Origin of the sequence: Micromonospora sp. BQ11, assembly GCF_052068135.1 — a bacterium.
In the GTDB taxonomy this organism is placed as follows: Bacteria; Actinomycetota; Actinomycetes; order Mycobacteriales; family Micromonosporaceae; genus Micromonospora.
This window is the reverse complement of record NZ_JBQHDB010000008.1, coordinates 112,524-227,866: the sequence shown is the minus strand read 5'-3', so window position 1 is coordinate 227,866 and position 115,343 is coordinate 112,524. Positions and strand designations below refer to the sequence as shown.

The following is a 115,343-nucleotide window of genomic DNA, read 5'->3' as shown; positions in this document are numbered from 1 at the left end:
CGTACCGGCGCTCGTGCGCGAGCAGCGGCAGAGCGGTCCCCGTCCGCTCGGAGGTCATCGTGGTGGCAATCAGGTCGGCCAGCGCAGCCTCGATGATGTCGAAGATGGATCGCTGCCGCCGGTACGTGGCCTCGTCGGCCTCGTCGGCGGGGAGGCCGAGCGCTGCCCGGAAACCGGCCCGGGCGGCACTGTAGATCGCGGTAGATGCCTCCCGGTCTTCGGCGAGCGAGCTCAACGTGAGAATGCCAGCGGTAGAAAGCAGGTCCTCGACGATCGCGCTCCGACTGATCAGCTGGGTCCACCACTCGCCGGCGCCACGAGCCAGGAGCAACAGCCGCACAGCCGCGAACAGATCCACGTCAGCCATGGCCTCGACCAGCTCGGCAACCCTGTCGGCCTGCGTCTCGGCGTAGTCGACCACTAGAAGGCTCGGCCGGTCCCCAAGCTGCCGCAGCGCGTCGGACACCGGCAGGGCCCGCCGGATCTCGATCACCTGCCAGTCTGCGGCGGCGAGACGTCCTCCCAGCTCACGAGCCAGCCGCGACTTGCCCTGTCCGGCGGCTCCGGTAATCAGGCGTACGCCGAACAGATCGTCCCGCAGTGCCCACGACTCCAGCCGAGCGAGCTCCTCGTCCCGACCGATCAGCGGCATCGCCCGGCTCTGCGCCCGCAGCAGGGCACTCGGGGGCGCATCCGGCCCGGCCCAGCCGCCGCCGATCGCGTCCATGGCCAACGCGCCGGTCACACCGCGCAGCCGGCGTCCCCGGGGCGTGACCGCGCGCCGGGCGCTGGTAACCTCGCCGAGGATCCGCCGCACGAGCGCAACCGTCTCGGCGTGACCTTGGTAGGGCTGAACCTCGGCCGGGCTCAGCCAGTACATCCACTGAGGCGGAAGACCCTCCGGGTAGGCGGTGCCCGGCATCGCCAGCGGCACGACGTAGCGGCGCTCGCCGACTGCGAGGGCGAGACTCTCTAAAACGCGACTATCACCGACAGCCGCTGCGGAGAGCAAGAAGACCGCCACATCGCAGGCGGAAAGCGCCTTTATCACCTCGATGCCCCCGTCGGGCCTCGCGCTGGCCTCCGGTCCGGCGATGAAGGGCGTCACTCCATCGCCGAGGAGACTCTCCGCGATCGCGGCGGTCGCAACTTCTTCCTCTCCGGAGCAGCAGATCACCACCTCATGGCGTGCTGGTGGAGTGCGATCCGGTGTCACGTACAGCACACTACAAGGTCACATAAAGCATCGCTACCACCCGAAAGGCGGCTCGAACTGCCACATTCGGCCGCTTCTCTAGTGAGGCGGCTGCGGCTGCCGAACGGTGAAGCCCAGCGACCGGCGAGCGAAAGAGGTCATCAGGCTCCACCCCGCCTGGGGGAGGGAGAGCGATAACGTCCACCGATCGGTATGAGGCGGATGCTCCAGCCCTAAATCGCGATCGTTCTCAACCTCGAGTACGGCTAATCCCGCTGGTCCCTTTCGACCTGCTTGTAGGAGGACCATAGCCAGCGCTCGTGGCTCTGCCAGCTTATTGCTGGCCCGTCACGAGGCGATTTACCCGCAGAAGGCCCATCCTCCGACTCGTCGTAATCGAAACTTCGATGATCAAGCGCGTTCTGTGGCCGCGAGTAGTTGCTGTCCAAGGTGAGGTGGGCCGTCGGGGTGCCCAGACCGGGATTCGCTGGTGCGGACGGAGGGCAACAACGTGCCGCAATCCATAGTCAGATAGCGGGCCGAGGTGGGTGTTTCCTCGCGTCGACGATTCGACGCCGGCTACCGGCCGATAGTCGAGGCTGATGTCACCTGCATGCGGAAACTGCCGGCCGAGCTTTACGGCCGGGTCGCGGCCTACTTCGACATCGCCGGCAGCCGGTGGAACCTCCTGGACATCATCTGACGTCGCGACGACCGCCGGCTGAGGCGACAACGTGACATATCCCTATCCAGTCGCGATCCGCGCACACACGACTCGCCAGGAAAACGGGTGTAACCAGGTGTAGCGGGCGCGCGGCTGCCAAAGTCCTCCTGAGCGGTGGCTCTGCGTAAAGCGATCTTCTTCGCTAGCGCGTACCTACTATGCCTGCAAACAGTGTGGGTGGACGCTGTGGTGGCGTCCGGCCGTAACTGCGGCTTCGCGATGATCGCGCGAGCGAGTCGGCCTGGAAAGATCCCCTCGGGTGACAGCGGCAGCCACGATGCGCTCGGCGCGTCGCCGGCGCATCCGCAGGGCCGATGCGGTGACACCCATCTCGGCGGCCAGTTCCTCAATGAACGCGTCGCCGAACCGGGTCGCGCTGATCAGCTCGACGGCCTCGGTGGTGATCAGGCCGACGGCGGCCGCCCGGCCGAGCAGTAGGTCTGGGTGGCCGTAGGGCATCCTCGGTGAACGGGAGCCGGTGGGCAGGTCCAAGGGCAATTCCTCGCCGTCGTCGGCCTTGACGACGGCGGCCCCGGCGCGCCATGCCGCCCAGCACAAGCGCAGCCACAGTCGTGGAGGGGCAAGGTCCGCCGTGCGCAATGCCTGCAGGAAGCTGGCCAGGACTTCGGAGTCGACGTCTTCGGCGTGCCGGGCGAAGCCGCGACTGATCTTCGCGGCCAAGTGCGTCAGCGCGGGTAGCGCCACGCCTATTGCGCCGATGACCCAGGCTGGTCCCCATTCACGGGCGTGGTGGGCCAGCTGCCGCCACAGCTCGTCAGTGGTGTCGCTGTCGTAGCGCTCGCACATCAACAGCTTGCGCAGCTCGTCCAGCGGCATGGTCGTATCGGGCAGGCCCGGCACCGGACGTGCATCAAACACCAGTGGTGCGGGCTCGCAGGTCAGCAGTGCGAACGCCTTCTCGGCGGTGGTCAGCGCCGTGCCGGCGGTCCTCGTTCGGGTGGTCGTGGCCATGGTGATGGTCCTCCTCGACGGGAGCGCCCGCCCAGTGCGAAGGCGCCGAGACGTCGATTGGGACAGCCCGCCCTAACACCAGGAGCTGTTGTCAGGCCGGGACAGGCCGGGTCTGGTTCGCGTCCGATTCACACCTGTCGGGACCGTCGGCACGTCCGCTGATCAGCCGGCACGCGGGGCGGTAGACCGGTGCTGTCAGGTTTAGGGCGGGTTCGATCGGCCTGTCATGGGAGTACTGGGGATTGTCAGTACGTCCGCTGGTCCGGGGGCCACCGCGCCCATGACCGACAGAAATTCGTACCGCGCGCCGGTCCCCGTGGGGGACGTGGTGCCCGGTGAGCCGCCCGTACCGATCACCGTCTGGCCGGTCCCCGCCCCGCACGGCGAGGAGACCATGTCTAACGCGATGGGTGTTCGGCTCGTCCACAACCTCACCCACCCGTCGGCCCTCGTCGTCGACTTGGCCGTGGGGCCGCAACTGGCCCGCGCGATTATCGCCTCGCGCCGCCGCAGCCACCTGCAGGCACCCCGGCAGGTGGGCTGGGGTCCGGAGGCGGCGGCTTTGATCGTCACCGGCTGGCCGGTCGACGATGCCTCACCGGTTCAGTTTTTCGTGCGGTGCTGCGCCAGCCTGGTGCCGGGCGGCTGCGTGGCGGTGCTGCTGCCGCATGGAGATGTCGTCCTGCCGGTGGACGTTGTCATCGCCGCGAAGCGGGCCGGTCTGGCGTACCTGCAGCACATCGTGGCGGCCGACCGGCCGCCTCGGCGTGGCCAGCAGACGCAGCTGGACATCCACACCGACGTGCTGATCCTGACCCGCAGCTCCACGAGGGCCGGGGGCAATGATGGCTGAGTCTCTGCCGGTAACCTCGGTCTGGTTGACCTGCCAACAGCCCGCCCGTGACCAGCGGCGAGGCCGCTACGTCCCGCGCACCTCCAGTCACCCGGGCAAGATGCTGCCGCATTTGGCCGCGCACGCGATCAGCTCGTACACCGCGCCAGGGGATCTGGTGTTCGATCCGATGTGCGGGTCGGGTACCACTCTGGTCGAGGCCATGCACCTCGGCCGGCAGGCGATCGGAATCGACATCGAACCTCGCTACACCGCACTGGCCCGGGCTAACGTCGCCCTCGCCGCGTCCCAGGGTGCCGCCGGCCGTGCGACGGTACTCACCGGCGACGCCAGCGGCTTGCTGGAGCTGGTACCCGCGTCGGCTGTCGGCGCCGTCAGCCTGGTACTGACTTCTCCGCCATACGGGCGTGGGACTCACGGCCTGGTCCAAACGACCGGCACCGGGGTACGCAAACGAGATCACCTCTACGGGGACCGCAGACGCGGCAACCTCGCCTACGCGGGATGGTCCCGTCTGTTCGACGGATTCGCCGCAATCCTCGCCGCCAGTCATCAGCTGCTTCGTCCTGGCGGTTTCGTCGTGATCACTTGCCGGCCGGTGCGCCGGCAGCGGGACGACCTGATCGATCTACCCGGCGAGCTGCTCGCTGTGGCGCAGTCAGTCGGGCTCCTTCCGGTGCAGCGCTGCGCGGCGATGCTCGCCGCGGTGCACCAGGGGCAGATCGTGCACCGAGCCTCCATGTTCGGGATGATGGCGGTCCGACGCGCCCGCGCCGAAGGTATCCCGGTGCACCTGATAGCGCACGAGGACGTGTTGGTCCTGCGGCGCGGCTGACCGACCACCGGATCCGGCTTTACAGGACCGGCGGAGTTCGCGCCCTGGTCTGCCGTCGACGCATCGCCCGATGGCAGACCAGGGTGGACCGTGCAGCTCGGACCACGTGCCGCTGCGCACGTGAGCGAGGATGTGCTGGTGCGCCATGAGCATCACGTCTTCTACAACCCGCCGCCAGCAACACCGGCGCAGGTCAATTCCGCGCTCGATCGCGGCGACCTCTCGGCGGCGTTGGATGCCATGGTCGGAACGGCGTTGTACGGCGACGGCGACTGGAAGGAACTGCAGGAGCTGCATCTTCGGTTGCTCGATCATGAGGACCACCAGGTCAGCGCCCTGGCCGCGACCTGCCTCGGGCACCTGGCGAGGGTCTACCGCCAGCTGGACGAGGATCGGGTGGTCGCCGCCCTGCGCCGTGCCCGGACGGTGCCCCACACCAGCGGCACCGCCGACAACGCCCTCGATGACATCGAGACCTTTCTGCACCCCCGTCGCATGCGGTGGCGCGGACGCGTACGGACAGCTCTTCGGCCATGGACCTGGATCTGAAGCGCGCCGTAGCCGTCGGCGGTGAACGAGATGGATGGCCCACCGTGCATTCGGGGTAATGCACAGCTCGTGATGCAAGGCGTACCCCGGGATAGTCGGGGTGACGTCATGACAGCGGTCTGACTAGGTGCGGGGGATGGGCTGCAGGGCGCACGGCATCGGTGAGCCCGCTTGCTGTATGGCTGCGGCAGCCGGGGGAGAGAGCTCCCTTCGCAGCGGCTGACCTGGGCTCGCACGCATCCTGATGATGGCAGACGTCTGGTCCGCCCTGTCGATTCGTCGGTCGCCTGCGCGAACACCACCCAGCGACAGCACCGGGCTGGCGGCGCTGTCAGGTTCGGCCAGAAGGCAGAACCTGACAGCTGCGAGCGCACCTGCATCGGCCGGGGCTAGCCTGATGGCTCTCCCTGTTCTTACCCCTGTCTGCTGTTGATCCGACGCCTCGTGCGACGGCATCGTGCCCACCACTCCGCGGTCGGCCGTCGTTGCCCGGTCTCGGATCCGGCACCCACCAAGCTCCACGTCCCTCGCGAACGCGGTCGGGGCGCGGCACCTCCATCCCTTCAGGCGGCCACCGCGCGGTGGCCGCCTTTTTCTGTCCTGTGGAGGACAGCATGTTGACGAACACCTGGTACCTGTCCGACGAAGACTGGTTCGCCCAGCTGTCGAACGCGCCGCGCCTCAGCGACCACGGGCAAACCGTGATCGGTGAGCTCGCCACGTTGTTCGGCGACGAGGCGCGCTTCGACCCGGCCGGGACCGTTGCCGCGACGCACGTGCTCCTGCTGGCCGTGGAAAACCTCGGCGACATCATGGCGCACGCCGCCGAAGGCCACGACCGGACCGAGCTGGCCCGACTGCTTTGCGGGCTCAACCTCGCCCAGGCCCGCCTGACCCAGACCGTCCAGCGCATCTGCGGGCACGTCAACAGACGAGCCTTCACGGGTCTGCCGACCGCGCCCACCGCGGTCGTGCAAGCCCTCACCGACAGCCTCAGCACCGCCGGCGCCAACGGCGAGGTCCTCGCCGGTCACCTCAAGGAAGCGCACCTGATCCTGCGGACCCTGGCCGCATAGCCGTCCCTCGAACGAGACAGGCACGAAACCCGCCACCCCGCGCTCCTCACACCGGCCAGATCACCTCGCCGATGGAACCCGCGCAATGACCCACGAGCAGGCCGCGGTCTCCGTCCACCTGCGCACGCATCCAATGCCACACCCACGGCGTCGCCCGACGGCTCGCGCAGCATCCGTCGCCGTACCACTGCCAGCTTCGACATCCCGGTGCTCCTGAATCGCACAGAACAAACAAGGCTTCCGTGGCTCCGGCTGTCCCGCTGGCCCCAACCCCGATCCGAAGTGGAGAGCGCCATGTCTACTCCCCAGAACACGCTGACAGTCCGATCCCCGGCCGACCTGGTCGCGGCGGTGCCGTACCTACTGGGTTTCCACCCCCACGACGGCAGCATCGTCGTGGTCGTCTTCAACAACCGCCGGGTCACGTTCGTCGCCCGAGGCGATCTCCCAGACCATGGCGCCCCCACGGCCCAGGTGCAGAACCTGGCCGCTCACCTGGCCCGCGTCGTACGGCGGCAACAGCCAATCACCGACGCCGTGATCATCGGCTACGGCGACACCGACCATGTCGAGTCGCACCTGGGCACCATCGACCGCACGTTCACCGCCGCGGACGTGCCCATCCGAGACCTGCTGCGGGTCACCGACAAGCGGATCTTCAGCCTGCGGTGCGACAACCCCGCCTGCTGCCCACCACACGGCATCCTCTTCGATCCACGCACCTCGTTGATCAGCGTGCAAGCGACCGCCGCGGGGCAGGTCGCGTTCCCGGACCGCGCTGCGGTCGCGGCTCGCTTCGCGCCCGTCCGGGGAGCAGACCGCGACGCCATGCGCCGCGCCACCGGTGAGGCGATCACACGGGCGGCCCAGCTACGCGACGCCGGAGACGCCGCCGTGCATGAGGCGGGGGCCAGAGCCGTTCGTGCGGCACTACGGCAGCACGACGACGGCAAGCGCCTCGGCAACGACGAGGTGGCATGGCTAACCGTGTTGCTGACCCGCCCCTCGGTCCGAGACCTCGCCATGGAACTGACCGAGCCGCACGACCGGCACGTCACGTTCTGGGCCGAGGTCACCCGCCGCGCCGAGCACCCGCTGGTGCCGGCACCGGCGACCCTGCTCGCTCTGGCCGCGTGGCGCTGCGGCGACGGCGCCTTGGCCCTGCTCGCCGTCGAGCACGCCCTGGCCATCGAGCCCGCCTACGAGCTGGCGGCTCTGCTGGCGCAGGCGTTGCACGCCGGCCTCCCGCCGTCGGAGTTCTTCGACCAGCCGTAGCTCCACAAGCGGGCACCTCTCACCAACCCGGACGCGACAGACGCCCCGATAACCCCTGCACGCACTCCGACATCGCACCTCCGACCGTTCACCCGCTCCCTGACGCCATCGTCGGGGAGCCACCCAGAGCAGGAGTAACCCATTCATGGATCCCGTACGCCGCATGCTGCTGGCCCTCGCCGCCCGCTCCCAAGAAGCCCGGCTGAGTTGGCACGCGGCCCGCGCCGCCGTTCGCGCCCGGGGCGACAACCCCGGCCGTAGCGAACTGTGGGCTTACGACGTGCAGGCCGGGTTGTGCCTGATCACCGCGATCAGCGCCGCTGACCTTCCCGCGACCTTCACGGTCTACGACGTCACCCTGTCCCACGATCCGCTCGCCGCCGCCGAGCAACTCCGCGAGATCGCCTACGGCCACGACCACAGCGGCCCGATCGAAGCCCCCCACGAGGCAGCCCGACTGGCCTACAAGGCGGCCTTCGCCGAGCCGCTCAGCGAACAGGAACACCACCTGGTCGCCGTCCTGGCCACCCTTCCGGCCGCCAGACGAGACAAGATCGCCGACCTGGTCGAGCAGCGCGCACGCCACCGCGGCGCATGAAAACGACTGACCGACATCCCGCGGCCCTGCCCGCACGTCTATCGCCGCGCTCGCACCAGCCGCCTGTTCCTTTGCCCAGCCCACCAGTGGGGCGAGCCGGATGGCTCGCCCCACTGGTTTTTGAACCACCTGACCTCGGAGGCGACTCGATGACGCCCAGCACCGCGCCGTACGACGGCCGCTACGACACAGAGCACACCACAACCAGCAGCGCCGACACCTTCGCCAGACAGGAGGCCACCGCGTGGCGATGCCTCACCCACGGCCTCGGCGTCGAACTGCGCCGCCGACTGATTCACCTCGTGCGCACTAACCTGGTTGCGCTGGAGACGGCCTGCCGGGTCCTGCAGGCCGTCGGCCTGTCCCCGCTGCCCCGAATCTGGACCCTGCACCTCGCCCTGAGCTGCGCCCGTCCCACCGACGCCACCGCTGTGGTGCAGCTCTTCACCGCCGACCCCGGCAACCAGGAACAGGGGGCACGGCAGGCGCTCGACCCAAACGTCACCATCACCGTCGACCTGCCTCCACACAGGCGTGCGGCAGGCCCCGGTGACGGCCCCGTTCACAGCACCTACGAGGCCAGCCTGCTCGTGACACTTACCGCGCAGGTGCGCGCCTGCACCGGCGACGACGCCCGCACCCAGGCCGTCGCGGCCGTCCACCGCGCCGTCGCCGCGCTGCCCGCACCCCTGGTCGAATCTCTCACCGTGCAGGCGGTGACCATCGATCCTGATCCGCGCGACCCGACCGACTTGAGCGTCGAAAGAGACGCCCCGTACACGCCCTACACCGCCGCCCTCACGCGAGGCCAGCACGGAGGCGACCACGGCGCGGTACCTCTCCGCGCAGGCGTGGCACCACCGGGTACGGCAGATCCGCGCGGCGCTCATCGAGGCGCTGCGCACCGGTGACCTCGACGATCGGCCCGGCGCACACGGCCCGTACCAGCTCGTCGATGACCTGCTGCGCGGCCTCGGCCTACCAGGATTGCCCACCGCCCACCTCTACGAGGTCACCGCCGCGATTCCCCTCACCGTCGCCGCCGACAACCCGACAGCGGCGCGTATCGCCGCCTACCACCTGGCCTGCGACGCCTTCGCGCTGCAACAGCAGTACGGGTTGCCCATCACCCTCAGCGCCATGGTCCGCGAGCCGACCATCACCGCCACTGGTAGGGGTACGTTCCAGGTCACCTGGCATGAGACCTACCTGGTGTGCTTACGCGCCGCCCACTCGCCTCGACTGGCCGAAGAAGCCGTACGGCTGCAACTCAGCGTCCTGACCGACACCGTGCCGGCCATCGCCACGATCGGCCTCCACACCGTCTACCTCGGCGAACACGCCAACCACCGCCTCCAGGCGCACCGCGACTGACGCCAGGCACCAGCACCACCTGATCCTGCGTCCGCAGCGCCCCTGGGCCTGTAGCCGACGAAACCCCGGCCGCCGCAGCCCCCGAGCCATGCCGGCGGCCTTGCCGTCATCACCGGCATCACACACCCACGGCCCGCCATCGGCGGGCCGTCGCCGTTAAGACCCGGGGCGCCCCGCCTACCAAACGACGGCGCCCCGGGTTCTCCAACCGAATGGAGGACCTCAGTGTTCACCACAATGTCCGTGACTGCCACGACCGCCGTGGCACTCGTCGCCGCAGCCTGGGCCTGCTACCTGATCGCCGCACTCCGACGCACGCGCGCCCACCTCGCCGACGCCCTCCGGCAGCTCGCCCGTGACCCGCTCACCGGTCTGCTCAACCGCACCGGCCTGCTCGCCCTGCACGCCACCCTCACCGCGACACCACACCCGATGCTCGTCCTGCTGATCGACCTGGACAACTTCAAGGCCGTCAACGACACCCACGGCCACGACGCCGGCGACCACATCCTCACCGAGATCGGCGCCCGCATCCACGAGATCGCCGCCCTGAACGGCGGCGCCGCCGCGCGGCTGGCCGGCGACGAGTACGCGGCCCTGCTGCCCGCGCACCGCGGCACCCCTGCCCGGGTCGCCGGGCTGGTCGTCGCTCTGATCGCTCAACCCCTCGACCTGCCCGGTGACGGTGAGCCCACCACGGTCGACGTCGCGGCCAGCGTCGGAGCCGCCATCGTCGACAGCAGCGACCCCCTCGAAGACGTGGCCCTACGGCGCGCTGACATCGCCATGTACCACGCCAAGCACTCAGGCGGGAACCAGCACACCCTCTACGCCCCCGGCATGACCATGCCGGCCACCACACCGCGGCGCGGGCGGCGCCTGCGCAACCTGCGCCCCACCCGGCCGGAGGCCGGCGCATGAACCTGGCAACCCTGATGGCCTGCGCCACCTGCGGCTACAGCCTCACCCACCACCACGACGGCGACCAGGTCGTCTACCGGCACCCGGTCAGCGAAGACGGACGCCACCAGCCCGTGCCCGTCGCCGCCGACCTCATCGGCGACGTCTACGACCGCTGCCACATCTGCAGCGGACCCCGACCGGTCTGGAACTACCACACCGCGGAACTCGAAGCCCAAGGCATCGGAGGCCGCCGCGAGATCATCCAGACCTACAACACCCGATGGCATGTCTGTGCGCGCTGCGCCCAGTACTTCGAAGCCGACGACCCCGCCGGCCTCACCGCTGCCAGCGCAGCCCACATGGGCTGGCACCCCACCAGCCCCCGCTACGCCATCCTGAGCATGGTGCACCGCGCGATCGTGCTGACCCGTGAAGGCCGCACTCTCCTCACCACCACCGACTGGCCACCGGCCACCCTCACCCCGGACATGCTGCCGAAGATCCGCGACCGGCTCACCGGACTCCTGCGCGGTCCCGCCGGCCTACCCGACCCCCTCAATGCATTAGAGACCCGCCGCGTCCTGGCTGAGCACCTCGACCGGGCACCGCTGTACTGGATCAACCACGAGTTCACCGACCTGATCAACGAGGTCACCCGCGACCAACCACCGGCACCGGTGACCGACCGGATCACCCCGTCACCCAGCGGACTGGTCGTCTGGGCCCACCCCACCGGCACCCGCGGTCGCATCGCCGCCGTCTCCTGGACACCCCACCCTGGCGGCTGGCACCTGCTCGGCTACCGCAGCATCGGCGCCGGCCTCGACGCCGACCTGATGCCGACACTGCGCCGCGACATCGGCTGGCTCATCCCCGTCCACACCGACCACATCCCCCGCACGACGTCCATCAGCGGCAGCCACCCACTCGGGCCGCTGATCACCACCTGGCTGCTCATGAACCAACAGATGACCGACACCACCCCCGCCACGCTGCCGAAAGCAACCCGCAACACCTACCACCGCAGCCAGCGACCCGCCCCCGACGTCCGACTGGTCCGCATCAAGCCACCCTCCACCACACCCGCCGGCGACCCGCCCACACCCACGGGCGGACGAACCCGCAGCACGCCCGATCACCGCTACTGGGTCTCCGGCCACGAACGCAACCAGGCCTACGGCCCCGGCCGGAGCCTGCGCAAGAAGATCGAGGTCGAGCCCTTCCTCAAAGGCCCCGACGACAAGCCCATCAAACTCAGCACCACCGTCCGCGTCCTCGGCCGGCGCAACCCCGAACCCCCGACCGGCGACACCCCGCAGTAGACCGGGCCGGCACAGCGCGGTGGCGGGACCCAACTCCCGTCACCGCGCCCCACACCCATCACCGAGCCTTCATCAGCGGTCATGACGTCCGAGCCACCATCGCCGCGCCACCACGACCCGTGCTGGCGGTGCCTGCGCATCCTGAAGGTAGATCCGATCCAGCCCCTCAACATCAGACCCCGTAAGCGATCGCCCTCCGCGGTCTCACCGGCAGCCCCTGCGAGGCAGATGGGATACGACATGGACCCGACGACAACCACCCCCTTCCCAGCAACGGACCAGGTAATCCGACGGTGGAGGACAGCAATCCTCACCACCGAGCCCGCCGACCGGCCACGGGCCGAAGCCGCCGTGCGCGAGGCCTACCGCACCGCCGACCTGCCCGAGCCGACGGTCATCTGGTGCCCCTCACCAGAAGCCGCCATCAAGCACGTCCGACACCTCATCGCCCGCGGCCACCAGTCGCACGTCAACACCCTGCGCCGTACACCGCTCAACGACGCCCTGCACGCCGTACGAGAACCGGTGTGGCAGCAGACCAACGACATCGACCGAGTGACCGCCTTCGGCGACTTCCACTACTTCTTCGAAAGCTCCGGCTACTACGGCGAGCAACGCTACGACGGCATCGAAGAACGCTACGACCTGATGGAGCACCCCTACCGGTGTCACCCGGTCACCGACGCTGAACTCGCCGCGCTACGCCCCGTCGTCAGCGCCGTCTGGCAGAGCTACGAGGGCCTCATCATCCCGTCGTGGCGCCTGATCAACCCGCACCTCAGCCACGACTACCACCTCCAGCCCGCCTGGTACTGGGACGACAACCCCTACATCGTCAACCAGAACGACGAAGCCCGCGCCGTCGTCCGCTACGCCCTACCCGACTACAACGACCAAATCGTCGAGGCCGCCTGGCGCTACTGGCCCGACCCGATCGTCTTGGCCACCATCGACAGCTACCCACCCCCACCTGCCACCCACCAACTCTGGCGACACTGCCGGGAGATCGCCATGGCCAGTGGCCCCTGGTGGCCTCTGACCCGAATCTGCGTCATGACGGATCGGCCCCCGCACCATCCCGCCGGACGAGCAGTGCCGCCCGCCGGCATCTGACTGTCAGGGGAGAGGAGAGATCATGGTCCAGGCCTTCGTCGCCAAACCGCCATGCGCGGTATGCGCGCGACCAGCAACACACGTTGAACTCGTGGCAGCCGATGCGCTGCCTGCCGACTGGCTGCAGTGGCCACCGGAACAGCGCGACACCTTCACCGCTGCCCGACAGCGCCACCCAGACCACCAGTGGTGGCTGCTGTTCTCCGGCATCGAAGCGGGCAACGGCACCGGCCAGCCGGTCGACCCGGCGCAAGTCCAGAAGATCGCCGACGCCTTCGTCGAGCCCTACCGGTACGCCGCCGTTGCCACCGCAGGTTTCTACGACGACGCCGGGTTCTGCGGCCCATGCGACGCCCCTTACTGCTACCACCACTGGAACGTCTCCCGCACCGGCTACGGCACCTGCCCCCACGGCCACGGCAAAAGCCTCGATCCCCACTGGTGGCCTGACGATGAGTAGTCCCATGGAATCGACCGGAGGCTACGCATCGCCTCGGGGCGGCTGTGCGACGACGAGGATGTCACAGGTCCGGGAAACGCTCACTCCAGAACGCTCCGTGCCTGACAGCCGTTTCATGTCCCGGCTCCGCCAGGACACGGAGTCGCGGTGAGGGCGGCTGCCAAGCCTCAGCTGATGGGCGCAGCCCCTGCGTTCACCGGCGGCGCATGAAGGCGTGCAGTGTTTTGTTGCTGCCGATCTGCGTCACGTTGACGAGCTCCCAGCCGCTGTAGCTGAGGTGATCGGCAGCGGCGAGTGCCTGGCTGATGCTGTCGCCGCCGGCGGCGTAGGCGACCACCGCGAGGTGCCGGTGAGGATAGGCGCGCAGGTCGATCTGCTGCTGAAGGACAGCCGCAGCGGTGACAGCGCGAGTACGGGCGACAGTTTCGATGGTCTCGGCGGGCATCTGTCGACGATACGGGGAGTGCGCACCGGCGGCCGGCGGGGCGCGGCTGCCGGTATGTTCGACGATGTGAGCGCTCAGATCCGGACTCGTACCTGGGTCGTTTCCGCTCTTCTGATGACGCTCGCGGCCGTCGGAGCGTGTGACGGGGGAGCGGCGACGCCCGCCGCCAGCATCACACCTCCTGCCGTCAGTGCTCCCGCGACCGGAAGCCCGACACCCGCCGCCGGTGTCTCCTACGACGCGGCGAATCTCGACCTGTGCCGGGATACGGATCTCAGACCCTTGGCGGACCTGTCGCTGCGGGTGGCGCGTACTGATCCGAAGCCGCCGGTGGCGCGGCAGGGATCGGCGTGTCTGTTCGAGATGCGTACCGCGGACGGCCATCAGGCGAATCTGCGGGTGGAGGCGTCCTCGTTGGCGAGCGCTGAGGAGGCCGGGCAGCTGTACCAGGCGACCCGGCAGGTGACCGGAATGACGCCGGACGGTCCGGTTGCCGGGGTGGGGGAGGAGGCGGAAGGATTCGTCAAGCGATCCGATCCCGGCTTCAAGTACGCCGAATACCTGGTCCATGCCCGCAGCGCCAACCTGGTGGTCCAGGTATGGCTGGCAGTCGGCGGCGACTCCTACCTGCCCGAGGACGTGCTCGCCGCGAGGGCATTGACGATCCTCAAGGCGATCCACGTTGCCGTCCCACGCGCCTGAGCACGCCGCCGGCCCACCCCTAGCCTCGCACGGCCTCAGGCCAGCGGCCGCCGGGAAGCTTGGAGTGGTCTCCGACCTGCGTCGCGATGTCCCGGACGTTGCCCAATGCATCGACGAAACGCTGACCGATGTGCAGGAGAGTGTCGAGACCGGCGGTGACGATGTCGCCGACGGACTCGGCGAGAGTGTCGATGGCCCAGGGGATGTTGATGACAGTCGCCGCGTCGGTGGCGGCCTGGGCGAACTTCCCTGCCAGGCTCGTGACGATCTTAGCCAGCTCGACAGCGTAGTCGACGTTCGCCTTGGCGATCTTAAACAGCCACTGGCTGATGAACTCGGCCTTGAGTACAGACTCGTCCACGGCGGCCTTCTGCTTCGTGGCCTTGTCGGCGTAGGCACGCGCCGCGTCGCCGGTCCACTTCGCGAGGTTCTGATCCACCGGCTCGGTGACGGCGAACGACAGCTGGGACACGGGCGTCTTCACGTCGGTGACCCACCGGAAACTCATCGAGATCAGCGACAGCACCGGCATCTGATGCTCCACCGCGTGCTCGACCCGATCCAGCACACTGCGCAGGCCACCGCGCACCGCGTCGAGGTTGCGCTTGATCCACAGCAGGGCCGCCGGGCCGAGGAGCCACGCCCATTCGTTGACCTGCGCGACGATGTCGTTGAACCCGCCGACGGCGAGGTCCACGCCGGCGCGGATCTGCTCGAAAGCCTTGTTGAACGGCTCGCTGTACTCCAGGTCCGGCGGTGCGGGCTGCATCGGTGTCGGTGTCCTCTCCTGGCTGCGGCGTCCGCGCTCAGGCGCGGTAAATGGCGTTGAGGTCGAGCGAGACCACCTCGTCGGCGCGGTCGTACGCGTCGGCGACCCGCCGAAGGGCCTCACCCATCTGCTCGAACTCCACGACCGCGCCGGCCAGGACCGTGACCATGAAGGTGTGGAAGTCGCGGTACGCCGTCGAATGGACAACGACGTTGGCGTCACCGATGTAGAAGGCCGAGGGGTCCAGGGTCAGGTGCTCGGTGGCGCCCTTGACGGCCGCCACGCTGTCGGACAGGTTCAGCCACTTGCTGCCCTCGGCGCGCAGCGCGTCGGTGATGACGTTCAGCTCATCCATCTGATCACCCCTCGATGTCGTGCCGAGGCCCGTCGGCCAGGTCGAAGGAGCGCAGCAGGGACGACGCCTCGAACTGCAGCTCACCGGCGTCGGCGCGCGCGATCCGTCGCGTGTCGCCGGAGATACCGACGATGCTGCCCGCGCGAATCCGCAGCGTCAGAAGGCCGGTGGTGCTGGACATCGTCTCCTCGACTACGGCATCACGAAGACCCGCCACCCGGGCCAGTTCCGCGTCCAGGCCCCGCAGGGTGCGCCACGTCGCCCGCGACCACGCGTCCTCATCGGCTTCCACGTACGCCTCAGAGGTCGTCGGTCGGCGCGGCGTCGAGGGGTCGTGACGCTCCTCCTGGAGCCTGACCATGGCAGCCTGTTCCAAGGCGGCGCCAAGGGCGTTGGTGTACGCGTCGAAGAGCGCCGCCGGAAAGCCGGGTCCGCCCACTTCGCTCCGCCACTCCCGGCCTACGACGACGCTTTCGACGCGACGTGACGCGTCGACGACCACCGAGACCGACCCGGTGACGTCGGCGCCGTGACAGCTGCCGGCCTGAAGGGGAATGCTGGAGCCCCGCAGCGTCCGCTCTACCTGCTCCCGTAGTACGGACTCGTCACCGAGGAATTCCAGACTCGTCAGCGATAGATAGCCGTGTTGGTCCTGCATCCGTCCCTCAGTTCCCCCACGTCGACGATCAGTGTCGAGCAGTACGAGCAGCACCACCGTACGTGAGACATCGTCAACGTGCGGTACCTGGATGGGGAGCCCGTGCGTTGCCGCCCGAGGCGACCTAGGTGCCGCTGTTTGCGGCACGTGGTCCTTTAGTGCCGTAGGGCATGGGAGCCGGCGCCGCGCATTACTTGCCTCCAACTGGGAGCGACAGGACCAGGATGTCCATGGACGGCCCCCACGGGAGCACGGACGTGGCGACTTGCTTCCACCCCGCCCGTTCGTACACGGCTCTTGCCGTCGAGGCGGGGTTGGAAGCGAGGGTCGCATAAGGCTCCGTACGGCCGGCAAGTAGCCGGCGCATAAGTTCTGCGCCAATGCCGGCGCGCCGCCGCTGCGGGTGCACGATCCACTCCATAACCGCGAACTTGTCGGCGTCGCGTACCTCCGAGGGCGGATCCCGGTCGGCGCGAGACCACCAGCTGCCAGCCGGCATCCTCCACCCATATGCTGCCCCGACTAGGAGCCCGTCGTCCTCGGCAACGATCAAGCTGAACCCTGGCCGCGTGGCCTCCTTGGGTAGGCCGTCACGAAATCTGGCAACCTCCTCCGGTCCTTCGTTATATGGCGGCTCGGCGTACACGAGACCGTACAGGTCCCCTAGGACGTCGAAGAGCTGGCCGGCAGCGGTGCTGGCGATGGCGGTGTAGGTAAGCATCCTCGGATGCTACGGGCGAACCTAAACAAGTAGGGGCGTCGCAGTGCACGCCTACACATCGGCGACGACCGAGGCGAAGCTATGGCCTCACTCGCTCGAGCAGCTCGTCGTACGGCGGACGGCTGCGCTCCTTGTAAGGCACGGCGGCAACGACCTGCCAAGCCACGCTACGAACGAGTTCGTTGTGATGACCCGCCGGTAATCCGTCGAGCAGATCAGCGGCCAGCCGCAGCCCGTCCGGGATATGGCCGGTACGGATCAATGCTGCCGCGCGATGTAGTTGTACCTGTGTGCGCAGCCGAATCTGCGACGCAGGGTATAGGGCAAGCGCTCGATCCTGCGCTTGGTCCGCTCGGCGGTAGCTGTCGGCGTGCGTATAAACCCACGACTCGGTGTGTCGAAGCCGATGCTCCGGCCAGCCCCACAAGCTCTCGACGTCGTTGACGACGGGCGCTGGCAGCTGCTCTGCCAAGCTGGCGAGCTGCTCCACGGTGCCGATCGCCTCGGAATGCCGGCCAGCTAGGGACAGAGCCTGCGCCCGCCCGGCAAGTAGCCCGCAGGCCGCGGCGGACGCCCGCCCTTGCAGCAGCGGCAACACCTCATCCGAAAGCGCAACTACCTCACCAGCTGGACGACCGTCGTAACAGCCATTCACCACGTCCCAGGCGTACACCAACACCTTCGTCTCCGGGTCGCCGGACTCGTCCGCAACTCGTCGCGCCGTTTGCCACCACCTACGGGCCATCATCGCCTGTCCGGATGCGACTAGTCCGAGGGCGACGATGACTGACAGTCGACCAGCAGCCTGTAGAAGTATGGGGCGACGGTCGCCACGGTCGGCGGCGATCTGATGCTGCAGGACCGCCATGTCTCGACTTAGCTGTGCCATCACCTGGCTGTGTGGCTGCTGGTAGTAGCCGCGGCCGTAGGAGGCGACGATGTCACGCCACTCATCGTGGTCGACGTCTACTGCAGCACCGAGGCCGTGACGCAGCGCTTCCAGCCCAACGAGGTGGTCTGCGGTCGGTGCTGCGGCGAGGGCTCCCATGGCCTGAAGGACTGATCGTCTACGCATGTCGGTATCGCCTGCCTGCTCATGGAGGAACGCCTCAGCAAGTTTGCCGCCAGTGGACAAAGCTCGTTCGCAGGCCTCCGCCATCGCCTTCGTAGGGCGGCGTACTTCACGTTCCACCTGGGAGATGTGGCTGTACTGAAAGTTTATTCGGGCGGCAAGGTCTCGCAGCGATAGGCCAGCTGCTGTGCGGTGCTGCCTGAGAACCCGCCCGAACGAGTCCACCTGGCCTCCAATGGTGTGTGCAGATGCGTGTGCACACGGTGCACGCCTGTTGCTCCGACAGTATATCGGTGACGCTCTACTTGCCGTGAAGCCCTGTTGCGGGCTCGAGTGCGACACGTGATAGGGAAGGAGTGTCTTATTGTGTCGCTCAAAGTGCGTTGGTTGCAACCGGTGTCCAGATGGAAGCTTACGAGTGGCGCCATTTCAGGAGATGTACAGCCATCGTCCAGTTTGTTAGATCGCTTGTCTTTCAGACGCTTTAGCGTGCATCTCGGTGCTTCGGCGACACCCGATCACAGCCGTCCTTTGGCTTGCGTGAACGCGGCCAGTGCTGCCTGGCCTGTTCGGGAGACTTACAGGTTGATGATTCCGGCACGGACTTATCGTGTCGGGGATGGCTGCTGTGATGACTGATCCTGCGAGACAGGTGGCCCTCGTCCTCAGTGTTCATGAACGTGCCGCTAACCATTTCTGGTCATTCATGGAGGACCGAAGCGTGCGGTTGCTCCCGCAGCAGTTCGCGCCGATGTTCTTCTCCACCCTCGGGCAGGTGGTCACCGGCCGGGGCGACCCGGCGGGGCGGCGTGCTGCACTGGTGGTGTTGGGGCGGATGCACCGGCGTCTCGGGCTGCATCCGTACCACGGGACCGTGGTCGCGGCGGCAATGGCAGACACGGTTCGTCAGTTCTCGAGCGTGAGCTGGGAGCCAGCAGTGGCGAGCTGGTGGGAGCGAGGTTGTCGCCGCGCCCTGCATCTGGCCGGAAGGGTAGCGGCGGCCCTGGGTGACGGGCCTCAGGCCACGGTCGGTGAAGTGGTGGTCCGCGACGCGACAGCCGACGGCGTCGCCGTCTTGACCGTCCGGCCGATGCGGCGTCTTCGCTACCTGCCGGGCCAGGCGATGCCGGTGTGCACACCGCGCCTGCCGGGGCAGTGGCGGTGGTACTCGCCTGCGAACGCTCCTCGTCCGGACGGGACGGTGGAGCTTCACATACGGGCGCTCCCGGACGGTGTGGTGTCGCCGACGTTGGTCGAGCGGGTGGTGCCGGGGGAGTTGCTGTGGTTGGGGCCGGCAATCGATGTGGGGCTGTCGTTGGAGGCAGCCGGGGACGCCGATCTGCTGTTGGCGGCGGGCGGTACGGGTTTCGCGCCGATGCGGGCGCTGGTCGAGCAGGTCGCCGCATCGCGGAGTAGACGGCGTGTGACGTTGGTGGTGGGCGCGCGAGCGTTGTCCCACCTGTATGACGCGGTGGCGCTGACCAAGCTGCGGCAGGCACACGGTGACTGGCTGACGGTGGTGTTGGCGTTCTCCGACGACCTTGATGCCGAGCCGGCCGCTCAGGGTGACGTGCTCACCCTGGCCCTTCATCACTACGAGGAGGGGCAGGGTTTCTACGTCTGTGGTCCACCCGGGTTAATCGACGCAGCGCGTCTTCGTCTGCCAACTGCGGGAATCAAATCAGACAGCCTACACCTCGCCAGAACTTTTCAACCGGCGATCGATCCGGTGCCGTGGATGTCGCACGAACAGGCGGTGTGCGTGGACGAGTCGTGGCCAGCGCTGGACATATCCGAAGGCAACGGCATTCACCCAGCACGGGGGGACGCGACATGAGGCACGTGGAAGCTGTGATCCGCCAGGCGACCGCTGACGACGTCGATGCGTTGTCCTCGGTCATGGCGGACGCCCTGATAACCCGCCCCGTGAGCACCTGGCTCGTAGCGGATGCCGCCAAGCGTCGCGACGTGCTGCGCTGCTGGGCGCGCCTGGTGTTGACGCAGGGATTGGCGCATGGCCAGGTCGACACCACTGACGACCACACCGCTGCGACGGTCTGGTACCCGCGACCCGAACCGCCCCCGCCAGCCGCAGCGTGGATGTACGACCTGCAACGAACACTCGGATCGCACGCACCCCGGTTCGCGCTGCTACACGCCTACGTCGATGCGGTGCTCCCGCATACGCCGCATCACTACCTTGCTCACCTCGCGGCTCGTCCCGGGCAGAGTGGCGCCGCTCGTGCCTTATTGACCAGCTACCACCGCAGGCTCGATGCGGAGGGGCTGCCGGCGCACGCGGAGCTCAGCGGCGTCTGGCCCCGGGAGAGCGTGTTCGCTCGACTCGGGTTTGAGCCGCGGTCGCCGGTGTTGTTGCAGCCCGGCGGGCCGGTGCTGTGGCGGTTGTGGCGGTCCGCGCCTGGCGACCGACGGTCCGCCAGGTTGCCGTGCCGGATGCGCGCGCATCGCTTCGCTATACCGCTGCGTCGTCGTGCCGTGCCGGCGTCACCTGGTTATCCCTGACCGTCCGACCACCCCGTTGTTAAGCACCTGCTGGCGATGACCTCGCGGTGGATCACCCTTTCCCGCCCTGCTCTTGAAGGAGACACCCCTCGTGCTGTCTGCTCTGACCCGTATACAGGCTTTGACTCCACCTCGTTGGCGTAACGCCGCACGGTGGTTGCCACCAAGGCCGTCGTGTGCGCGTGCCGACGCCGCCGTCACGGACGCGGGAGACGTGACGTCGGACGAGTTCGCGTGGGGCTACGCGGTGCGGCGGGAGTGGGCCAATGGCTCCCACGATCTGTTCGGCTTCACCCCCGATGCGGGGACCGCCCGGCGGCGGCTCGAACGTGACCACAGCTACTGGCGTCTCGGTCCGGTACGCCCGGCGGCGGTGTATCTCGTCGCGGCGACCGCGGCCGACGTGGACCGGCATCCAGTGGATGGCTGCCAGGGTTCGTGCTGCCCGAACTCGACAGATCGGGGGCAGCGGTGAGGTCGATGCATATGCAAGTGGCGCTCGCACGGCGGACGCTGACGCCGACGGGGTTGTGGGTGTTCGGGGCGGCGGCGTCGGCGCCGATGGTGGTGCTCGCCGGAGGCATCGTCGCCACCTACGCGACCACGCAGGTGACGGCGCTTCCACTGGTGTTCGTGCTCGTCGCGGCGGTGGTGGCGTTGCTGACGGTGGGGTATACGGCGATGGCCCGCCAGGTGGGACACCCGGCGGCCTACTACGGCATCCTCGCCAACAGCCTCGGGCGTGGTTGGGGCGTCGCCGCCGGCCTCGTTGCTTTGGTTGCCTACAACGCTATTCAGATCAGTCTGTACGGGTTGGTCGGAGCGACGCTGGCTGGGCAAGTCGGTGGGGCGTGGTGGGTGTGGGCGGGCCTCGCCCTGGCCGTGATCGGGGCCTTCGGCGTGCGAGCGATCGTGCTGTCCACCCGGGTTCTGGTGGCTGTGCTGGCGGTGTCCCTGCTGATCGTCGCCGCGTTCGTCCTCGCCGGTGTGGGGCAGCCGGCTGACAGCGGGCTGTCATGGGAGGGCTTTGACGCCTCGGGGCTGGCGGTCAGCGGCGTCGGCGGCGCGGTGGCCTTCTGCGTGGCGGCGTTGATGGGCGTTGACAGCCCGGGATCGATGGTCGAGGAGGCCGTCGACCGCCGATCGCTCGGCCGGGCCACGATCGGCGCGGTGGTCGTCCTCGGCGGCGTGTACGCGCTCGCAGCGTGGGCGATGGGCGTGGCCGTCGGCCCCACCGCCGTTGGCGAGGTGGCTGCCGATCCGGCGGCAGGGCTGCCTTTCTCGATCCTGGAACGCCTCGGCGGCTGGTGGGTGGTGCTCGCGGAGCTGGTCCTGATTCTCGCGATCCTCACCTCGAAGCTCGTCTTCCACAACGTTGTCGCCCGATATGTGTTCGCCCTGGCCCGTGAAGGCGTCCTGCCCGCCGGGCTCGCGCACACCGGCAGCACGACCCGGGTCAGCGCGCCGCGCGGCGGCTCGTTCACCCAGACAGCTATCGCGTCGGTGGTGGTGGGCGCGTTCGCGCTGGCCGGCGCTGACCCGATCGCGGTCATGTTCACGTGGCTGTCGACGCTGGGTGCGATGGGCCTGCTGTGCCTGCTGCTGACCGCGTCCGTGGCGGCGATGACCGCACCGGCGAGCGTGCGCGGCCCGCAGGCGGGAGCGTGGGAGTGGCGGCTCGCACCCGCGTTGGGGGTGCCGGGTGGGCTGGTGCTGCTGGCCCTGATGGCCGGCAACGCCGGCTCCCTGCTCGGTGCCGCGCCGGGTTCGCTGTATCCGTTCCTGCTGCCCGCGATCCTCGCCGCCACCGCCGTGCTCGGCGGGGTGTGGGCCGGGCATCTGCGGCAATCCCGTCCGTCGGTCTACACCGGTATCGGCCGCGGCACCCCAACCACACACGCCGTTCCCGACGCGATCAATGTCTCGATCTGACAAGGGGGCGACGATGATGACCCACGCGGCCATGCCTCCTGCGGGCAGGCACTACGGCGTCGAGCACGTCGAGGCCGGATGGCGGCCAGAGCACCCGTCGGCGGTACCGACCACCCATCCATCGGAACACCCGGCCTACGGGCCCGGTCCTGCCGCTCACCTGCCGGGGCCTACCGCCCAGGAGCCGGGCTACGGGCCGGCGCGTATGCCGGCCGACTACCCGCGAGCGCCGGAGACGGCGCTTCCCCCGCCCCTGCCGCCCGTGCCGCCGCCCGTTCCGGCCTCGCCGTACGAGCAGGTGCCCGTCGATGACCGGGTACCGCCGGAGGTTCGCCGCTGGGTCGACCTGCGCAAGCAGGTCGCGTACCGGTGCAAGCGGATCAACACCGGCCACATGGTCGAGGCCGATCAACGGTTCGGTGGACGTGAGGCGCTCGGCCCACACGGGGTGGTGTTGTTCTTCGTCTCCGATGCGCCGGCCGAGCCGCACGGATACCGGCTGCACACCGCCTACCGGCTGTGGCTGGCCTCCCCGGACTCCGACGACCTTCCTCGGCTGCTGGCCGACCTCGACGGCGTGGCCCGGGACAACATCACCCGCGCGGCCTCCGTCCGGCGCCGCTGGCATCCCCTCGGCCCGGACGGCTCGATGGTCAACGGCGGGGACATGAGCCTGCCCGAGCACGCCGTCTACGTCGGCGTCGGGGTCAGCACCCTCGACTCCGACCAGGGCCGCTGGTACCAACTCGCCCACACCCTGCGGGACCTGCCCGCCACCGGACACCGCCTGTCGGTCTTCGACCTCAAAGGCCAGGCGTACGTCCTGTTGACCGACGGCACCGCCATGCACATCGACCGCGACCCACACGCTCGCCTGGGCGTAGACGGCATCCGCTGCAACCGCACCCTCGACGCGGACCGAGTCACCTACTACAACCGGCACGAACACCTGACCGAGGACGGCGACGACGCCACCCGGGCAGTGTGGCGGCACCTCGGCGCGCTGCACCACACCCTCACCGCGCACCTGCACGGCGGGCGGCCGGCGTGAGGCACACCCTGAACCTCGCCGACGCCACGGACCTGAGCCGCCCCGCGATCGACGTCGCGGCCGTGCTGGACCACCTCGTGCGCGAAGCCGACATCACCGCGGCGACGAGCATCGGGTTCCCGGGCGCCGTGGACCTTGACCACACCGAGGTCATGACCCGCCTCGGCAACCGCTTGTGGAACAACATCGGCGACCCCGCCGACACCGGCGGAGTCGCCCACACGCGGGCGCTGGAACGCGCGGTGATCACGTGGGTCGCCGACCTGCTCGCCATGCCCGCAGACGACCGGTGGGGCTACGTGAGCAGCGGCGGCACGGAAGGCAACCTGTCGGCCCTGCACGCCGCGCACCGGCGGGACCCCACAGCCCGCATCTACTACTCGACCGCCGCCCACTACTCCGTGCCGAAGGTGGTGCGCCTGCTCGGAGCCCAAGGCGTCCCGGTCAAAGCGCAGCCGGACGGGGAGATGGACTACACGCACCTCGCCATACAGCTGCGTAGGCGGCGCCGGTGGCCCGCCATCGTCGTCGCGACCGCCGGCACCACCATGACCGAGGCGGTCGACGACACCGGCCATATCCGCGCCGCACTCGACGAGCACGGCGCGGCCGGATACCTGCACGTCGACGCGGCCCTGTCCGGCATACCCCTGGCCCTCGACGGCCTGCTCCGCCTGGATGACACCAGTGGCATCAGCAGCATCACCATCAGCGGCCACAAGTTCCTCGGCACGCCGACGCCCTGCGGAGTGGTGCTCATCCGCGACCACCTGCCTACCCACGGCAGCCGCGTCGCCTACACCGCAACGGCGGACACCACCGTCACCGGGTCCCGATGCGGGCTGGCCGCCGCGCTGCTGTGGAACACCATCGCCACCTACGGCCGCGAAGGGCACCGGTGGCGGGCCACCCAAGCTCGCCGTCTCGCCGCCTACACCACCGACCGACTCAACGCCGTCGGCTGGCCCGCCTGGCGACACCCGCATGCCTTCACCGTCGTCCTACCCACCCCACCCAAACAGGTCAGGAAGAAGTGGCTGCTCGCCACCGACAGCGGCACCAGTCACCTCATCTGCATGCCCGGGGTCACCCACGGCCAGGTCGACGCCTTCGTCGCTGACCTCGCCTCCGCCGCACCACCGAGGCCGATCCCGCGCCCCCGGCAGCGACCACAACACGCACCAATCCCAAGCAGGACGCCGTGAGCCCCGTACCCACCGGCCCTCAGCGCCGTCCAGACGACGCCCAGGCCGCGCCGCGCATGATCCTTTCCTGCGGTGTGGACACCCGCATCCCGCCGCTGCCCGCCCTCACGTCGGGCAGGCGGGGGGTCAGTCGTCCCGCCGTCGCAGTGGCCGCCCTCGCCGCAACCCTCATCGCCGGCCAGCTTTCCCCGCCGCCTGCCAGACAATCACCGCTTCTCGTCGCCGCACCCCGAGGCTGCGGGGTGCCGTCACCGACCGAAGAACTGTCCGACACCTCGCACCACCCTCCGCCGACGAGGCTGCGATCTGCCCAGCCGGGCCGCCCGATCCTGCTTGGCTTGGCTCGCCGCATCACGACCGACGCCTGCGATACGGCCGAGGGCCGATATGACGCGGTGCACCACCGCGTCTGGACAACTCGCCGGGGCAGAGATGTCACGCGGGACGTCGTGCGCTGGTACGCCGACGACGATTCCGGCGCGGAGCTGATGACGGAGCACCCGGACCCGCGTCCCGGTGTCGCGCGCGACTTCTGGCCGCCCGGCTGGCTTCACGACAAGAACCTGTTCCGTGCCTACCAGAGCACCGATTGGCTTCGATCCCAGGCGGACTTCCACGCCGGGCAGGTCAACAAGAATGGGGCACTCATGGCAGGTCTCGCCTCGCTCAACACCTGGCACAACCCTGGCCCACGGCAACGCGCCCTCACCGCGCAGGTCCTCGCCGACGCAGCCGGGCTGACCGCGCATCCCGGCACGGTCGACCGCGCCGGTCGCACCGGCCTCGCCGTCGCCTCCTTCAACGACGACGGCCGCGAGCGGCACCTGCTGATCCTGCACCCGCGCACCAGCGCCGTCTTGGCCTACGAGTCCGCCATTCTCACACCAACCGGCTGGCGAACAGGCACCTACCTGCTGCTGCTCACCCGCACCCGCGCGCCGGACCGCTGGTGGGAGCCACCCACCGACAGCAACCCACCCCCACGACACACCGACCGCCGGGAAATGCCCAGCGAAGCCGGGATCCAGCGCTTCCGCACCTTCGAGCCCTGCATCACCACAGACCAATCCATGTAGGAGCACCGCGATGACGACAACTCACCACGAGCAGCTACGCCCCGCCCGGCTGCGCCCCGCCCGGCTGCGCGCACTGCTCGACCCGATCATCCGGCAGGAGCTGGACCGCCTCGACATCAAACCCGGCCAGCGCGTCCTGGAGATCGGTGCCGGCACCGGCGAGATCACCGCCCACCTGGCCCGCCTCGTCGGCCCCCGGGGCAAGGTCAGCGCCGTCGACACGGACACCGGCTACCTGAACCCGACCGGTGTCATCGACGTCTACCAGCGGGACCTGAACGGTGACGATCTTCCCGGTGAGCCTGGCGCTTTCGATGTCGTCATCGCGCGGTGGCTGCACGGTACGCTGCCACATCCAGCCGAGGCGTTGGAGCAGATGATCGCCCGGCTGCGCCCCGGGGGCTGGCTTGTCCTAGCCGACGTCACCGCCACCCCGCCGCGGGTCTTCCGGGCGGCCGGAGACGACGCCCGTCTGATCCACACCGTCATGCGGCGCGTCTTTCGCACCATCGCCGGGCTCAATGGTCCCGGCACCTGGCCAATCGACACCCCCGGCCTGCTCGCGGACAAGGGCATGGCGCAGCTGTGCGCCCACGCATCCACCGAGACGTGGACCGGTGGCGGTCCCGGTTGCCGGCTGCTCGCCGACGTGGTCGATGACCTTCGGCCCGTCCTGACCACGTCCGAGGTTACCGACGCCGGCCTCGACCGGTTCGTCACGCTCATGGCCGCCCCGAACGTGCTCCTGGGCTCCTACGAACGCAGGGCTATCCATGCCCGCAAGGCGACCCCAGAATCTGTCCGCCGCACGCGGGCGGGCGAGGCGCTGCCGCCGACCATTCGCGCGTAAGGCCAGTGGAAGGCGCCGCGACCTTCTGCGTCAAAGACCTGAAGCGCTGGGAGGCTGTCACCTCCCATCAGCCCTCACCTGGTAGTCGCCGCGCGGCGACTGCCCGACCGGCCGCCGCTCATGGGGATGGGCGCGGTGGCCGGTCCTGGCCGGCGGCAGGGGCACCCCCGTCCCCCTGCCGCCGGCCACCCGGCCCGACACGACGCGCGCACCGTCGGTGCGGGCTCGACCGTTGCGGACCGGGGACGTTGTGGTGACCGATCCGAGCAGGAGGAGATAGCGAGTGGGCCAGATAGCTGAGACAGGATTCGCCGCCGGCCGTGCCGCCGAGTTGCGGGCCGCGCTGGTGGACGAGTTGCGCACGAAGGACATGATCACGTCCGAGGTGGTGGAGGCGGCGGTGCGCCGGGTGCCGCGCGAGCGGTTCATGCCCGCCGGTACCGATCTCGCCGTCGCCTACGGCTTCGACAGCTCCGTGGTAACCAAGCGCGACGAGCACGGTGTGGCGATCTCGTCGGTGTCTGCGGCTTACATCCAGGCGCGGATGCTGGAACAGGCCGAACTCGCGCCGGGCATGACGGTGCTGGAGGTCGGCTCGGGTGGGCTGAACGCCGCGTACCTCGCCGAGATCGTCGGCCCGGAGGGGCGGGTGGTCAGCGTCGACATCGACCCGGAGGTCACCGACCGGGCCGCGACGCTGCTGGAACGCAACGGCTACGGCAGCCGGGTCCGGGTGGTGGTCGCTGACGCCGAGCACGGCGTGCCCGGTGAGGGAACGTTCGACGCGATCATCGTCACCGTAGGCGCCTGGGACATCGCCCCCGCCCTGCTCAACCAGCTCCACGAGGGCGGCGTCATCGTCCTACCGCTGATCATGAACGCGGTCACGAGGACCATCGGGTTCCGCCGCGACGGCGACCACCTGGTCAGTACGTCGGTGGAGGTCGCCGGGTTCGTGCCGATGCAGGGCGACGGCGCGCACTCCGACCGGGTGTTCCTCCTGCCCGACGCGAACGGCCAGAACGTCCGGCTGTTGTTCGACACCCACGTGCCCGACCAGATAGACCGGCTCGACGGCGTCCTCGCCACGGACCGCACCGAGCAGTGGTCCGGCGTGACGATCGGCAACGGGGTGTCCTTCGCCGACCTGCACTTGTGGTTCGCGTGGTTCCTGCCCGGCTTCTGCCGTGTCGCCGCCGACGAGGGAACCGAACTGGCCAACGAACGCCGCTGGTTCCCGTTCGGCGTCGTCCACGGTGCGGGCTTCGCCTACCTCACGGTGCGGCCCGCGGGGGAGGGGTTCGAGTTCGGTGCCCGCGCCTACGGCCCCGACGACGAACGGGCAGCCGGCGCGATGGTCGAGCAGATCCGGGCGTGGGACCGCGACGGTCGCCACGTCGAGCCTCGCTTCGGTTACTGGCCCGCCGACAGTGACCACTCCCGCATCCCCGCCGACGCCGCCGTCATGGACAAGACGCACGGCGTCATCTCGATCTCCTGGTCCTGACGACCAGGTGGCACCACCCCAACCCCTCTACGGAAGGAGAGTGATGTCGATGTCTCCGCCGAACGCGGTCCTCGACGCTCCGCTGGCCGACGCCGAGGTCGTCACCGACGACGACTTCGTGCTCGACATGCGGGTGATCGAGGCGACGACGCCGCTGGTGATCATGGCTTGCAGTACGAGCGACGGCTGCGGGAGCACCTGCAGCACCAGCGCCTGCGCTACCTCGTCGTACGACCCGGCCTGACCACCAGGCCCTGCAACACCTCTTTGCCGCCGGAGCCCGGTGCTGCCGGGCTCCGGCGGCCCCTCACCCATCTCTGCGGCAGGAGGCGTCAGATGCTTCCCCAGCGCACCTTCCAACCGGTCGGTCCGGTGCTGGTCCGGGCCAGTACGGACCCCGGCAACCTCAGCCCCGCAACCGGACCGGACCTCATCGGCCCCGCGGCGACCACCGAGGCCGGCCTCGCCTGGCTGACCGAGCAGTGGAGCCGACCCGATGTTCGCGACGCGATCTCAATAGCCAGCCCGCACCTGGCTCGACGCATCGGCCAGCTCTTTACCGCCGACGCCTGTGGCACGACGGCCGCCGCCGTCCGTCGGGCGGTCCTCGCTACTTGCGGCTACCTGCTGCGCTGGCAAAGGCGGACCACACCGTTCGGTGTGTTCGCCGCCGTCACGACCGCCACCGTCGGCCCGGCCATCGCGAAGATAGGGCAGAGGCACCGTGCTTACGCGCGGGTGGACGGCGAATGGCTCACCTGTGTCGTTGACCGCCTCGACGCGCATCACCCTCTGCGGCGGCGGCTGTTCGTGGTGGCCGACAGCGCCGCTACCGTCCGCGATGACCGCGTCATCGTCGCCGCCCGGTCGCCGGTCGGGCAGCGGCGGACGCTTGAGCTACCGCGCGAGACGTCCACCAGGAATACGACAGCGGTTCGGCTGGCCTTGTGCCACGCGGCCCGGCCGATCCGCTTCAATCAGCTCGTCGCGCGGATCGCGCACCAGGTGCCCCGCGTCGCGGTCGCCACCATCGAGGCGATGCTGCACGGCCTGGTCGACGGCGGCTTTCTCATCACGAACCTTCGCCCACCCATGACCGCCGTGGACGGCCTGAACCACGTCATCACCGCCCTGGACAGCGCCGAGGCGACCGAGCTGCCCGAGGTGACGGCCACCCTCGACCAGCTCCGCGCAATCCGCAAGGAACTGGCGCGGCACAACACGCAGGCGAAAGGCCCGGAGGCAATGCTCGCCCGGGCCGCCGTGATCCAGCCGATGACCGTGCTGGCGCCGGACGCCGAGCATCAGCTCGCGATCGACGTGCGCCTCAACGCCCAGATCAGCATCCCCCCGCCGGTGCTGGCCGAGGCCACGCTCGCCGCCGAGGTGCTGCTGCGCCTGAGTGTGCAGCCGTTCGGGTCGGTGGCGTGGCTGGACTACCACGCCCGCTTCCGTGACCGCTACGGCCCCGGAGCGCTGGTGCCCGTCCGTGACCTGCTCGCCGACTCCGGTCTCGGCTATCCGACCGGCTACCTCGGCGCACCCCGCGCCCGCCCCGCCTGGCGGGTCATGACCGAACGCGACGTGCACCTTAAAGTGCTGATCCAGAAAGCGATCCTCGACGGCACCGGCGAGATCCACCTCACCGACGCCGACGTCGAGGCGCTGACCGTCGGTGACCACAGGACCGCCATCCCGCCGGCGCGGATCGAGCTGGGCTTCGCGCTCTACGCAGCCACCACCGACGCCGTCGACCGTGGTGATTTCACAGTGCAGGTCACCGGCGCTCCGCGGACACCGACGAGCATGGCCGGGAGATTCGCCTACCTCCTCGACACCCCCGACCACGAGCAGGTCGCCGCCTCGTTCAATGACCCGGGCCGGGACGCTGACGAGGCGTTGGCGGTGCAGGTGTCGTTCCCGCCCCGTTTACCGCACAACCAGAATGTCACCCGCGTCGGTCGATTCCTGCCCCACGTGCTGCCGCTGTCCGAGCACCCGGACGGGCTGACGATCAGCGTGGACGACCTGGCCGTTACCGCCGACAGCGAACAGATGTACCTCGTGCACCAGCCGACCGGTCGCCGGATCGTCCCACACATCCCGCACGCCCTCGACACCATCGTGCAGACACCGCCCCTGGCCCGGTTCCTCGCCGAGGTCGCCGAGGCCCGCAGCGCCGCGTTCGGCCCGTTCGATCACGGCGCAGCCGCCCGCAACCTGCCCTACATACCCCGCATCCGCTACCGCCGCATCATCCTCGCCCCGGCCCGCTGGCTCCTTGCCGCCGCCGACGTCCCGCACCCCACGTCAGCTGGCGCAGACGCGTCCGAGGACCTGTGGGATGCGGCCCTCGCCCAGTGGCGGCGGCGGTGGCGCGTACCCGCCCGCATTATGGCCTGCCACAACGAGCTTCGCCTGCCCCTCGACCTCGACCAGCCGCTCGACCGTGCCCTCCTCCGCGCCCGGCTGCGCCGCGCTGAACGGCTCGAACTGCGCGAAGACGCCCCCGCGGACGGCTACGGATGGGCCGGAGGCCGCCCGGCCGAGTTCCTCACCGCGATGACGCCGACCTCACCACCAGCCCGACGACTACCCGTCACCGCACCCCCGGGGGACACGCTCCGCCCCGGCACCTCCACCGTCATTCACGCGCAGCTGATCGGCAATCCCGCTCGGTTCGACCAGCTACTCACCACACACCTACCCCGGCTGGCCGCCCAGCTCGCCGGGCTCGGCCTCACGCGCTGGTGGGTCAGACGACACCGCGACATCATCCGCGTCGAAGCCGACCAGCACCTGTCCCTGTTCATCCGGCTCAGCGAATCCGCCGCGTACGAACCGGCCTGCGCGATCCTGGCCGAGTTCGCCGCCGACCTCGCCCGGCGGGCACTGCCCGCTGACCTCATCCTCGCCCCGTATCACCAGCACCCCGCCCGCTACGGCCACGGTCCCGCACTCGACGCCGCCGAAAAGGTCTTCGCCGCCGACACCACCGCCGCCGTCGCTCAACTCCGCACCGCCGAGCACGCCGGCATACCCGCGCAGGCGCTCGCCGCCGCGTCCATGGCACGCCTGGCCGCCGCCTTCGCCCCTGACCCGCAGACCGGATACGACGCCCTGCTCGCCTGCCTTAAACAGGAGAGCGCGCCAGCGGAGCGCACGATCACCGGCCTGGCCCGGCGGCTGGCCGACCCCACCGCCGACTATCACCGCTTGCGGATGCTGCCCGGCGGGGACGCCACCGCCGCCGCCTGGCGGACCCGCGACCACGCCCTGTCGGCCTACTACGCGTCTCTGCTGCCGCAGCGCGAGCCCACCACCGTGCTGCGGACCCTCCTGCACGAGCACCACGTTCGCGCGGTCGGCGTGGACCCCGACTTCGAGCGCACCACCAACCACGCCGCGCGAGCGGCAGCGATGCGCTGCCTGGCAGCGACAGGTACCCGATGACCGCCGCCACCGAGCAGCCCACCACCGGGGCGAATGGAGCCGGTGGGCAGTCGCTCGCTACCGGCAGCGTCGGGCCTGCGCTCCTGGCGATCGAGCAAGCGCTCACTAGCACGGGCGACTGGACAGCCGCACGCCACCTCGTCGCCCAGGCCACCGGCGGTCCCGTTGACGCCGGCCGCCACGCGGGTCTGTACTACGGGGCACCCGCCGTCCTGTTCATGCTCAACGCCGCCACCGCCGACGGCAACGACCGCTACGTCGCCGCCCGGCAGCACCTCACCTCGCACGTCCGGCGGCTCGTCCGCGACCGCCTCACCGACGCGGACGACCGCCTGCGACATGGCCAGCCCGCCACGTTCGCCGAGCACGACCTGTTCTACGGCCTCACCGGGTTCGGCGCACTCCTACTCCAGATCCTGCCCGACAGCGACGAACTCGGGGACCTGCTGACCTACGTCGCACAGCTCACCGAGCCCCGCATGTACGGCGGACAGCTACTTCCCGGCTGGTGGGTCGACCATGACCCCGACCCGACCCTGCCTACCCCCGGCGGTCACGCCAACCTCGGTATGGCCCACGGCGCCGCAGGCCTGCTAGCCCTGCTCGCCCTCGCCACGCGCAACGGCCGGCAGGTCGACGGCCAGACTGAGGCGATCGAGCGTCTGTGCGCCTGGTTCGACCAGTGGCGACAGGACACCGCCCAGGGACCGTGGTGGCCGCAGTGGCTAACACGCGACGAACTCCGCACCGGCCGCTCCAAACAAGAGGTACCTGGAAGGCCGTCGTGGTGCTACGGCGCGCCCGGCATCGCCAGAGCCCTCCAACTCGCCGCCATCGCCACCAACCAACCTGCCCGCCAGACAGCGGCCGAGACCGCACTCACGGCCAGCATGACCGGCCCTCAACTCGACCGGCTCACCGAACCCGGCATCTGCCACGGCCTGGCCGGGCTCCACGCCACCGCGCACCGGGCAGCCCAGGACGCCCGCACAGCCGACATCGCCGCGCAGCTCCCCGCGCTCGCTGCACGCCTCACCCAACGCAGCCCCAGGCCCGACCACGCCGGATTCCTCACCGGCCACTCCGGCTGGTCCCTCGCGCTAGAAACCGCGCGCACAAGCACACCACCCCGCACCAGGTGGGACACATGTCTCCTGATCGCCTAACCGATAGCCCCTATCGGATGGCCGCTCTCGTGGAGGCGATCCTCGCCGGCACTCCGATAACCACCGCAGCAGCCGAGACCAACATCGACGTGGACGACCTCCACGCCGCAGTCCAGACCTATCGCACCGGTGGACTCACCGCCCTGCAACGCCGCCACGACGCCACCTGGCTGCATGCCCTGATCAGGCCAATCGACTGGAACACCGCCGAGGCCATGTTCCGGACGGCAGTTGCCCCACACCTCGATCAACTCAACGGCGGGCACACCGGCTGGTGGTTCCTGCGCAAACACCCGTACTGGCGGGTCCGGATCCGCACCGCCCATCACGAGGCCGCTCGGGCATTGCTCGACGACCTCACCACCAACGGCGTGATCGCCGGCTGGAAGCCAGGGATCTACGAACCCGAAACCGGAGCGTTCGGCGGAGACACCGCCATGGCCATCGTGCACGACCTGTTCTGCGCCGACAGTCGAGGCGTCCTCAACTACACCCGGCACCGCCCGCCACCAATCGGCCGCCGTGAGCTGTCAGTGATGCTCATCCGAACCCTGCAGCACCACGCGGGACTCGACTGGTACGAGGCGGCAGACGTGTTCGACCAGGTGACCCAGATGCGCCCCGCCCTCGCAGCCGCCGAGGCGACCCGGATCGACCAACTCGCCGCCCAGATGCGGCCCCTCCTCGCGCTTCCCGCCGACGCGCGCACGGCGTTGTTCATTCCCGGCGGACCCCTCAATGACGCCAGCGGTTGGCAGGCAGCCTTCGCCACCGCGGGTCAGCAGTTCGCCGACGCGGCGCACGCCGGACGGCTCCGCCGAGGCATCCGCGCCGTCCTCGCCCAGATCGTGATCTTCCACTGGAACCGGCTCGACCTACCAGCCCACGCACAAGGAATCCTCGCCCACGCCGCGACCGCCGCCATCCTGCCCAGGAGCTGAACCATGTACCACGCCAGCGTCGCCGCCGCCCTGCGCTACTTTCCGCTCCTCGGCCGCCCGCGCCCCGACTGCCCGGCCCTGCCGCTGCGCATCAAGGAAGTCGCCGACGCGGCCGACACCGCAGTCCAGAAGCGCGAGCACGGGATGCCCGACGCCGCGCACGCCTTCAACAAGGCAGCCCTCATCGCCAGCGACGCTGGAATGCCTGACCTCGCACGACAACTCTGCTGGCAACACATCGACGCCTACCGGCGCGCGGCCCGGCCACTCTCGATTCTCGAAGCCCGGTACATGCTCGAACCCGTCCTGAACCTGGCACGCCTCCAAATCCGCGCTGACCACGGCGCACCAGCACTACGCCTCCTCGAAGACATGTACGACGCCGTCACCCACCGCACCGACCTCATCCTGGATGAACACACCCTGCCCACCGCCACCCTCGACGGCGAAGCCGGCGAACGCCGCAAGCTGCGCGAGTGGGTCTGGCTGCAACTGCTCAGCGAAGGCATCCGCATCCTGGCCATGAGCAACCGCTGGGCCGACGCTGCCGAATACGCCCGAAAGCACAACGGCATCGGCGATCACCTGATGGAAGGACGACAAGCCGCCGTCATCGCCGCCTGCATCCAGGGCAAACCCGATCAAGGACGCGAGATCCTGGGCAGCAGCACCCTCACCCAACCGTGGGAGCGCCAGGTCGCTGCCTGCCTCGACGTCATCTGCGCGGGCCCGACGGGCCCAGGCGTCAGTCACCACCTCGTGACCGCCACCGAACAACTCGCGGTGCCCATACCTTCGCCCAACTACGCGTCCTACAGCACACGACTTGGACTCGCCACCGCGATCCTCGCCAGCCCTACTCGGCCCGAACTCGCGGCAGACATCCTTTACCAGACCGCCCACCAGGCCCTCGACACGACCGACGGCTACGCCGCTCGCGACGTCCTCAGCTTCCGCGAGCCCTTAAGCGGCATCACGCCAGACCAGTACACCGATCTGCGCCGCACCGCCGCCGACGCGGGCCTCACACCTGCAGAGCTGCCGAGATCGGCCGTGCAGGAAGTCTTCAGAACAGCTGCGCTGGCCGAAGCGGCACTGGGAACCGCGCTCCATAAAGCGTCGAACGGTCGTGCCTCACCGCGCACCCACGACGCAGCGCCGGTAGCCCTCAGCCTTGCGCCGAGCGTTCCCAACCCATCGCCGCCGACCAACCCCGTGGACCTCCACTGAGCCTTTTCCAAATTGATCTTGCAGGTCGTAGCGGGTGTGGCTCGCCGACACCGCGGCGAGAGCCGGATAGGCCACCGAGCTCGCCTGAGCGCACAGGTCCTGTCACTTTTCGTTGCTCGGGAGCTGCCGTGCGTCAAGGTCGCAGTCTTACCGTGATAGCAACGCGGGGTAAGGCGGCTGCCCCGCGGTGGCCGCTCTGCCCAGCCGACGAAGCGCCATGGCATTGCCGTCATTGCGGAGCTCTCACCTCAGCCGGCGCCTCGCGGCTGTGTCGCAGGCAGGTCCCCTATCACGCCGGCCACGCGGGGATAGCCCGACTCCGGCGACGCGCCCGCGATCTGCTCGCGCAGCAGGTCAACAGGGTTCACACTCTCTGAAGCGGCCATCGCGTTCTCTCTTCCTTCTCTGACTTGGTCGTCTTGAAGGATCGACGCGATGGCCGTCTCTTATCTACGCAACACGCCCATCACGGGCAAGTCGTACACCACTCTCGTGGACGCAACCCGGCAGCCCGCCGGGCACTCGCCGTGCGCCGGCAGTGGGTGAGGGTGACCGGACGGGCAGGCGGCGGGGGCCTACTCCTGCCAGGCCCGCGCGCCGCCACGCTTGCGTACCCATCGTCCCGACACCAGGCCGGCGAGCGTACGGGAGATCGCGCCTGCCGATTCCGAGGAGTCGGTGAGTTCGGTTGGACCCTCCCCGGGGTTGCTACGCCTGCACGATCAGCGACTCTTGGACCTCGCGAAGCACCGATGCAGCGAACATCGTCGCGATCACCGCGTTCACAGGCGTGTACTGGACACCATCGACCGTGTGCGCCGTCGCATGTCGGTTCGGCCGGTCGGGTACTCCATCCTTGCCGGGGCTGAAGTGCGTGAACAAGCGGAGCAGCGGCCACAAAGTTGCTGAGCGCCGGAAGTCCTCCAGATGACAGTCCCGGGTCTTCTCGATCCTTTTGATCACCGGTCCGTAGAACTTGAAACCCGACACGTCATCGAAGAGGACGCCGCGTAGGGCTGCGTCCACCACGTTCATCGCTAGCGCCTGCGCCGGCTTGTGATGGCCGTCGCGCAGCGCGGCGATGACATCCTCCGCCGCCTCCCGGTATTGCTTCAGCTCTGGCGCCAGCACCTCGCCGAGCGCGACCGCACAATCCTCCAGGACATCCTCGCAGTGCTTGAGGAGCACATCCCGCCGGTCGACGGGGTCGGCGATCCGGAGAGCGTCGATCACCTCAGCGCGTGGCACCCAGCACAGCGGGATGCCTTCCTCGTCTGCCAACTGCCTGATCTCTCTGATCCGAAGGTCAGCGGGCCAGTTCGGCGGGTAGTAATCGAGCCGGAGAGAATCAACCCACGCACCGACGTCGGGGACGGGGGCGATGTCAGCGACAAGGCTGCGGAGGCTGCCACTGATCTTCGCCCAGTTGGCGAGGGCCGAACTGATCCCGGACAGGTTCTGCAGCGGGTAGCCCTGAATGGCCGCTAGATTCGCCCCGATCTGCGGCAGGTTCGCCCGGATCTGCAGGAGTGGCAGGGTTGCGGTGATCTTCGCGTAGTTTTCGATCATCGACGAGTTCAGTAAGGTGCTCGCGGCGCGGAGCTGCTGCAAGAACGCCGGGCTGCTCAGCATGCGCTGTTCGACGCTCGAGATGTGCTGTGCGAAGCGAGTCGGGTCGTACGGCTGCCACTCGTTCTGTCGCCACTGCTGCTGCTCGCGTGGCTTCTCACTGTCCGGCTGCAGATCGTCCTGATGGTCGTCGTCGGGCACCTCGTCGGTCATTCTCGTCCTCACCCTCGCATCGCGGTCATGATCGCACCTCAGCGACCAACTGATCCACCAGGTTCCTCGCCGAGAGCGGCGACGACGGCCAGGATCGCGCGGGAGGTGGTCTTACCGGTGCGCGGGCCCCAGATGCCGACGGCCATGTCTTCCCAGGACTGGCGCAGCGGCATCCCGCTGGCGACGGTGTAGGCGATCAGCACGCCGAGCTGGTCCGGGCTGGGCCGGTTGAGGTCGGCGAGGCTGAGCCGCTGTCGGCGACGCCCTTGGGGCCCAGTTGGGCGAGGTCTTTGGGGGTGGCCATCCGGCGGGCGGTCGCATCGACCTGGGTGCGGCGTCGGCTGCCCACCAGCGACGGCGGCCACAGCCTGAAACTCGGCAACGGCCAGGACACCGTGCAGTTCGATCATAACCTGAAACAGTTGCGCGAGCTGCGCGAAGCGCTCACCGTCACGATCACCGCCGACGACTTTGCCGACCTGCCCGGCGCCTACTGGCCCTGGGAGAACGACGACCGGTATATCGACTGGTCCGACTTCGAATACGAGGGTGGCTTCGACCTAGCCTCGATGATTCGCGCCTGACGTCGGTTCCTTTGGGCCGGCAGGTCCGATCACCGTTGATCGATGTGGTTTGGGTTCCGGGCATGGTGGTGGGCCGTCTGTCGCGGCGGCGGGCGTGGTCTCCTGGGGTCCTCCGGTCGTTGGGACAGCGGCTGTGCTGGTCAGTCTGGGGCGGGGATGGCCACGATCTGGTTGAACGCGGTGATGATCTGTTCGGCTCAGGGCCAGGTGTTGGGGATGCGCAGCCAGCGGCGGCGTTGCCCTCGCACGAGGCGGGCGGCGGTGTGCAGGATCTGGTAGCGCAGCCGTTTCGGCTCGGCTTTGGCCAGGTCGCCGTCGAAGGCGGTGAGCTGGAGCCAGGCGATCAGGTCGGCGGCGATCGCGGCAGAGCTGTGCACCAGGCGGCGTTGATGGCGAACTCGCGGGAGGGTAGCCGCCCCAGGCCGGTGTCCTTGGCGCAGCGGATCCGGTCCTCGGCGCGGGGCGTGGGCGCGGTGGCGGGCCTCCAGCCACTGCACACCGCCTGCACGGGCCTGGTCGCGCTGCTGGAAGAACCGCTGGGCGGCGGCGGCATCACGGCGCCCGGCCGGGTGGTGATCACCGTAATAGTGGGCAAGTCGCATACAACTATGCATATCGGGAGAGTCCTGCACGGTGCGTGGCCCGACGCGCGCAAGGTCGTACGATAGCCGGACACAGAGTGGTCGAGGTAGAACTGGGGCATATCCGCAGACGGGGGTATATGGATGACGCCGTGGCAGCCGCTACGGGACGTCGACCCGACGGAGTGCGGCGGCTTCCGACTTACCCACCTGCTCGGTGAAGGCGGATTCGGTACCGTCTTTCTCGGCTTTCGCCCGGACGTTTCCCATGCGGCTGCAGTCAAGATCTTCAAGTCAGAGTATGGGCAGTCGGACATATGGCGGCAGCGCTTTCGCCGCGAGATCAAGCTGATCGAAAAGATGGCAGGCGTTCACACTGCTGACCTACTCGCCGCCGGAGGGTCGGACAATCCTCCGTGGCTTGCCATGCGATACGTGCACGCGCCGCCGTTGCACCGACTGGTGCACCAGTACGGAGCGTTCGACGTGCTGCCGGCCTGGTGGTTGGCGACGGGTTTGGCTGAGGCGTTGGCCGAGATTCACGCCAAGGGGATCCTGCACCGCGACTTGAAACCGCAGAACATCCTGGTTGAGCAGACCGGACTGAAGATCATCGACTTCGGGATCTCTCGGTCGGTCAACGAGGACGGGATCACCGTCGAGCCGAGGTTCTTCGGCAGCGACCAGTATTGCGCGAACGAACATCTGCTTGACCCGCGAGCCGCGACGGAGAAGTCCGACGTCTTCGCCCTGGGCGTGGTGCTGGTGTGGGTGACCACGGGAAGGACACCGTTCCAGGCCTGCACGATCAGTGAGCGGCTGATGGGCATGCCGCCGGATCTGGACGGGGTGCCGGAGCCGCTCTACGAGCTGATCGAGTCCTGCCTGGCGAACGACCCGAAGAACCGCCCGACGGCGCTGACGGTGTTCCGCACCGCGCTGAATCATCTGACCGACTTCGCAGTCCCCCTGGCGAGTGTGGCCGGCCTGCCGTTACCGGCGGAGATACGCGACTATGTCGAGGACTGGGCGGCCGAGCCGATTCCCGAACTCGCGCTCGCCGCGACCGGCGGAGGCAACAGCACGGGATCTGAGCTGAGCGCGGGTGTGCCAAGATCCAAGACAGCTGGCTCGCCCCCGAAGCGGACAGACTTCAGCACTGACTGGGTCGCTCGTTGGCACAATGCGGCACGTCGGCGACGGGACAGTTACGGAAGGTAGCGAAATCGGGTGTTCGTGGACGGGAAAAGGAAATGAGCGAGTCTGTCGTCAGTGTGGCCCCGAACAACCCACCCCAGTTCGCCTCGGGAATGACGGTACTTGCCAGGGACGAGGAGTGGCTCGTCACCGAGGTCAGCCAGACCCGCGACGACGGAACCCGGCTGGTGGTGACCGGGACCTCCCCGCTGGTACGGGACCAGACAGCGATCTTCTTCCACCACCCGGAAGGACCCGGCCGGCTGGACCGGGTCGAGCCCCTGCTCGCCGAGGACACCCACCTCGTCCACGACACCTCGCCCGGCTTTCGGCGGTCTCGACTGTTCATCGAGGCGTTGCTACGGAAGACCCCTCTGCCGCAGGGCGAGCAACGGTTGGCCACCGCCGGCACGCACCTGGCCGACGACCTGCTGTATCAGCGGGAGCCGGCGAAGCGGGCGTTCATGAGCCTGCGGCCCCGGCTGCTAATCGCCGACGCGGTCGGACTCGGCAAGACCTTGGAGATCGGGCTGCTGCTGTCGGAGTTGATCCGGCGAGGGCGCGGAGATCGGATTCTTGTGGTGACGCCCCGGCACATCCTGGAGCAGTTTCAGCACGAGTTATGGACTCGCTTCGCGATCGGGCTGGTCCGGCTGGATTCGACCGGGGTGGCTCGAATGCAGCGCAAGCTCCCCGCCGGGCGGAACCCGTTCGACTACTACCAGCGGGTGATCGCATCGATCGACACGTTGAAGAGCGCCCGCTACCGGGAGCAGCTCCGTCGGGTGCAGTGGGACGCGGTCGTCATGGATGAGTCGCACAAGCTGATCAGCAAGACGGCGTTGAACAACCAGCTCGCCCGGGTGCTCGCGCCGACCACCCACGCGTTCATCCTGGCCTCGGCCACTCCGCACAACGGCGACGACGAGTCGTTCAACGAGCTGATCAGCCTGATCGAACCGACTGCCATCGTGGATCCCAAGAAGCGTGCCACTCGGGAGGAACTCCAAGACCTGTACGTGCGCCGGCACAAGATGAGCCCGGACGTGGCGGCCGAACTGGGCGCCGAATGGGCCGAGCGGGCCAAGCCGCAGTTCGTCGACTGCCTGGCAACCCCACCGGAGGAGGCGGTCCTCGACGAGCTTTACACCACCTGGATTGCTCCACCGGAGGGCCGGACCGCACCGGTTACCGGCCGGGGCAGCAGGTTGTTCCCGGTGAAGCTACTCAAGGAGTTCCTCTCCTCCCATGAAGCGCTGTTGAAGACCATCGACAACCGCCTCAAACGCCAGGGAACCGAGCCGAGGGATCCCCGTGAGGTGGAAGCTCTGCAGCGCCTCGCCGAACTCGCCGGGCGGATCACCGACGACGACGCCGCCAAGCTCACCGCGCTGGTTCAGGTTCTCCGACAGATCGGCATCGGCCCGAAGTCAGCGACTCGAGTGGTGGTCTTCTCCGAGCGCCGCGCCACGATTAACTGGCTTTACCGGCAGCTTCCGGCGCGCCTGGGGTTCATCCAGCAGGACCCGCCGGGGCAGGCCGAGGAAGGTGTCAGCGGGCCGGTGCGGATCCTGCACGGCAGCCAATCCGACGAAGCCCAGCAGCGCATCGTCAAGGACTTCGCGCTGGAGGGCAGCGACGTACGGGTCCTGCTCACCAGCGATATCGCCGCCGAAGGCGTCAACCTGCACCGCCAGTGCCATGAGCTGATCCACTACGATATCCCCTGGTCACTGATCACCATCGAGCAGCGGAACGGCCGGATCGACCGCTACGGCCAGCACATCTCACCGCAAATCCGGGTGCTGCTGCACCAGTCGGCCGACCCGGCTCACGCGGCCGACCAGTTGGTGTCGAAGAAGCTCACCGAGAAAGAGGACAACGCACACCGCACCCTTGGGGAAGCCGCCGCGCTGATGGGACTGCGCGACGAGGAGGCCGAGGAGATGAGTGTCGAGGAGGCATTCCTCGCGGGCCGCGATATCGACGACGTCGTGCCCGATCAGCCGCATGACGACGATGACATCTTCATGGCCGGCGGCGGGTTCGACGATGACGATGACGATGCCGACCGTCCCCCCGGCGGTCAGCCCGACGACACGGTCCGGCCACCGAGGCTGTTCGGGTCTACCCGTGAGTTCGTCGAGGACGCCTTCGCCGAGGCGTACGAGAATCCGGCCGAGGCGATCGGCCTGAGCTGGCTGGATCCCGCCGACTATCCCGATACCTTCGAGTTCGAGCTTAACCGCGACGGGCACCGCCTGAAGGACCTGCAGCGTCGGCTCACCGTCTTGCCTCAGCCATACCTGGACGAGCGGCGAATCTTGGAGCGAATGACACTCACGTTCTCGCCGGACCTCGCCAACGCCCGCCTGGAACTGGCCCGTAAGCACAGCGGTGAGCGGCCGAAACGCCGGGGCGCGGCGACTAGAGAGCAGAAGTACGCCGAGTCCGGCTGGCCGGACATGTCCTATCTCACCGACCAGCACCCGGTCACCGAGTGGCTGGTCGACAAGGTTCTCGCCCGCCGGTCGGCCGACACCACCCAAGCTCGGCGTCTCACCGCCCCGGTCATCGCTGCCGAGGTCACCGCGCCGGTCTTCCTGGTCAACGGCCGGTACTCCAACAAGCAAGGGAAGCCGACCGTGCTGGCCTGGCTGGCGCTGCATTACGAGCAGGACGCGATGCGCATCGACGAGCGGGAGTTCGTCCAAGTGCTGCACGACGCAAAGGTCGACCGGGAGATGCGGATGCGGGACGTCGGCGATCTCGCCGCCCTGCAGGCATTGGTCCCGCAGACCGTGGAGACCGCCCGCGCCGAGATGCGCAGGCGCCTGGACGACGAAGAAGACAGGCTGATGGCTCCCCTGATCGCGTACGACCAGCGACTCCAGGACTGGAAGCGCAAGACCGGTGCCCGCTACGAGCAGCTCACCCTCCTTCCCGCTGCCCGGAATCGGGCCGAGCAGCGAGTGCGGCACACGGTCACGAAGGTCAAGGAACTGATCGACGAGTTGTCCACCGCCGGCGAGCCGATGATCCGCGTCGTCGGCGTGCTCGTCCCCGAGCGGAGTGTGTGAGGCAAGCCATGGCATTCAACTCGATCACCAACAATGGCGAGTACATCTCCGATCACTACCTGGCCTCGCTGCTCAAATACGACCTCGAGGGGTTGCGGAAGCGCTGGAGCACGGCGCAGAAGGCCGCCGCCCTCAACGGGCTGCCCGCCGACGTGCCAGCCACCTCCGCCCACGGCATCAAGGCCCTGGGCCAGCGCTTCTACACCCGCCGCAACGAGATCACCGAGCAGCTCGGCGAAGCGCCCACGGTCGCCGTGCTCACCGACGCGCGGATCGTCGATCAGACCCGCGATCTCAACGATCTAATCCTGCGGGCACTTGCTTTCGACGCGCCCACCAGCGACACCACAACGGAGCTGCTGCGCCGGACCACGCTGGACGTGGTCCAGCTCGACCAACACCGGCAGGTCGAGGTCGCGCTCGCCGCCACCGGGCCCGGCGGCCTGGAACTCGTCGCGCTGGACGCCACCTGGGCTGAGAGCGCGGACGGCATCGTCGACACGACGGGCGGCTGCCGGCTGCTGTCCCCGATCAAGCTCGACGGCGGCGCCGAGATCGACCACGCGGGCAAGGCCGTCGAGTTCCTGTTTGCCGGCGAGGACCCGCCCCGCTATGTGCTGCTGCTGACCGGCAACGTCGTGCTGCTCGCCGACCGTAGCACCTGGCCCCGCAGCTACCTCGCGGTTAACCTGACCCAGGCGCTGCACACGAAGGACGACACCCCCGGCGGGGAACTGGAGACCATCGCCGCCCTCTTCGGCGCCGAATCGCTCATCACGTACGAGGGGCAGAACGCCCTCGCCGCGCTGGTCGATCAGGGATACAAGCACGCGGTCAAGGTATCCCGGGAGCTACGCGAGGCGCTGCGCCAGTCCGTCGAGCTGATTGCCCAGGAGATCCTCGACCGCATCCGCGAGCAGGGCGCCGACCCCGACGATCTGGGCGACAAGCTCGCCCGCAGGCTGACCGAGCAGTCGCTGCGCTACCTCTACCGGATCCTGTTCTTGCTCTACGCCGAGGCTCGCCCGGAGCTAGGCATCCTGCCCAGCAAGAACGAGGCATATCAGCAGGGGTACGGGCTGGCTCGGCTCGCCGACACGGTCAGCGTAGACCTGCCCGAGGAGGCCAAGGAGGGCCTCTATTTCCACCACTCGCTGAGCCTGCTCTTCACCCTCGTCGACGAGGGCCACCAGCACCGGCCGGCGGAAGTCGTCCTCGACGACGACGGCAACGAGATCGCCCTCGACACCGACGGCATCCGGTTCGAGGCGCTGAAATCGGAGCTGTTCTACCCCGACCGCACCGCGCTAATCGGTGAACGGGTGCGGGTCGGCCAGTGCACCGTCGACACCCGACTGCGCAACGAGTGCCTCTGGCAGGTGCTCAATCTGCTCATGCTGTCCCCGGAGCCGACCGGTCGCCGGGGCCGCGGACGATCCTCCGGCCAGCGGGGTTTCATCTCGTACGCGCAACTGGGCATCAACCAGCTCGGCGCCGTCTACGAAGGGCTGATGTCCTACAGCGGCTTCTTCGCCACCGAGGACGTCTATGAGGTCGCGAATACCGTCAAGGTCGCTGCGCGGACTGCCGACGGCGAGGAGAAGGAGAAGGCCGACCCGTCCAAGGGCACCTGGACCGTCCCGGTCGCCCGTTCCGGCGACTTCGACCCGAAGTACTTCGTGATGGACACCAAGCCGATCACCGGGGAATCCGGACGGGTCATCCATCGCAAGGGTTCCTTCGTGTACCGGCTGTCAGGACGTGAGCGGCAGCGATCCGCCTCGTACTACACACCCGAGGTCCTCACCCAGTGCACGGTCAGACACGCCCTCGCCGAGCTGCTGACGGAGCAGATCTCTGCCCGGGACATCCTCGACCTCACCATCTGTGAGCCGGCGCTGGGCTCCGGCGCATTCCTCAACGAGGCGATCAACCAACTCGCCGATGCCTACCTCGACCGTGCCCAGCACGAACGCGGCGAGAGGCTGCTGCCCGATCGGTTGGAGGTTGAACGGCAGAAGGTCAAGGCCTACCTGGCCCTGCACAACTGTTACGGCGTCGACCTCAACGCCACCGCGGTCGAGTTGGCTGAGGTCTCGATCTGGCTCAATGTCATGCACGCCAAGCTCGAGGCCCCCTGGTTCGGCCTGCACCTGCGCCGGGGTAACTCCCTGGTCGGGGCTCGCCGCGCGGTCTATCCCGCCGCGCTGCTGAGTCGCGGAGTCTGGCGCACCACCCCGCCCACCGACCGCTCGATGGCCTGCGACGCCAACGGCCGGGTCATCGACCGCCTCGCCGACGACGAGATCCACCACTTCCTGCTGCCGGCGCAGGGCTGGGGCGCCGTCGCCGACACGTCACAGGCGCGGGAGTTCGTCCCCGCCGAGCGTGCGGAACTGCGGATCTGGCGCCAGAAGATCCGCAACCTACCCAACGACAAGAAGACCAAGGACCGGCTTCTCGCCCTGGCCCAGCGAGTGGAGCGGCTCTGGGAACTGACCCGCAAGCGGATCGCCATCTCGGAGCAGGAGATCCGCCGTACGATCGACGTCTGGGGTGTGGACCCGGCGAGGCCGCTGCTGCGGCCGCCCTCCGGCGCTGTGGCCCGCGACGAGATCACCATGGCGCTCTACGCCGACCGCGAGTCCCCCTACAACCGGCTGAAAACCGTCATGGACGCCTGGTGTGCGCTGTGGTTCTGGCCGGTGGGCCAAGGAACCGAACGGATCTCCCCTCCCACGATCGACGAGTGGTTGTCATTCTGCGAAGCCGTGCTGGGGATCCAGCCCACCAAGGCGAAGTCGACCGGCAGGAAACTCGACAAGGGCGTCGACCGTGACGATGTGCTCGGCATCTTCGGTGTCGACTATGCCTTCGCTCAGATGGCGCTGGAAGAAGACCTCGACCGTTCCATCGCTCAGTGTGTGCCCGCGGGGCGGATCGCTGTCGACCACCGCTTCGGCTGGTGGGCAGTCCTCAATGAGATCGCTGAACGCGAGGGCTTCTTTCATTGGGAGCTCGAGTTCGCTCAGATCTTCGCCAAGGGCGGATTCGACCTTCAGGTGGGGAACCCGCCATGGGTGCGCCCGGAATGGAGCGCCGAGGAGGAGTTCGCCGAGTTCGACGCCTCGGCGATGTTCGGTTCCTCGAGCATCAGCAAGATCCGTGAGACGGTGCTCTCCCGCAGCGAGAATCTGCAGACCGTCTGTGATTCGTTTACCGGATTGGAGGTTGTTCGCGCTTATACGAGTGACCCGATCTACTACCCACAGCTGGGGAAGTCGGCCGCGAACCTGTACAAGAACTTCCTAATCAACATGAGGCGGGCCGTTAAGCGCAGCGGCGTGGTCGGCTTCGTGCATCCGCCCGGTCACATGACGGATGTCAAGTCGGTCGAACTGCGACGGTACCTCTACCCCCAGCTCGTCCGGCTCTGGAGCTTCACGAACCAACTCAAATTGTTCGAGGAGATCGGCAATACCCGGCCTTACGCGATCGCGGTGTACCGTCCGGGACGCGAAGGTCATATCGATTTCACGATGGCGACGGATCTGTTGGATCCCCGCACCCTCGAGGACAGCTTGTCGCTGAAGAAGGCCGGCGGTGGGAGCGTCGGTGAGCCCCCGGGTATGAAGCTGCCCGACGGGAAATGGGACCTTCGCCCGCACGCGACACGCATCGTCGAAGTCCGGGATGAGCAGCTCAGAGCTTGGTCGGTGTTCTCACATTCTGACGCATCATCCGCGGGGCTGCGTCTGATGCAGCCGCACACGACGATCGACGCCGGGGTGCTCGAACGGATGGCCGCCTGGCCGCACAAGCTGAGAGGTCTGTCCGTCCGGCTGTCGCCGGGCCTGATGGAGGGGGCGCTAGTCGACGCCGGCGTGCTTCGCAAGCAGGCCGGCTTCCCCTCCTCCCTCGGCCGGGTCTTTCTCCAGGGCGCGCACTTCAATGTCCATGATCCGTACTATCAGCAGACGCAGCCCGTCTACAAGAACCATCGAAGCTATGAGCGGGTGGTCGTAGCCGACATCCAGGGTCGGGGCGGGGTCAGGCGTACCACCTATCAATTCCACGAAGAGGACCTCGGGATGGAGGTGGGCGTCGGGGGATTCCGGGTGTTCTTCCTCCGCTGGGTCGACCTGAATGGTGAGCGGACCCTGCAGGCCGCGCTCATGCCACCGGGGCCGAGTCACTCCGACGTGATATCCGCGCTCTCGGGACCGGATGACGAACTCACGTTGTGTCTCGTTTCCCTCAACTCGGTCGTCCTGGACTACCTGGCCAAGTCCGGAAGTGATGTGGACGTTCGAGACGAGATCCTGTTCGGTCTGCCGGTGCCGCGATTCGGGGCGCTCTGGGGTGCGGTGACGCTTCGTGCCATGCGCTTGAACTGCCGTGGGCCGGAATATGCCGAGTATTGGAACAGGAACTACTCCTCCGGCTTCTTGAATGACACCTGGACTACCGAGAGCCTCGAACTCCTGCCCCTCGGGGAGGTCCGCGAGTCGTGGAGTCTGGAAACCCCACTAAATGACCCGGCGGCGCGAAGGCAAGCCCAGCTCGAGCTCGATGCGCTGGTGGCGCTCGGGTTCGGATTGTCCAGCGAGGAGCTCGAGATGCTCTATCGAAGCAAGTTCCCGGTCCTGGAGGAGAACGATCGCCGGTTCGTCTCCAGCATGGGGCAGGACTCCGCCGAATCCGAACTGACACGCATACGGCTGATGGGCTCCGCCCATCGCGAGTTCCAGCGCCGGCTGGACGCCGGAGAGTACCCGGATGTGATGCAGCCGTGATCCCATCGCTGGCGGTCGAGGACCTCAAGGGCAGCCTGGTCCAGTACCTGACCACCGCTTTCGCGCTGGCCGACGACGACGTGCACGACGTGTTGGAGTCATTCCTCAACGACGAGCGCACCGGCGTGTTCCGCGGGCCGTATCTGCGGGTGCGGCCGGGTTTCAAGCCAGCGGTCGGCACCTACCGCCGGGTCCTGGACTGGTTCCCGGACGGGTTGGAGCCGTTCCTGCACCAGGAGCGGGCGTGGATGCACCTGTCGTCGAAGGGGCAGCAGCCCAAGCCGACGATCGTGACCACCGGGACAGGCTCGGGCAAGACGGAGTCGTTCCTGGTGCCAGTGCTCGATCACTGCCGCCGGGCCCGTGCACAGGGGCAGCCCGGCGTGAAGGCGCTGCTGCTGTACCCGATGAATGCCCTCGCCGACGACCAGGCCCGGCGCATCGACGAGCTGCTGCGCGACGAGCCGGCGCTGCACGAGGTGACCGCAGGAATCTACATCGGTGGTGGCCATAAGGGCGATGACGACGAGGACAGCCCGGGCTCGTTCGGCCGTGAATTCGGGTCGTCCGCGTTGGACGACGACCCGTTGGTCAGCCGTGTGCTGCGGGATCGTGAGCAGATCCGGGAGAACCCGCCGGACATCCTGCTGACCAACTACAAGATGCTGGACCTGCTGCTGCAGCGGGTGCCGGATCTGCCGCTGTGGCAGGACCGGTCGCTGCGGTATGTGGTGCTGGACGAGTTCCACACCTACGACGGCGCGCAAGGCACGGACGTGGCGATGCTGTTGCGTCGGTTGGGGGCGGCAACGGGACTGGCCGAGCCGGGCAGACCGTTGGGGCAGATCACGCCGGTCGGGACGTCGGCAACTCTCGCCAGCGACGGGGCTGCTGACGCCGGGGTGGGTGAGCACTCGGCACAGGCGGATCAGAAAAAGTTGCTCGACTTCGCTACGCAGGTGTTCGGAGTCGAGTTCAACTCGGACTCTCTGGTCGGTGAGGACCGGCAGACGTCGGCGGAGTTCTGCGGAGAAATCGACTTCGAGCTGCCGTTCCCGACGCCGGAGCAGTTGGCGGGGATCCCTGATCCGTTGGGTGACCCGGCGGACCTTGACGAGGTGGCGCGAGCGACGGTCGGGATCGACGCGCGGGATCCAGTGGCTCTGGGTGAATTGCTGCGTCACCACATCCTGGTGAAGGCGTTGCTGGATTCGGCCGCAGAGGGGCCGTTGACGATCGAGCAGATTGCTAAGCCGTTCGCGGTGCACGGTGGTGGGCCGGCGTGGGCGCCGTCGCGGACGGATGCGCCGAAGCCGGCGTTCGCCCCAGCCTTGCTGCGGCTGCTGGCGCTCATCTCAGTCGCGCGTGTCGAGGATCGGAAGGGTCGGCTACGCCCGCTGTTGCGGGTGGAGGCTCAGTTGTGGGTGCGGGAGATCCGGCGGGTTATCCGGGCGGCCACCCATGAGCCGCACTTTCGCTGGTTCGACGATGACGGGCCAACCGGGGACAGCCATCCCAACTGGTTGAACCTGGCGGTCTATCGGCCGAAGGAGCACGATGCGGCGGCCGAGGACACCGACGCCGACACGTCGGCGCCGCCACCGGCCGCGCTGCGCTGTCACCTGCCGGCGGTGTATTGCCGCCATTGCGGGCAGTCGGGATGGGCTGCGTTGTCCAAGGATGCCGCGCTGGATTGGCGGGACTTGAAGACACGCCCGCTGGAGATCTACCGTGCCGCCGGGCGGCGGGAGAGCCGGGTCCGGTGGATGCTCCGTGCCGGCGAGCATGACCCGCTCGTGCAGCATCTCGACGCCGAAGGACGACAGTTACTCGCGAATCCGACCGACCGGACCGTACCGGTGACCACGGTGGTCGGAGCGGTTGAGCCGGGTAGCGGCGATACCTGCCCGGCTTGTGGTCTGGATGACGGGATGCGGTTCCTCGGCGCAGGAACGGCGACGTTGGCGTCGGTGACCACGACCCAACTCTTCTCCGAGCGACACCTGGCCGCCGGCGAGCGCAAACTGCTGGCCTTCACCGACGCGGTGCAGGACGCCACTCACCGAGCCGGGTTCATCGCGCATCGCTCGTTCGGGTTCACCTTCCGTGGGCTGTTGACGGCCAACGTGTCTGCCGACACGGCGGTGGCCGTACACGATCTGGCATTGGACGCCGCCGAGTCGGCGGTGAGTGAGCAAGCGGGAGCCTCTGATCGCGAGCGGTTGGCCTCGCTGGTCCCGCCGGACCTGCGAGAGGATCCGGACGTGCTGCGGTTGCTCGACGGTGAGCCGGTGACCAGCGCGATGGACATGTTGCAGGACCGGCTGGTGTTCCAGACTCAGTTGGAGTTCGGGCTGCGTTCCCGGATGGGACGGACCCTGGAGTTGACCCGCACCGTCGCCGTCGATGTTCAAATCCCGGATACCGACGTACTGGTGACCCAGTTGCGGGACGCGCACCAGCGCATCCCCGGCGCGGTGATGCTGCCAGCCGACGAGCGTGCCCATCTTGGGTACGCCCGAGGGCTGCTGGAGCGGATGCGGCTGATGGGTGCGATTTACCACCCATGGCTGAAGACGTACGTGGACCAGGCCGGCGTCCGTCGGTGGCCGATCTGGGGTGGGCGCCCGACCGGGATGCCCGCCTTCCCCCGAGGGCTGGCCGCACCGCGCTTCGTGATCAACGGTGGGCACGGGGAGACCGAGTTTGATGCGCTGGCCCGGGGGCGTACGGCGACCTGGTTGACCGACTGGGCACAGCGTAGCGGCGTCGCGGCTAGTGCGGAGGAGGCCGCGGCGTTGAACACGGCGGCGTTTCGAATCTTCACGCAGCAAGGTCTGGTCGCCACGTATCAGGCCGGTAATGGCGCTGTCGTGTACGCGCTGGTGCCGAGCCGGATCCAGGTGCATTCGCTGGTGCACGGCAAGGCCGCCGAGGAGGTGGCAGAGTACGGGGTGCGGTGTTCGGAGTGCACCTGGCGGCAGACCGTGGCCCCCGGGCTGTTGGATGCCTGGGTGGGGGTGCGGTGCCTGCGGTTCCGGTGCACCGGTTTGTTTGTCCAGGATGTACGAAACCGGGCGGGTGAGGACTTCTATCGGCGACTCTACTACCGGGACCGACCCGGAGACGTGCTCACCGCCGAGCACACTGGTGCGTTGAGCAAGCCGAAGCGGCAACGGGTCGAGCGGGCCTTCAAGCACCGCACCCACCCCTTCGACCCGAACGTGCTCACGTGCACACCCACGCTTGAGCTGGGCATCGACATCGGCGACCTGTCGGCGGTCCTGCTGACCTCGATGCCACCGGGCCCGGCGCACTACGCCCAGCGGATCGGACGAGCCGGGCGGGCCACCGGCAACGCGTTGGTCATGGCGTTCGTGCCGCGGCGGGCCCGCAACCAGTACTTCCTCCATCGGCCGACGGCTATGCTGGCCGGCCGGATCGTGCCGCCGGCTTGTTACCTGGACGCGGTGGAGATCCTGCGCCGGCATTACCTGGCGTACCTGTTCGACCGGGCGGCCGACCGCTCGCTGTGGGAGGGTACTGCCGCTCCGAGCGCGCCGATGCCCCGGTGGATCGGAGAGCTGTTCCAGTCCGGCCTGGACGACGCGGGTGGGTGGCTACGGCGGCTGCTGGAGGTGTCCCGCAGCCGGCACGATGTGCTGTTGGCCAGGTTCATCGCGCTGTTTCCCGGGATCGGCGACGACGCCCGGGATTCCGTCGAGGACTTTGCGCGGCAGGACATCGAGACCGAGGTCGGTAAGGCGGTCAGCGCATGGCGGCGGCGGCGAGCGGAGCTGCAAGAACGGCTCGCCAGCATCAACTCCGCGTTCGACGCGATCCCGATCGAGACCACCGACACCGAGCGCCGTGACAACAGGCGGGCCCTGTTTGCCGAGCTAAAGGCGGTTCGCCGCCGGTTGGATGGCCTGGTCAAGGAGAACTCGGTCAACGCACTGGTGCGCTTGGGGTTGCTGCCCAACTACACGCTGCACGACGACCCGACATGGCTTGACGCTGCGCTGTGGTGGAAGGACCCTGACGGGGAGTTCCAGGAGACAACGTTCGAGTACGGGCGCGGCGCGGGCCTGGCCTTGACCGAACTGGCGCCGGGCAACACGTTCCATGCCGACCGTTCGAAGTATGTGGTCGACGGCCTCGATGTCGGCACCCCGGCTCGGGCCGCGTACACGACGTGGCGGTTTTGCCGGGCCTGCGGGTATGTACTGACCGAAGGTGCCGAGGTGGTGCTGCAGCGCTGCCCACGGTGTAAGGACGGTGGGATAGCCGACCCGGCTGCCTCGTCCCGCCAGGTGCTGGTGCCCGAACGTACTCGGGCTCGAGAACGCCGGGAGGACGCGCGAATCACCGACGACCGCGACGAGCGTGACCAGCGGCGGTACGTGACGGAGACGTTGGTGGACATCGACCCGCAGCAACCGCACGGGCTGCGGGCATGGCGTAACGCCGACCGGTTCTTCGGGGTGGAGTTCGCCCGGGAGGCCGTGATTCGAAAGATCAACTTTGGACCCGACGGTGTGCCCGGCCCGGACTTCGACGTAGCCGGAGAGACGGTGAAGACGCCCGGTTTCCAGGTGTGCAGGCTTTGCGGCGCGGTTCAGGGGGTGCACCCTCAGGCGTACGACCGGCAGGCCCGTCGGATTGGCACTCGGCATGCGCTGTGGTGCACCCAGCGTCCGCTCGGTGTGCACAAGGAGGAAACTACCTCCCTGATCACCGGTCACGAGCTGCGCACCCACGCACTGCGCCTGTTGCTTCCGTTCTCTACGACACTGGTGCCCAAGCGGGCAGTTTCCTTCCAGGCCGCGTTGATGCTGGGGATCACCAAGTATTTCGGCGGCGAACCGGATCACATCCGGGCGGTGACGGCCACCATGCCCGGCGACGACCGGGATACCCCTCGACGGTTCCTCGTGCTGCACGACACCATGCCCGGCGGCACCGGCTACCTTGAAAACCTTGCAGATCCGAAGGCGATGGAGCAGGTGCTGCGCTTGGCCCTGGCCCACGTGCAGGCCTGCCCCTGCGGCAAGGAGGATCGCCAGCCCTGCCACCGCTGCATGCTGCCGTTCGTCCCCTCCAGCCAGCACGAACTGGTCTCCAAGGAAACCGCGATCGAGCTGCTCTCCGACATCCTGGAGGGCTGGCACCCCCAGAGGATCAAGACGCTTGCTGACATCCAGATCCACGCCCTGGCCGACAGCGAGCTGGAGCGACTGTTCGTCGAAACGCTGCGGGCCAAGGCCGACAAGGCCCAGGACGACGAGGCAGCCCGAGACCGGTTCTCCCTGGCGCCCCGCGCTGGCTCCAGGGGCGTGGAGTTCGAACTGAAGCTCAAGCCTGCCGACGGACCCGCAGTGCGTTGGCGGATGCGCGACCACGTTGTGCAGGCCGGCGCGGTCCGCAGCGAACCCGACTATCTGCTCAGCGCCGATAACGGGGCGAAGATCGCCATCTTCCTCGACGGCTACGCCTTCCACGCCAGTGCAGAGAACAACGAGATCGCCGCCGACGCGGCCAAACGCTCATCCCTGCGTGACGACGGCATCTGGGTCTGGCAGCTCACCTGGGACGACGTGCGGTCCTGGGCCGCGTGTGTCGAGCAGAACCTCGACACCCATGCGTCCCGCCCGATCCTGCTGACCGACCAGGGCCTGGCCAAGGCCCGCGACCACTACTTCACCAATACACTGAAGGACAATCACGCCGCTGGACCGCTGGACGGCGCCCTGGCCAACCCGGTTGAGGCCCTGCTGGCGTTCCTCGAGCGCCCCGATCCGGAGATCTGGGCGCGGCGCGCGGTGTCGCTGCTGACCGGGCTGGCCACCACGGGAAAGGCTGGTCCGGTAGACCGCACTGCGATCGCCGACCAGCTTCCCTCCATCGTCACCGGGACAACGCGAATGCCCACCGCATCGGGAAAGCCGGCCGAAGCGGCGGCGCTGGTGGCTGCCAGCCCGGCTGGCTGCCGCATCGTGGGTATCCGCGACAACCGCGCCACCCCGGCGGGGAAGGCCGATCCAATGGCCTGGTCGGTCTTCACCTGTCTCGACGACCGTCCGGAAGCGCTGAGCGACCAGGAGCACCGGGCCCGCTGGGCGCAGTGGCTGGCCTGGTCGAACCTGTTGCAGTTCCTTACTGGGCCGAGCCGCTTCTTCGAACAGACCGCATGGTCGCAGGTCGCGCTGCTCGACCCGCACCGGGTGCCGGTACTCGCCTCGGCACAGTCCGTCGCGGCCGAGCCGATCCTGCCAGCAGCCTGGGCTGAGGCGATCGACCTCTCCTCGCCGCAGGTGAGGTGGCTGCTGAAGGCGCTTGCCCACGCGCACGCACCACTGCCGCAAGTCGGCTACGAACTCGGTGACGAGGCATGGTCGGTGGAGTTGGCTTGGCCCAGCGCCCGCTTTGCAGTGGTTATCGATGACAGCATCGACCGGGATGACGCCTACCTCGCAGCCGGCTGGCACTTGCAGCGTGCCGACAAAGACAATGCGATACCTGAGGTCACTGATTTGATCAGGAAGTTGGAGGCAGCGCGTGGCTAAGGTCAACGTCCTGTTCGCGGATACCTTCGACAAGGCGTACCAGAGCCTCGATGCGACTATTCAACGCCGAGTGGTCGACTTCATGCTGAAACTCCGCAAGGGCCCCGATGCCTCCGGGCTAAACCTCAAACAGCCGCACGGCGCTCAGGACAAGCGCGTCTGGACCGCGCGAGTCAACGACAACTTCCGAGCCGTGCTCTGGCGACCCGACCGCACAACCTTCTACCTGGCCAGTATCAAGCCGCATGACGACGCGTACACCTACGCCGCACAAACCGTATGGAACGTCAACAAAGTCACCGGCGGGGTTGAGTTCTACCACCACGGCGCGATCCAAGAAATTCTGCTGCGGACAGGTGACAGCCTGCCCACCGAACACAGCAAAGCTGGCTTCTTCGACGGGGTCTCCGACGCCGACTTCGTGCGGCTCGGCATCGCGCCGGCGCTCGTTCCGACGCTTCGCGAGATTCGTAGCGAAGACGCCCTGCTGGGTATCGCTGAGCAGATCCCCAAACTCGCCAGTCAGGTCATTCTCGCGCTTGCCGACGGCAAGACCACCGACGAGGTGTGGGAAGAGATCGTCACCCAGTCCAAGGCCGAGGGCGACGTCGACCCCGAAGACGTGTCTGCTGCGGTCGACCGGCCGGCCACCAGAGAGTCGTTCGCTGTGGTCACCGACGACTCACAGGAGCTGGAGCGGATGCTCCTCAAGCCTATGTCTGAGTGGCGGATCTTCCTGCACCCCCAGCAGCGCCGGCTTGCCTACCGCACCAGGCCTTACAACGGGCCAGCTCGCGTCTCCGGCGGCCCCGGCACCGGCAAGACCGTCGTCGCACTGCACCGGGTCAAGGCTCTCGCAGCCGGCCTACCTGCTGATCCCGACCGGAAGATCCTGTTGACGACGTACACCAACGCCTTGTCCGACCTACTTCAACGACTCCTCGATGATCTTGGTGGTCCGGAACTGACTGCCAAAGTCGACGTGCTCAACATCGACAAGGTCGTCCGCGACATCCTGCGTGGGGACACCGAAGCCCGGTGGGCCAACGTGGAAGTGCTCGGCGATGCCGCCATCGCTGCCCGCTGGGAGGATGTGATCACCGAGCTGTCCACGAACGACTCACTCGACCGACCTTTCATGATCAGTGAATGGGAGCAGGTCGTCCTCGCTCAGAACATTCGGACCCGAGAGGAATACTTCGCCGCCCGCCGTTCTGGACGAGGGCGCCGCCTGACCCGCTCCGAGCGGGCCACCATTTGGGCGTTCATCCAGGAATTCGAGCGTCGTTTGGACCGCGACAAGGCACTCGGCTTCAAACAGGCCGCTGTCCGCGCCGGGGACATCACAGCCACCTGGACCGACGTCGACCGGCCATACCGGCATGTCGTCGTCGACGAGGCCCAAGACCTGCACGCCGCCCACTGGAACGTGCTCCGCGCCCTCGCCCCAATTGCTGCCGATGACATGTTCATCGTCGGTGATACCTTCCAGCGCATTTACGACAACCGAGTAACCCTCGGCAAGCTCGGCATCGACATCCGCGGCCGGTCCCATCGACTGACCTTGAACTACCGCACCACCCGACAGATCCTCCACGCAGCGATCAACGTCATCGATCCCCACAACCCTGATGGCTACGATGACCTCGACGGCGGTTCCGATAGTCTGCGTGGCTACCGCTCCATCTTGCGCGGCGGTAAACCCGAGGTCGTCGGATACGCCTCACCTGCGGCGGAAATAGCTGCCCTGGCTCGCCGTATCCACAGATGGCACGACGGCGGTATCCCGCTGGACGAGATCGCCGTCATCGCGCGTACCAATACCGTCGCCACTGCTGCGGTGACCGCGCTACAAGCCGGCGGGTTGACCGCAACTCTGGCCAAGTCCGGGCAGATTTCCAAGCCGGAGGCGGGCGTCCAAGCGATGACCATGCACCGCGCAAAGGGGCTGGAATTCCGTGCCGTCGCGATCATCGGCGCCGGCGCCCGCTACCTCCCCCTGCCCGCCGCAGTCACCTCGGAAGAGGCAGACCACCTCGACCACCAGCGGGACATCCAGCGCGAACGTTCGCTGCTGTTCGTCTCGGCAACCCGGGCGCGTGAAGCGCTTTCCATTACATGGTCTGGCAAACCCAGCCAGTTCCTTGCCGGATTTGTCGGCAAGGCCTCATGAGCTCATACCGTACTGCCGATCGCCTCGTAAGCTGATCAAACGTCCCGACACAGAGGCTCGCCGCTTGGGATGCCCGCGTACACCCCGGCCGGCGTTATCGGACGACCTTCGCTCGCGAGCGCTGACAAGGGGCGCAAGGTCCTGGGCAGCCTCTCATTTCATCAGCGTGACCACTGGGTGCCGAGCCTTGTAGCAAGGGTCTACGCTTGAGGAGGATCGATAGGATGGGCGGGCCGCGAACCGACGGACCTCCCAAGACTTATCGGCCGAGGTCGGAGTTGAGGTACTGCGTCGTAGTCCACGCGATCACCACCAGGTCGCGAATGTGCTTCCATCCAGTACCACACCAAAGGGACGTCTCGTAACTGGGTGAAGGCGTTGGCTGGTGCGGCGTCTGTGGTCACCAGGTCAGGGCAATGTTGTGGAGGTTGGCGATGCCGGACGCGGCGGCGGTCAGAGTGCGGGCGGCGCGGCGGTAGTCGCGAAGGATCTTCCAGTTCTTCATCCTGGCCAGGGTGTGTTCGACCTGCGCTCGGACGGTGCGGTGCTGGGCGTTCAGGTCCTGCTTCCAGGCCGGTAGTGGGCTGCCGTCGCGGTTCTTGCGGTAGGGGATGATTACCTCGGGGTTGCCGCGGTAGCCGCCGTCGGCCATGACGGGCCGTCCGGCCAACTTCTGCTCGATGCCGGAGGTGCGGTAGACGATCGTGTCGTTGCGGTTGCCCGGCTGGGGGTCGCCGACGCCGATGACCAGGCGCGTGCTGGCGTCGATGGCCACTTGCAGGTTCGTCGAGTACCGGTAGTTCTTGCTCGGCGCCGCGAGGCGGTGGTCCCGCGTCGGGATGAGGGTGCCGTCGACGATGGCGATCTGGTCGACCGGCCGGCGGCGCACAGGTGCGAGAACCAGAAGCGGGCCGAGTGTGTCGATGACTCGGTGCGCGGCGGAATGCGACACTCCGAACAGCGGGCCGATCTGCCGCATGGTCAGGTTCGTGCGCCAGTAGACGGCGACCAACAGCACCCGGTCGGGAAGATCGAGGGCCCACTGTCGGCCCGGCCGGCCGTCAGCGATGCCGTCCCCGCCACGCTCGGCGACGAGACGGACCAACCTACGGAACTGGGCGGGGGTCAGCCCAGTGAACGGGAAGATCCACTCCTGGCGGGCTGCGGAGATCACCTGCACCCACGCATCCTCGATGATCGTCCTTAGCGGACAGACGCTGGGGTCACGAGGAGTGCACGTCTATCAGAGAGGACGACGTGAGCAGCCAGTACATCGTCATCACCGGAGGACCCGGAGCCGGCAAGACCACGCTGATCGACAGCCTGCGGCGCGCCGGCTACGCCTGCGTCGACGAAGCGGGACGACAGATCATCCAGGACCAGCTGTCGATCGGCGGCCAGGCGCTGCACACCGGCGACTCACGACTGTTCGCCGAGATCATGCTCAGCTGGGAGATCCGCTCCTACCGCCAAGCCAGCCCGCATCCCGGGCCCGTCTTCTTCGACCGAGGGATCCCGGACATGGTCGGCTACTACCTCCTACTCGGCCAGCCCGTTCCCGCCCACGTGACAGCCGCAGCGCAGCTGTTCCGCTACCACCAGCGTGTGTTCATCGCCCCGCCCTGGCCGCAGATCTACACCACTGACAGCGAACGACACCAAGACTTCGCCGAAGCCGTCCGTACCCACGACGCCATGGTTACTGCCTACACCCACCACGGCTACGAGCTCAGTACCCTGCCGCGCAGCGATGTCGCCTCCCGCGTCGAGTTCGTCCGGCAATACGCAGCAGCCATCGATCACGGATCTCCCGGATCACCTCGCCCAAGCTGCCCCGAGTTACGGGACGTCCCTAAGGCAAGCCGGGCGGCGCGCTGCACCGATGCCTTGCCGGTCATCGGTTCGAGGAGTTCCACGACATGGACGTAGAACTGCCAAGTGGTCAGGATCCGTTTAGCCTCGCGGACGGATAGCTGTGGAAGGGCGGCCACCCGCTCCGCCAGAAGCGCCCGCACATCATCGTCGAGTTCCAGGGTTCGAACAATCGTCGCCGTGACGAGGGCGGTCGCGGGCGTAGCGCGGGCTGCGGCGGCCCCGGTTATCGGATCGGGCGCGGACGGACCCTGCGGAATCTCCTGGACCGGATCCGTTGCCCCGTATTGTCGGTCGGCCATGGCGACAGGCGGCTGGTCGCCCACACTTTCGGTCTCAAGCAGGCTGGCGAGGACTGAGGGCACGAGGTCGTCCGGGATACCGGGAACTGGGACCTGCAGCTGGATCAGCTTGCGCAAATAGCTCCATCCCACGGAGGGGTCTGCGTCGCTGCGGATCTGCTTCTGATTGGCCATGGCGCTATAGGTGTCGTCGAGGTGGGCGACCACAGGGGGTGTTGTCCATCCCGGCTTCGACCCTTCGCTTCCGCGGCGACTCGTCGTGGCCACCACCGGGCGGCTCAAGGGCGGCGCAGGTGTGGAGTTCCAGAGCTACAACGAGTACCACCAGAACCGCGGCGAGAGCCCCGCCGAGCTCTGGGACGTCGACTGGCTAGTACCAGGGCTCGTGCAGGTTCTTGTCGAGGGTGTACCGGCGCTAGACCGCGCCCGCACGCTTGAGATGCTCGGCAGGCTCGGATGCGGGAGTGGCGACAGAGCCGAGCTACGGAAGGTTTCCCAAGGCTGGTTCCGGGACGGCCTGACAAACAAGGAGCGCTGGAGTCACGTGCTCGGCGCCGCGTTCTTGGCGAAGGAAGCCGCCGATCGTGGTCGGGAGGACCTGGCGTGCCAGGTCGCCTTTCTTCTCATTCGTGCGGCCTGGGAGACCCCCGTCCTTGACGAGGGCCAGAGGGCAGCCGAGCTCGATGTCGCCAGGCGCCTGTTCTCGGCGCACGCCGAAACCTTCTGGGAGACCGTCCGGAAGCTTGACCCTCTCCACGTGACCTTTGAGAGCAACTCCGGCATCGACCTCTTCGTCGTGCACAACGTCAAGGTCGCACGGCTCTGCGAGTGCCTGGCCCTGCTAGGCATCTGGCGGTTGTTACAAGGTGACGATGCTGGCGCCGCCGAGCTCGGCGAGTACGTTGCCGACGTCGTCGCGGCGACCACTGGCTGCGCGCACCCGGCCTCAGACGAATGGTCGTTCTCGCTGCTGTGCACAGGCCTGTTCCTCGCCATGACCGGCCGGCGAGACGCCGCCGGGGCGCTTCTCGAGCAGGCAGCCGTCTGGTTACTCGACAAGATCGAGTATGGCAGCGGGATCGCAGGCGTCGGCGCGTCGCCGCATGACGCTGTCCGGCAGTTGCTCGGGCCGCCGTACTCCCACCTTGATGTGCCTCGTGAGCCCGCCGCGTACGGCTTCGCCGTCGCCCTTGACCTCGCCCACGTCCCAGGGCGGAACCATCTGTACGGCAACCTGGTCAACGACCTCGAAGCTCTGAGCGCCATGGCGACGCTCGTCGTCGAGCAACAAACGGGGATCGCCCAGCTCGTGGCGCGAGCTGACTACGCGAGCGTTGTCGGTCTGCCCGCCGCGCACCATGCCATACCGATCGACGCGTTGCCCGCCGCCCGTGAAGGTGCCTACTTCGACTGTCTCGCCGGGTGGGCGACGACGCGCGACCGCCACCTGCCGTCGATGCTGCGCCAATTGTGCGGCCCCAACGACCCGGAGGAACGGGCGGGCGCCTCGACGGCGGCAGACGTCCGGCCACGGATGGACAGCAGCAGTAGGAAGTCCGTGCGCTGACGGGCCAAGACAGTGCCGGCCGCTCCCCTGTTGGTTGCCAACGAATCCTTCGACTCGACGGCGCTTTTCCGTGGCTACCGGAGCCGAGTGTCCTACGACAACTCGATACGACCCATTAGGCGGAGTGGGAGGTGCGGCCGGACTGGTAGGGGCGACCGCGGACGCCGCCTGAGCGGCGGTAGGAGACGGAGCCGCCGCCGTTGGCCGCAGCCGGCAGGTCGGCGGGACGGTCGAGGCCCATCGCGGCCCGGCGTACCACCTCGCGCTGGGCCGCCAGCCGGCGTTGCGCCTCCCGGCGGGCCGCCGCCCGCCGGGCCTGCTCCCGCCGCACCTCAGCCTGACGGGCGGCCAGCCAGGCCGCCTCTCGAACCTCCGACCGTCGCCGCCGCCGTTGAGCCAACGCCCGCCCCCGCAGGTGTGCGACGTACACCACGAGCAGGGTGACGGTGGCCGAGAAGCTGATCCAGAACCCGGGGCTGACCACGATCACGCCGATCAGCTCGACGAAGTTGAGCAGCAGCAGGGCAGCCAGCACCCGGCGCCGCCGGTAGATCGCCGGGGTGTGGTGCCGGCGCTTGGGCGATGGCCGGCGGCGGGACCGCTTCGGGGCCGGCGGCACGGCGCGCAGCCGACTCGGCCGGCGGGCTGCGGGCGGCCCGGACACCGGCGCCGCCAGACGCCCCGTCGCGGAGTCTTCAGTCAACGTGACGATGAGGGCACGGGACGGGTTGACCGGCCGTCGGCGCGGGACCGTACGACGCCGTCGGCGGCGCTCGAGTACCCGCGCCGTCGACTGCGCCCGCTCCGCCACCAGCCGCTCGGTGGCGTCATACCGGCGAACCAGCGCCGGGGCCAGAGCGAGCAGGCCGGCAGCGGCGAGGACGGCAAGGAGCACCGAGGTCGGCACCCTCACCCCTCCCGTCACCGAATTCGGAGCAACCACCACCCCACCGCAGGATCTTCCGCCGAACAGCTCGGCTGCGTGGATCGGCCGGACGGGCAGCGCCTGCCGCAGCTTGCAGTTACTTGAGGTTACGGCGCACCGGCGGCGATGCCGCCACGCCGCGCCGATCCCGCCCGTGGGACGGCTCACCGCCCGGCGGCACGCACCCGATGCCAACGGGCCACCCTCGGCGGCGATCTCCTCACAGGTCATCGCTTATCGAATGTGGTCCAGCCACGCACCGTCAATGTGCATGTAGCGCACGTGGTACGCGTCCTCGCGGAAACCCAGCTTCTTCACCACCCGCCGAGGCGGCCGGTTCTCCGGCCGGATGTCGACCTCGACCAGGTGCAACCCGGCCGGCTCGAACGCCTGGTCCACCGCAAGGACCGCCGTTGATCAACGGGCTGATCGATGTGCCGGCTGCCGCCACGCGCCTCGTGCGCGACGGGTTGGGTTAACTAGTAGGCCGCCTTCGCCGCTATCGCCATCACCGCCGAGGACGAGTACGGCTTACGCGGGAAAGGCTTGCTAGGTCAACGGGATCGCTGGGCGGATCCGCATGGTGCCGAAGTCGTCGTCTGCCGCGACCTATGCCGCGTAGTGGGCGTCGCGGAATGCGGTGGCGATCGTGAGCCAGGCCAGGAAGTCGCCGGCTCCGCCGCAGACCGCGCTTCCGCCGTCACCACCGCAGACGACGCCTCGCTCGGCGGTGCGCTCTTCCTGGTAGGGGTCCTGGCCGATGTGGAGACCGAACAGGTTGGGCACACGGTGGGGTCCCGTTTTCGCTGACCATGGGTCACTCGGCGGGTTGGCGTCGCCCCATCGGAACAGGGTCGTCGCTCCCGCACCGCATGCGTGTTCCCATTCGTCTGGCGTCAAGAGCCGCTGCCCGAGCGCGGCCAATCGGTCGATCTCGCCGTCGTACGAAGGGGAGTCGAGCAGCCAGGCCGCCTCGACTGTCCAGTCCGGCCGCAGGATCACGCGACCGGCGCCCGACCACTCAATCTGCCGCGGCGCGGACCCCTCGCGTGGTCCCGGCCGCCGTCGGCTCTGGTCGACCCAGCGCACGATGTCCGGGTGATCCGGCGAGACCGGTACAGCGCCTGCCTCGACCGCCTCCACAGCGACCAGCAGCGGTGGCAGGACGACGGTCCGCGCCGGTGAGGTCATTGAGTCAGTGAAGTGCCGGATGTCACCTTCGATGCCGTACTCGTCCGCGCTCTCGGCGAAGCTCGTCTCCTGCTGCGGCGTCGGCGCGAACCGGTCGCCGTCGAACCCGACCATCACCTCGCCGCCGGGCACGAACGCGAACTGCTCGCCGCCGACCGCGAACGTGGCGATCGGAGCGCTTCGCCCCGCGTACTCGTGTGCTCTGACCTCGAGCAGCTCGGCGCCCGACCCTTTGGCGATCGATCTGGCTACCGACTGTGCCGTGTCCAGGTCGAGGCTCCACCCTCGTGCTGCGTCGACGATCATGGGCGGCAGCTTAACGCTGCCCGGCGACACGTCCGGGCAGACAAATCGCCGTGCATCCGCGCCCAGATCACAGCACGACGCTCTGGTGTCGGCCTCCGTGATCGACACCCCCACGACGACTCCAGGCCTGAGACCTCCGCACGCCATCCGTGCCGCTGGCCGAGCAAGGCCGCCGGCGGTACAGGCGACAGTAGCTGCGCGTCCGGCTGCCGTGATGCGGATGCCGTCAGCCGTGATTATCGAGTGGGGGCACGTCGGTGGCGGACAGGTCGAGTCGGGGGCGCACGTATCGGACGTGGTGTCGCCACCGGTGGTGCTCGTAGGCGGTGTCGACGTCGATTTCGGCTACGACCGTTGGGGTGATCTGGGCGTAGGGGAGTGGTTGTGGCTGCTCAAGTTGTCCGGCCAGGCAGCGGGCAGGGGTTGCGGCCAGGGGTGTTTCGCCTCTGACGTCGGGTCGTGAGGGGTGAGCAGGCTGGCTAGTTCGGTGCGCTGTGGTGGCCGCAGAGGGCTGGTGCGGCCGGTGTATCGGAGTCGTCCGTGCTGGTCGACGCGGCCGAGCAGGAGGGTTTGCGGGTTGTCGATGGTGGGGGTGACGCCGCCGATGATCGCTTCGGTGGTGCGGTAGGCCCGGAGTTTCTGCCAGCCGCGTCGGCCGGGCTCGTACCGCCCATCGAGCCGTTTGATCATGAGTCCTTCCATGCCGGCGGCTGTCCAGGTGTGCAACCACTCGACGGCTTGCTCAAGGTCGGTGGTCTGTGGCGACAGGGTGAGTGAGACCGGCGCATCGGCGAGCAGCTGCTCCAGCAGGGCTCGTCGCTCGATCAGGGTCGTGTCCAGCAGCGGCCGGCCGGGCGGAGCGCGCAGGAGGTCGAAGACGACGTAGTGCGCGGGATGACGCCCGATCAGTGCCGGTAGCTGTGCGCCGGCGGTGACCCGTCGTTGCAGCTGGGAGAAGTTGGTCCGCTCGCCTTCCCACACGACGAGCTCCCCGTCGAGGACCGCCCCTGCTGGCACGGCTTCGCTCACCGCTTCGGTGATGTCCGGGAAGTAGGAGCTGAGGTCCCGGCCGGCCCTCGATTGCAGGTACACCCCGTTCGGGCGGCGGAACGCTATCGCTCGCCAGCCGTCCCACTTCGGTTCGTAGACAACGCCCGGTGCTTCGGGCGCGGTGTCGACGGACTTCGCCAGCATCGGTGCGAAAGGCGGGTGCACCAAGTCGGTGACGGCCGTGCCGGCGCGCCGGCGAGCCGGGGTCACCGCAGCGCACGCCACAGACAGTAAGCGCGAACAACCCTCACCTCCCTTCCTGATCGTCAGGGACTTCTCGGGGCGGCCGCTGGAAGATGCCGGATGCTCGATGCCCCACGGCGACGACGAGGCGCGAAGGACTCTGCGGGACTGCCGTCGGCGGTGCCGGCGCCTCGCCGGCCGATGTGAAGTCGTCGAAAGGGCCCGTGTCTGGGCGGGTCTCGGCGCCGGGTTCGTCCCGGAGAAGCTGCGTCTGCTCGAATCTCCGGAGCCGCTTCCTCACCTCTTCACAAACATGCCCCTCGATGGACATGATCGTCAGAGACGGTGTCCGTCCACCCACGGAGGCCGAGGAGGCACCCCATGCGGATGACGCGACTTCCTGCCCGTTTCCCCCGCGCCACACGTCACACCGCCGCAGTCTTCCTCGCCATCGCCGCTAGGCCGTGTCTTCAAAGAGTCACAACCATTGGAGTAGGGCGGCGATGGTGACGGTGGCCTGGTACGAGGTGGCGGTCTTGTCGTAGCGGGTGGCGACGCTGCGGCACTGCTTGAGTCGGTTGAAGCAGCGTTCGACGACGTTGCGCCGCTTGTAGAGCTGCTTGTCGAAGGCTGGCGCTCGACCCCCGCGGTGGCCGCGTCGGCGGCGGTTGGCCTGCTGGTCGGCGCGTTCGGGGATGGTGTGCCCGATGCCACGCCGTCGCAGGTCGGACCGGATCGCCTTCGAGCTGTAGCCCTTGTCGGCGATGACGTGATCCGGCCGGACCCGAGGTCGGCCGGGCCCAGGTCGCTCGACCCGGATCGCGGCCATGACGTGGGTGAAGCGGGTGCAGTCGTTGACGTTGCCGCCGGAGAGCACGAACGCCAGGGTCCGGCCCAGGCCGTCGCAGGCGAGGTGGATTTTGGTGGTCAGTCCACCTCGACTTCGACCGAGGGCGTGATCTTGTGGTTCGTCCGTTTCTCGCCGCCCCCTTTAGCGCCCGCGGCGTGTTGGTGGGCCCGCACGATCGTCGAGTCGACCGACACCAGCCAGTCGATGTCCCCAGCCGCGTCCGCGTCGGCCTGCACTCCGGCGAGCATCCTCTCGAACGTGCCGTCCAACGCCCACCTGCGGAAACGGGTGTAGATCGACTGCCAGGATCCGTAGCGGGCAGGCACGTCGCGCCACGCCGCCCCGGCCCGGATCTTCCACACGATCCCGTTGAGCACCCGCCGGTCATCGGCCCGCGGACGACCACCGGTCGCCGCCGATGGCAGATACCTCGACAGCGCTTCCCACTCGACGTCAGACAACTCGTAGCGACGACCCACGCGCTACATCATCCGACACCAAGATCCTTTGAAGACACCGCCTAGCGCGTCGTTACTCGGCGTGAGCGCGCAGCCGGCGTCAGCCACACCGCCGGGCATCCCGTCGAAGGCCACCGCGCAGTCCCAGCTCAACGCCCTGACCGTCGCGATCCACGGCTCCACCAGCGGCTACTCGCGTGACCTGTTCCCGCACTTGATCACCACCAGCGGCAGCTGCAACACCCGCGAGCAGGTCCTCAAGCGCGACGGCACCTCCGTCGTGGTCGACAGCTCCTGCGCGGCCACCTCCGGCCGCTGGTACAGCCCGTACGACGGGGCCACCTGGTACGCCGCCTCCGACGTCGACATCGACCACGTCGTACCCCTGGCCGAAGCCTGGCGCTCCGGCGCCAACTCCTGGACCACCAGCCGCCGACAGAGCTTCGCCAACGACCTCACCCGCCCCAGCTCATCGCCGTGACCGACAACGTCAACCAGGCCAAGGGCGACCAAGACCCCTCAACCTGGCAGCCGCCCCTGTCGTCCTACCGCTGCACCTCAAGCAAGATGTGGATCACCGTGAAATACAGCTGGGGCCTGACCCTGCAGTCGTCGGAGAAGTCCGCCCTGCAGACCATGCTCAACACCTGCAGCTCCTGACCCTCCGGTTATCCCCGACCGGCCGGTGACCTTCGCCGGACGTGCCGCCGGTTGGGTACACGCCTTACTGCGGTGGGAACGATGCGGCATCAACGTCTTGCTCGCGCCAGCTGCCGCCCGCGTCGACGGCGAGGAGCCGTTTGACCATGGCGAGGGCCTCGGGCATGCGGTGGCGCACGGTCCAAACAGGCTGCGGCCGATGTTGACGTCGTCGCTGGCATGCCGCAGCTGCACCGGAGTCGTGGCGGCGCAGATGTCGGCGCAGTTCAGGCTCGTTCCCACGCCCTTGGTCGCAAATGACGTGGACCTCGTGGTCGTGTTTCTGCCACTGCGCGGGCCGCCCGCGCTGGTCGTGGTGGACTTGCCCGTGACAGCGGTGCCTTACCGGCCAGGTCCTGGAGGCGACCCATGATCGAACCCGTGCAGATCTTCTGGGCAGCGGCGGGGGACAGCATGCCGTCGCTGGGCTCCCGCGCCCTGGTCGACGTCACCGACGGCGACACCCCGAACCTGCGCATGCCCGTGCGGATGCTGTCGGTGGACACTCCCGAGGTCACCGCCCGCAGCGCGCAGCGGGCCAGCGAGATCGACCAGGAATTCGCGCAGCTCGTGGATTGGATCCGCCAGGGCAAGGCACCCATCGACCCCGGTCTGGCCGAGTTCCTGCTGCCGAAACTGGCGACCGGTCGAGCGGGGAGCCTGCACTTCACCCAGGGCCAGGCGGCGTCTGCGTTCGGCAAGCAGAACATCACCACTCGCCTGGCCCGACCGGACGGCAAGCCGCGGGCCATCTTCATCCGCACCGCAGACAGCCCGTTCGACACCAACCACCGCCTGCTGGCCTACGTCGCCCCCGACTACAGCGAGAAGGAACGCCGGGAGATCCCCAAAAGCCAGCGGCCCACGTTCAACCTCGACCTCGTCACCGCCGGCTGGGCCGCGCCGTTCGTGATCTACCCGTCCATCCCCAGCGCCGAGGACCTGGCCCTGCTGATCCAGGCCGCCGCCGACGCCCGCACCGACCGCCTCGGGATCTGGGCCGACCCGGAGACACTGCTGGCCTATGAATACCGAGCCATGGAGAAGCTGTTCCAGATCACCCGCAAGAAGGTCACCGATCAGCCCCTGACCGTCCACCAACGATCCTGGCGCGAGCGGTACTGCGCCGACATGCGCAACCGCACCCTGCACGGCCCCGAGGACTACTTCCGCATCGATCCGGAATACCGGCTGTGGATCTGGCCTCCAGACCTCCGCGACGCCATCACCCGCCTCAACCTCACACCGGCCCCGCAACTCGTCACCACGACGTAGCACCTGGCGTTTCGGGGGAGCCCGTTCACGACGAGCGGGCTACCTAGAGCGCGTGCAGGGGCGGGTATCGCGCCTCGGTGGTCCGGCGCCGGAAGCCCCCGTGTCGCGCAGAGGCCGTCCACGTGGCCGCCGAGCTCGTCGCACGTCTTATCGCTGGCCACCGGGCCTCAACGGGCCTGCGCTGATAATCGACAGGGACACGTCCAGATGGAGGAGAGCGTCCGGCCGCGGTGGCCGCCAAGCTACGGTCACGGTCGATCCTCGGTCCGCACCTCGACCGCCCCCTTGAAGGCGCACCCAGCCCCACACAGCGCCCTGCTCCTCGACCCGGGCCCGCAGCAGATCGAAGAAGTCACGACCGCTTCTGGTCATGTCGGTGACGATCTCGTCGTTGGCGGTGGCGACCAGTGCACCGTCGAGGATCTCGTACCGTACGTGCAGCAGGTCCGCCTCGCTCCGCCCGTGCCCTTCCGAATACAACCTTCGGGCGAGGTCGGTCAGGGGCGCGTAATGGCCCACCCACGGCTGCTCAACGTCGGGCTCGGCCGTACGAACGACCTCAATGGCCGCCCGGTGGACGTCCTCCCACTGCGCGATGCGGAGACGCAGCCCTGCGTTCGACTTGTCCCATCTGCGGCCTGACCACCAGTATGAGGCCGTTGCAACCGCGCCCACGTAGGCGTTGGTCGCGCGCATCAGCGATGCGACACGCGGCTGAAGAGTCGCGCATCGCCGGTCGGGGAGCCAGCCGATCTGGTTCTCGAGCCGGACAGAGCCGTCCTCCTCCAGCAGGACCACCGCGAGTGCCTGCCCGTTGTAGTCATTATCGAGGACCGGAACAATCGCGGGCGCAACCTCAGCCACCCGGACCCGGTCGCCATCCTCGGACCGCTGCTCCACGCTTGCCTCGAACAGCCGAAGACTCGCGGTCCGGTTCGCCGACCGAAAGTAGTCTCGACCCACCACGCCGCTGGCGTACTCCGGTTCGCAGGTCGGGAGCAGCGTCAGCGCCTTGACGATCATGGCTGCATTGTGCCCGGCCGAATGCCGGATCTCGCCGGTGGGCGCCGAAGAGCCGCTGCCGCAGGAGGTCCGCTAACGATTCTGCTGGTCGGGGACGGATTGCCGCAGGCGCGGTGCTGCTGGCGGCAGCGGAGCAGCTGTGGCGCGGCCTTGTCGGCTCGGGTGATCGTCGGGAGCGGTGGTTCGTCTTCGACACCGCAGGGTCGACCACCCATGACCAATTTCAGAAGGTGCCGGACCCCGCCGAAGACTTGTACCTGCGCCTAGAGCGTATCGACGGCCAAACGGTGGCGCTCTGGCCTGGCCGAGGGACCAGGCGGCGGAGGACTTCCTTGTTGCGCTGGCTGAGGCCGTGGTGCGGGCCGGGGAGTACCCCGGTGACAGGTCATTCGAGGCCGGACGCCTGTTTAGCGACCTCCGTGACCTACTGGAGCTGGCGCATGAGTCCAGAACGAGCGGAAGCACTGCTGCCCTGAGCGGCGTGATCCTGTACTGCCCACCGCAATGGGTGATAACGGAGACGGCCCTGGTCAGCGTCGGAAAGCCAGCCGGCTACTCTATCCCGTTCTCCCGCATCCTAGAACCGCACTGTCGTCGCACATGTCCGGCAAGTCGTGGCTGGACCGGGACTCCTTCGACGACGCGTTCGAGGCGGGATTCGCGCTATACGAGGCGAGAACTTCCGCTGCCACACAGGCGGGACCGGACGACGAATCGCCGTCTAATCTTCGTGTCGCTCGACACCGGCTGCCCACAAGTCGAGGACGGATGGACCGGACTCGCCCCCACGCAGCTCCTACAGAGCGTCCCACGGTGTTGCGGCGACCGTGTAGGCGGCAGTGGTTCCGTCGTCTCGCTGTCGGTATACGTCGGAGATCTCGAACGCTCCGAGCGCGGAGGCATCGCGTAGGAGGGTACGACGCCATCGCGTGCGCAAGTCGTCCGTCCAGGCGGGGTCAACGTCCGAAGCGAACGCGAGTAGGCCGTCGACATGGCGGGCGAGTCCCAGCACCGATGTGAAGCCTCTCGAAAGTTGGTGCTCTCGCAAGCCGAACTTCTCCGCCGCGTGTACATGCGTGGCGATTCTGGATCTCATCTCGCGTGGCAGTCTCACCTTGTCACCGTCGACGAGAAGGCCGAGGACGATGCGTCGCGCGCCGGGTGGCGTCAGACGGGTCTTCTTGTCGTGGGCCGCAAATCCACAGGCCGCGATCTCGTGTCTGGCCTTGTACATTAGCGATGCCGCCGCGCGGCGGTCGAAGGCTTCAGCGCTGGAGAAAACGATGTCGTCGGCGTACCGCGTGTAGACCAGCCGGTGCGCCGAGGCGAGCGCGGCGAGCGCTTCGTCTAGCGGCCGGACTGCGAGGTTCGCTATGGCGCCGCTGGTTGGAGCGCCCTGGGGAACGAACCCGATCGCGTCCGCGGAGTAGGCAGTGATGACTGAGTGCCGGTGATGCCGGACCTGGAGACGCGTGGGATGCGGAAAACCGTCCCAGGCTTGGCGGGTGCACAGCCTTGCTAGCTCAAGAGCCAGCAGGGGTGCGTAGCCAAGGTCGGCGAAGACCTTGAAGACCTGGCGCTCGTCGATCGTGTGGAAGAAATTGTGCAGGTCCATCTTGATCAGCCAGCGCGCCCCGAGATGCTGCTCAGCGCACATCCGGATCGACACGCCGCGCCGATAGGCGTAGCTGGCTGGATGCGGCGTCACGTGGTCCAGAATCCGCGCCAGAATCCATCGCTGCACGTCCATCAGCAACGGGCTGGGCGAGGAGATGAGCCGCGGCTTTTTGCCGGCGCGCCGGTTGATCGCAAAGGCGTGGTAGGGGTCGATGGACCTTTCGACGACCTTCCGGAGGAAGGGGTACGGCGCGCCGGTTCGCCATGCGAGGTGGCCCAGCGTCAACACCACAGCCACGCCATGAGCGCGCAGCCGCGCGGAGGCCATCTCGACCGCGTCGATGACCTCGTTGGACAGGCCCCGCCGCCGTCCTTCCAGACGGTAAAGGTGAGGGGAGTCGGTGGGCATCTACCTTCGATTCTCCGCCCGGCAGGGCCGAGTGGCGTGACGCCGAGGCCCCGAGGGAACAGGCACGCTACTCGTTCCAGGCGCTTGCGCGGGCTTGACCAACACCGGCGCCAACGGCACCGGCTAGCTGTGTCGGGGCCAACGGCCCCGACGGTATCTAGATCGCACCGACTCCCCTCAATGACGAAGGGTAGTAGGGATCATCGTTGGGGCTCAAGCGCGAGCGAACCCGCCGGACCTTCGACTTCCCTGCGCGAAGCGCCTCGTGTCCCTCGTCGGTGAGCCGGCGGCGATCATCGATCATGTGGAGGCGCCGGGCGGTCGCCAGCAAGAACTGAAGCTCGAAGATCTTCAGCTGCAGCACAGCCATCAGCCAGTCGTCCGTACGCGGTGGGCGGCTCAGCGCCGCCAAAACAAGAAGCAAGCGCTGCGCGTTGCGCCAGTCCTTGAAGCGCCCCGAACTCAGTTCAGGGTGCCTCAAAGCCTCCGCGATTCCGTCGAGGTCCGGGGGCATTCGATGCCCGGCCAGTGTTTCTTGTTGTTCCGGAGTCAACCGGCGATGCCCTCTGGCGAAGAAGCCCACCCATGGTCGTCCCAAGGGCTCGCCTGCCCACAAGATGTGGGGCAGCGTGTTCGGTAGGGTATGGCCGATGATCAGCAGTGATTCGCTGCGCTTGTAGCCGAGCTCGAGGGACCTCTTGGCGGCGTACCGGCTGGCGAATCGGAGGCAGAGGTCACGGACTTCGTCGCGTTGCGCGCGAGTCCAGTGCGCGGTGCTGAAGTCATGGCCAACCTCGACGTATCGGAGATCGTCGACAAGCCGGTGATGACGGACCGCGAATTCCCCTGGCCGTGAGCAGGCGTAGGTGACAATCACGAACCGGATCAGCCCATAGGATCGCCAGCTTCGGATGGACGGGTTCTGCCACCATTTGTCGAGATAGGCCTTGATGGTGCTGGAGGAGGCGATGTTGTCGTCGACCAGCACGATCGTGCGTACCCGCCGCTCCCGCAGTTCCTCCAGCGTCGGCGAGGCGATGACCGATCCCAGATACCGCAGGGTCTTGGACACCTCGCTGACGATGTTCGCGGCGATGTGCTCACTGCCGTCCAGCTGACCGTAGGGCCGGGCTGGGAACGGCTCGGTGTAGGTCAGCTTGTCGTCCACGGGGCGCACCGGATAGAACGCGACTGGGCCCGCCTCAAGGGTTTCCTTCGCTACGTCGCGCATCAGCTGCTTCACGCCGGCGCGGTACTCGTCAGACGAGACGAACCGCAGAGCATCGAGGAGCCGGATAGCCGCAGGCCGATAACTGGGCGGAAAGTTTTCCAGCCAATCCCGTCCCTCTCGTGTTTCGCTGAGGCGAACGGCCGTCACGCGGCCAGCCTACCTTCGCCACTGGGCCAAGTCACTGAGCCAATCCGCGCCACGTACAACGAGATGTCCGCGCTGTCGCGCTGGGTGGGCCGGACTGCGGCTGGTGCGGGGCAGCGCTGACCGTGCGGTTGTTGTTCGGGTGCGGCTCTTCGCCGGTCCGGCGCACCACTGCCGTCGGCTGGCGCCGCACGCAGGTGCGAATCCCCTTCGACGACTCCGCCGAGGTCGATGGAGTGCTCCAGGGGCCGGTGAATGCGCAGTTCAGCGCCGAGACACCGGGCGGGCGCGCAGGGTGGAGTAGGGGCAGGCACGAACCTGCGCCACCGGGTGCCCGAGCCTGTCGGGACATCCGAGCGGTGCCCCCGTCTACCCCCGTTACCGAAAACCATCCGAAGGGCTGACAATCATTGACAACTGATGATCGCAGACAGGTGCGTTTGTGCAGACCAATGCAATCATCTGACGACGAGCGACTAACACGAGACCGACGCACTCGTAATGCGTCGGATTTCGTGCCATCTGGTGGGTGAGGGCGCAGAAGTCCTTGTCGACGGCGGCATCGACAGTAGCGAGTGCTGGTTCGTGGGTGCCGGGCAGAGTGGCCCGCCGGATCTGCCGGGCGTTGTTCGCGAAGCCGTTTGGTTCTCTCTGCGGCTTTGGACACCGGTTGAACGTCAGTCTCAGCATCGCATGATGGTCTGACGATTTCGTGTCCAGGAGTTTCGACACCACCACAAGGCTGCTGCTCCGATGCCGGTCAGGCGGGCTCGATCGGGGGTGTGCTTATTGCGGAGTGAGCTACAAACCGGTGATCATGAGGGCCGGTCCGTGTCTCCGCTGGTCGGCGTCGCAAGCGGCATTCATGGGACAGCTCCAGGCGGCGCCACTCGCTGCGGGAGCCGCATCGCAGCTGGCCAGGGCCTTCTCGGCGATCCCCCTCAGAAAGAAACACACCCCTCTTCGGCCAGGCCCGCACCGACCTACCGGCTACCTTAACGCGGGAAACGCCAGCAGCGCCGACCGGATGAACTCGACATTCTCGTCCCCGTCTTCCCCGACCTCCATGAGCGCCTCGTGCGCACCCAGCCGGTTGTCGTCCGCGAATGTCCAGTTGTTCTCAAAGTCGCCCGCCACCCAGAACAGGACAGCCGCGTTGTACTTCACCATCGCCAACCCGGCGAACGTCAGCGGCTCGGGGTGCGGGTTGCCTTCCTGGAGCATGTCGATCAGTTTCGACTCCGCCTCCTGGCAGGCCGCCAACGCTGCCTCAAGATCTCCAGTGCAGATGTGAACCGCTGCCAAGTTGTTCGCTGTACGCGCGGTGCCGTACTGCTCCTGCCAGTCGTCCCTGTTGCGGCGGGCGTTCAGCACGGTCTCGATGGACGCAGCGTCAGGGAACAGCTCAGACCTCGACTCGACGTACGGCGGCCGGCCCTCGCCAGTCAGAAGGAACTCGCGGTGGCCGTTGATACCTTCGATGATGGGAGCAGGGCCAGTCATGGCTCAAGCCTATGGGCGGTGCGCGTCCACGATGTCACCGGCGGCCACGGCTGGCTGATCGACATGCTCGCGCTCACCCGACTGTGCCTGCAAACCTCCGACGACCCCTAGGCATGCGACGACTCGCGTCACAACTAGAGGAAGTGCAGCGGTGCTGTTGGGTGCGCTGGGCCTCGTCGCTACCAGCATCGGCGGTAGCAGCCTTGATTCCACTGGTCGCGGCTCCGGGCAGGCTGCGCCTGTATTGAAGGACGGTTTGAGTAGTTGTCTATCGTCACCTTGACGGGAAGATGGCGGCCACGTCGTCTGCGGTGATAAGCCGTCCACGAGAGGGTGCGAGCAGCTTGCCCAGCCATCCATCCTCCTGAGGCAGGAGCGCCTCGATCCTCGTCCGAGCCGCACCGCGTGCTTCGGCGTTGTTGTCGCCGCACAACGCGTCGTACTGGCGAAGGCGGTCGGCCAAAACGTCGTAAAGCCGTACGGCCGCGCCGTGGTTGATCAACACGATCTTGTCATGAGCCGCCTCGGCGGCGTCGTCCTTGGTGGTAGTGGCGGGAGTTAGTAGGCAGCCGAACACGCGGGTCTTCGCCGATCGCCTGGTCTCGACCTCAATCTGGCCAAGCAATTGGTTTACGTCGTCGCGGATCAGCGGCTTGGGTTCGCCCTTCCGGACAGTTTTTACCTCCCAGACGCGGCGCTCGGCGCGCTTGACGGTGGACCAAGTCCAGCGGCAGTCCGTAGCGCTCTGCTCGGTCTTGGGCGGGCGTTCTCCGCTGGCCCCTGCGAGGCGAGCGAGCCTGATCAGGGCCTCGCACTGTTGGTCGTGGTTGCCGGTGAGCAGGGCTCGTCCATCGGAAAGGACGCGGTCAAGCCGAGCACCGGTCTCGCGGCGCCACTCATCCCAGGCGAGGAAGAACCGGTCGGTGTCGTCGGCGGTCTGTTCGTAGCCCTCGAGGTCGGCGACGGTTCGGGCCAGTCGGCGGAACCACGTGGTGCGCGGGCCGCCAGCGGTGGCGTCCTCGAGTGCCTTGCATGCGGCGGCCAGGTCTTGGGGGCGTCCGCGATCGAAGTGGGCATGGGCTTCCACGTAGCGCCAGAACGCGCTGTGTTCGGTTTCCCCGGCTTCGGCCAGTTGAGCGGCAGCTTCACTCGCCTTCTTGGCCGCTCCTCCGTGGTCGCTGAGCCACAGGTCGGTCGCTGCGGAGACTTCCGCGCTGGCGCTGGAGACGTCGCTGGTTCCGCCAATATTGCGGCCGGGCCGCGACTTACGGCGAGGACTCTTCGGTGCGGCGGTCTCCGTGGAGGCCGGGGCTTGTGTGACTGGTTGCCAGAACGAGGTGCAGGCGTGCAGGGTGCCCTCCCAACCCTGGTCATAGATCTCCAAGGCGGTGCGGATGCTGGGTTCGGTGCCTGCGGGGATCGACTTACGGACGGCAGGGTCGGCGAGCATTTGCGCGAAGCTCGGGTCGAGTCCGAGGTAGAGGGACCGGTCGGTCTTTTCGCGATTGGCACGGCCCAATGCTTGGGTGACGCGCTGGCCGACGCGGTGGCGCATGAAGCTGGCGTCGCCGAGGTAGGCGACGACGAAGCGCTCAAACTCGCTGCTGGCCTGCGGGACGGTGGTGATGATTACCAGCTTGCACAGGTCACCCGCGAGGTCGAGCCCGTCGTAGCGGCCGGCGGTAATCAAATGTCCGTTGGCGACGCGGCTCCAAGTGTCGACCATTGAGTCATCCCCAGGGCGAAGACGGTAAACCTGCTGTCCGTGGGTGCTGAGCGCCTCCTGGAGGGTGTCAGCTTCGGCGTGGCTGGCACACAACCAGGCTGCACGGCCGCCGGCTGCCTGAGTTTGGGTAAGAGCCCAGCCGAGAACGTGCCGGTCCAATGCGGACTCGGCACTGGGGTTGAGCACCAGCAACCGCTCGCCCGTTGCGCCAGGCGGCAGTGGTGTGGCGGTGGTGAGACGGGTGATCGGCCCGCCTCCAACTCGGCGCTGGAGATCATCCATTGATCCCAGAGTGGCCGACAGGTAGATCCGCTGCTTAGCGCGGCTGTACTGCGGGTTGAGCGTAGTCGGCGGGTGGTAGGGGCGGACCTCGATGCCGGAGGGACCGATCAGAACGCCGCACTGCGTGAGGTGGTCGCGGACCGTAGGCCAGACGTATCTAATTTCGTCCTTGAGGTTGCGGTCCGTAACGAGCGGCGATGCCGCGATAGCGTCGTGCGTTTGGCCCACGATTGCGGCCCAGTCGCTGAAGGACAGCAGCTCGGGAGGGGTACTAGGCCGTGCGGTGCCGTCCAACATTGCGCGTAGGCCGGGGTAGGCGTCGGTGTGCGCCACCACCAGCTCGCAGATCGTCCGATAGAGCTGGCGGGCAGGGCCGAGCTTGTCAGGGATGCGCAAGGTCTGTAGCCCGCTGAGGGGCTGCTCTGCAAGGTGAGCATCATCGAAGATGACCAGGTCTGCGGCTCCGACCTTCGGATCGCTATTGAAGTAGACCCAGTAGTTCATTACGCCGACGGCCTGGGCCTGGTGGTAGTCGTCGAGCTTCGCGCCGCCATAGTCCTTAGCGGCGAAGCGGACCACGTCCAGTCCGAGATCTTCGGCTTCCTTCTCAACCCGCTCGGCGAGCTGGCGGGTACCGGTCAAGTAGGCCACCGACCAACCGCGGCTGAGGGCATGATCGGCGATCAGCAGGGCTAGCAGGGTTTTGCCCTCGCCCGTAGGCATCTCAATGGCTAGATCCGCGGTATCGAGGTGTTGGTCCGCGTAGGTGGTGAGAACCTGATGCTGACCGGGCCGTAGCTGGGTGAACCTCGCCGACCCGAAGTCCACCAGGTTCTGCTCGAAGTCCAGCTCCGCCGCGTCGGTCACCGCTCACTCCTCATTCGGAAGGTATGAACTTTACGGCGCGGAGCGCTTCTTGGGCTGCGCCATCTCGGCCCGCCAGCGCACGTGCGTAGCGACCGCCGTCAGACGACGTGCTGGAGCTGCGGGTGGAGTCCGATGGTCTCGGGACGAACCCGGCGATCATGCCCTGGCGGCGACCCTTCCAGTCCGCGACGTTGGCGGGGCGGCCAGTTCCCGGATAGGGCGCGCGCCCGGTGGGGCCGTGAGTGTTCCGGCAACCGGCCGCAGTGCCGCCTTTTGCCCTGCAAGCCCCTGCTAAGGGTCGACTACGTATCAGTGACGAGCGTTGACAGGCTGACGATTGCGCCTGTGCAGGTCGGTGATGGTTTCTGTTGATCACCAGCGCCGCACCGGCACTGAATTCGATCGCTGCCACGCCCGTGCGGCCGTAATGTTGTCGGGTGCCTCATGGTCACCCGAGTCACGCGGCTCTCCCGTTCGGGTTGCAGACGCTGATCGCCCAGGCCGCCGCGTCGGAGGCCGGGCCATCCCGGCAGCGTAAGCATCACCTAGTGCCGCGCTCCTACCTGGAACGGTGGGCTGACGATCGCACCGTCCGGGTGACCCGGGTCGACGACAGGTACAGCTACCGCGCGACGCCCGCCAACGCGGCGCGGGAGACCGACTACTACCGCATCGAGGCCAACGACGTCGACCCGGCGGAGATCCCGCCGCTGATCTTCGAGACGATGCTCGGTAGCGCCGAGGGATACGGCAAGCGCGCGATCGACGAGCTGCTGGTGAAGCACCCGAGCCAGATCGACCCCAAGCTCATGATGGGCTTCGTCTGGTTCTTGGCGTTCCAGCTCACCCGAGGCGAGGCATTTCGCCGCCAGCAGCGGCAGGTTGCCGCCGACTTCTTCCGCATGGACACGGAGGACCTGACCGACCAGCAGCTCGCCACACGGCTTGGACGCGACCTCACCGAGGCCGACCTCGCCGAGATCAGGGAGTTTATCGGCCAGGTCCAGGCCGGAAAGATCATCGCCCAGCCGCAGACCGCCATGATCCTCGGCAACGCGGCGGCCACGGCTAGCGAACTGTGCCGCCACATCCTGTTCCGCGAGTGGTACGTCGTGCGAACCCCGAACGTGCTGGTGACATGCGATGAACCCGTGGTCGTGCTGGGCGGCCCGGATCACGATCGCGCCGAACGCGCGGGCGTGGAGTCTGCCGCCGTCATCCTGTATCCGCTGGCCCCCCACGCGCTGCTGGCCCTGTTCCGCCAGGGCATGCAGGTCGAGCCGCCGCTCGCCGAGCTAGACCATGCCGAGACCGCCGAGGTGAACCGGGAGATCATCGCCAACGCCAGCCGGTGGGCGTTCGAGCGCGGCTCTCGCCGCGCGACACTCGCGCTGACCGTGCCGCCGCTGCCCGCCGCTCCCACCGTCATGGAGGGCCCGCTTCCCGGCATCGGATCACCCGGTCAAACCGTTCATCGCGTATACCGTCCATCCCGGTGGGCCAACGCGGAGCATGTACCGCCGCTGCCCGTCGCGCGTTGGTGGCAGTAGGGGCGGGTTGGTCACACGACGGTGGGCTCTCGGTGCGAGGGCCGGCACCGGGCGACTCCCACAGGTGCTGGGTAGCCCGGTAGCCCGGTAGCCCGGGGCGTCAGGCATCGCGGCCCGAGACGTATCGAATCGCGGTGAGGACGAGGGCGCAGCAGCCGCTGAAAGCGACTCCGCCCGACAGGAGGGCTTGGCTGATGCTCGGCTCGATGACCCACGAGATCCAACTGATCACCGTGGCGGTCAACCCGCCCGATAGGATGGCGATCGTAAGGCACAGCAGCCGAACCAGAGCGCTACTCTCCATGCTTCAACCCTCGATAGGCAGACTCCTCCCGATGGAGGAGGGCTGACGTTCGAGGCATGCATGGAGTTTTCCACCTAATGTGGCCGACCGGTGGACATCCGCCAAGCGTTTGTGATGGCCGACACATTGAATGTGGCTGGTGTCAGTCGAGGCGCTCAGGACTTCGCGGGTACCGCCATCGAACGGCTCGGAAGCCACATCTGAAGCGGCATCTACCGGCCGTTTTCTTAAGCTGCGGCATGCTGCTTGTCGCGAAGATCGGAGGACAACCACTATGACAACCGAGGAATCGACGACACCGGTGGTGGTCATCGACGGCGAGCCCTGGGAGGTCATCGGTCATGCTGGCCGGGCCAAGCTGCTCGTCGTGCTGGTCCGGCGTGGCCGGCTCTCGACCATCCTCGGCCTCGACCCGGACGTGCTGACCGTCATGGGGCACATCACCTGGACTACTGGCTCTAACGATCACGTCGGCGAAGTCAAGGACACCCAGGTCCGCAAGGACAAGACGGCGCGCGGCGTCGGCGTTGTCCTGTGCCGTGCCGCGAGGGAACTGGTCGGTGTCGACGCCTGGACGGGGCTGGCGATTCCGGACAGCGAGGACCAAGTGTGCTCGTTGCAGGATGCCGACGCCATCAGCACGCGACAACCTGATCCGTTCGTCGATCTAGTTGATGGGAGTTCGGCGGCGGCGGAGGAGGTGCACGTCGTGTTCCACCGGGAGGGCAGCGCGGTCGTTGTGGCGCTCGCGGCCAACACCCTCGCCTGGATCGGTCACCTGGCCTGGAGGATCACCCGGCCAGGCGGGCGTTTCGACGGCCCTGAAGCCGGGCTGGCGGTGGGGGAGATCAAGCGCGTCGACACGCGCAAGGAGTTCCGTAAGAGGGGCGTCGCCGACCGGATGTACCGCCGGGTCCGCGAGGTGGCGGCCGGACAAGGCTGGCCGGTCGAGGTCGACCACAACCCGGACCGAACGGAATCGGGTGACCGCTGGGCGATGAAGGTCGGTGGCTGGCGGCCTGCGCTCTCTAATGGGGGGAGATACACGCCGGACTTCAACGACTTTATGCGCACGTGGGGGTGTCCAGGCTCCGTGGACGGGCGCATCGGCAGTCACTGAGACGGTGTGGGCCGCCATTTGGACAGGGTTATCAAGCCAGATCGAATGCGCTCTCGTCGACATGGCGATGCGCCGGGATGGCCGGCTGACGCTGTCGCCTGGGTGATCTAGGTGAGTGGTGTTGTCACGTGGGTTCAGGACGACGGTGACGAGTTAACCGGATCGCCGCAAGACCCGGAACCCGGCGGACGGCACCCACATGCGCCCCGATCTAGTGATCCATCGCAGGGGGCGGGGTGGCCGCACCAACAACCTCCTCTTCCTCGAGGTCAAGCGCTTCCGCGGCCCTCCCTCGACAGCGAGGACGTCGACAAGGCGGCCGTCGCCGTCGAGCGCCACAACTACCAGCTCGGCGTGGCGCTGGCGTTGAGCCGAGGGGATGGTTTCGCCCCGTCCTGGTGGGTGTGGGTGCCGGACCCCCATGCCGGCGTGCTCCGTGGGGTCGGCGCTAAGCCGCTCCATGAGGGATCCGCAGTGTTCGGCCTATCGGAGATGCTCCGGATCATCTCCTCCGGCATCCGGCGGCTCCGGCTCGCCGCCGCAGCCTTCGGCGTCATCGGCTCCGCGACCATCTCGCTGATCCTGCATGGCGCCTGTCCGAGTACCAACACACCGGCCGCAACGAGAAGAGGTCGAGATCCCTCTGGTGGGACGGGCCTCGGGGCGGCCAGCTCGGGTTCCCCGGTCCGCCGCCGGGCTTACGGGGTGCAGCGCGTACGGCGAGGCATGCGCAGACGGCGGCCATGACAGCCACCGCCAGGACGGCAGCGGCGCGGACCCTGACCCGCTACCGCCTTGCCTGGCTCAGTCACCTCGAACGGGCCACCGGCCGGCCGATGTCGATCCTGCTCACCCCCGGCCAAGCCGGTGACAACCCGCAACTGTTGGCGTTGTTGGACGCGATCCGCGTCAACGGCCCGGCCCCGGACGGCCCCGCAAACGCCCCGAGGTGCTGATCGCGGACAAGGGCTACGTCCACGACTTGACCCGCCGGGCACTGCGCCAACGCGGCATCCGACATGTCATCCCCGAACGCAGCGACCAGATCGCCCGCCGGGCCGCCAAAGGCAGCAACGGCGGCAGACCACCAGCCTTCGACAAGGCGACCTACTGCAAACGCAACGTCGTGGAACGCTGCTTCAACCGCCTCAAGCAATGGCATGACCTGGCCACCCGCTACGCCAAACGCGCCTCCCTCTACCGGGCCAGCCGGATCCTCATCGCCGCCATCATCTGGCTTCCATGATCGACAGGACAGGCCCTAGACGCCGGCCGGCCTACATGTTGTGCCAATCCATGGCAGAACAGTAGGCGGGCGGGCGGCTATCCGGTGGGATTCGATCCCTTGCACGCTCCGCACCGCTGAGCCGACGGCAACCGCGATTGTTGTCGATCTCTACAGTGTGGTTGCCGGCGGACAGCAGAGGAAGGCCAGCCATGAGCGTCTGCGTCGCCTGTCGAGCGGACCAGCGCGTCGTTGTTCGCATCGACAGCCGGGGCGTGCCACACGGTAGCCGCGGGCACCAGGTCAACTACGGCTGGACCAGCCTGTCCGTCTGTCCCAAGTGCGAGGCCGGCCTCCTCGTGCACTTCGATCACGACTGCTTCCACCAGCCCTGGGAGGAGCCGTGAGACATGGACTGGTCGTGGCCGGTCGCCGCTGACGGGGTTCAACGGTTGAAGGCCGCTCTCGCCCAGTGCTCGGACCCGCTGCAGCCGTCGTGCGAGTGCCTCGTGCACCGGTCGTTGCGGGACAGCACCGAGAGGTCACCGTCGCGTGAGGTTCCGGTGACGATTGTGCTGACCGAGGGCGGGCTGCCGCAGGTGCGGTCAGTACGCATGCTGTGAGGCGTGCAGGGCCCGGTGGCGGGGCGTGCGGACAGGCGGAAGCCCGCGCGGGGCGGAGGGCGTGATGTCCAGGTACGCCAGTCGCAGCAACATGAAGCGGCATCATCGCGTGGTCATCGGTGACACCGGGTGCGAGCGACGCCTTCGATCAGACCAAGGTCAGGCCTGGACGTCATGAGGGCCAGCGACCTGCAGGATGCCGTCTTCGGCATGTACGGCGTTGAGTGCAGCGAGGGCAGGTGGGAACATGATCGTATGAGGCAGGCGCGGGTGTGGTTCTTCCAGTCGAACCCAAAGTTGTATGACATTGACGCCGCGCTTACTGCTCTAGATCGAATTTGGTGGCGGGTTCCCCAGTACACCGGCGAGGTCCATGCCGGCGATGTGGCAGTGCTTTGGCGCAGCGGTAAGGATGCGGGCATTGTCGGGCTGGGGCGAGTCGTCGCCGACCCCCAACTGCGGCCGATGGAGCCGGCCGAGAAGTCTTTCGTCCTCGCCGAGGAGGAGGGCGCCAACAACGTTACGCGGGCGCTCCTCCGAGTGCAGGCTGTGCCGTTCGTTTCCAAGGAGAGGGTGCGGGCGATCGCCGAGTTCCAGCAGCACCAGCTGTTGGTAGCGCCGCGGGGCACAGTCTTCCCCATTGAGAAGGACGACTGGGCGGCCCTGAGTGAACTCCTGCCGGCTCCCCCTGGACTCGTTCCGGCCGAGAAGAGCGCGTTACCAGCTGCATTCGCCTGGCCACAACGCGCAAAGGGTGTGCTCCCAATGCCTGGCGGCTACAACGGCTACCTTCAGTCATTGAAGAGGGTTTGCCTGGTCGTAGCGGAGGAGCGACCGACGCCTGCCGAGTTGGCGGGGATCCTTGAGACGGTGCTGAGGGTCAAACCGGTTGGTGCCCGGCTGCGCGAGTCCTTCTTGCGCAAGGTGGGCGTGGTGGTGGTGCACGGTGGCAACTGTCGTCTCGGGCCGTGGACCGAGAGGTGGCTGGCCAGCGACGATGACAGGGTCCTCATTGCGCTTCTTCATGGGCGGTGCCAGTTTGTCGGCGAGCTACTGGCTGCTGCCGACGAGCCCGTGACCAACGAGCAGCTCCTGGCCGTCGCCAACGATCGGTACGGCATGGGCTGGGATACCCAGACTCAGGTCGGCAACCGGCGTGGCTGGTTGCAATCCGCCGGGATGCTTGCCGACACAGGTGACGGCAAGGTGCGGGTGACAGATGCTGGCCGAGCTCTGCTGGCCGAGCTGACCCTTCATGACCCAGCCGTGCGTCTGCCCATTGAACCGGTCGTCGAGCCACCCCGAGTGGAGCCCCCGATCGAGGTGTCACCACCTGTCGCAGACACCGTTGACGGCATCGCCGAAGCAATCAAGACCTTCGCGACTGACAGCTCTCACCCCGACCGCTTCGAGCGCGCCGTGCGAGACGCATTCGCTTTCCTCGGGTTTCAGGCTGAATGGCTGGGAGGCCCCGGGAGGACAGATGTGCTGCTCGACGCCACGCTCGGCAGCGCGGACTCCTACCGCGTAGTGGTCGACTGCAAGACAAGCGCCTCAGGGACCGTAGGCGACCAGCAGGTCGACTGGGTCACCCTCGGAGATCACAAAGCTAAGCACGATGCGGACCACATCGCGCTCGTTGCTCCGAACCCTTCGGGTAGGCGCCTTCTTGACCGAGCCAAGCAGCACAAGGTCTCGATCATTTCTGCCGATCAGCTCGCCGGCCTCTGCCGCCAACACGCCAAGACCCCGCTAGGGGTCGACGACTACCGGTCACTCTTCGCCCATGGCGGCAGCCTCGACACCGAAGCCGTTGATGAGCGCGCTGGGGAGGTTGGAAGGTTAATCCTCCTCGCGGCTGCCATGTGTGAGGCCATCCGCGAGCGGTCGACGATGTTCGGGCGGCTGTCCGCTCGTGACCTGCTTCTCATCCTTGCCGAGCAGCCGGTGGCGGAAGGCACGACGGAGGGTGAACTGCAGGCGTTGTTGGACACGCTAGCCAGTCCACTATTGGGGGTACTCCATGGTTCAAAGAGTGAGGGCTATCGGGTAACGACCACGGCTCCGGTTGCCCAGCGCCGCGTCGAGGCCGTCGCCCAACAGCTATCGATCGATCCCAACCGGTGATTGTCGCGGCTCACATCGGCAGGACCGGCCGGCCGGCGGTAGCGTGGATAGCTTCAAGCGGCCACCGAATCGAACGCAGAGCCGGGCATGTCTGGCCCACAGCGCGGACCAGACTGCCGTATTCCCGTGACATCGGCACCCACGACGTACGTCTATTAAGCAGTCAGCACAACTGCAAGTCAGTGGTCATTCTGATCATGTAGTTGGGGTTCAAGTCCCCCCACCGACAGGAACCCCCATGCCTGCGGTATGCGGGATCGCGACGGGTGGGATGCCCCGTTCTCCTGGTGACCAAAGGTTTCGATGGTGGGGTAATGGGACGCGGGGGGACCCTGACGACGTCCGTGGTGCGGCGGGCTGAACGGCGCTCGGGTGGCCTCCGGACCGCCGCAGGGGTCAGGCGGTCGCGTCCAGCAGCGGGACGAGATTCTCCCCCCGTTTACCCCCCGAAAACCCCCGCCTGCGGTTGACAACCAGTGACAGAAAACGGTCATCGCCAGATCGCGTCGGTGCAGCTCAGTGTCTATTTCTGGCAGCCAGTGACAAGGTTGGGGCGGCTACGTTCGGTAACAAGGGGTCGTCGGTTCGAATCCGGCCGTCCCGACGCAGGTAGAAGGGCATTTCGCGCGATCATGCAATGCCCCGCTGGGGACCATTTGGGGACCTCAGGCCGGTGAGATGCGAAGACAGCGCCTCACCGGCAGCGCGGATCGACTGTCGATCCGGATGCAAGTACCGCTGGGTCGTCACCAGCGAGCCGTGGCCGGCGATCTTCCGCAGGACGTGTACCGGCACGCCGGCATCCGCCATCCAGGTCAGCCCGGTGTGCCGCAGGTCGTGCCGCCGCAGGTATTCGAAGCCCAGCGAGCCGACGACTTCATCCCAGTGCGTAGCGTCGCGCAGCACCGCCGTGCTGATCCGGCCGCCGCGAGGACCGACGAAGAGCCGGCCGTCGTCCTCGGTGATCCGGTCGAGCTTCGCGGCCACCATCGGCCGCAGCTCCTCGATGATGGGCACCTGCCTGGCTCGCTTGCCCTTGGTGCCCTTGTCGACCAGGCCGCCGGGGCCGGTGGCGGTCTGCCGGCGGACCGTCCACAACCAGGTGTCGCGGTCGATGTCGCCCTTGCGCACGCCGGACACCTCGCCGATCCGTGCCGCCGTGCCGGCCGCGAACATCACCACCTCACCCCAACCGGGGTAGCGGCCGTGCGAGCGCTCGACCAACGCCGCCGCCAGGGTGGCCAGCGCTTCGCGGTGTAGTTGCCGCCGCCGAAGCAGGCGAGGCAGCCGCGCCGCACCACAGTGTGGCAGTCCAACTGGCCGCCCAGCGCGCGAAGGCGTGGGCGCGAATGGGGGACCGGCGTCAAGTCGAGCTTGCTCTAGACCAGGGCCGCCGCATCCTTGAAGGGCTGCCATACCCGGAGAACCTGGATCACCACTTCGTCGTCGACCCGGCCAAGTTCGACTTCTACGCGATGGACTGCTACCGAATTGTCGGCGAGAACGGTCTTGCTGAGGTCTACGCGGACGAGGTGATCCGCTCATCCACCGACAGCAGCGGCATCGTGCGTAAGCCGATGAGAGTGGCGGAAGCGCAGATCACCCTAGGGGTCGTGGCTGCACGAGCGGGCGACTTGGATCGCGCCGTCGACCTCGGCCGCCAGGCGCTCAGCGGGAACCGGCGGTCGCTGCCATCGCTCGCCATGGTGGCCACGGACCTGTCGGCAGTGCTGACGAAGCAGTACCCGGACGCGCCAGAGACACGAGACTTCGCGGACGAACTGCGAGCAGTCAAGGCCGCGCCGAGCGCCTAGCGTTCAGCGTCGTCGCCCGAGGGCGATTGAACCTCCGCGCGCGACCTGCCGCCGACACCGGGGCGCGGTCGCGCCTCATGCCAGCTGACAATGTGCGCCGGCCGCCACACGTGCGTCCGCCCAAGGGTCAGGTCGGGCGCGGGCATCTGCCCCCGCTTCCGGTACGTCGCCACCGTGCCGACCCGCACCCCGAGGTACGCGGCGACGTCCGAGGTCGTCCACCACTCCGCGTCGGGATCAGGGCTCGTCACGTTCGTCATTCTGCCTGCGTTGGGCGATCAACGCACCTACGTAGCGGATCGATCCCCTCGGCACTTGCCGCCGGCACGCCGACGGCGCGGATGATCTACGCATTACGAGATACCCGTCCTGGCGACGAGGGCGGCTAACCGAGGCTGTCGCTCGGAAACCAGCCCAACTCGGCATCGTTGATATTCGACCTATCACGAACCTTAGCTAGGTTCTCGTCGGTGCATGGCAGGAGGTTACCGAGGCGGTCCCGCAGCCATTTCCCACCCGAAGTGTCCCCATAGGACATGATTAGTAGAGGCGCAACACCTCGCGCATTCGCCTTAGAAATTAGCTGCTGGGCGGAAGGAGGCGATTCCTCGTTGACGTCGATTCGGCGTATCTGTCCAGGCGGAAGGATCCTGATCGTGCCTGCATATCGGGTCCAGAAGTAGTCGCCATCATCTTCCAGAGATCCTGCAAGCCACCGGATGTGGGTCATAGGCTCGTCGGAGTAGTTCCCTACAAGGACCTCAACCTTCCAGCCATTCTGTGCGTCAGGGTCTAACTCGACATTCAGCCACCCAATAACACGTCGTGCCGCTTGCCGCCGGCCAGCACGGCGAGCCTCGTCCCGCTCAGCCTCTGCAACCTTCGTTCCTGCTCGCGCTTTCGACGCGAGCAGTACTGCAACGCCAGCAGCAACGGCCGACCCGATGGAACCGGCAAGAGTAGATACGGCGGACAGGGTGTCCTGCCAGGGGACCTCAGGCGGCGGAGTTGGCGTCCAGGCAGGGTAGCGCTTAGCTACGAACGCCGACAGAGCGGATTAACGCCGAGGCGATCAGGCTGATCGCCTCGTCGGAAATTTGCAGACCTACCAGTGTCCGGGGAGGCGTGGCCGCCGGCCGGTGACGGCCGGAGGTCGCCATCAGGCCGGGGGCCGGCCGACGCGGCCAGCTTGCAAGGCCACCTTGATGCGAAAGAGCGCGATTCAGCGCTGCGTGGCCCTCGCCTCTGGCCCGGTCTCATCTGTCCCGACCGCACGGTCCTACCTGGACAGTTTCACCTGGAGTCCTTGTCGGGTCTCAGGACCTCCGTGACACATCGGTCTCACAACCTCCGTGACATTCATTGGCTAGACGGTCTTGTCGGCTGGCAGTAGCGGAGTCCGTGACGGGACAGGCTCGACGTCGAAGGTTCCCCGTGGTGGCAGGCAAGGTGACGGCGGTGCCGGAGCAGCTCGGTAGGCCGCCGTCGGCTAGTGTCCGACTCCGTGTCTTTGACCGATGCAGGTATCGCATCCGCTCTAGCTCCAGCCGGGCTGCAGTTCATCGAGCGCGTGCACGGGGAGGTGCGGGACCCGTTGCCGCCTGGCAAGTCCGCTGCAAGCTGTTTTGATGAGGACGGGCGGTTCGACTCCCTCCCGGAGGAGATCGTCAGCGTCGATGATCCCGACCTCGAAGCCAAGGTCAATGCCGGCTGGTGGCGTATGGCCTCCGAGTGCGGGCTCCTGGACGAGCAGCGGGAGTTCCTGCTGGCCGTGGACTATCGAGAGCCCGGGGGCATCGAGCCTGAGATTGATTGGGTGAGAGTTCGGCTGCTCGACGAGTGGGACCTTGCCGGCAGCGGTGTGCCCGTGCTCGGGAGCTATTTCGGGGGCGTGTTCACCGACCGCTTCGTGCCCGAGTTCACGATGGTCTCCCTGGACGGCCGAATGCTGCTGAACACCACGGTCTGGGGCAACGGCACGGTGAGCACGGTCGTCATCCGACCCGACCGGGCGCCAGGGCACTGAGAGGCGACTTTCAGTCGCGCCACCACAGACCTCGGCGGAGCGTCACGCAGGTCCTGAGACCGATGTGTCACGGAGGTCCCGAGACCGGACATTCACCTAGAGTCCTTCCGGTGAGAACTTTCCATACGTCTTCAAGGCGGCACGCAGGGCCACTTGCGCCGGCCGTCCGCGCCTTGCCGCTTCGCTCCCGGCTCGGCCCGGCGGTGGCCACCGCGACACTGGCGAACACGCCGAAGCCCCGGGATCCTCACTATCGAGGACACCGGGGCGCCTTGCCTTACCTGTCTCAGAACCGGTTCAGGAGCCTTCTGCGCCGGAGCTCACCCCTGGCAGGTGCTCACCACTCGCGCCACCTGTCTGTGATGTCGCTCCGATAGATCCGCCGCCGTGACGCCAGCGCCGACACGTCGACACCCGCAGCGGTAAGGACATCGTCGATGTACTGGCACAGCTCTTCTCGCTCGCCGGTCTCGATTAACTCCCACCGCTCGCTGACGGCATTGAGGCCATTGACGACGCCCTCAATCAATCCCCACACCTCACCGTCGCTCGTCAGATCAGCCTGCTCGACCTTGTGCTCGAACACCGTCAGAGCGGCATCGACATCAGCCGTGAATGCAGCCGGGTAGAGCCTGAGTGCGTAGGCGTCAGCGCTGTCGGGGTCCAGGGTGCCCGCCGCGACAGCCGCCTCCTGCTCCTGCAGGTCTCGCCGCCACTCAGCAGTTGGCCGCTCGGTCATGGGCCGGAGCGTACGTGCCGATGCAACAGCGCCTCCGGCGGGCAGGGCCTCCGGCCCTACGACCCGGGGATGGCCTCCGGCGGCCGGGGCTACTCGCCCCGAACCCTCGGCGACTCCGGGATGCCCGGCACACCAGCCGCGACCCGTCGCACACCGGAGGCAACCAGACCGCCTCCGGCTGGTCCAGGTCGTTCGTCCGGTGGGGCGCTCCACCTGGACCAGCCGGACGCGGCCCGGCCGAGCGATGCTTGCGCGACGGGATGCCCGCACCGGTAGAACCCCCTCGCCCTCACTGCGTGCGGGGAGCAGATGGGGAGCCGATCTTGGAAATCCGACTCTCGCCAGCGTCGTCAGACCGCCGAGCAGCCAGGTCCTGAGCAGGACATACAGCCGGATCGCCAGGTGGTACCTGATCTTGGTCCCAATTCGGGACGAAAAGATCGTGAGTTGATGGCCCGCCGCGCTACTGACCCGGCTCGATCGAACGGGGACCACCCGGGGACCACACGTCCCGCCGAGACGCTCACGGACCGCACCCCAGCCGACGCCTCGCCGCCCAGTAGATCGTGGCTGACGTGCGCCAACGTCTGCCGCTACGTCCTGGGGGTCAAGGGGTCGTCGGTTCGAATCCGGCCGTCCCGACAGACCAAAAGCCCTGACCAGCGAGAATGCTGGTCAGGGCTTTGACTTTCTTCTATGGAGTTTTGAACCTCCCCCCCAAAACCCCCCACTTATGGGGTGCGGCAACCAGGTTCGTCATCGGTGTGCATCGTTGCGTGCTGTTCGTGGTTGCGGTCCATTCCGGTTGGCGCCGAGCCGTTCGAGGATGCCGGACACGTCCGGGGCCTGTACCGGCTTGGCGATGTAGTAGGTCTCGGTGATCTCCTCGCTGGAGTGGCCGAGCTGTGCCGCCGCGCTCTTGGTCGGCTGGTAGTGGGATCTGCGGTGTGCGGTCCGCCCACGTACTGTCGGTCGGGTGAGCATCGCATCGTCACCGGGCGTCATCCTCGATGACCGCTTCGCGCGTGAGCTGGCGGAGATGGCTGTCGCCTGGCGGGCCGAGGAGCCGTCCGAGCCGCGGCTGCTGGTGCTCGACGAGCCGCTGGCCGCCGCGTTGGGCCTGGACCCGGCCTGGCTGCGGACCCGCGAGGGCGTGCGACTGCTGGTCGGAGCCGAGGTGCCCGAGGGTGCCTCCCCGGTGGCGCAGGCCTACGCCGGACACCAGTTCGGCCGCTTCGTCCCGCTCCTGGGCGACGGGCGGGCGCTGCTCCTCGGCGAGCTCGTCGACGCCGACGGCCGCCTTCGCGACCTGCATCTCAAGGGCTCCGGGCGTACCCCGTTCGCGCGCGGCGGCGACGGCCTGGCCGCGGTCGGGCCGATGCTGCGGGAGTACGTCGTCAGCCGGGCCATGCACGCCCTCGGCATCCCGACGACCCGATCCCTGGCCGTGGTGGCCACCGGGCGCACGGTGCGCCGGGAGACCCTGCTGCCGGGCGCGGTGCTCGCCCGGGTCGCCAGCAGTCACCTGCGGGTCGGAAGTTTCCAGTACGCCCGGGCCACGGGCGACGTCGACCTCCTGCGCCGCCTCGCCGACCACGCGATAGCCCGGCACCACCCCGCTGCCGCCGAGTCCGAGCAGCCGTACGTGGCGCTGCTCGATGCGGTGATCGCCGCCCAGGCGTCCCTGGTGGCCCGCTGGATGCTCGTGGGGTTCATCCACGGGGTCATGAACACCGACAACATGACGATCTCCGGCGAGACCATCGACTACGGACCGTGCGCCTTCATGGAGACCTTTGACCCGGCCACGGTCTTCAGCTCGATCGACCAGGGTGGCCGCTACGCCTACGGCAACCAGCCGGTGGTGGCCCACTGGAACCTCGCCCGGCTCGCCGAGGCGCTCCTGCCCCTCCTGCACGAGGATCAGGAGCAGGCGGTCGCGCTCGCGGGGAGTTCACTCGACCGGTTCCCGCCGCGGTACAACGCCGCCTGGTCGGTCGGCATGCGGGCCAAGCTCGGCCTGCCCGACGACCTCGATCCCACCAGCGTCGTACCGCTGGCCGACGAGCTGCTCACCCTGCTCCAGAGCGACCACGTCGACCACACGTCATTCTTCCGCGTCCTGGCCGTCGCCGCTCGTGGCGACGCCGAGCCCGCGCGCCGCCTCTTCTCCGACCTGGCGGCGATCGATGACTGGCTGGCGCGTTGGCGCGCCCTGGGCCCGGACGCCGACGCGATGGACCGGGTCAACCCGGTCTACATTCCTCGCAACCACCTCGTCGAAGAGGCTCTCGCCGCCGCGACCGGCGGCGACCTCGAACCGCTCGAACGGCTGCTGGCCGCCGTGGCCGACCCCTACCACGAGCGCACGGGGCTGGAGCGTTACGCCGCTGCCGCCCCGCCCGACTTCGGTGCCTACCAGACCTTCTGCGGCACCTGACGCCCCTGGGCGGGTTCGCGCTGCTCGGGGAGCACGACGCGCGGCGTCCTCGCCGCGGTGGCCGCGGCTCGGCGCGGCTGGCAGCGCGGGCTCAGCCCTCCGACGGGTGGTGTGCGTCGACGGCCTTCAACGCCATACAGAAGACCCAGACCCACACCCGCCACGAAGCGGCCCGCTACGCCCGCGAACACGACTGGCTGTGAGCGGTGGCCCGGGCGGTTCCCGCCCTTCGGCACTGTCCGACAATGGCCGATGGAACAAGGACAAGCCTTGCACCTGGATCACCACGGACCTCCTGCACGGCGCCCTGGACCTGCAACCGACCGCCGGAGGGTGCTACCGCACCGGTTGCCCGCCTGGGCCCGTGCCCAGAGCTCGCCATGGTGGAGGCGCAACCCGCCGACGTATGGCTGGCCATCCGCACCCGCGCCACCACGGTCGAACTGGACACGCTGCCCACCAGACAGGTCTTACACCGGTTTTCCGCCCCGCCCGGTCGGCGTGTAAGACCTGCTCGTCGACGGTCACCTGACCGCCCAGGGCAGCGTGACCGCCGACATGACCACCGGGACCGCCGAGCACCGGTCCGGACCGCCCGGCACCATCCGCTCCACCGGCCTACCCAACCGATGTAGGACCTCGAGATCTGGCTGCCGCACAACGAGATCACCGACCTCGTCGCCCTGCGCACCCAGGCCCCCGTCACGCCCCTACCCGACCAGGGCCGCAGACTGTGGCTGCACCACGGCAACTCCATCAGCTAGCGCTCCAACGTCACCAGCCCCTCCACCACCTGGCCGGCCCTCGCCGCCTCCCTCGGCGGCGTCGAAATGGTCAACCTCGGCCTGTTCTACAACTGCGGCTGCTGACCTGGTGCGAGGTGCGCCCGGGCATCGGGTGCGCGGAGGGATTCCAACCGTGCACCTGGGCCGGCGCCGCCGCCGAAGCGCCGACGGTCGCTGCCCACCAGGGACGGCTGGCAATCCGGAACCTAGCTCCGAATAATTACGGAACAAGGTTCCCGTTTCTGCGTGCGGCCGAGCCGGCAGCTTCCGAGGAGGAGAGTGAAGTCATGGGTTCCCCTGTCACCCTGACGCAGACGCTCGATGACATCGTCGGCGGCGGCACTCCGGTCGTGTCGGTCGCGCCGGTGAGCCTGGCCGCGCCGGGTCGAGCCGTCCCTCTGGATCCAGATCCGTCGCCTGGCTGACATGCCTCTCGCAGAGCGGGGAATGCGCGTGCGGCGCGACGCAAAGGGAGGTGCCGTCACTCCCAGGGTCGACGGAGGCCCCGGCTGAGCTGTGGATGGCGCTCGACGTTTTTGGGGTCCCATCGAGGCCGCGCATATTCACCATCGCCCTAGCTGGGGCGCCAGAAAGGGAATACATCATGTCGGACATCAACCTGCGGGACTTCTACGAGCGTTACATCGAGGCGCTCAACGCCCACGAGTTCGACCGCATGGACGAGTTCGTCCACGAGACCATCACCCTGCAGAGCGAGCCGGGCTCCCGAGACGCCCTCGTCGCCCAGCTGAACGGCATCGTCGATGCGATCCCCGACTTCCACTGGGACACGCAGGAGCTCATCATCGACGGTAACCGGCTCGGCGCGCGCCTGGTCAACACCGGCACTCCCGCGAAGGAGTTCCTCGGTGTCGCACCCACCGGCAAGCCGCTGAAGATCATCGAGTTCGCCATCTACACGCTGCGCGACGGGAAGTTCCTGCACATGTCGGCGTTGCACGACGCCGAGGCCCTGCGCAAGCAGCTCGAGGGCTGATCCGCCGCGTGCCGTGCGAACAGCGGAGCCCGACGATGGGTGCGGGCCCTGACCGTCGGGTCGGGGGCCCGTACCCGTGCTGTGCGACGGACCGAGAGCGACCCGCCGGGGGCGATGAGTTTGGTCCGACTAGGCCCTGGGGTCGGTGGCGGCGAACAGCTGCGGCCAGGAGGTCTGTCCCCGCCAATCCCCAGCGCTCAGGGCCGGGAACAGCTGTTGCCTGCGGTCGCCGAGTTCGAGGCCGGGAACGTGTTCGATGACCAGCAGCCTTATCTGAGCGAACTCACCTCGCGCGCGGCCTGGCAGGCGTGGCGCGACCTCATCGTCACGAACTATCGAGACCAGGGGGTGTACTGCCCGCTCGGCGTGCTGATCGCGGACGTGGGCCGGCACAGCCCAGCGGCTCAGGCGGTCACGGCCCAGCTGATCCGGCGCTGGCAGGCGTCTGTCGGGGCCGGTATCGAGGCCACCCAGGCGGCCGGCGAGGCGGACCCGAGGATCGACGCCGACCGCACGGCCGCAGCCGTGATCGCCGCCATCCAGGGCGGCGTCAGCGTCCTGATCTCCACCGGCTCCGCGGAGCACCTGGTGGCCGCGCTCGATCTCTGCCTCGACCATCTGCTGCTACCTGCGGGGTAGTACCGCCTCCCCGGCGGCTGGCAGGGGCAGCGGTGATGCAGCCTCGTACCCATCGATCACCGGGCCTGCCGCACTCGCCCTGACCTGCGAGATCAGTTTGGATCGGCTCAGTCATCGTCCGACGATTGGGTTGACTGCGACTCGACAACCCGGCGGTGCGCTTCCCCGCTCAGCGGGCGAGGCCTCGTAGGGCGATGGTGACGGAGGCTTGGAGGTCTTCGCGGCTGGCGCCGGCTGCGGCATGGACGGCGAACCCCTCGCTCAGCGCCATCGCGAATCGTGCCAGTGCCCGATGGTCGACGTCGGGCGGAAGGTCTCCTTCCTGCGCCGCGCGGGACAGCCGTTGTTCGACGGCCTGCTCGTTGGCGGCCCGGCCGGCGGCCAGGACCTCGGAGATGCGGGCGTTGGCCGGTGAGCAGGCCAGGCCTCCCTGGATGGAGAGGCAGCCCAGGGGGTGATCGGTGGCGGTGAGGCCGTCGGCGCTGGCGCGTAGGAAAGCCTCGATGGCGGCGTACGCGGTGGGTTGTTCGAGTGCTTCGCGGACCTTGGCCAGCTGGGTCTCGCGGTAGCGGGCGAACACGCGCTCGAACAGGTGCTCCTTGCTGCCGAACGTGGCATACAGGCTCGGTCGGTTGATGCCCATCGCCTGGGTGAGGGCGGTCAACGACGCGCCCTCGTAGCCGTGCCGCCAGAAGACCTCGGTGGCCCGGTCGAGGACCGTCTGCTCGTCGAACGCCCGCGGCCGTCCGCCGGTGGGTTTCTCAGTGCTCATGGATGCATCCTACCGCTCGGTACGAAAGGTGACCCGACTCACCTACCGATCGATACAAAACCTGCTACGGTTGCCTCCAACCGAGCGGTACAAATGCTCGACGAGCCTCCGCTCCGGCCCAACGGCCAACCCGGGCCTCCCGGGTCACACCAACAGAACGGAACAGCGATCATGGGCTCCGACACCAACGGATCCGGTATGACCCCCGAGGAACTGCGCGCGTTCTACGAGGGCTACATCGACCTGGCCAACAAGCGTGAGTACCACCGCATGGCCGAGTTCGCGCACGACGAGCTGATCCTCAACGGCACCCCGGTCAAGCGCGACGACATGGTGGCCGAGTTCCACAAGCACACCGACGCCGTGCCGGACTTCCACTGGGACATCCAGGACATCATCGTCCAGGGCGACCGGATCGCCGCCCGCCTGGTCGACACCGGTACGCCGATCGCGCCGTGGAACGGCTTCGCCCCCACCGGCGCTTCCGTGAAGTTCGAGGAGGTCGGCTTCTACCAGATCGTGGACGGCCGGTTCAAGACCATGTGGTACCTGATGGACGTCGACCTGATCCGGCGCCAGCTCGCCGGCTGACTGGACACAGCGCTCCACCGCGGGACCGCCGCTGACCCGTTCCATCAGGGTGGCGGCGGTCCCCAAATCCTGCCCCCACAAACCCGTGTTAGGGAGATTCGCCATGAACGCAACGACACGTGCCGCGGTGGTCACCGCCTTCGGTGCGCCCGACGTCTTCGACCTGGCCGCGCTACCCGTCGCGGAGGCCGGCCCCGGGCAGGTTCGCATCCGGGTCACCCACAGCGCCGTGAACCCCGTCGACCTCGGCACCCGTGAGGGCCGGATCGTGCCCGCCGCGCACGCCCGCTTCCCGATGGTTCTCGGCTGGGACGCCGAAGGGATCATCGACCAGGTCGGCGACGGCGTCACCGACCTGCGCCCCGGTGACCGGGTCTTCGCCTGCGTGCCGCAACCCGCGACGCAGGCCGGCACCCACGCCGATCTCATCGTCACCGCCCGCACCTACGTCACCGCCGCGCCGGCCGGCTTCACCGACGGCCGGGCCGCGGCCCTCGGACTGGCCGGCATCACCGCCTACCAGGCCATCGGCGCACTCGACGTGCAGGCCGGGCAGAAGGTCCTGATCAACAATCCGGTGGGATTCGTCGGTGGGCTGGCCACCCAGATCGCCAAGGCCCGCGGCGCGACCGTGGTGGGCGTCACCACCGAGGACCTGGCCGAGCGCGCCACCGCCATGGGCGTCGACGGCCTCATCATCGCCGAGCGCGGCGCCGACGCCCCACTCAACGAACGCGACGTCGACGCCGCGCTCGACCTCGCCGGCGGCGCGAGAGCCCATCGCACGTTCGCCGCCGTACGCGACAACGGCCGCTACGCCACCGTGCTTCCGGAGTGGTGGATCGGCGGCGGCGTCTACACCCCGGCGCGCGGGATCACACCCGTCCTCGTGGAGAACGACCCCAACCCGGCTGACCTTCGGGCGATCACCGTGCTCGCCGAAGCCGGCACACTGAGCGTCGACATCGCCGACACCTATCCGCTGGCCGCAGTCGGCGACGCGCATCGCAAGCTCGCGGGTTCACGTGTCTTCGGCAAGATCATCATCGACCACGAGCAGGACGTCTGACGTGACCCCCGGCGAAGCACGAGAACTGACGCAGTCACCGAGCGCCGACGCTGCGGCGGCCACGCCGCCGCGAGGTCCGGACGCCGTCGCACCGAAGTCACTGATCGTAATCACATCGCAGGAAGAATCGGCCGTCTGCGGGCCGGATGGGGAGTGTTTCTGATGACCACCAGTGTGTTCGGCCGTGCGGCGGACCGGCTCTCCGTCGATGTGTGGAGCGACATCATCTGTCCGTGGTGCGCCATGGGACAGGCGCAGCTCAATCAGGCGATCGAGCGGTTCCCGCACCGATCGGCAGTGGACGTCACGTACCACAGCTTCGAGCTCATGCCCGAGCTGCCGGTCGGCGAGGTCATCCCGGTGCACGACATGCTCGTCCGCGACAAGGGATTCTCCCGGCCGGACGCCGAGGCGATGACCGCTCAGATCGCCACGCGCGGTGCCCAAGTCGGCCTCGAACTCCGGTTCGACAAGGCCCTCACCACCAACACCCGCACCGGACAGCGGTTGATCCACTTCGCCGGGACGGCCGGTCGTCAGCAGGAGATGGTGCAGCGGTTGCACCGGGCCTACCTCACCGACGGGCTCAACATCGGCGACCACGACACGCTGGCCGATCTCGCCGCCGAGGTCGGCCTGGACCGGGCCGCCGCGTTGGCGGCGATCGACAGCGGCGCGTTCGAGGAGCAGGTCGCCGCAGACATCCGCCAGGCCCGCCAGTTGGGCATCAACGGCGTCCCGTTCTTCGTTCTCGACAACGCCTACGCCGTGTCAGGCGCGCAGCCCGTCGAGACGCTCCTGCAGGCTCTGCACACCGCCTGGGACGCCCGGCTCGCACCTGCCGTGTAGCGGGGTGCTGCGGAGTAAAGAACTTTCCTGAGACGCCGGACTGCCGGCGCCTCCATCGCGAAGGAACCTCACCATGAATGAACGTGTCACCGCTGACATGTGGTTCGACCCGGCCTGCCCGTGGGCATGGATCACCTCCCGCTGGCTGCTCGAGGTCGAGCAGGTCCGTGATGTGGACATCCGCTTCCACGTGATGAGCCTGGCTGTGCTCAACGAGGGCCGGGACGAGTTGCCGGAGGAGGTCACGTCGTTCCTGCGTACCGCCTGGGGCCCAGTGCGAATCTGCATCGCCGCCGAGCAGCGGTACGGAAACGACGTTCTCCGCGAGCTCTACACCGCGCTCGGCACCCGGATCCACCTCGGCAAGGAGGAGCGGCGTCACGAGCTCCACGTCGCTGCTCTGACCGACGCCGGCCTGGACCCGGCGCTGGCCGCAGCCGCCGACAGCACCGACTACGACGAGGCGCTGCGGGCCAGCCACGAGGCCGGCATGCGCCCGGTCGGGCAGGACGTCGGCACCCCGGTCGTCCACGCGCCCGGCCCGGACGGCACCCCGGTCGCGTTCTTCGGCCCGGTCATCACCCCGGCTCCGAAGGGTGAGGCCGCAGGCCGGCTCTGGGACGGCGTCCTACTGCTCGCCGGCACTCCGGGCTTCTACGAGCTCAAGCGCACCCGTGAGCAGGACCCGATCTTCGACTAGGGATGCGAAAGGGTTCCGCTGCCAACGTCTGGCGTCAAGCAGGGGGCCCTTTCAACCGCCCGAACATGTCCGTACCGTGCCTCGCTCGGCGTGTCGTCTCGCGGCGATGCCGCCCGTCACCGGGGGCCGCTGCACTCGTTGCCCTGCATGCCCGGCGCAGCAACCCGCAGGGCCGCACCGGGGTTCACCGGCAGCGGCCGGCGCCGGTCGGGTCGAGGCTGTGCTCACCAGGCTAGTTCCCCGAATTCGTCCTGAAACGTTCCCGTGCGCCCGGTCCTGTCCAAGGTCGCCAGGCGGACGACCTGCCGGGCGCTTTCTTCTGCCGGTCGTCCGACTCCAAAGGCAGCGGTCATGTCGGTGGCAGTGGTGCCCGGCTCGACGGCGTTGAACTTGATACCCGGGTGGGATTTGGCGTACTGCACCATCAGCATGGTGGCGGCGGCTTTGGACGCCGAGTAGAGCGGGAGCTGCAGACCGTACTCCGGCCGCTCTGGATTGGTGACCGCCCAGAACGATCCGGCGCTGCTGGAGATGATGACGACGTTGGGATTGGATGAATGACGAAGCAGAGGTAGTGCCGCCTCCGTGACGCGCACGATTGCCACCGCGTTGGTGTCGAAGGACCGAAGAGCGGCGGGGCCGTCGAGTCCGGTCTCCAGGATGCCCGCGTTATGCACCAGCACGTCGAGGCGGCCCTCGGCGGCGTCGATCGTCGCCAGTGCGCTGCTCACCGATGCATCGTCGGTCACGTCGAGCTGGACGAAGCGCGCGTCGATCGCGGCTGCGGCACTCTTGCCTCGCTCGGCATCACGCGCGCCGATGTAGACCACGTGCCCCAGCGCCAGAAGCTGTTTGGCAGTCTCGAAGCCGAGGCCCTTGTTGGCTCCGGTGATCAGTGTGACAGTCATGACGATCCTTCCGAATGATCAGCCCGGACAGGCCGTTGTGAACGCTGCGCACGGCAAACGGGCGCACCCGAAACCCTCTTGAGCCTAGGGTCCGACAGGGTTTCTCCGAGAGAAATGCTGGAGACCCGCGGAGCGCTTGGCGGGTGATCCGGAACGTGACGAAGGTGCGCGCGGCGCCAGCTTAGCGAGCATGGCGGCGCGGACGCGCAGAATTCGATGGTCTCGGTCGTTGCGCGCCTGACACGTCAAGCCCACGTTGGTGCGGACGAACGGCGACGGGTCATGCAGCGAGTTGTCGACATGCGACCCGGCGGCGAAGTGCACCATAGGTGGCTGTCGGCGACCAGTCCGTTGACCAAGTCGGCGCCGCAGACGTCCCCGCGCACGAACTCGATCCGGTCATCGACGGCCGCCAGGGTTCGCCGGCCACCGGCGTAGGTGAGGGCGCCGAGGACCCGGACGGCGTACTCGAGCGGCGGGACAGGTTGTAGTGCCGAAGCTCGCACCGATGAAGCCGGCTCCGCCGGTGACCAGCATGCGCGTCACGACGGCTCGGGTGACCTCTCGGTGCGTCCCCGGAGGTCGCCGCAAAGGCGCTACGCATGCCCGAGTCTCAGAGTCTTGCGGATGGTCATCGGCTGTGGGTCCTGACGCTAACAACCAGTGACAGGAAGAGACCCATGCATAGCTGCATCTGTGCAGGTAGATGACTAATTCCGGCAAGCGATGACAAGCTTGAGGTGGCTACGGTTGGTAACAAGGGGTCGTCGGTTCGAATGCGGCCGCCCCGACGCAGATCAGAGGCCATCTGGAATCTTCCAGGTGGTCTTTCCTGATCTTGTATAGCAGCGAAGTACAGCAACGGCTCATTGATCGAGGCTCTGGCCGAGCTTCCGCGGGCCTCCCGGGTGGCCTTGACGACACCTGGCTGTTGATCTCCATTGTGATCGAGAAGTCCGCGTGCCTGAGGATCGCCATCGCGATTCGGGGATGCACGTCTAAATCGACCAGCAGGGAACCGCAGGTGCGTCGGGATGGTTGGCGCCATCCCATCAACCTCCGTCCGGGCAGGCCCTACCCACTCCACGACGTGCGGACGAAGGCCGACGGGATGGCTAGGAGGCGCAGCCGGGGGAGATTCGGCGGGGTGACTAGCGGGTCAGACGTTTCCCCGCTTGGTACGGCGGTTGACCCAGGCGTAATACGCCGGGACACCTATCACTCCTCGAACCAGGTAGAAGCCGACACCGATGATCAACAGGAGGAACGCAGCGATCCTCACCATGCTCAGCATCGATACGACGAGAGCCCAGACGCGTGCAACAGGGCGGCCGTACCGGCACTCGCTGTTTCCTTCGCCGTAGCACACTTCGGGGAATTCAATCGACTTCCCCCGATCATCCGGGGTTCAGGTGCCGGCCGGGTGTCGCGTTCACGTCCGGATCGCGGACGGTGCGATGCCGACGTCAGGTCGGATCGGCACTGGACGGTTCAGGTGCCGGCCGGGTGTCGCGTTCACGCCGCAGCACGGTCAGCGCCACCAGGGTGAAGAGCAGCAACGCGATCAGGTGCACCGGCACCGGGCCCAGCGGCGCGAGCAGCACCAGCAGCGCGACGACGGGGAAGGCCACGACCACCGCGCCGCGGTGCTGCGGACGGATGTGCAGCACCCAGACGGTGAGCAGGTAGACGGCGACCGGAACGGACACCGCGTAGCCGCTCGTCACCCCGGAAATGTGCCCGATGTGCCGCTCGTGGTCCACGGCCACGGCCAGGCCCGCGCCGACCGCGGCGACCGCGGCGAAGATCAGGTAGTGGCCGTAGCCCCAGATCAGTGTGGACGTCAGCCGGTCCGGCGCCTCGACTGGCCGGTCGAAGTAGAGCCACCAGAGCGCGAACACGATCACCGCGCCGGCCCCTGCCAGCGACCAGAGACCGCGGTCGCCGACGTCGAGTCCGGCCTGGACCGCCAGCGACGTGGCCAGCACCGCCTCGCCGAGCACGATGAGCGTGAACAACCCGTACCGCTCGGTGATGTGCTGGGGGTGCCACGGGGTCCTTCCGGGTCGCTCAGCCACCGCCGGGACCAGCAGATCGGCCAGGGCCAGCAGTACGAACGTCGCGGTACCCCACTGCTCGGGCAGCCCCAGCCGCAGCAGCCAACCGAGTTGCACCACGGTGACGCCGATCATGTAGCGGCGGGCTGCCGTGCGGTGCTCCGGGTCGCCAGCGGCCGCCCGGCTCCACTGCACAACGGCCGCCAGCCGCGTCACCACGTACCCGTAGGTGATGACGGTGTAGTTGCCATCGGTGAAGGCGCTCGGTACCCCAGCCGCGATGATCAGGGCGCCGGCGATCTGCACCAGGGTGGTGATCCGGTAGAAGTCGTCGTCGGTGTCGTAGGCCGAGGCGAACCAGGTGAAGTTCATCCACGACCACCAGATGGCGAAGAAGACCATCGCGTAATTGGTCACCGCATGGCCGAGGTGGCCCTCGGAGACGTCGTGGTGCAGGCTGCTGGCGGCCTGCGCCACGGCCACGACGAAGCAGAGGTCGAAGAAGAGCTCCAGCGGCGTGGCTGCGCGGTGGGGCTCGTCCCGGCGGCGGGGCCTCATAGGCCGGTAGAACGGCCGCACAGAACGGGATCGGGTCAACGCAGCTCCTCAGGCCACCGATGGGTCGTTTACACGATAACGATCCATGATCGACAAGCGTTATCGCGAGAACCGGGCGGCTGTGGCCGAGCGGGACGGCGAGTTGATCGGGATCGCGATGTCGGGTCCGCCGCTGGACGCTGCGGCGGCGTTGGCGAGGCAGCTGTATGTGCTCTATGTGCATGTCTCCTTCCAGACACCGACCCGAGCAGGGGCCGGTGCGGTTGCGGGGCGACTGGGCGCGTTACCTCGACTCTCGACGATGCGGCTCGTGTCGGGTGCGTCGTTCCGATCTGTGGCCCACCGCGGCCCGGTCTCCGTTCGCCGATGTTGCCGAACCGACCCGCCACCTGGTGCCCCCCAATTACGCGACCGCGGTCGAGATGTGGAAGATCAACCTGCTGGCGGATCTGATCAGCCCTGCCGCCTCGCTGCGCCAGGTCAGTGTGTGGCTGTTCGGGCACGACCCGTTCGAAGACTGGAGCAAGCAGCTCAGCGGTGACTGGGACGCCTACATCCACTGCGCTGTGGCCTGGCGGATCATCGGCAACGCACCACTGGATGTCGGTCGTAACCTCGTCGCCACCGCTGCCGACGTACCGGAAGTCTGGCGCGGTCAGGCTGCCGAGGCCGAGCAGGAGTTCCAGCTCAAGCTCGGCAGCGCGGCCATGGCGCTGCATCCGATGTGCGACCAGTACGCCGACCTGTACACCAAGGCCGCCGAGGCGGCCCAAGCATCTCTTCGACGTGGTCAGTGGCCTGATCGTGAAGCTGATCGACCTGCTGATCGTCATCAACCTGGCCTCGGCCGTCGGCACGGCGACGATCGAGACGGGCGTCGGACCGGTCCGGGGTTACGGCGTGGCCGCCTACTACGCCTGGCAGGCGTACGACCTCTACCACGAGACCTCGACCTTCTACGGCAACGCCGAGGCCACCTTCAAGGGCATCGCCGGCACCATTGGCATGATTCAGGCCGGCGCCGCCGTCGCCGCGCTTCCCGACCTGAAGCCCTGTCAGCACCCCGGACAGCAGGGATAGGCCATGACCGACGAGATCCACCGCCAGCCACTGGCCCGCGCGGTCCTGACGACACTCGCCAGGAACCGCGGCAGCGACGACCCGCTGGGCTCCCTGGCCCGCACCGTCCTGCGCGGCGAGGCGGACCTGCGTACGGCGGTGGGCTTCTCCTGGCACGGTCGGGCGCTGGACGACGCCTTCACCGCGTCGCTGACCGAGCGGGAGTCCCTCAGCCAGGACGAGCGCGCCGAATGGGAGCAGCAGGCCCAGCAGCTTCGCGAGGCCGGCGACGCGCTGACCGTCGAGGTCGAGCCGCTCGGCGGAGTGACCGGCGAGGGCCGGGAGGAGCAGCGGTGAACGCCCGGATGCGATGGAGACTCGCCGTCCCGCTGATCGGCCTGACCCTGCTGATGGTCGTCCCCGCGGTCTACGGCACCTGGGTGTTCTGGTCCGACTTCGGGAACACCTACCGGTCACTCAGCGTCGTCATCTGCCTGGCCCTGCTGGCTCAGCTGACGTTGGCGGTGTCGATCGGCGTACGCCCGACCCGGGACGTGCCCTGGGTTCGGATCGGGCTGATGGTGGTCACTTTCCTGATTGCCTGCGGTGTCGCGGCGGTGCGGAGGTCGGCCTGATGTGACCTGCACATGCGGCGCGTCGCAACGGCAACCTACCCGGCCCCGCGGCTGGCCGTGGACGTGTGGCCAATCGTCCTGGGGTCACGGGTCTGGCTTCCATGATCGACAGGACGGGCCCTGGCCGGGGTCGACGGACCGCCCGGGCGGCACCCGCACCGTCTGTCGCGGCGAGTGCCACCCGAGTGCCGGGACGACGGCGGCCAGCAGGCACGACGTCGCCGCTATTCCGGGCTGGCCAGCCAACGACACATCCCCGTGAAGGTGTCGGTGACGACCAGCATTCGAGCGGTGTCTGCTGCGTACCGCTCGCCGGCTTTGTCTTCATCGATCCCCCTACCACCGTTGGTGGGCACCGGTGCGTACCAGGCGGCAGGCCTCAGCATGGGGCGGCAGCACGAATGCCGGTTGGTCCCCGGCAAGGCGCCCTACCGGAACGATGCCCGTGGCCAGGCCATCGCCTTCCTGCCCGCCGAAGCCCGCCACGCCTACACCCGCCGGGGCGTCGCCTACGTCGACGTCATCGACCTGCCGCCGTCCACCGCGGCCCTGACCTGGCTCCCCCGCCACGACAACCCTGCCCTCACCGCCCTGCTCCAGGCCGCACACACCGTGGTACGCCGTGCTGGCCATGACTGGGCGAAGGGCCGGCCTGATTCTGCCTCGTCCGGCGTGTGAGTCTCTGGCGATACCGTACCGACGCTGGTTGAGGCTCTACCCCGGAGCCGGGGGATCCCGGTGTGCCGAGGGCGTCCACTGCTCGCCGAGCGGCAGCGGGCCCTCGGTGCGGCCGGACGTCCCGCCGGGCGGGGCCGGTGGGTACCGGGGCGGATCGTCCAGTGCCCGCAGTACGGGCAGCGGCGCGGCGACCACGGCGGCGACCAGCAGCGCCACGGCCAGCACCAGGAAGGCCGGTCGCAGGTCCAGCCACTCGACCAGCGGTCCGGCGAGCAGGTAGCCGGCCGGCCCGGCGGCGTACGCGAAGGACGTCATCACCCCGACGACCCGACCGCGCAGGTGTTCCGGCGTGCGGGTCTGCATGGCGTAGTTGGACAGCGGGTTGACCGGCCCGTAGGCGAGGCCGACCAGGACGGCGAAGCCGAGCATGATCGGGTACGGCGGCAGGAACGCCAGGCCGAGCAGCGCCACGCCGGTGACCGCCAGGGCGACCGCCATGAGGGTGCGGCGGCGGATCAGCCGGCCGGCGGCGGACGAGCCGAGCGCACCCAGCACGGCCCCGGCGCTCATGGCCATCAGGACGGCGCCGAGCCGGGCGGGTTCCCCCTGCGCGACGAACCACGCGGGCAGCAGCACCCCTTCGACCGGCAGGTAGAGGGCGACCAGCACCATCGTGATCAACGCGATCGTGCGGAGCAGGCGGTCCCGCCAGACGAAGCGCAACCCTTCGAGCGTGCCGCGCCACAGGCCGCTCGGCGGGCGTTCCGGCCGGCCCGCGCCGGGTAGCCGGACGGCGGCGATCAGCAGGACCGAGATCGCGAAGCCGGCGGCCGTGACCCAGAACGTCGGACCGGGCCCGACGGTGGCGATGAGCAGGCCGCCAACGCCCGGGCCGACGAGGAAGGCGAGGCCGAAGATCGCCTCGTGCACGCCATTGGCGCGTTCGAGGCGCCAGCCGGCGGCGTGCGCGGCGGCGGGGAGCAGCGTCTCGCGGGCGGTCAGGCCGGCCGGATCGAAGACCGCGCCGAGGACCGCGAGCGCGACGATCCAGCCGAGGTTGAGCCCGAGTGTGGCGTCGACCAGCGGGATCGCGGCGACCGAGGCCGCCGACAGCGCGTCGGAGACCAGCGCGGTCCGGCGTCGCCCGAGCAGGTCGACCACCGTGCCGGAGACGAGGCTGGACAGCAGCAACGGCAACCCGCCGGCCGCCGCGACGACGCCCGCGGCGGTCGCACTGCCGGTCCGCTCCAGCACCAGCCAGGGGAGGGCCACGACTGCCACGCCGTTGCCGGTGGCCGAGAGCAGCGTGGCCGCCTCCACCAGCAACAGCGGGGTACGGCGGCGGCGTCCGGTGTCGACCATGGTGAAGATCAGCCTAGGCGGTCCGCCCGGAACAGACGCAGCGGTTTCAACCCGTACCCAGGGGCCACCTCCGTCTCGTCGTCGTACGACCGCGGGCCGGTTCCCTGTTCCGGCTGGTGGCGGCGTTTCCGATCGGGCGTGCCGGGTATCCGCCGCTGTGGCCGTCGAGTCGTGCCCAGGTCATTGACGTGCCCGAGGGGCACCTCATCCATCGGTACGCCCGCGAGCAGCACGCCGCGCTCGTCGGGCAGGTCCTCGCCGTGTCCAGCCCGCAGGGCCGCTTCGACCCCGGCCCGTACGACGGGCGGCGGCTGCGTACGGTGGAGGCGTACGGCAAGCACCTGCTCTACCACCTCGACGGCAGCCCGACCCTGCACGTGCACCTCGGCATGCGGGGACTGTTCCTGCGGTACGACGACCCGACCGCCGCCCCGCGCCCCGGGACGCGACTGCGGTTGGCCGGCGCCGACGTCGCGTACGACCTCATCGCCCCGATCCGCTGCGAGCCGCTCGCGGTCGACGGCGAGCGGGCGCTGCGGGCCTCGCTGGGGCCCGACCCGCTGCGGGCGGACGCCGACGCGGCGGACGCGGTCAGCCGGCTGGCGACCGCGCGGGGTGCGGTCGGCGCCGCGGTGCTCGACCAGGCCGTCTGGGCCGGCATCGGCAACGCCTGGCGCGCGGAGCTGCTCTTCCTGGCCGGCCTCGATCCGGACGCCCGGGGTGTCGGGCCGGAGACGGCCCGGCGGCTGTGGGACCTGGCGGTGACGTACCTGGCCCTGGGCCGCGATACCGGCCAGGTGGTCAGCGACCCGGCGGCTCCCGACCAGCGGTGGGTCTACAAGCGGCAGACGTGCCGACGCTGCGGCGCGCCGGTGCGCGTGTGGGAGCTGGGTGGCCGGACGGCGTACGCCTGCCCGGTCGACCAGCCGCCGCTCGTATGATGCCGCCGGGGTCGACTGCGGCCGTCAGACGTCCACCGGAGCGATCGTGCTGGTGCTGGTACCGGTGGCGAGGACGCCGATCGAGGGGTAGAGGGTGGTCACCAGGTCGGTGGTGACCACCTGCCGGGCCGCGCCGTCGGCGAGGAGCCGGCCCTCCCGGCCCAACGCCACCGCACGATCGCAGAACCACAGCACGTGGTTGGGCTCGTGGGTGCAGACCAGCACCGCCCGTCCGGCGCGCGCCAGGTCGCGCACGGTACGCCACACGAACAACTGGTTGCCGAAGTCGAGGCTGGCGGTGGGTTCGTCCAGCAGCAGCACGTCGCAGTCCTGCGCCAGGGCACGGGCGATCAGCACGAGCTGGCGCTGCCCACCGCTGAGGGTGTGGTAGTACCGGTCCCGCTCGTCGGAGAGCCCCACCTGCGCGAGCACGCGCTCGCACGCTTCGACGTCGCGCTGCCGGGGGCCGAACACCCCACCCAGGTGCGGCGTACGTCCCATGAGCACCATGTCCAGGACGGTGAACGGAAAGGGATTGCTGTGCTGCTGCGGCACGTACGACACCCGGCGGGCGACGTCGGCGGGACGGAGTCGACCCAGGTCCGTGCCGTCGAGAGTCACCGTGCCCCCGTACCGCAGGTGCCCCAGGATGCAGCGGTAGAGGGTCGACTTGCCGCTGCCGTTCGGCCCGAACAGCGCGCACAGCTCACCGGGGTTCACATCGAGGTCGATGCCGTCGAGGACCGGCCGCGCGCCGTAGCCGAAGGTCAGTCCCCGTATTCGGAGACTCACGACTGCGCGCCCAGGAACGTGGACCGGGTGCGGAGCAGGTAGACGAGGTACGGCCCACCGAGGGTCGCGGTGATGATGCTGATCGGCACCTCACCGGAGTGGACGGTACGGGCGACGTCGTCGCAGACCATCACGAAGACCGCGCCCAGAGTGGCGGACAGCGGAATGACGAAGCGGTGGTCCGGGCCCACGAGCAGCCGGGCCGCGTGCGGGATGAGCAGCCCCACCCAGGCGATGATCCCGGAGACGGACACCGCCAGCGCGGTCAGCGCGGTGGCGAGGACGATCACCCGCCGGCGCAGCGGCTCCGGGTTCACACCGAGGGAACGGGCCTCGTCGTCGCCGAGACTGAGGATGTTCAGCCGCCAGCCGAAGCGCCACAGCACCAGGCAACCGAGCACGCTGGCCGGCACGACGACGGCGACGTCCGCCCAGGTGGCCCGATAGAAGCCGCCCATGATCCAGAAGACGAGGCGGCGGAGTTGCTCGTCGGTGCCGACGTACTGGAACAGCGAGAAGATCGCGGAGAAGAAGGAGCCGACCACCACGCCGGCGAGGATGAGGGTGACGGTGGGTCGTTCGCCGCGTACGCGGGACAGGCCGTAGGTGAGCCAGACCGCGACCATGCCGAAGAGGAACGCCATCGCCTGCAGCGACAGCGGGACGTCCACCATCACCGAGATGCCCGCGCCGAACGCCGCGCCGGCACTGACGCCGAGGATGAACGGCTCCACCAGCGGATTGCGGAAGGTGCCCTGGTAGGCCGCGCCGCTGCAGGCCAGTGCGGCGCCGACTGCACCGGCCAGCAGCACCCGGGGCAGCCGCAGGTCCCACACGACCGAGTCGTGGAGGCTGTTGCCCTCGTCGGCGAGCCCGACCCGGGCGGCGAGCACGTGCACGACGTCGCCGACCGGAATGACGTACGAGCCGACCATCACGGAGACCACCGCGACGACGGCGACGAGCGCCGCGGTGATCACCAGCAGCAGGACCCGGGCCCGATCGCCGCGCGGAGCGGGGACGGTGAGGGGGGTGCCGCCGGCGCCCTCTCCCCGGGCCGGCGTGCCGGTCGCCGGGGGGAGGGCACGAGGAGTGGACGGGATCACTTGACCTCCAGGTCTCCGGCGTACTTCTGTGCCTCGATCGCGTCCCGGGCCCGCTGTTCGTCCATGCCGTACACCTCGCGGTAGAAGGCGACCTCCTCGGCGGCGACGTCGACGTCGGCGAACCGGTCCGGGTACGCCAGCTTGGCGATCTTCAGCAGGGCGATCGGGGTCTCCACGGTGGCCCGCCACTCGTCGTAGCCGAGTGCCACCAGGCGCTTGTCCTTGATCGCCCGCATCTCGGCGAGGTTGGCCCAGTTCAGGCCGGCGTGCCGACCGGTGTAGATCAGGGACGGGTCCAGGTAGCCCTCGTGGCCGGCGACGACCATCGCGTCCGGGTCGAGGGCGAGCAGTTTCTCTTCCGAGATGGTGACGAAGGTGCCCGCTCCGGCGACGTTGCGGGCACCGACGATCTCGGTGAGCAGGTAGGACTGGATGCTCTTCGTCCCCATCACGTTGTTGATCGTGGCGAAGTAGGCCACGGGGGTGCGCTCGGACGCGGGAATGTCCCGGGTCCGCGTGGTGACCTTGTCGAGCCCGGCCTGGAGCCGCTCGACGAGCTTTGCGGCCTCGGCCTGCCGGCCGAACACCTGACCGGTGATGGTGATGTGCTCCCAGGCGGTCCGGATGTCGGGACGGTCGAAGTTGGACGGTGAGATGAGGACCACCACCGGTACACCGAGGGATTCGATCCGGTCGATCGCCTCCTGGTGCATGGCCCGGTTCTCCTGGCTGGCCACCCACGCCTCCAGGATGACCACGTCGGCGCGCAGTCCGGCGAGCCGCTCGTAGTTGATGCCGCTCCAGGCTGAGCCGAGCGCCTCGGCCCGGTCGATGGTGGGCACGAGCTTGGCGCGGTAGCCCATCTTCTTCGTGGCGGTGTCGACGCCGACCAGGCGGTCCTCGACACCGAGGATCCGCATGGACTTGGTCACCAGTCCTTCCCACTCGAGCACGACGACGCGGCGTGGGTCTGCCGGCACCTGCACGGTGCGTTTCCAGTGGTCGGTGATGGTTATCGGCGTGGCCGGCGGCGCGGCGGAGGTGCCGGCGGTGTCGGCGGCGCAGCTCGCGAGCGTGAGAGCCAGCGCGAGGGTCAGCAGCCCGGCGAGCGAGCGTCGGTGCGGGTGGCCCGGAGAATTCATCGAAATCCTTCGCAGCGGAGGGTCAGGGGACCCGCACGGGGTCCGGCGGTTGGTCGACGGCAGCACGGGGACGCCGCGGGGCGAGCACCCCCGGCCAGGCGGCCAGCACCGCCGCCGCGGCTGCGGCGGCCGCGCAGGCCAGGAAGCCACCGACCGCTCCGGTCGGACCGTCGACGACCACGCCGGTCACCGCGGCACCGAGCGCGGCCAGGGACAGGTTGACGGTGGTCAGCCAGGTGTACGCCTCGGTCAGCATCGACGCCGGCGCGACGCGGGCCATCAACCCGGCCTGCACGGTCATCGCCGGGGCGATCACCGCGCCGCTGAGCAGCAGCACCGCCCCCAGCACCACGCTGTTCGGCGACAACGCCCAGGCGGCGTACCCGGCCGACAGCCCCGCCAGGAGCCAGGTCAGCTGCCTCGTGAGCGGCGTCTGCCAGCTACGGGCGCCGTACCAGAGGCCGGCGGCGGCGCTGCCCAGACTCCAGACGGCGATCAGCACGCCGGTGACCGCCTCGGCGCGGTCGCCGTCGTTCTCGGTGGCGAACGCGGCCACCGCCACCGGCGACGCGCCGAAGGAGAAGGCCACCCCGGCGGCGCAGAACAGCAACGCCGGCATGCGCGGTGCCCTCAGCGGTCCGAGTCCCCGGGTCGGGGCGCCGGTGTGTGGGCGCAGTTCACGCATCGCCCGGCCGCGCGCGAGCACGGCCGTGCCGCCCCCGGCGCAGAGCGCCGCCAGGACGATCGCGGCGGTCGGACCGACGATGCCGGGACGGGAGCCGGTGAGTTCGGCGAGTGGCCCGGCGATCAGCATCGCCGCGGACAGCAGCAGCGGGCCGACGACGAAGACCAGCTCGAACAACGTCGACTCGGCCGCCATCGCGGTGCTGCGGACGTTCTCGCGGCCGGTGCCGTCACCGGTGAGCACCGTCCACGCCGCGCGCAGGGCGGGACTGGTGGCCGGGAAGACCGCCCCCGACAGTGCCGCGAGAGCGCAGAGCAGCGGCACCGGTTGCCCGGTCAGTGTCGCCGCCAGCAGCACGAGCTGGGCCGTGGCGTAGGCCGCGCCGTACAGCGGCAGGATCCGGTTCGCTCCGAAGCGGTCGGCGAGTCGACCGCCGACCGGCGCGGTGGCGGCGGTGGCCAGCGACACCGACGCCGCGACCAGGGCGGCGTCGGCGAACGAGCCGGTGCTCTCGCGGACCAGCAGGATCCAGGCGAGGACGGTGACGCCCTGGCCGAGCCGGGCGACCACCCCGCCGACGAGCAGCATCGGCGCTCCCGGTACCCGCCACAGCTGCGCGTAGCGGGCGCCGCCGCTCACCGGGGGCTCCCGGTGACCAGGTCGGTCACCGTTCGCCCGGTGACGCGGGCGTCGCGGGCGGTGGCCAGCACGGCCGCGCGTACGGCGGTGCTGTCCGTGCCCCGGAACCGGTAGCGCGCACCCACGTGCTCGTAGTAGGCGTCCGCCGCCGGCAGCACGTCCCCGACGCGGGGGACCACCTCGGCGTACGGGCCCGGGTTCCGATCGATCATCGACGTGGCCTCCTCGATGCGACAGGGCCGTCCGGCGGGAGCGGGGACGAGCAGCCACCCGCCCACCTCCGTCCGGTGGGCGGCCGGGGGTGGGTCCTGCGGTTCGCGCCCCAGGGCGATCCGGAACGCGGCTTCCATCAGGTCGTAGCCGTGCACGTCGCGCCACACGAAGGGAATCTCGGCACCACCCACCCGCGCCCCGCACTCCAGGAACGTGCAGCGGGGCGAGCCGTCCTCGGCGCGGCCGAGGAACAGCTCCAGGTGGAACACGGTGGGCCGGTCGGTGAGTGCGCGCAGCACCGACGTGGTGAACACGCCGACAGCGGCGATCAGGGTGGGGTCGTCCTGCTCGACGGAGCCGAGCGCCCGGCCGTCGCGGAACGCGAGACAGGTGTCCAGGTACGCCGACAGCCGCCACGGGCCGAGCGTCGCGCCGTCGAACACACCGTCGACATGGTGGATCGGGTCCGGTTCGTACGCCTGGACCAGCCGCATCGCGTCCCGACCGAGGTCGGCCGCCTCGTCCGGGCCGGCGATCAGCCGTACCCCCGCGCTGGAGCTTCCGGTGCGCGGCTTGACCACGACCGGCCAGCCGTGCCGGGCGGCGTGCTCCCGGACCGCCGCCGGGTCTGGTGCCGGCGCGGTCGCCGGTACCGGGATGCCGGCCGCGCTGACCGTCCGGGCCATGACCAGCTTGTCGCGGAACGGCGTCAGCTCCCGGACGGTACGCCCGAAGCACCCCCGTCGGGCGGCGAGGACGGCCGCGGGGACCAGGTCGTCCTCCTTGAGCGCGACCACCGCGGCAGGCTCACCGAACCGGGCGGCGAGTTCGTCGATCCGGGCGCCGACCCGCTCGACGTCGTCGGTCGCGTCGACCACCGCGACGGCGGCGGCCTGAGCCGGCACGCCGGCCGCGCCGACCTCGGTGGTGACGTAGCTGACCGCGAACGCGTCGTGGTCGAGGTACCGGTCGTAGTGCGCGTACGCGTCCCGCCACCGGTGCAGCACCACCACGTGCGGGCGGGACACTCCCGTCGCGCTCACGCCACCACCCCGAACGCCTCGGGCTCCAGGTCGTAGAACCCGTGCCCGTCGAGCCAGCCGACCGAGGCGAGGTCGCGCTCCACCACCTCGGGGCGCGGGTGGGCCAGCACGATCATCATGGGCTCGGTGGTGTCGTCCACGGTCAACGGAAGGTGCTGGCCGGGATGCACCCCGATGTGGATCTCGTGCAGGCTCTCCAGACGGCGGACGTGGTCCAGCAGCGGGTAGCCGCGCAGGACGCCGGTGACCGGGGAGGTGAGGAAGGCCATGGCCACGTGCCGGTGGATCTGCTGTGGCGCGTCGACGTCGGTGAGGAACCCGGCCGGGTCCAGGTACGCCTGGACCGTCCGTTCCACCTGGGACTCGCCGAGGGCGAGCAGCGCCTGGGCGGCGGTGTCCGCGCCGCACAGCCGTACGCCGACCTCGACGAGACGGGGCCCGTCGGCGGTGAGCATGATCTCGTGGTGTGCGGGGCCGTGCCGCACGTCGAGCGCGTCGAGGACGTCGGCGGCGTACCGGACGAGGACGTCCCGCTCGGGGGCGGCCGGCGACACCAGCACCGCGCCGCTGATCCGGTCGCGGACGCCGTTGGCGGATATCTTGGTGTAGCGCCACACGTCGGTCGGCCGGTGCCGGCCGTCCCGGCTCACGGTGTTCACCACGTACTCGGTGCCGGCGAGGTACTCCTGCGCGACCACGGCCTCGTTGCGCAGCGAGAAGATGTTGCACGCCCCCGCCACCGCCCGGTACGCGGCGACCGACTCCTCAGGCGTGTCGCAGAACGCCACTCCGTCGTTGCCGGCGCTGCGCACCGGTTTGACCACCACCCGGCTGCCCAGCGCCCGGTGCCAGTCGGCCAGTTCGTCGGGGTCGGTGACGAGCAACTGTCGGGCGGTGGGCAGCCCGGCGGCCCGTACGGCCTCGACCTGCCGGTACTTGTCGCGCCGGGCCGCGCTGCCGGCTGTGCCGTTGCTGGTGAGACCCAGCTCCTCGCTCAGCCGGTCGGCCAGCTCCACGCCCAGCTCACCGCCGGTCACCACGGCGATCGGGCTGTGCTCGGCGACCGCCTTGGCGGTCAGCGTGACGTCACCGTGGTGGACGACGGTGTCGGTGAACAGCGCCTCGTCCGCGGGGTCGGCATGCCCCTGGTACACGCTGGGGATCTCCGGCGTGCTGCGGAGCCGGACGACGGCGCAGCCGGCGTCGACGAAGGCACGTGCCAACCGCATCGTCGGCGCGTACACGTCGACCATCACCACGGTGCGGGTGCCGGCCGTCGCGGATGGACGTGGCGCAGGCGGATTCACAGGCGCTCCTCAGAGGTAGGACATGGCGGAGGTGGCCAGGGACGAATGCAGCCGGTCGAGGACGTCGAGGAGCCGGTCGACCTCCTCGACCGTGTTGTAGGCGTGCAGGCTGACCCGGACGGAGCTCTCGCGTTCCCCCGCCGGCCCCTGGCAGTGGGCGTTGGCACGCACCATGAGGCCGTGCTCGGCCAGGACGAAACCGAGGTCGGTGGCGTCGATGCCCGGGTGGCGGAGGGTGACCAACCCGTGCCGCCGCTGCACGGTCGAGTCCCGGGTGAGGCTGTCCTGGCAGCCCAGCACGCGGAGGTCGGGCAGCCTGCTCAACCCGTCGGTGAGCCGGGCGCCGAGGGCCACCGTCCAGCGGGCGATCCGCTCGACGTCGGTCTCCTCGAGCCAGTCCACCGCCGCCGCGAGGCTCACCGCCCCGACCGTGTGCGGGCTGCCCTGCCATCCGCGGTGCTCGTAGCGGGGACCGCGCACATTACGCGCCCAGAGCACGCCGATGCCGGGCAGCGCCATCGCCTTGTGCCCGGAGAACGCCAGGAAGTCCACATCCAGGTCGGTCATCGACACCGGGAGGTGCCCGACGCTCTGCGCGGCGTCCAGGCAGATCACCACGTCGTCCCCGACCAGCCGGCGGATCCGGTGCACGTTCATGTCCACCCCGTAGACGTGGTGGACGTGGGTGACCGCCACGAACCGGGTCCGCTCGCCCACCCGCGCGGCGAGAGCGGCGACGTCGTAGTCGCCCGACGGCTCGTACGGCATCTCCACCAGGCGTACGGTCACGCCGCGGCGGGCCGCGGCGTCGCGTGCCTCCTGCCAGGGGGTCACGTTGGCCAGGTGGTCGCCGGCCGGGACGACGATCTCGTCACCGTCGGTGAGGGTGTCGACCAGCCAGTCGAGGGCCACCCGGCGCAGGGCCTCGGTGGTGCCGCTGACCAGGTGCACGTCGGACCGATCCGGATCGGGGTCGTGGATCAGGTCCCGGACCCGGGTGTGGCACCGGTGGAGCAGGGCCGTGGTCCGGTTGGCCCAGCGGTAGGTGCCACGGCCGGCGTTGGCGTTCTCCCCGACCAGGTAGCGCTGCACGGCGTCGAGCACCGCCTGTGGCTTCTGGGCGGTGGCGGCGCTGTCCAGGTACGCCTCGTCGCTCGCGGCCAGGATGGGAAACTGGGCCCGCACACCGCGCTGCCAGTCGGCCAGCTCGGCGAGCGTCTGGTCCGGAGAGTCGGGCGGGGCGGCCATCAGGTCCGCACCAGGGGAGCGCCGGCGTCGCGCCAGGCCACCACCCCACCGTCGAGGCTGCGGGCATCGGTGTGTCCCATCCTGGTCAGCAGGGCCGCGTACCGGCGGGACTTCTCGCCCACCGGGCAGGCCAGCAGCAGCGGTCGGTCCCGGTCGACCGGCAGGCCACCGCGCAGCAGTTCCTCGAAGAGCTCGTCGACGATGTTGACCGAGCCCTCGATGTGCGCCGTGGTGTAGGCGAAGGTGCCCCGCAGGTCGACCACGAGGGGCTGCGCCTGCGTGATCCACTGCCGCGCGGCTGCCACGTCCAGGGTGCGAGCCGCGTCCGCCTCGTCGTCGGTGACGGTGGAGACGGCGCCGACCCGTGCGGGCTGGTTCAACAGCTCCGGTCGCCGGCGGCGGACGTAGCTGAGGTAGCTCTCCACCCGGTCGCAGACGATGAACACGGCGCTGCGTCGGCCGGGCGTCCGACCGGCCGCGGCCTCCGCGGCCAGCTCGGCGTCGACCTGCCGCAGGTACCGCACGGCCCCGGTGTACGCGCCACCGCCGGTCGGCCCGGCCAGCACCCCGCACCGGCGGTTGAGCGCGAGCAGACCGTCGATCGCCTCGTCGGCGGACACCGACTCGATGGTGTCGTACGTGTCCGGGTCGAACAGACCCACCTCGTTGACCTCGTCGATGTTGCGGATGCCGGGGATGAAGTCGGACTTGGCGGCGACCAGGCCGACGACGGTGACCGACGGGTCGTGTTCGCGGAGCACCCGGGCGACACCGGTGGACGACCCGGCGGTGCCGACGCAGGCGACGAAGTAGTCCGGCACGCGTCCGTCGAGGTCCTTGACGATCTCCGGGCCGGTGCCGTAGACGTGCGCCTGCGTGTTGCGGGGGTTGTAGTACTGGTCGGTGTGCAGGTAGGCCGAGCCGGACTCGCTGATCGTGCGGTGGATGCGGGTGAGCGGGTCCTCCGTGTTCGTCGGGTCGAGGCACTCCGCCTGACCCGGCAGCTCCTCGATCGTGGCACCGAGCAGGAGCAGCAGGTCCTTGATCTCGGGAACCTTCATCCGGTTGGTGATGCTGGTGAACGGCAGCCCGTGCATGCCGGCGATCACCGCCAGGGCCTTGGCGGTGTTGCCGCTGGACAACTCGACGACGGTCGCGCCGGTGTCGCGGGCTTCGGCGAGTCGGGGGCCGGCCATCGCCCAGGCCGCTCGGTCCTTGACGGAGCCGAACGGGTTGAGCAGCTCCAGCTTGGCGTAGAGGTCGACGTGCACCAGGCCGTGCACACTCGGGTCGATGCGGACCAGTGGGGTGTTGCCGATCGCGTCGGTGATGCTGTCGTATCTCATGCGGCGGCGATCTCCTGAAGGCGGGGGCTGGGGATGGGCCGGGCCGTCGTGGCGCCGGGGTCCTGCTCGTGGGCGGACGATCGTCGTCCGGCGTCGAGCGGCCAGTACTCCTCGTCCAGACACCAGCGCCAGACCCCGGCGTCCTGCCAGGCGGCCACCATGCGGGCGACCGGCTGGTGCAGGGCGTGATCAGCGCTGAAGTCCATGAAGTAGCCGGCGGTGTTGGCGAAGGCCAGCACGTCGCCGGCCTGGGGCAGGGTGGGCAGGAACACCGCGCGCCGGGTGATCAGGTCGGCCTCCAGGCAGAGGTTGCCCAGCAGGTAGACCGGATGGCCGTCCGACCCGGTGGCGGGGGGAACGGACGCCCTTGCCGGCAGCAGGATCGGGTCCATCATCACGCCGTGCTCCTCCAGGCTGACGTCACCGGCGTTGAGGTCGAGCCGGACGAGATGGCAGCCGGCGGCACTCGGGCGCACCTCCAGCACCCGGGCCAGCACGACACCGCACTGGTCGACCAGCGCGCGGCCCGGCTCGACCCACAGGTCGTAGAGGTGCTCCTGCAGCAGGGTGGCGAGGGTCCGCCCGCCCAGGCCGACGGCGCTGGTGGCGAGCAGTTCCTCCAGGTAGCGGTGGCCGGCCGACGGGCGGTGCGCCGGGTAGAGGCCCAGCGCGCCGCGGAGGGTGCCGGCCTCGGCGCGCCATCCGTAGCCGTGGCCGCCCCAGGTCAGCTCCGGACGCCGCCCGAGCACCGCCCGAGCCAGCTCGCTCGTCCAGCGCTCCCACTGTGCGCCGTCGGCGAGGTAGTCCACACCGAAGCCGCCGCCGATGTCGACCACCCGAGGATGCAGGTCGTACCGGTGAGCCGCGGCGAGCACGGTCAGGCATGCCTCCAGAGCGGTCGCCTTCTCGGTCAGCCCGATGGTGTCCAGGTGGTACGCGACGCCGACCAGCTCGACCGCGTCACGGGCCGCGGCCAGGCGGGCCAGCAGGCCGTCGACCTCGGCCATCGGTGTGCCGAACCGACTCGGTCGGGCCAGGACGGTCGCTCCCGCCGACGTGAACGCCGACAGCCGCGCCAGGACGCGTACCGCCGGGAGCTCGTGTCGGCGGACGAGGTCGACGAGGTCGTCGAGCTCACCGGCCGAGTCGAGGTTCACGGTGATGCCGCACCGGGCGGCGAGCCACAGGAACTCTCGGGTCTTGGGGCCGGTGGCCATCACCCGCCGCGGGGTGAAGCCGGCACCCAACGCGTGCTGAAGCTCTCCCACGCTCGCCACGTCGATGCCGGCCGGCGTCGCCGCCAGCCGGCGCAACAGGGCGGAGGAGCGGTTGGCCTTGTGGGCGAAGAACACCTCACCGCGCAGGTGGTGGCGCCGGTGCACGCCCCTGAACGCCGTGACGTTGTCGGCGATCCGGTCCGGCAGGACGACGTTGAGCGGTGAGCCCAGCGCACGGACGAGGTCGTGCAGCAGAGCCGGTTGCGCCAGCAGGTCCCGCAGGCGGCCATCCACCCGTGGGCGTAGGTACAAGGGGGAATCCATCGACACATCCCTCCGATCACAGAGCGGAACGATAATCGTTTCCGACTGTAGACCGCGGCTCTGATTTCGTGTGTCCCGTTCCCGATGGGCGGCGCGATCGACGGCCACCCATCGGTCCACCGGGGAGGGTCAGGAGACGGCGTGACCGAGTTGCGTGGTGACGTCGCCGTACGCGCTGCGGACCCAGCTCTGCTCGGCCAGTCGTAGGTGCAGCGTGCGGAGCAGGGCCTCCCGTCGCTCGGAGGCCATGGGTCGGGCTTGCGTGTGCCGGGCGATCCGTTCCAACGGGGCGACGTCGTCGAGGTCGTCGAGGCGTGGGCAGGCACCGGCCTGCCGCGCCCGGCGCAGACCGGCCTGGCTGGACAGCACCGCCAGCGGCTCACCGCCGAGTTCCCGGACGAGGTAGTCCCGGTCGATCTCGTCGGTCACCTTGTTGCCCACCACCGCCAGCACGTCCGCCACCCCCGCCGCGGTCGCCAACTCGCGGTACCGGGTGGCCACCGAAACCGACTCCGGGGTCGGCTCGGCGACCACCACGATCACGTCGAACTGCGCGTGCAGCGAGTTGG

General features: G+C 68.4%; 92 protein-coding genes and 8 pseudogenes (2 of these 100 cut by a window edge). 56 read left to right on the top strand and 44 right to left on the bottom strand.

What is annotated here, in order from left to right; translation table 11 throughout:
- Window positions 1-1,225, bottom strand: partial view of a tetratricopeptide repeat protein gene (locus ACTMSW_RS19100; RefSeq protein ID WP_441181977.1) — the 5' portion only. Its footprint begins 1,568 nt before the window's first position; only the first 1,225 of its 2,793 coding nucleotides appear in the window; its start codon is at window positions 1,223-1,225; its stop codon lies beyond the left edge, outside the window.
- Between the two features lie 850 nt (window positions 1,226-2,075).
- Window positions 2,076-2,891 carry a hypothetical protein gene (locus tag ACTMSW_RS19095; RefSeq protein ID WP_441181976.1) on the bottom strand — a complete coding sequence of 272 codons (816 nt, stop codon included), beginning with the start codon at window positions 2,889-2,891 and terminating at the stop codon, window positions 2,076-2,078.
- A gap of 394 nt (window positions 2,892-3,285) precedes the next feature.
- On the opposite strand from ACTMSW_RS19095, the gene ACTMSW_RS19090 reads away from it, so the two are divergent.
- The 12 genes from ACTMSW_RS19090 to ACTMSW_RS19035 all read left to right on the top strand — a co-directional run bounded on the left by ACTMSW_RS19090 (window position 3,286) and on the right by ACTMSW_RS19035 (window position 13,249).
- On the top strand, window positions 3,286-3,744 hold the full coding sequence (locus ACTMSW_RS19090) for a hypothetical protein (RefSeq protein WP_441181975.1): 459 nt from the start codon (window positions 3,286-3,288) through the stop codon (window positions 3,742-3,744).
- Window positions 3,737-4,579 carry a TRM11 family SAM-dependent methyltransferase gene (locus ACTMSW_RS19085; protein WP_441181974.1) on the top strand — a complete coding sequence of 281 codons (843 nt, stop codon included), beginning with the start codon at window positions 3,737-3,739 and terminating at the stop codon, window positions 4,577-4,579. Before ACTMSW_RS19090 ends, ACTMSW_RS19085 begins: the two co-directional genes overlap by 8 nt.
- 120 nt (window positions 4,580-4,699) lie before the next feature.
- Entirely contained in the window at window positions 4,700-5,128 is a 429-nt protein-coding gene (locus ACTMSW_RS19080) for a hypothetical protein (protein ID WP_441181973.1), read from the top strand.
- Window positions 5,129-5,709: 581 nt separating this feature from the next.
- On the top strand, window positions 5,710-6,204 hold the full coding sequence (locus ACTMSW_RS19075) for a hypothetical protein (protein ID WP_441181972.1): 495 nt from the start codon (window positions 5,710-5,712) through the stop codon (window positions 6,202-6,204).
- A gap of 294 nt (window positions 6,205-6,498) precedes the next feature.
- Window positions 6,499-7,479, top strand: coding sequence for a DUF4192 domain-containing protein (locus tag ACTMSW_RS19070; protein ID WP_441181971.1), 981 nt, complete (start codon window positions 6,499-6,501; stop codon window positions 7,477-7,479).
- Between the two features lie 145 nt (window positions 7,480-7,624).
- Window positions 7,625-8,077 carry a hypothetical protein gene (locus ACTMSW_RS19065; RefSeq protein WP_441181970.1) on the top strand — a complete coding sequence of 151 codons (453 nt, stop codon included), beginning with the start codon at window positions 7,625-7,627 and terminating at the stop codon, window positions 8,075-8,077.
- Window positions 8,078-8,226: 149 nt separating this feature from the next.
- Window positions 8,227-8,988 (top strand): hypothetical protein, encoded by a 762-nt coding sequence (locus tag ACTMSW_RS19060; protein WP_441181969.1) that lies wholly within the window; start codon window positions 8,227-8,229, stop codon window positions 8,986-8,988.
- Between the two features lie 76 nt (window positions 8,989-9,064).
- Complete coding sequence (locus tag ACTMSW_RS19055) at window positions 9,065-9,451, top strand: hypothetical protein (protein ID WP_441181968.1); 387 nt, start codon at window positions 9,065-9,067, stop codon at window positions 9,449-9,451.
- 243 nt (window positions 9,452-9,694) lie between these two features.
- Window positions 9,695-10,372, top strand: a complete 678-nt coding sequence (locus ACTMSW_RS19050; protein ID WP_441181967.1) for a diguanylate cyclase domain-containing protein — start codon at window positions 9,695-9,697, stop codon at window positions 10,370-10,372.
- Entirely contained in the window at window positions 10,369-11,676 is a 1,308-nt protein-coding gene (locus ACTMSW_RS19045) for a hypothetical protein (protein WP_441181966.1), read from the top strand. The genes ACTMSW_RS19050 and ACTMSW_RS19045 overlap by 4 nt, the downstream gene beginning before the upstream one ends.
- A gap of 240 nt (window positions 11,677-11,916) precedes the next feature.
- Window positions 11,917-12,789 (top strand): hypothetical protein, encoded by an 873-nt coding sequence (locus ACTMSW_RS19040; protein ID WP_441181965.1) that lies wholly within the window; start codon window positions 11,917-11,919, stop codon window positions 12,787-12,789.
- 22 nt (window positions 12,790-12,811) lie between these two features.
- Entirely contained in the window at window positions 12,812-13,249 is a 438-nt protein-coding gene (locus ACTMSW_RS19035; RefSeq protein WP_441181964.1) for a hypothetical protein, read from the top strand.
- 193 nt (window positions 13,250-13,442) lie between these two features.
- Here ACTMSW_RS19035 and ACTMSW_RS19030 read toward each other — a convergent pair whose 3' ends face one another.
- Complete coding sequence (locus ACTMSW_RS19030) at window positions 13,443-13,694, bottom strand: transcriptional regulator (RefSeq protein ID WP_441181963.1); 252 nt, start codon at window positions 13,692-13,694, stop codon at window positions 13,443-13,445.
- 54 nt (window positions 13,695-13,748) lie between these two features.
- On the opposite strand from ACTMSW_RS19030, the gene ACTMSW_RS19025 reads away from it, so the two are divergent.
- Window positions 13,749-14,396, top strand: a complete 648-nt coding sequence (locus tag ACTMSW_RS19025; RefSeq protein ID WP_441181962.1) for a hypothetical protein — start codon at window positions 13,749-13,751, stop codon at window positions 14,394-14,396.
- Window positions 14,397-14,415: 19 nt separating this feature from the next.
- On the opposite strand, the gene ACTMSW_RS19020 is transcribed toward ACTMSW_RS19025, so the two are convergent.
- From ACTMSW_RS19020 to ACTMSW_RS19000, 5 genes are all read right to left on the bottom strand, one after another.
- Window positions 14,416-15,165 carry a hypothetical protein gene (locus ACTMSW_RS19020; RefSeq protein ID WP_441181961.1) on the bottom strand — a complete coding sequence of 250 codons (750 nt, stop codon included), beginning with the start codon at window positions 15,163-15,165 and terminating at the stop codon, window positions 14,416-14,418.
- A 37-nt stretch (window positions 15,166-15,202) separates the two neighbouring features.
- Window positions 15,203-15,520, bottom strand: coding sequence for a hypothetical protein (locus ACTMSW_RS19015; RefSeq protein WP_441181960.1), 318 nt, complete (start codon window positions 15,518-15,520; stop codon window positions 15,203-15,205).
- A 4-nt stretch (window positions 15,521-15,524) separates the two neighbouring features.
- The gene (locus ACTMSW_RS19010) at window positions 15,525-16,232 is read right to left on the bottom strand and encodes a hypothetical protein (RefSeq protein WP_441181959.1); all 708 of its coding nucleotides are present in this window, start codon (window positions 16,230-16,232) and stop codon (window positions 15,525-15,527) included.
- A 136-nt stretch (window positions 16,233-16,368) separates the two neighbouring features.
- On the bottom strand, window positions 16,369-16,899 hold the full coding sequence (locus ACTMSW_RS19005; RefSeq protein ID WP_441181958.1) for an N-acetyltransferase family protein: 531 nt from the start codon (window positions 16,897-16,899) through the stop codon (window positions 16,369-16,371).
- Window positions 16,900-16,978: 79 nt separating this feature from the next.
- Window positions 16,979-18,196, bottom strand: a complete 1,218-nt coding sequence (locus ACTMSW_RS19000; protein WP_441181957.1) for a helix-turn-helix domain-containing protein — start codon at window positions 18,194-18,196, stop codon at window positions 16,979-16,981.
- A 394-nt stretch (window positions 18,197-18,590) separates the two neighbouring features.
- On the opposite strand from ACTMSW_RS19000, the gene ACTMSW_RS18995 reads away from it, so the two are divergent.
- From ACTMSW_RS18995 to ACTMSW_RS18930, 14 genes are all read left to right on the top strand, one after another.
- Window positions 18,591-19,808 (top strand): FAD-binding oxidoreductase, encoded by a 1,218-nt coding sequence (locus ACTMSW_RS18995; RefSeq protein WP_441181956.1) that lies wholly within the window; start codon window positions 18,591-18,593, stop codon window positions 19,806-19,808.
- Window positions 19,805-20,494 carry an N-acetyltransferase gene (locus tag ACTMSW_RS18990; protein ID WP_441181955.1) on the top strand — a complete coding sequence of 230 codons (690 nt, stop codon included), beginning with the start codon at window positions 19,805-19,807 and terminating at the stop codon, window positions 20,492-20,494. Before ACTMSW_RS18995 ends, ACTMSW_RS18990 begins: the two co-directional genes overlap by 4 nt.
- A 214-nt stretch (window positions 20,495-20,708) precedes the next feature.
- Entirely contained in the window at window positions 20,709-20,969 is a 261-nt protein-coding gene (locus tag ACTMSW_RS18985; protein ID WP_441181954.1) for a hypothetical protein, read from the top strand.
- Window positions 20,970-20,980: 11 nt separating this feature from the next.
- Window positions 20,981-22,426 (top strand): APC family permease, encoded by a 1,446-nt coding sequence (locus ACTMSW_RS18980; RefSeq protein ID WP_441181953.1) that lies wholly within the window; start codon window positions 20,981-20,983, stop codon window positions 22,424-22,426.
- Window positions 22,427-22,688: 262 nt separating this feature from the next.
- A complete protein-coding gene (locus tag ACTMSW_RS18975) occupies window positions 22,689-23,477 on the top strand; it encodes a hypothetical protein (protein WP_441181952.1) in 789 nt (262 codons plus the stop codon).
- On the top strand, window positions 23,474-24,682 hold the full coding sequence (locus tag ACTMSW_RS18970; protein WP_441181951.1) for a histidine decarboxylase: 1,209 nt from the start codon (window positions 23,474-23,476) through the stop codon (window positions 24,680-24,682). Before ACTMSW_RS18975 ends, ACTMSW_RS18970 begins: the two co-directional genes overlap by 4 nt.
- A complete protein-coding gene (locus ACTMSW_RS18965) occupies window positions 24,679-25,758 on the top strand; it encodes a hypothetical protein (protein WP_441181950.1) in 1,080 nt (359 codons plus the stop codon). The genes ACTMSW_RS18970 and ACTMSW_RS18965 overlap by 4 nt, the downstream gene beginning before the upstream one ends.
- A gap of 10 nt (window positions 25,759-25,768) precedes the next feature.
- On the top strand, window positions 25,769-26,608 hold the full coding sequence (locus ACTMSW_RS18960; protein ID WP_441181949.1) for a class I SAM-dependent methyltransferase: 840 nt from the start codon (window positions 25,769-25,771) through the stop codon (window positions 26,606-26,608).
- 283 nt (window positions 26,609-26,891) lie between these two features.
- Window positions 26,892-28,115, top strand: a complete 1,224-nt coding sequence (gene fxlM / locus ACTMSW_RS18955; protein ID WP_441181948.1) for a methyltransferase, FxLD system — start codon at window positions 26,892-26,894, stop codon at window positions 28,113-28,115.
- Between the two features lie 43 nt (window positions 28,116-28,158).
- Window positions 28,159-28,359 carry an FxLD family lanthipeptide gene (locus ACTMSW_RS18950; RefSeq protein WP_441181947.1) on the top strand — a complete coding sequence of 67 codons (201 nt, stop codon included), beginning with the start codon at window positions 28,159-28,161 and terminating at the stop codon, window positions 28,357-28,359.
- A gap of 92 nt (window positions 28,360-28,451) precedes the next feature.
- The gene (locus ACTMSW_RS18945; RefSeq protein WP_441181946.1) at window positions 28,452-31,568 is read left to right on the top strand and encodes a lantibiotic dehydratase; all 3,117 of its coding nucleotides are present in this window, start codon (window positions 28,452-28,454) and stop codon (window positions 31,566-31,568) included.
- Window positions 31,565-32,734 carry a lanthionine synthetase C family protein gene (locus tag ACTMSW_RS18940; protein WP_441181945.1) on the top strand — a complete coding sequence of 390 codons (1,170 nt, stop codon included), beginning with the start codon at window positions 31,565-31,567 and terminating at the stop codon, window positions 32,732-32,734. Before ACTMSW_RS18945 ends, ACTMSW_RS18940 begins: the two co-directional genes overlap by 4 nt.
- 17 nt (window positions 32,735-32,751) lie before the next feature.
- Window positions 32,752-33,675, top strand: coding sequence for a thiopeptide-type bacteriocin biosynthesis protein (locus tag ACTMSW_RS18935; protein ID WP_441181944.1), 924 nt, complete (start codon window positions 32,752-32,754; stop codon window positions 33,673-33,675).
- Window positions 33,676-33,678: 3 nt separating this feature from the next.
- Window positions 33,679-34,905 carry a hypothetical protein gene (locus tag ACTMSW_RS18930; RefSeq protein WP_441181943.1) on the top strand — a complete coding sequence of 409 codons (1,227 nt, stop codon included), beginning with the start codon at window positions 33,679-33,681 and terminating at the stop codon, window positions 34,903-34,905.
- Window positions 34,906-35,613: 708 nt separating this feature from the next.
- On the opposite strand, the gene ACTMSW_RS18925 is transcribed toward ACTMSW_RS18930, so the two are convergent.
- Both ACTMSW_RS18925 and ACTMSW_RS18920 read right to left on the bottom strand, forming a co-directional pair.
- On the bottom strand, window positions 35,614-36,687 hold the full coding sequence (locus tag ACTMSW_RS18925) for a hypothetical protein (RefSeq protein ID WP_441181942.1): 1,074 nt from the start codon (window positions 36,685-36,687) through the stop codon (window positions 35,614-35,616).
- A 38-nt stretch (window positions 36,688-36,725) separates the two neighbouring features.
- On the bottom strand, window positions 36,726-36,890 hold the full coding sequence (locus ACTMSW_RS18920) for a hypothetical protein (protein WP_441181941.1): 165 nt from the start codon (window positions 36,888-36,890) through the stop codon (window positions 36,726-36,728).
- A 93-nt stretch (window positions 36,891-36,983) separates the two neighbouring features.
- Here ACTMSW_RS18920 and ACTMSW_RS18915 point away from each other — a divergent pair, with 93 nt between their 5' ends.
- A complete protein-coding gene (locus ACTMSW_RS18915; protein ID WP_441181940.1) occupies window positions 36,984-37,271 on the top strand; it encodes a hypothetical protein in 288 nt (95 codons plus the stop codon).
- Between the two features lie 197 nt (window positions 37,272-37,468).
- Here the strand turns inward: ACTMSW_RS18915 and ACTMSW_RS18910 are convergent.
- Window positions 37,469-37,831, bottom strand: a pseudogene (locus ACTMSW_RS18910) (transposase); the annotation flags it as partial.
- Window positions 37,832-37,996: 165 nt separating this feature from the next.
- Between ACTMSW_RS18910 and ACTMSW_RS18905 the strand changes: the two are divergent.
- From ACTMSW_RS18905 to ACTMSW_RS18885, 5 genes are read left to right on the top strand one after another with little or no spacing between them, the layout of a single operon-like run.
- A complete protein-coding gene (locus tag ACTMSW_RS18905) occupies window positions 37,997-39,073 on the top strand; it encodes a serine/threonine protein kinase (RefSeq protein WP_441181939.1) in 1,077 nt (358 codons plus the stop codon).
- Between the two features lie 32 nt (window positions 39,074-39,105).
- Complete coding sequence (locus ACTMSW_RS18900; protein ID WP_441181938.1) at window positions 39,106-42,129, top strand: helicase-related protein; 3,024 nt, start codon at window positions 39,106-39,108, stop codon at window positions 42,127-42,129.
- Window positions 42,130-42,137: 8 nt separating this feature from the next.
- Window positions 42,138-46,925, top strand: coding sequence for an Eco57I restriction-modification methylase domain-containing protein (locus ACTMSW_RS18895; protein ID WP_441181937.1), 4,788 nt, complete (start codon window positions 42,138-42,140; stop codon window positions 46,923-46,925).
- Window positions 46,922-53,491: a DEAD/DEAH box helicase gene (locus tag ACTMSW_RS18890; protein ID WP_441181936.1), complete on the top strand. Its 6,570-nt coding sequence runs from the start codon at window positions 46,922-46,924 to the stop codon at window positions 53,489-53,491. Before ACTMSW_RS18895 ends, ACTMSW_RS18890 begins: the two co-directional genes overlap by 4 nt.
- Window positions 53,484-55,664, top strand: coding sequence for a UvrD-helicase domain-containing protein (locus ACTMSW_RS18885; RefSeq protein ID WP_441181935.1), 2,181 nt, complete (start codon window positions 53,484-53,486; stop codon window positions 55,662-55,664). The genes ACTMSW_RS18890 and ACTMSW_RS18885 overlap by 8 nt, the downstream gene beginning before the upstream one ends.
- Before the next feature lie 400 nt (window positions 55,665-56,064).
- Here the strand turns inward: ACTMSW_RS18885 and ACTMSW_RS18880 are convergent, their stop codons facing one another.
- The gene (locus tag ACTMSW_RS18880; RefSeq protein WP_441181934.1) at window positions 56,065-56,844 is read right to left on the bottom strand and encodes a transposase family protein; all 780 of its coding nucleotides are present in this window, start codon (window positions 56,842-56,844) and stop codon (window positions 56,065-56,067) included.
- A gap of 77 nt (window positions 56,845-56,921) precedes the next feature.
- On the opposite strand from ACTMSW_RS18880, the gene ACTMSW_RS18875 reads away from it, so the two are divergent.
- Window positions 56,922-57,593 carry an AAA family ATPase gene (locus ACTMSW_RS18875; protein WP_441181933.1) on the top strand — a complete coding sequence of 224 codons (672 nt, stop codon included), beginning with the start codon at window positions 56,922-56,924 and terminating at the stop codon, window positions 57,591-57,593.
- Window positions 57,594-58,097: 504 nt separating this feature from the next.
- Window positions 58,098-59,405 (top strand): hypothetical protein, encoded by a 1,308-nt coding sequence (locus ACTMSW_RS18870; protein WP_441181932.1) that lies wholly within the window; start codon window positions 58,098-58,100, stop codon window positions 59,403-59,405.
- Window positions 59,406-59,520: 115 nt separating this feature from the next.
- Here ACTMSW_RS18870 and sepX read toward each other — a convergent pair whose 3' ends face one another.
- From sepX to ACTMSW_RS18845, 5 genes and pseudogenes are all read right to left on the bottom strand, one after another.
- Window positions 59,521-60,318, bottom strand: a complete 798-nt coding sequence (gene sepX / locus ACTMSW_RS18865) for a divisome protein SepX/GlpR (protein WP_441181931.1) — start codon at window positions 60,316-60,318, stop codon at window positions 59,521-59,523.
- 249 nt (window positions 60,319-60,567) lie between these two features.
- Window positions 60,568-60,744, bottom strand: a pseudogene (locus tag ACTMSW_RS18860) (GNAT family N-acetyltransferase); the annotation flags it as partial.
- Window positions 60,745-60,939: 195 nt separating this feature from the next.
- The gene (locus ACTMSW_RS18855; protein ID WP_441181930.1) at window positions 60,940-61,827 is read right to left on the bottom strand and encodes a hypothetical protein; all 888 of its coding nucleotides are present in this window, start codon (window positions 61,825-61,827) and stop codon (window positions 60,940-60,942) included.
- A gap of 345 nt (window positions 61,828-62,172) precedes the next feature.
- Window positions 62,173-63,021 carry an ATP-dependent DNA ligase gene (locus tag ACTMSW_RS18850; RefSeq protein WP_441181929.1) on the bottom strand — a complete coding sequence of 283 codons (849 nt, stop codon included), beginning with the start codon at window positions 63,019-63,021 and terminating at the stop codon, window positions 62,173-62,175.
- Window positions 63,022-63,538: 517 nt separating this feature from the next.
- Window positions 63,539-64,389: pseudogene (locus ACTMSW_RS18845) on the bottom strand (IS5 family transposase).
- Between the two features lie 28 nt (window positions 64,390-64,417).
- Between ACTMSW_RS18845 and ACTMSW_RS18840 the strand changes: the two are divergent.
- Together ACTMSW_RS18840 and ACTMSW_RS18835 are read left to right on the top strand one after the other, a co-directional pair.
- Window positions 64,418-65,028 (top strand): annotated as a pseudogene (locus ACTMSW_RS18840) (HNH endonuclease family protein).
- 408 nt (window positions 65,029-65,436) lie between these two features.
- Window positions 65,437-66,342: a thermonuclease family protein gene (locus ACTMSW_RS18835; RefSeq protein WP_441181928.1), complete on the top strand. Its 906-nt coding sequence runs from the start codon at window positions 65,437-65,439 to the stop codon at window positions 66,340-66,342.
- A 147-nt stretch (window positions 66,343-66,489) separates the two neighbouring features.
- On the opposite strand, the gene ACTMSW_RS18830 is transcribed toward ACTMSW_RS18835, so the two are convergent.
- The 6 genes from ACTMSW_RS18830 to ACTMSW_RS18805 all read right to left on the bottom strand — a co-directional run bounded on the left by ACTMSW_RS18830 (window position 66,490) and on the right by ACTMSW_RS18805 (window position 75,144).
- The gene (locus ACTMSW_RS18830) at window positions 66,490-67,365 is read right to left on the bottom strand and encodes a hypothetical protein (RefSeq protein ID WP_441181927.1); all 876 of its coding nucleotides are present in this window, start codon (window positions 67,363-67,365) and stop codon (window positions 66,490-66,492) included.
- A 796-nt stretch (window positions 67,366-68,161) separates the two neighbouring features.
- Complete coding sequence (locus ACTMSW_RS18825) at window positions 68,162-69,391, bottom strand: reverse transcriptase family protein (RefSeq protein WP_441181926.1); 1,230 nt, start codon at window positions 69,389-69,391, stop codon at window positions 68,162-68,164.
- A 157-nt stretch (window positions 69,392-69,548) separates the two neighbouring features.
- Entirely contained in the window at window positions 69,549-70,769 is a 1,221-nt protein-coding gene (locus tag ACTMSW_RS18820; protein WP_441181925.1) for a phosphoribosyltransferase-like protein, read from the bottom strand.
- A 375-nt stretch (window positions 70,770-71,144) separates the two neighbouring features.
- A complete protein-coding gene (locus ACTMSW_RS18815) occupies window positions 71,145-71,498 on the bottom strand; it encodes a hypothetical protein (protein WP_441181924.1) in 354 nt (117 codons plus the stop codon).
- A gap of 258 nt (window positions 71,499-71,756) precedes the next feature.
- Entirely contained in the window at window positions 71,757-72,269 is a 513-nt protein-coding gene (locus ACTMSW_RS18810; protein ID WP_441181923.1) for a hypothetical protein, read from the bottom strand.
- A gap of 274 nt (window positions 72,270-72,543) precedes the next feature.
- Window positions 72,544-75,144 carry a DEAD/DEAH box helicase family protein gene (locus ACTMSW_RS18805; RefSeq protein WP_441181922.1) on the bottom strand — a complete coding sequence of 867 codons (2,601 nt, stop codon included), beginning with the start codon at window positions 75,142-75,144 and terminating at the stop codon, window positions 72,544-72,546.
- A 479-nt stretch (window positions 75,145-75,623) separates the two neighbouring features.
- Between ACTMSW_RS18805 and ACTMSW_RS18800 the strand changes: the two genes are divergently transcribed.
- Window positions 75,624-76,694, top strand: a complete 1,071-nt coding sequence (locus ACTMSW_RS18800; protein ID WP_441181921.1) for a DUF4238 domain-containing protein — start codon at window positions 75,624-75,626, stop codon at window positions 76,692-76,694.
- A gap of 100 nt (window positions 76,695-76,794) precedes the next feature.
- Here the strand turns inward: ACTMSW_RS18800 and ACTMSW_RS18795 are convergent, their stop codons facing one another.
- Window positions 76,795-76,998 carry a hypothetical protein gene (locus tag ACTMSW_RS18795; RefSeq protein ID WP_441181920.1) on the bottom strand — a complete coding sequence of 68 codons (204 nt, stop codon included), beginning with the start codon at window positions 76,996-76,998 and terminating at the stop codon, window positions 76,795-76,797.
- A gap of 274 nt (window positions 76,999-77,272) precedes the next feature.
- On the opposite strand from ACTMSW_RS18795, the gene ACTMSW_RS18790 reads away from it, so the two are divergent.
- From ACTMSW_RS18790 to ACTMSW_RS18775, 4 genes and pseudogenes are all read left to right on the top strand, one after another.
- Complete coding sequence (locus ACTMSW_RS18790; protein ID WP_441181919.1) at window positions 77,273-78,118, top strand: hypothetical protein; 846 nt, start codon at window positions 77,273-77,275, stop codon at window positions 78,116-78,118.
- A gap of 824 nt (window positions 78,119-78,942) precedes the next feature.
- A pseudogene (locus tag ACTMSW_RS18785) lies at window positions 78,943-79,364 on the top strand (IS5 family transposase); the annotation flags it as partial.
- A 254-nt stretch (window positions 79,365-79,618) separates the two neighbouring features.
- Window positions 79,619-79,750: a hypothetical protein gene (locus ACTMSW_RS18780; RefSeq protein WP_441181918.1), complete on the top strand. Its 132-nt coding sequence runs from the start codon at window positions 79,619-79,621 to the stop codon at window positions 79,748-79,750.
- A gap of 390 nt (window positions 79,751-80,140) precedes the next feature.
- Entirely contained in the window at window positions 80,141-82,093 is a 1,953-nt protein-coding gene (locus ACTMSW_RS18775) for an EVE domain-containing protein (protein WP_441181917.1), read from the top strand.
- Between the two features lie 630 nt (window positions 82,094-82,723).
- On the opposite strand, the pseudogene ACTMSW_RS18770 reads toward ACTMSW_RS18775, so the two are convergent.
- Window positions 82,724-83,344, bottom strand: a pseudogene (locus ACTMSW_RS18770) (tyrosine-type recombinase/integrase); the annotation flags it as partial.
- A 53-nt stretch (window positions 83,345-83,397) separates the two neighbouring features.
- Here ACTMSW_RS18770 and ACTMSW_RS18765 point away from each other — a divergent pair.
- On the top strand, window positions 83,398-83,907 hold the full coding sequence (locus tag ACTMSW_RS18765) for a tetratricopeptide repeat protein (protein WP_441181916.1): 510 nt from the start codon (window positions 83,398-83,400) through the stop codon (window positions 83,905-83,907).
- On the opposite strand, the gene ACTMSW_RS18760 is transcribed toward ACTMSW_RS18765, so the two are convergent.
- Complete coding sequence (locus ACTMSW_RS18760; RefSeq protein WP_441181915.1) at window positions 83,904-84,158, bottom strand: helix-turn-helix transcriptional regulator; 255 nt, start codon at window positions 84,156-84,158, stop codon at window positions 83,904-83,906. The two genes, ACTMSW_RS18765 and ACTMSW_RS18760, sit on opposite strands and share 4 nt — an antisense overlap.
- Window positions 84,159-85,411: 1,253 nt before the next feature.
- Between ACTMSW_RS18760 and ACTMSW_RS18755 the strand changes: the two genes are divergently transcribed.
- Window positions 85,412-85,933, top strand: a complete 522-nt coding sequence (locus ACTMSW_RS18755; RefSeq protein WP_441181914.1) for a hypothetical protein — start codon at window positions 85,412-85,414, stop codon at window positions 85,931-85,933.
- A gap of 337 nt (window positions 85,934-86,270) precedes the next feature.
- Here ACTMSW_RS18755 and ACTMSW_RS18750 read toward each other — a convergent pair whose 3' ends face one another.
- Window positions 86,271-86,672: a hypothetical protein gene (locus ACTMSW_RS18750; RefSeq protein ID WP_441181913.1), complete on the bottom strand. Its 402-nt coding sequence runs from the start codon at window positions 86,670-86,672 to the stop codon at window positions 86,271-86,273.
- Window positions 86,673-87,428: 756 nt separating this feature from the next.
- A complete protein-coding gene (locus tag ACTMSW_RS18745) occupies window positions 87,429-87,656 on the bottom strand; it encodes an integrase (protein ID WP_441181912.1) in 228 nt (75 codons plus the stop codon).
- Here ACTMSW_RS18745 and ACTMSW_RS18740 point away from each other — a divergent pair.
- From ACTMSW_RS18740 to ACTMSW_RS18730, 3 genes are all read left to right on the top strand, one after another.
- The gene (locus tag ACTMSW_RS18740) at window positions 87,649-89,112 is read left to right on the top strand and encodes a protein adenylyltransferase SelO (protein WP_441181911.1); all 1,464 of its coding nucleotides are present in this window, start codon (window positions 87,649-87,651) and stop codon (window positions 89,110-89,112) included. The genes ACTMSW_RS18745 and ACTMSW_RS18740 overlap by 8 nt on opposite strands.
- Window positions 89,113-90,501: 1,389 nt before the next feature.
- Window positions 90,502-90,894, top strand: coding sequence for an ester cyclase (locus tag ACTMSW_RS18735; RefSeq protein ID WP_441181910.1), 393 nt, complete (start codon window positions 90,502-90,504; stop codon window positions 90,892-90,894).
- A 216-nt stretch (window positions 90,895-91,110) separates the two neighbouring features.
- Window positions 91,111-91,533 (top strand): TetR family transcriptional regulator C-terminal domain-containing protein, encoded by a 423-nt coding sequence (locus ACTMSW_RS18730; protein ID WP_441181909.1) that lies wholly within the window; start codon window positions 91,111-91,113, stop codon window positions 91,531-91,533.
- A 169-nt stretch (window positions 91,534-91,702) separates the two neighbouring features.
- Here the strand turns inward: ACTMSW_RS18730 and ACTMSW_RS18725 are convergent, their stop codons facing one another.
- On the bottom strand, window positions 91,703-92,305 hold the full coding sequence (locus tag ACTMSW_RS18725; protein ID WP_441181908.1) for a TetR/AcrR family transcriptional regulator: 603 nt from the start codon (window positions 92,303-92,305) through the stop codon (window positions 91,703-91,705).
- 198 nt (window positions 92,306-92,503) lie between these two features.
- Between ACTMSW_RS18725 and ACTMSW_RS18720 the strand changes: the two genes are divergently transcribed.
- The 4 genes from ACTMSW_RS18720 (at window position 92,504) to ACTMSW_RS18705 (ending at window position 95,514) form a co-directional block, all read left to right on the top strand.
- Window positions 92,504-92,896: an ester cyclase gene (locus ACTMSW_RS18720; RefSeq protein ID WP_441181907.1), complete on the top strand. Its 393-nt coding sequence runs from the start codon at window positions 92,504-92,506 to the stop codon at window positions 92,894-92,896.
- A 103-nt stretch (window positions 92,897-92,999) separates the two neighbouring features.
- Window positions 93,000-93,965: an NADP-dependent oxidoreductase gene (locus ACTMSW_RS18715; protein WP_441181906.1), complete on the top strand. Its 966-nt coding sequence runs from the start codon at window positions 93,000-93,002 to the stop codon at window positions 93,963-93,965.
- 162 nt (window positions 93,966-94,127) lie between these two features.
- Window positions 94,128-94,814, top strand: coding sequence for a DsbA family oxidoreductase (locus tag ACTMSW_RS18710; protein WP_441181905.1), 687 nt, complete (start codon window positions 94,128-94,130; stop codon window positions 94,812-94,814).
- A gap of 73 nt (window positions 94,815-94,887) precedes the next feature.
- Window positions 94,888-95,514: a mycothiol-dependent nitroreductase Rv2466c family protein gene (locus tag ACTMSW_RS18705; protein ID WP_441181904.1), complete on the top strand. Its 627-nt coding sequence runs from the start codon at window positions 94,888-94,890 to the stop codon at window positions 95,512-95,514.
- Window positions 95,515-95,738: 224 nt separating this feature from the next.
- Here the strand turns inward: ACTMSW_RS18705 and ACTMSW_RS18700 are convergent, their stop codons facing one another.
- The 4 genes and pseudogenes from ACTMSW_RS18700 to ACTMSW_RS18685 form a co-directional block, all read right to left on the bottom strand.
- Window positions 95,739-96,422 carry an SDR family NAD(P)-dependent oxidoreductase gene (locus tag ACTMSW_RS18700; RefSeq protein ID WP_441181903.1) on the bottom strand — a complete coding sequence of 228 codons (684 nt, stop codon included), beginning with the start codon at window positions 96,420-96,422 and terminating at the stop codon, window positions 95,739-95,741.
- An 866-nt stretch (window positions 96,423-97,288) separates the two neighbouring features.
- Window positions 97,289-97,457 (bottom strand): annotated as a pseudogene (locus tag ACTMSW_RS18695) (site-specific integrase); the annotation flags it as partial.
- 124 nt (window positions 97,458-97,581) lie between these two features.
- Window positions 97,582-97,818: pseudogene (locus ACTMSW_RS18690) on the bottom strand (hypothetical protein); the annotation flags it as partial.
- A gap of 70 nt (window positions 97,819-97,888) precedes the next feature.
- Window positions 97,889-99,037, bottom strand: coding sequence for a low temperature requirement protein A (locus ACTMSW_RS18685; RefSeq protein WP_441181902.1), 1,149 nt, complete (start codon window positions 99,035-99,037; stop codon window positions 97,889-97,891).
- Between the two features lie 786 nt (window positions 99,038-99,823).
- On the opposite strand from ACTMSW_RS18685, the gene ACTMSW_RS18680 reads away from it, so the two are divergent.
- The 4 genes from ACTMSW_RS18680 to ACTMSW_RS18665 all read left to right on the top strand — a co-directional run bounded on the left by ACTMSW_RS18680 (window position 99,824) and on the right by ACTMSW_RS18665 (window position 101,409).
- Window positions 99,824-100,117 carry a hypothetical protein gene (locus ACTMSW_RS18680; protein WP_441181901.1) on the top strand — a complete coding sequence of 98 codons (294 nt, stop codon included), beginning with the start codon at window positions 99,824-99,826 and terminating at the stop codon, window positions 100,115-100,117.
- A gap of 3 nt (window positions 100,118-100,120) precedes the next feature.
- A complete protein-coding gene (locus tag ACTMSW_RS18675; protein WP_441181900.1) occupies window positions 100,121-100,453 on the top strand; it encodes a hypothetical protein in 333 nt (110 codons plus the stop codon).
- Window positions 100,450-100,731 (top strand): hypothetical protein, encoded by a 282-nt coding sequence (locus ACTMSW_RS18670; RefSeq protein WP_441181899.1) that lies wholly within the window; start codon window positions 100,450-100,452, stop codon window positions 100,729-100,731. The genes ACTMSW_RS18675 and ACTMSW_RS18670 overlap by 4 nt, the downstream gene beginning before the upstream one ends.
- Window positions 100,732-101,115: 384 nt before the next feature.
- Window positions 101,116-101,409 carry a hypothetical protein gene (locus ACTMSW_RS18665; RefSeq protein WP_441181898.1) on the top strand — a complete coding sequence of 98 codons (294 nt, stop codon included), beginning with the start codon at window positions 101,116-101,118 and terminating at the stop codon, window positions 101,407-101,409.
- A 36-nt stretch (window positions 101,410-101,445) separates the two neighbouring features.
- Here the strand turns inward: ACTMSW_RS18665 and ACTMSW_RS18660 are convergent, their stop codons facing one another.
- Window positions 101,446-102,771 (bottom strand): MFS transporter, encoded by a 1,326-nt coding sequence (locus tag ACTMSW_RS18660; protein WP_441181897.1) that lies wholly within the window; start codon window positions 102,769-102,771, stop codon window positions 101,446-101,448.
- Between the two features lie 188 nt (window positions 102,772-102,959).
- On the opposite strand from ACTMSW_RS18660, the gene ACTMSW_RS18655 reads away from it, so the two are divergent.
- On the top strand, window positions 102,960-103,712 hold the full coding sequence (locus ACTMSW_RS18655) for a DNA-formamidopyrimidine glycosylase family protein (RefSeq protein WP_441181896.1): 753 nt from the start codon (window positions 102,960-102,962) through the stop codon (window positions 103,710-103,712).
- 24 nt (window positions 103,713-103,736) lie between these two features.
- Here ACTMSW_RS18655 and ACTMSW_RS18650 read toward each other — a convergent pair whose 3' ends face one another.
- The 10 genes from ACTMSW_RS18650 to ACTMSW_RS18605 form a co-directional block, all read right to left on the bottom strand.
- A complete protein-coding gene (locus tag ACTMSW_RS18650) occupies window positions 103,737-104,504 on the bottom strand; it encodes an ABC transporter ATP-binding protein (protein ID WP_441181895.1) in 768 nt (255 codons plus the stop codon).
- Complete coding sequence (locus ACTMSW_RS18645) at window positions 104,501-105,610, bottom strand: FecCD family ABC transporter permease (RefSeq protein WP_441181894.1); 1,110 nt, start codon at window positions 105,608-105,610, stop codon at window positions 104,501-104,503. Before ACTMSW_RS18645 ends, ACTMSW_RS18650 begins: the two co-directional genes overlap by 4 nt.
- Complete coding sequence (locus ACTMSW_RS18640) at window positions 105,607-106,752, bottom strand: ABC transporter substrate-binding protein (RefSeq protein WP_441181893.1); 1,146 nt, start codon at window positions 106,750-106,752, stop codon at window positions 105,607-105,609. The genes ACTMSW_RS18645 and ACTMSW_RS18640 overlap by 4 nt, the downstream gene beginning before the upstream one ends.
- Before the next feature lie 22 nt (window positions 106,753-106,774).
- A complete protein-coding gene (locus ACTMSW_RS18635) occupies window positions 106,775-108,076 on the bottom strand; it encodes an MFS transporter (protein WP_441181892.1) in 1,302 nt (433 codons plus the stop codon).
- A complete protein-coding gene (locus ACTMSW_RS18630; RefSeq protein ID WP_441181891.1) occupies window positions 108,073-109,332 on the bottom strand; it encodes an ATP-grasp domain-containing protein in 1,260 nt (419 codons plus the stop codon). The genes ACTMSW_RS18635 and ACTMSW_RS18630 overlap by 4 nt, the downstream gene beginning before the upstream one ends.
- On the bottom strand, window positions 109,329-110,639 hold the full coding sequence (locus tag ACTMSW_RS18625) for an ATP-grasp domain-containing protein (protein WP_441181890.1): 1,311 nt from the start codon (window positions 110,637-110,639) through the stop codon (window positions 109,329-109,331). The genes ACTMSW_RS18630 and ACTMSW_RS18625 overlap by 4 nt, the downstream gene beginning before the upstream one ends.
- Before the next feature lie 9 nt (window positions 110,640-110,648).
- Window positions 110,649-111,887, bottom strand: coding sequence for an aminotransferase class V-fold PLP-dependent enzyme (locus tag ACTMSW_RS18620; protein ID WP_441181889.1), 1,239 nt, complete (start codon window positions 111,885-111,887; stop codon window positions 110,649-110,651).
- Complete coding sequence (locus ACTMSW_RS18615; protein ID WP_441181888.1) at window positions 111,887-113,233, bottom strand: pyridoxal-phosphate dependent enzyme; 1,347 nt, start codon at window positions 113,231-113,233, stop codon at window positions 111,887-111,889. Before ACTMSW_RS18615 ends, ACTMSW_RS18620 begins: the two co-directional genes overlap by 1 nt.
- A complete protein-coding gene (locus tag ACTMSW_RS18610) occupies window positions 113,230-114,774 on the bottom strand; it encodes a Y4yA family PLP-dependent enzyme (protein WP_441181887.1) in 1,545 nt (514 codons plus the stop codon). Before ACTMSW_RS18610 ends, ACTMSW_RS18615 begins: the two co-directional genes overlap by 4 nt.
- Before the next feature lie 129 nt (window positions 114,775-114,903).
- Window positions 114,904-115,343, bottom strand: partial view of a nucleotide-binding protein gene (locus tag ACTMSW_RS18605; RefSeq protein ID WP_441181886.1) — the 3' end only. The gene runs 499 nt beyond the window's last position; the window shows 440 of its 939 coding nt (coding positions 500-939); the start codon falls outside the window, past its right edge — the gene reads right to left on this strand; the stop codon is at window positions 114,904-114,906.

Coding starts and splice junctions, on each gene's coding strand:
- ACTMSW_RS19095 (WP_441181976.1), bottom strand. CDS start 2,891: ATGGCCACGACCACCCGAACGAGGACCGCCGGCACGGCGCTGACCACC.
- ACTMSW_RS19090 (WP_441181975.1), top strand. CDS start 3,286: ATGTCTAACGCGATGGGTGTTCGGCTCGTCCACAACCTCACCCACCCG.
- ACTMSW_RS19085 (WP_441181974.1), top strand. CDS start 3,737: ATGGCTGAGTCTCTGCCGGTAACCTCGGTCTGGTTGACCTGCCAACAG.
- ACTMSW_RS19070 (WP_441181971.1), top strand. CDS start 6,499: ATGTCTACTCCCCAGAACACGCTGACAGTCCGATCCCCGGCCGACCTG.
- ACTMSW_RS19065 (WP_441181970.1), top strand. CDS start 7,625: ATGGATCCCGTACGCCGCATGCTGCTGGCCCTCGCCGCCCGCTCCCAA.
- ACTMSW_RS19060 (WP_441181969.1), top strand. CDS start 8,227: ATGACGCCCAGCACCGCGCCGTACGACGGCCGCTACGACACAGAGCAC.
- ACTMSW_RS19045 (WP_441181966.1), top strand. CDS start 10,369: ATGAACCTGGCAACCCTGATGGCCTGCGCCACCTGCGGCTACAGCCTC.
- ACTMSW_RS19040 (WP_441181965.1), top strand. CDS start 11,917: ATGGACCCGACGACAACCACCCCCTTCCCAGCAACGGACCAGGTAATC.
- ACTMSW_RS19035 (WP_441181964.1), top strand. CDS start 12,812: ATGGTCCAGGCCTTCGTCGCCAAACCGCCATGCGCGGTATGCGCGCGA.
- ACTMSW_RS19030 (WP_441181963.1), bottom strand. CDS start 13,694: ATGCCCGCCGAGACCATCGAAACTGTCGCCCGTACTCGCGCTGTCACC.
- ACTMSW_RS19025 (WP_441181962.1), top strand. CDS start 13,749: ATGTTCGACGATGTGAGCGCTCAGATCCGGACTCGTACCTGGGTCGTT.
- ACTMSW_RS19020 (WP_441181961.1), bottom strand. CDS start 15,165: ATGCAGCCCGCACCGCCGGACCTGGAGTACAGCGAGCCGTTCAACAAG.
- ACTMSW_RS19015 (WP_441181960.1), bottom strand. CDS start 15,520: ATGGATGAGCTGAACGTCATCACCGACGCGCTGCGCGCCGAGGGCAGC.
- ACTMSW_RS19005 (WP_441181958.1), bottom strand. CDS start 16,899: ATGCTTACCTACACCGCCATCGCCAGCACCGCTGCCGGCCAGCTCTTC.
- ACTMSW_RS18995 (WP_441181956.1), top strand. CDS start 18,591: ATGGCTGCTGTGATGACTGATCCTGCGAGACAGGTGGCCCTCGTCCTC.
- ACTMSW_RS18990 (WP_441181955.1), top strand. CDS start 19,805: ATGAGGCACGTGGAAGCTGTGATCCGCCAGGCGACCGCTGACGACGTC.
- ACTMSW_RS18980 (WP_441181953.1), top strand. CDS start 20,981: ATGCAAGTGGCGCTCGCACGGCGGACGCTGACGCCGACGGGGTTGTGG.
- ACTMSW_RS18960 (WP_441181949.1), top strand. CDS start 25,769: ATGACGACAACTCACCACGAGCAGCTACGCCCCGCCCGGCTGCGCCCC.
- ACTMSW_RS18950 (WP_441181947.1), top strand. CDS start 28,159: ATGTCGATGTCTCCGCCGAACGCGGTCCTCGACGCTCCGCTGGCCGAC.
- ACTMSW_RS18945 (WP_441181946.1), top strand. CDS start 28,452: ATGCTTCCCCAGCGCACCTTCCAACCGGTCGGTCCGGTGCTGGTCCGG.
- ACTMSW_RS18940 (WP_441181945.1), top strand. CDS start 31,565: ATGACCGCCGCCACCGAGCAGCCCACCACCGGGGCGAATGGAGCCGGT.
- ACTMSW_RS18935 (WP_441181944.1), top strand. CDS start 32,752: ATGGCCGCTCTCGTGGAGGCGATCCTCGCCGGCACTCCGATAACCACC.
- ACTMSW_RS18930 (WP_441181943.1), top strand. CDS start 33,679: ATGTACCACGCCAGCGTCGCCGCCGCCCTGCGCTACTTTCCGCTCCTC.
- ACTMSW_RS18925 (WP_441181942.1), bottom strand. CDS start 36,687: ATGACCGACGAGGTGCCCGACGACGACCATCAGGACGATCTGCAGCCG.
- ACTMSW_RS18905 (WP_441181939.1), top strand. CDS start 37,997: ATGACGCCGTGGCAGCCGCTACGGGACGTCGACCCGACGGAGTGCGGC.
- ACTMSW_RS18900 (WP_441181938.1), top strand. CDS start 39,106: ATGAGCGAGTCTGTCGTCAGTGTGGCCCCGAACAACCCACCCCAGTTC.
- ACTMSW_RS18895 (WP_441181937.1), top strand. CDS start 42,138: ATGGCATTCAACTCGATCACCAACAATGGCGAGTACATCTCCGATCAC.
- ACTMSW_RS18855 (WP_441181930.1), bottom strand. CDS start 61,827: ATGATCGTCGACGCAGCACGAGGGTGGAGCCTCGACCTGGACACGGCA.
- ACTMSW_RS18850 (WP_441181929.1), bottom strand. CDS start 63,021: ATGCTGGCGAAGTCCGTCGACACCGCGCCCGAAGCACCGGGCGTTGTC.
- ACTMSW_RS18835 (WP_441181928.1), top strand. CDS start 65,437: ATGATCGAACCCGTGCAGATCTTCTGGGCAGCGGCGGGGGACAGCATG.
- ACTMSW_RS18830 (WP_441181927.1), bottom strand. CDS start 67,365: ATGATCGTCAAGGCGCTGACGCTGCTCCCGACCTGCGAACCGGAGTAC.
- ACTMSW_RS18825 (WP_441181926.1), bottom strand. CDS start 69,391: ATGCCCACCGACTCCCCTCACCTTTACCGTCTGGAAGGACGGCGGCGG.
- ACTMSW_RS18810 (WP_441181923.1), bottom strand. CDS start 72,269: ATGACTGGCCCTGCTCCCATCATCGAAGGTATCAACGGCCACCGCGAG.
- ACTMSW_RS18795 (WP_441181920.1), bottom strand. CDS start 76,998: ATGGAGAGTAGCGCTCTGGTTCGGCTGCTGTGCCTTACGATCGCCATC.
- ACTMSW_RS18790 (WP_441181919.1), top strand. CDS start 77,273: ATGACAACCGAGGAATCGACGACACCGGTGGTGGTCATCGACGGCGAG.
- ACTMSW_RS18775 (WP_441181917.1), top strand. CDS start 80,141: ATGAGGGCCAGCGACCTGCAGGATGCCGTCTTCGGCATGTACGGCGTT.
- ACTMSW_RS18750 (WP_441181913.1), bottom strand. CDS start 86,672: ATGACCGAGCGGCCAACTGCTGAGTGGCGGCGAGACCTGCAGGAGCAG.
- ACTMSW_RS18745 (WP_441181912.1), bottom strand. CDS start 87,656: ATGCTCACCCGACCGACAGTACGTGGGCGGACCGCACACCGCAGATCC.
- ACTMSW_RS18735 (WP_441181910.1), top strand. CDS start 90,502: ATGTCGGACATCAACCTGCGGGACTTCTACGAGCGTTACATCGAGGCG.
- ACTMSW_RS18725 (WP_441181908.1), bottom strand. CDS start 92,305: ATGAGCACTGAGAAACCCACCGGCGGACGGCCGCGGGCGTTCGACGAG.
- ACTMSW_RS18720 (WP_441181907.1), top strand. CDS start 92,504: ATGACCCCCGAGGAACTGCGCGCGTTCTACGAGGGCTACATCGACCTG.
- ACTMSW_RS18715 (WP_441181906.1), top strand. CDS start 93,000: ATGAACGCAACGACACGTGCCGCGGTGGTCACCGCCTTCGGTGCGCCC.
- ACTMSW_RS18710 (WP_441181905.1), top strand. CDS start 94,128: ATGACCACCAGTGTGTTCGGCCGTGCGGCGGACCGGCTCTCCGTCGAT.
- ACTMSW_RS18705 (WP_441181904.1), top strand. CDS start 94,888: ATGAATGAACGTGTCACCGCTGACATGTGGTTCGACCCGGCCTGCCCG.
- ACTMSW_RS18700 (WP_441181903.1), bottom strand. CDS start 96,422: ATGACTGTCACACTGATCACCGGAGCCAACAAGGGCCTCGGCTTCGAG.
- ACTMSW_RS18685 (WP_441181902.1), bottom strand. CDS start 99,037: ATGAGGCCCCGCCGCCGGGACGAGCCCCACCGCGCAGCCACGCCGCTG.
- ACTMSW_RS18675 (WP_441181900.1), top strand. CDS start 100,121: ATGACCGACGAGATCCACCGCCAGCCACTGGCCCGCGCGGTCCTGACG.
- ACTMSW_RS18665 (WP_441181898.1), top strand. CDS start 101,116: ATGGGGCGGCAGCACGAATGCCGGTTGGTCCCCGGCAAGGCGCCCTAC.
- ACTMSW_RS18660 (WP_441181897.1), bottom strand. CDS start 102,771: ATGGTCGACACCGGACGCCGCCGCCGTACCCCGCTGTTGCTGGTGGAG.
- ACTMSW_RS18640 (WP_441181893.1), bottom strand. CDS start 106,752: ATGAATTCTCCGGGCCACCCGCACCGACGCTCGCTCGCCGGGCTGCTG.
- ACTMSW_RS18620 (WP_441181889.1), bottom strand. CDS start 111,887: ATGGCCGCCCCGCCCGACTCTCCGGACCAGACGCTCGCCGAGCTGGCC.
- ACTMSW_RS18615 (WP_441181888.1), bottom strand. CDS start 113,233: ATGAGATACGACAGCATCACCGACGCGATCGGCAACACCCCACTGGTC.
- ACTMSW_RS18610 (WP_441181887.1), bottom strand. CDS start 114,774: ATGGATTCCCCCTTGTACCTACGCCCACGGGTGGATGGCCGCCTGCGG.